This window comes from Gordonia liuliyuniae, from assembly GCF_021738805.1.
Taxonomy (GTDB): domain Bacteria; phylum Actinomycetota; class Actinomycetes; order Mycobacteriales; family Mycobacteriaceae; genus Gordonia; species Gordonia liuliyuniae.
In genome coordinates this window covers 287,784-403,126 of record NZ_JAKKOR010000005.1, presented here as the reverse complement: position 1 = coordinate 403,126, position 115,343 = coordinate 287,784, and the positions used below count along the sequence as shown (strand labels likewise).

Here is a 115,343-nt window from a genome sequence, read left to right as displayed (position 1 = left end):
ACTGGGATCCCGAAGACACTCGAGCGTGGGAGGCCGGTGGGTCGGCGATCGCGCGACGCAACCTGCTGTGGTCGGTGGTCGCCGAGCACGTCGGATTCTCGGTGTGGTCACTCTGGTCGGTGATGGTGCTGTTCATGCCGACCGAGGTCTACGGGATCAGCACCGGCGACAAGTTCCTGATCGGTGCCGTCGCCACCCTGACCGGTGCGCTGCTGCGGTTTCCGTACACGATGGCGACCACTCGTTTCGGCGGCCGCAACTGGACGGTCTTCTCCGCGGTGGTCCTGCTGATCCCGGTGTCGGCGACGATCATCCTCCTCGCCAACCCCGGCCAGCCGCTGTGGATGTACCTGGTGTGTGCGGCGCTCACCGGCTTCGGCGGCGGCAACTTCGCGTCGTCGATGACGAACATCAACGCGTTCTATCCGCAGCGGCTCAAAGGGTGGGCGCTCGGTCTCAACGCAGGCGGCGGCAACCTCGGGGTGCCGGCCGTGCAGCTGCTCGGTCTGCTGGTCCTGGCGTGGGCCGGTGACACCGAGCCGTACTGGGTGTGCGCGTTCTACCTCGTGGCCCTGGTGATCGCGGGCATCGGCGCCGCCGTGTACATGGACAACCTCGACGGCCCCGGCGTCGACACCGCCGCGATGCGGTCGGCGTTGAAGAACCGCCACACGTGGACCATCTCGCTGCTGTACATCGGGACGTTCGGGTCGTTCATCGGCTTCTCGTTCGCCTTCGCGCAGGTGTTGGCGATCGACTTCCGTGCAGGCGGACAGTCGGCGGCCGACGCAGCGCTGCACGCGGCGTCGATCGCGTTCATCGGACCGCTCCTCGGCTCGATCAGCCGGGTCTACGGCGGCAAGCTCGCCGACCGGTTCGGCGGCAGCAACGTGACCCTGAGCGTGTTCGTCGGCATGATCGGCGCGGCGGCGATTCTCATCGCGGGCAGCGGGTCACTCGTCACCATGTCGGTCGCGTTCGTCCTTCTGTTCATCCTGTCCGGCATGGGCAACGGCTCGGTGTACAAGATCATCCCGTCCGTGTTCGACGCCGCGTCGCGATCTCTTCCGCTCGACGCCGCGGGTCGCGCCGCCTACTCGCGGTCCATGTCGGGTGCGGTCATCGGCATCGCCGGCGCCCTCGGCGGTCTCGGCGGCGTCGGCATCAACCTGGTGCTGCGGCAGGCCTACCAGTCGGGCGACGGCGGTTCGCCCGCGTGGGCGTTCATCGTGTTCGCCGCGTTCTATGCGGTGGCTGCGCTGGTCACCTGGCGGGCGTACGTCGCCGTTCCGGCGACGGCTGCTCCAGCGAACGAGTCGGCACCCGTGTCTGGAACGATGACGTCATGACATCAGGCACCGATCAGAGAACCCCGCCGACTCTGGCGGGGTTCTCGGTTGCGATCACCGCGGCACGTCGGGCGGAGGAATTCGAGGCGCTGCTGACTCGTCGCGGTGCCCGGGTGGTGTCCGCGGCGGCGATCTCGATGGTCCCGCTCGCCGACGACCAGGGGCTTCTGGAAGCGACGCGCAGCCTCATCGACGCGCCGCCCGACATGGTGATCGCGACGACGGGCATCGGTTTCCGCGGGTGGATCGAAGCGGCCGACGAGTGGGGGATGGCTGCTCAGCTGCTGACTTCGCTCGGCTCTGCGCGTGTCATCTCCCGTGGCCCGAAAGCCACGGGCGCGCTGCGGGCGGCGGGTCTACGCGAAGAATGGTCGCCGGTGTCGGAGTCGTCCGCCGAGGTGCTTGCGTGGCTGTCCGCCGCCGATCTCGACGGCAAGCGGGTCGCGGTCCAATTGCACGGGGCGACGGACTCGTGGGATCCGAATCCGGGCTTTCTGGACGGACTGGCCGCGCTGGGCGCCCAGGTGGTCGGCGTCCCCGTCTACCGCTGGGAGGGCCCGAGCGACGTCGCCGCGTTCGATGCGCTCATCGACGACGTCGTACACGAGCGGGTGGACGCCGTCGCGTTCACGTCGGCGCCCGCGGCGGCGTCGATGTTGTTGCGGGCCGGCGAACGCGGAGTCCGGGAGCGGCTCGTCGCCGCGATGCGCGGCCCGGTGACCGCCTACAGCGTCGGCCCGGTCACGTCGGTGCCGCTGGACTCCGCCGGGGTGCCGACCGTTGCGCCGGATCGGATGCGGCTGGGCGCGTTGGCTCGACTCATCGCCGAGGATCTGCCTGCGGGCGATCCCGACATCGCCGTGGCCGGACATCGTCTCGGCGTGCACGCGTCGGCCGCCGTCGTCGACGGCGACGTGCGTGAGGTGTCGGCGACCGGCCTGGCCGTGTTGAAAGTCTTGGCGGAGGTCCCCGGCGACGTCGTCTCCCGCCAGGATCTGCTCGAGGTCCTGCCCGCTGCAGGCCAGGACGCGCACGCGGTGGAAGTCACCGTCGGGCGGCTCCGGAACGCACTCGGTGCGCGCGAAATCATCGGAACGGTCGTCAAACGCGGTTACCGGCTGGCCGTCGACTGACCCGGCTCGGCACCGACGCCAGAATCGCGTTGCACAACGGTCGTCAGGCGACCATTGTGCAACGCGATTCTCGTGACCGAACTCAGCAGGCGGTGGACACCGCAGTTCGGTCGGTGGCCAGTCGACACGCGCGCTCGACGATGAGCGGGTGCAGGCCCAGCGGCCGGGCGACGACGTCGGCGCCCGAGCTCTCCAACCGGGTCTGGAACAGGCCGGGCGCGAGGAGATGCGAGGCGACGGCCACGCGGGCGTGCTGTCGCCGAAGGCGTGCGACCGTGTCGCCGACCGCCGAATACTGCGGGGCCTTCGCGGTCGGCGCGGCGAACGCGACCTCGACGGGTGTGTCGAGCAGGCGCCCGAGCGCGGCGGCCACTGAGTCGACGTCGCGGTGCGAGGCGGGATCAGACGAGCCAGCGGCGGCCAGGACGACGGCGTCGTCCGAGCGCAGCCCGGCGGCACGGAGACGGTCGGCGAGCGCCTCGACGACTGCGTCCGACGGGCCGAGGGAATCGGTCACACGCGTCGCCGGGAGGCTCGGACGCCCCAGATGCTCGGGGAGATCGCGCCGCACGTGGTAGCCGCGGCCGAGGAATGCGGGGACGACGGTGACCGGGTCCCGACCCCGTTCGGCGAGCGAGTGAGACTCGACCAGCGACGCGAGCGCGTCGGACGGACTCGGGCCGAGAACGTCGACGAACGAGACGGCGACGCGGTCGGCGAGTCGCTCGCGCATGGCGGCGGCGAGATCCCCGATGAGCGCGACCCCGTGCGGGTTACGCGTGCCGTGGGCGACGAGGAGGACGGTCATGAGCCTGCGGTGACAGGTTCGGGGCGTCGTCCGAAACCGACGAGCGGCGAGTTCGCGACGAAGACCGTCCCGTCGATGCCGATCCGTGTCGCGAACACCGGGACCTTCACCCCGTCCGCATCGAGGCACCGGCCGTCGACCAGACTGAACGCCTGCTTCTTCAGCGGCGACTGCACCACCGGGAATCCGTTGCGGTCGCCGACGATGCCGCGGGACAGGACTGCGGCGCGGCCGATCGGGTCGATGTTCCCGACCGCGCGCAGCGAGTCGTCCGCCAGCCGGAACAGTGCGACCTGGCCGTGGTCGGGGAGCAGGACGGCGACGCCCCGCAGCGGCTGCAGCTTGTCGTACGCGCAGGCCGGAGTCCAGTCGCGCGTCCAACGGTGCAGGTCGAAGTTGATGGTCATGCGTTGCTCCTGACAGCAGACGAGCGGATCTGGGGCTGGCCGAGCAGCACCGGCACTTTGCGGCCGTGGCTCTCACCGAACGAGACGGTGGGATCGGGCACCCCGGGGGCGTTGACGAACGAGACGAATCGCGAGAGCTTGTCGGGGTCGTCGAGGACCCCCTTCCATTCGCACTGGTAGCCGTCGACGTGCCGGGCCATGTCGGCTTCGAAGTCGGCGGCCAGCGACAGACTGTCGTCGACGACCACGGCGCGCAGGTGCTCGAGTCCGCCGTCGAGGTTCTCCAACCACGGCGCGGTGCGCTGCAGGCGGTCGGCGGTCCGGATGTAGTACATGAGGAACCGGTCGATGTAGGCGATGAGGGTCGCGGTGTCGAGGTCGCCCGCCAGGAGTTGTGCGTGTTTCGGCGTCATCCCGCCGTTGCCTGCGACGTACAGGTTCCAGCCGCTCTCGGTCGCGATGACGCCGACGTCCTTGCCGCGGGCCTCCGCGCATTCACGAGCACAGCCGGACACGCCCATCTTGAGCTTGTGCGGCGAACGGAGGCCCCGGTAGCGGAGCTCCAAGTCGATCGCCAACTGGACCGAATCCTGCTGCCCGTACCGGCACCAGTCCGATCCGGCGCAGCTCTTCACCGTGCGCAGCGACTTGCCGTACGCCTGGCCGGACTCCATACCGCCGTCGACGAGTCGCCGCCAGATGTCCGGCAGCTGGTCGACGGTCGCACCGAACATGTCGATGCGCTGGCCACCGGTGATCTTCGTGTACAGCCCGAAATCGCGGGCGATCTCGCCGATGAGGATGAGCTGTTCGGCGGTGATGTCGCCGCCGGGCACACGCGGAACCACCGAGTAGGTGCCGTTGCGTTGGATATTCGCCAGGAAGTGGTCGTTCGAGTCCTGCAGCGAAGCCTGCTCGCCGTCGAGGATGTGGTCGCTGCTCGTCGACGCCAGAATGGAGGCGACGGTCGGCTTGCAGATGTCGCAACCAGTTCCGCTGCCGAACCGTTCGACGAGACCGGAGAACGTCCGAATGCCGCTGGCCCGAACGAGTTCGAAGAGCTCGGCACGCGAGACGTCGAAGTGTTCGCACAACGCCTTCGACTGTTCGACACCCGAGTCGGCGAGGATCTGCGACAGCAGCGGGACGCACGAACCGCACGACGTGCCGGCACCCGTGCACTTCTTAAGGGCCGCGACGTCGCAGGCGCCGTCGGCGATGGCGCTGCACAACGTCCCCTTCGAGACGTCATTGCACGAGCAGATCTGCGCGTCGTCGCCGAGCGCGCCGACGCCGAGCGCCGGGGCGTCACCGGTGACCGGGCTGATCAATGCGACCGGGTCGCCGGGGATCGACGAGCCGACGAGCGGTCGCAGGACGCCGTACGACGAGGCGTCGCCGACGAGTACGCCGCCGAGCAGAGTCGACGCGTCGTCGGAGAGGACGAGCTTGGCGTACGTTCCGTTGATCGGATCGCTGACCACGACGTTCAACGCGCCGTCGGTGGTCCCGTGAGCGTCACCGAAGCTCGCGACGTCCACGCCGAGGAGTTTCAACTTGGTGGACATGTCGGCGCCCGGGAAGTACGCGTCGCCACCGAGGAGTTGGTCGGCGACCACTTCGGCGCTGGCATAGCCGGGGCCGACGAGGCCGTAGCACCGGCCCTCGATGGCCGCGACCTCACCGATTGCGTACACGGCCGGATCGCTGGTGACACCCGTGAGGTCGGTGAGGACGCCACCGCGCTCGGCCGTCGCCAGCCCGGATTCGCGACCCAGTTCATCGCGCGGCCGCACGCCGGCCGCGAAGACCACGAGTGCCGCGTCGACCGTCGCCTCGTCGGAGAACGTGACCCGCACGTCGTCGCCGACCGGCTCGATCGATCTGGTCCCGGTCTCCAGCGAGATGTCGATGCCGAGGGCTCCGATCATCCGTGCGAGGTGTTCGCCGCCCGCCGGGTCGATCTGCTGCGGCATCAGCCGCGGGTTCATCTCGATGACGTGTGGTCGCAGGCCGAGTTGGCGGAGCGCGTTCGCCGCCTCGAGGCCGAGGAGCCCGCCGCCGACGACGATTCCGATCGGCTGGTCGCCGGTGCTGCGTGCGATCGCCGCTTCGGCATCGGCGCGGATCGCATCGAGATCGTCGAGTGTGCGGTAGACGTGGCAGTGGTCGACGTCGTGTCCCGGCACGGGCGGCACGAAGGCGTACGAGCCGGTCGCAAGCACGAGGGCGTCGTAGTCGACAGTGGTGCCGTCGTCGAGGTGCACCGTCGTGGTGGCGCGGTCGATCGACGCTGCGCGACGCCCGGTCAGCACGCGCACTGCGCCGTCGTCGTCGTACGCGTTGCCTGCCAGCGCGAGCGTGCTGCGATCCCATCCGCCGACATACGAGGAGAGCCCCACGCGGTCGTACGCGCGATCGGCTTCCTCGCCGATCACCACGATGTGCCACGACGCATCCTCATCGCGAGTGCGGAGTGCTTCGACGAAACGGTGCCCCACCATTCCGTGCCCGATGACTGCGACTGTTCTACTCATGTCGACGACGGTATGGATCCGGTGTTGCGGCAGATCGCGGGTCTCGTTGCTCGCGAGTCACCAGGTTCTCACCGTGTTACGCACGCGTGTGTGAGGAATCGAGCGCCGTCAGTACACGTCGCGGACGTAGCGGTGCTCGGCGGCGAGGGCGGCGACGTAGGCGTCAGCGCTGCGCGGCGCGAGACGGCCCTCCTGCGCGACGATCTGGTGCAGGACGTCGTCCACGTCGCGGGCCATTCTCGATGCGTCACCGCACACGTACACGTGGGCGCCGCGGGAGAGCCACGCCCAGATCTCGGCGGCGTGCTCGCGCATCAGATCTTGGACGTACACCTTGTCGGCCTGGTCTCGGGAGAAGGCGACATCGAGTCGTGTCAGCACGCCGGTGTCCCGTAGTTCGGTGAGTTCGTCCTCGTAGAGGAAGTCGGTGGCACGGTGCTGCTCACCGAAGAAGAGCCAGTTGTCACCGGGGGCGCCTGCGGCGGCCCGCTCGCGCAGGAAGCCGCGGAACGGGGCGACACCGGTGCCGGGGCCGACCATGATCATCGGGGCGCCGGGATCGTGCGGCGGAGCGAAGTGTTTGTTGGGCTGTACGAACACCTTCACCTCGGTGGTGTCCTCTGCGTCGGCGAGGTAGGTCGAACACACGCCGCCGCGTCGTGCCCGGCCCTCAGTGGAGGCCGCTCCGTCGAAGCGGACCGCCGACACCGTCACCTCGACGCGATCGGGCGTGTGCGCGGGACTCGACGAGATCGAGTACAGGCGCGGTTGCAACGGCCGCAGCACCGTCAACCAGTCGGAGACCTCCGCTGCCACCGGATACTCGGCGAGCACGTCCACCGACTGTCGACCCCACACCCAGTCGTCGAACGCCGCGCGGTGGTCGAGCAGCGACCGCAGCTGGGGGTCGTCGTGGTGGTCGGCGACGAAACTGACGAGGTCGCGGGTGATCCGAGCGATCTCGAAGTGCTCGGTGAGCGCGGCCCGCAGACTCATCGTGTCACCGGCCGCGTCGACCGGGAGGTCGCCGTCGAGCCCGGTGACGGCCAGCCACTCCTCGACCAATGCGGGGCTGTTCGTCGCGATGACGCCGAGTGCGTCGCCTGCCTCATAGGTGAGGGTTCCCGGCGGAAGCTCGAACGCGAACCGTCTCACCTCCTTGGCCGACCCGTCTCGGGTCAGAAGGTGGTTCTCGACGAGGCGGGCCGCGAGCGGGTTGCGTCGCGAATAGTCCAGCGGTTCAGCGGACGGCGCCTGGAGGGCCGAGGTCACGGTCTGGACCCAGGAGTCGGCGACCGAGTCGTCTCCCGGCTCACACGAGACCCGGTCGATGATGCGCGTGGCACCCAACAGGCCGAGTCGGCCGTCGAGTTTGCGGGCGAACCCGCAGAAGTCGGCGTACGACGAGTCGCCGAACCCGAGGACCGCGAACCGTAGATCCGGGACGTCCGACGAGGTGGCCGCCGTCAACCGTGTCCAGAGGGCGGCCGCATTGTCGGGCGGGTCGCCGTCGCCCGTCGTCGACACCGCGAACAGGACCGGACCGGTCAACTCGTCGACACCGACCTCATCGGCGGACCGCACCGCGACCGAGTATCCGGCGTCGCTCAGCGCGGGTGCCGCACGCTCGGCGAACTCCTCGGCGGTGCCGGTCTGCGACGCCCACACGAGGGTCAGGCGCGGACCGGTCGATACCGGATCCGATCCCGGTTCGGCCGCGGTCGCCGACACCGCGGTGCGCGCGAAGTAGCCGGCGAGGACGCCGTCGGCCCACGCCCGCACTGCGGGCGAGAGAGGGGCGGCGGTCGGGATCGTCGGTACCGAGTCGACGGGCGGATTCGCGGCGATTCCCGCAGCGAGGCCGGACAGGTACGCGGACTCCTCCGGTGCGGTCGACGGCGCGGGCGCTCCGCCGAGGACGGATGCGAGGCCGGTCACGGAAAGCTCCTCTTGAGTCGGGTGGACGAGGGCGGGGGACACACGAGTGAGGGACACGGCGCAGGCTTTGAACTCCGGCTGCAGCGAGTCCGGGTCGACGGCGTCGCTGGTGACGCCGTTGACCGCGAGATCGGGGCCGGCCGCGTCGTTGAAGTGCATGGGGACGAAACAGCAGCCGGGCGCGATGTCGGTGGTCACTCGCGCGGGCACGGTCACCGAACCGCGACGGGACGCGACGACGACGCGGTCGTCGTCGGCCACGCCGTGCTGTGCGGCGGTGTCCGGGTGCAGTTGGACGAAGCTCGACGGATCGAGTCTGTTGAGCTTCGCGACGCGTCCGGTCTTGGTCATCGTGTGCCACTGGTGCGCGAGACGCCCCGTCGTCAACACGACCGGGTACTCGTCGTCGGGGAGTTCGGCAGGCGGGAGGAACGGACGCGGCAGAAAACGCGCGCGACCGTCCGCCGTCGGGAACCGCAGCGTGTCGCCGTCGCGATACCGGATCGGGTTCCGGTCCGAACACCCTGGAGCGGCAGGCCACTGGACGGGGCCGTGGCGTAGACGTTCGTGGCTCGCGCCGCGCACGTCCCACCCGGTCGTCGGATTGTGGAAGCCGCTCAGTTCGTCGAAGACGGCGGCCGCGTCCGGATAGTCGAAGGCGTCGCCGCAGCCCATCGCCGCGCCGACGTCGGCGATGAGCCGCCAGTCGGGTCGCGAGTCGCCCGGCGGCGCGACTGCGGGCCGGCACAGGGTCAGGTTCCGTTCGGAGTTGATCATCACCCCGTCGGTCTCCGACCACAGCGCCGCGGGCAGCAGGATGTCGGCGTACGCAGCGGTCTCGACGCCGTCGAACGCTTCCTGGACGACGACGAGGTCGGCGGCTTCGAGGGCCGCTATCACCGTGTCCCGGTTGGCGACCGACGCAACGGGGTTGGTACAGATGATCCACGCGGCGCGGATCTCGCCCGCGGCCATCCGCTCGAACATGTCGATCGTTCCGCCGCCCGGATCGTCGCGGATCGTGCCCGCCGGGAGGCCCCACAGCGCTTCGGTATGCGCGCGGTCGGCCGGATCGAGTGCGGTGCGCTGCCCGGGCAGCCCGGGCCCCATGTAGCCCATCTCACGGCCGCCCATCGCGTTCGGCTGGCCGGTCAGCGAGAACGGCCCCGACCCGGTGCGGCAGATCGTCCCGGTCGCCAGGTGCAGGTTCACCAGCGCGTTGGTGTGCCAGGTGCCGTGGGTCGACTGGTTGAGGCCCATCGTCCACAGCGAGACCCAGTCGTCGGCGTCGACGACCCACTGGGCGAGGGTCCGCAAGTCGTCGGCGGCCAGCCCAGTGGTCTCGGCGACCACGTCCACCGGGTACTCGGCCAGGAGCGGGCCCATCGTCTCCCAGCCGGTGGTGTGGGCGGCCACGAACTCGTCGTCGACGCCGCCTGCGTCGACGATCAGCCGGAGCAGTCCGTTGAGCAGCGCCAAGTCGGTTCCGGGCCGGACTTGCAGATACATGTCGGCTCTCGCGGCTGTCGCCGTTCGTCGCGGATCGATCACCACGAGACGGGCGCCCGCGTTGACCCGCTCCATCATGCGGAGGAACAGGATCGGATGGCAGTCCGCCATGTTGGCGCCGATCACCAGGAACAGGTCGGCGTGGTCGAGGTCGTCGTAGCTGCCGGGCGGGCCGTCTGCACCAAGTGACTGCTTGTAACCGGTCCCCGCGGACGCCATGCACAGTCGCGAGTTCGATTCGATCTGGTTGGTCCCGAGGAACCCCTTGGTCAGCTTGTTCGACAGGTATTGGGCTTCGACCGTCATCTGGCCGGACACGTACACGGCGATCGAGTCGGGGCCGTGCTCGTCGCGGATAGCGGTGAGACGCCGCGCCGTCTCGGCGACGGCGTCGTCGGTGCTCACCTGCGCGCCGTCGACTGTCGCCGACGTCAACCGGCCGGGCGCGGAGAGCATCTCGGCCGTCGTCGCGCCCTTGGTGCACAGGCGGCCGCGGTTCGTCGGGTGGTCGCGGTCGCCGGTCGACGACGTGACGCGGTCGCCGTCGAGGGTCAACGTCATTCCGCAGCCGACCCCGCAGTAGCCGCACACGGTCGACACGGTGCGCGAAGGATCGTCCATGTCCAGAATCGTCGATGTGACATGTTTCCAGTTGCGCCGTTTCGTGTTACGCGAGTGTCAACAGTGCTACAAGATGGTTTGCATGCGTGATGCAGTGATCGTCGATGCGGTTCGCACCCCCATCGGCAGACGAAACGGTTCCTTGTCCGACATCCACCCCGGCGACCTGTCCGGGCACGTTCTCACCTCGCTCGCCGAACGCGTCGGGTTCGATCCGGCCATCGTCGACGACGTCATCTGGGGCTGTGTGAGCCAGGTGGGCGACCAGGCGGGCCACATCGGTCGTCTCGGCGTCCTCGCCGCCGGATGGCCCGAATCCGTGCCGTCGGTGGTCGTCGACCGCCGCTGCGGGTCGGGGCAGCAGTCAGTCGCGTTCGCGGCCGGGGGCGTGATCTCCGGGCAGTACGACGTCGCGATCGCGGGCGGCGTCGAATCGATGTCGCGGGTGCCGATGGGCACGGCGGGGAAGGGCGGTCAGCCCACCCCGCAGTCGGTGCTCGACCGTTACGAGATCGAACGCTTCGATCAGGGCATCGGCGCCGAGATGGTCGCCGCGAAGTGGGGGATGACCCGCACCGAGCTCGACGAGTACTCGGCTCGGTCGCACGAGCGCACCGCCGCAGCAGTCGACGCGGGCGCGTTCGACGGTCAACTCGCCCCGATCGGCGGTCTCACTCAGGACGAGGGTCTGCGTCGCGGAACCACGGTGGAGAAGCTCGCCGGACTCAAGACGCCATTCGACCCGAACGGCATGATCACCGCGGGCAATGCGTCGCAGATCTCCGACGGCGCGGGTGCGCTGCTGGTCACGTCGAGTGAGACGGCGGCCGCCAACGGGTGGACGCCGATCGCGCGGGTGCACACGACGGTCCTGGCGGGGGACGACCCCGTCATCATGTTGACCGCGCCCATTGCGGCGACCCGTAAAGCGCTCGACCGCTCGGGTCTGAGAGTCGACGAGATCGGAGCCTACGAGGTCAACGAGGCGTTCGCACCCGTCCCGCTCGCGTGGCAGAGGGAGATCGGCGCGTCCGACGACGTCCTCAACCCGCTCGGCGGTGCCATCTCGGTCGGGCATCCGCTCGGCGCGTCCGGTGCGATCCTGATGACCCGTCTCGTGCACCACATGCGCGACAACGGGATTCGCTACGGTCTGCAGACGATGTGTGAGGCCGGCGGCATGGCCAACGCGACGATCCTGGAATTGCTGTGAGCGAGACCCTGCGATGAGGAAGGCCCTGCGATGAGCGAGGAACTGCTTGTCGAGCGGGACGGCCATGTCGTCACATGGACGATCAATCTGCCCGAGGTGCGCAACGCGATCTCCGATGTGCCGGTCATCGATGCGATCGTCGACGCGGTCGCGCAGGCGAACGCCGACCAGAGCGTGCGCGCGGTGATCCTCACCGGTGCCGGTTCGGCCTTCTCGGCGGGCGGCAACGTCAAGGCGATGCAGGCGGGCGAAGGGCTGTTCGGCGGCGCCGCGCACGACCAGCGGATCGGCTACCGCGACGGCATCCAACGGATCCCGCGCGCCCTGTACGCGTTGGAGGTCCCGGTGGTCGCCGCCGTCAACGGCCCGGCGGTCGGGGCGGGCTGCGACTTGGCGATGATGTGCGATCTGCGGATCGCGTCGACGACAGCGTTCTTCGCCGAGAGCTTCGTCAAGCTCGGGATCATCCCGGGCGACGGCGGGGCCTGGTTCCTGCCGCGCATCATCGGCCCGGCGCGTGCGGCCGAGATGGCGTTGACCGGCGACCGGGTGGACGCCGCCACCGCCCTCGATTGGGGGATGGTGTCGCAGGTCGTCGAGCCGGACGAACTGCTGGGAGCCGCGCGCGTGCTCGCCGATCGCGTCGCGGTGAACCCACCGATCGCCGTTCGGATGGCCAAGAAACTCCTACGCGAATCGTCGCAGCAGACCCTCGACCAACTCCTGGAGATGTCGGCGGCACTCCAGGGGATCGCGCACCAGACTCACGATCATCAGGAAGCGGTCGCGGCGATGCTCGACAAGCGCGCCGGAGTCTACCGGGGCCGGTGAGATCTGTGCGCGTGATCGTCGTCGGCGGTGGGATAGCGGGGCTGACCACAGCGCTGGCCCTGCACCGCGACGGACACGACGTGCGGGTCCTTGAGGCCCGCGACGACACTGTCGCGGGTGCTGGAATCAGCTTGTGGCCCAACGCGTTGGCCGCACTCGACCGGATCGGTGCGGGCGACGCGGTCCGGGCGGCCGGCGGGCGCGTCACGGCCGGGGCAGTGCGGTGGCGTGACGGCGGCTGGATTCGGCGACCCGACCCGAATCGGCTCGTCGACGCGCTCGGCGAGCCGTTGGTCGTGGTGGAACGGCCGATCCTGCGGGACGTATTGTCGCGGCTCCTGCCGCCGGGCACTGTGCGGTTCGGGACGAGCGTCGAAGGTTCGGCCGGACTCGACGCCGACCTCATCGTCGGAGCCGACGGAATCGGATCGGTGCTCGCGCGGGAACTCAACGGCGCGTTGCCGCGGACGTACGCCGGGTACACGGCGTGGCGCGGCGTCGCCGACGCGACCTTCGACCCGGTGTTCGCGGGCGAGGTGCTCGGGCCGGGCAGCCAGTTCGGCCTGGTCCCGCTGGGCGCGGACCGCACCTACTGGTTCGCCACCGCGCAACTGCCCGAAGGCACCTGGTTCGACGACGAGTACGCGTACGTCCGCGGGCTGGTCGACGGGTGGGCGGACCCGTTGCCGCGGCTGGTCGCGGCAACCGATCCGGCAGTCCTGCTGCGCAACGACCTGTACGACAGGCCGACCGCGAAAGTCCTGCACCGTGGCCGCATCGTGTTGGTCGGCGACGCCGCGCACCCCATGCGACCGCATCTCGGGCAGGGCGGTTGTCAGGCGATCGAAGACGCGGTGACGCTCGCCGACTGCGTGCGGACCTGTGACGACCTTCCGCGGGCGATGATGCGGTACGCCGGGGCCCGGCGCCGCCGAACCCGGGCCGTGGTTCGGGATTCGAATCTGATCGGGCGAGTGGTGAACGGGCGTCCGGCCGCAGTGTGGGGCGCCCTCATCCGGTCGAGCGTCCTGGTGCCCGACGCCGTCGTGCGCACCCGCCTGGCGACCATCGCCTCCCGCCGAGCGTTCACGCGCACCCTGGAGTCGTAACGGCGGGAGTGCTCGCGTCAGTGTCGTGCGGGCCAGCGGAGTCCGCCGCCGTCTTTGATCGGAGTGTCGGAGAGCTGTGTCCGGCCCAACGCCCGCGTGGCGAGGCGTGCCCGCAAGCGGAAGTCGGCCACTGCGACTCGGTAGGCGAGTCGGACGAGTGCTCTCACGCCCGCTCGGTCGATCGTGCGGTAGAACCCGACCACGCGGTTGAGCCGTCGTTGGTCGCGGTCGGTCCAATCCCACTTCATCATGGTGCGGAACTCGGCTGGCAGGTTCGCTCGGGTCATGAACCGGTAGTGCCGACCGCCGAGCAGTGGGAACCCCCTCCCGAGCGGCCCCCATGCTTCGGTGATGAACTCCAGGCCTGCCAGCGACTCGAAGTCCGCACGGATCGCGTCGTCGATCGCGAGCCGGGGGAGCGTCTCGTTCCAGTACCGCTCGTACTCGTCCCAGGTCTGAGGCCATGCCGACTCGCGGACGTTGAGCGTTGTCGCGAGCGTGGACGCCGATCGCGTCAACGAGTCGAGTTCGGTGACGCTCAGGTCGCCGTAGAGGGTCGTGTACTGGTCGAGGTAGAAGCGGAACAAGCAGGCCGCGACCCACTTCTGCAGGTCGGGACTGTTGCCGCTGTATCTGGTCGGGCTGTCCGGGGTCGAGATCACCGCTCGGTGCACGTCGGCAACCTCCGTGCGCATCCGGTCCCGGTCGGCGTCGTCGCCGAAGACTGCGACGGCCAGGTACTGCGACGTGGTCCTGGTTCGTTTGATCGGGCGGCGGCGCGGGCTGCCTGAGATGACTCGTGACTCGTGCACGCCGTAACCGACCGCGGGCAACGCCAACTGCATGATTATGTTGGCGACGCCGTTGGTGAGCCCGTAGGCGGTGATCAGATCGGGCAGTGTCTGTGGTCGTGCTCGGCGCATCGCTTCCCCAATTCTGAATACGTATGTTTTCAGAATTAGGCTAGGGCGGTGATCCGACTGTGTCAATGGCGCGGACGTCGACCGATGGCGGTGTGCAGGCGCCGTCGTCCGGGCTCATCGGGCAACCATCGCCTCCCGCGACGGATTCTCCCGCACACTGGATCCATGGTGACGATTCCCGCGCGTATCAGCATCCCCGTCCGTGCCGTGCTGCTGGACATGGACGGGACGCTCGTCGACTCCGACGCCGTCGTCGAACGGCTCATGGGACGGTGGGCGGCCGCCCACGGGCTCGACGTCGACTCGGTGCTGAGGATCTCGCACGGTCGACAAGGCCACGAGGTGATGGCGGAGTTCCTGCCGGACCGCCCGATGGCCGAGAACCTCGCCGACAACGAGGAACTGCTCGCCGCCGAGATCTCCGAGACCGATGGGATCGTCGCGATCGCGGGCGCTGCCGAACTGCTCGATGTGCTCGCCGACGTCCCACACGCCCTCGTGACGTCCGCGACCCTGCCGTTGGCGCGGGCGCGGATGGACGCTGCCGGACTCGCCGTTCCTGCCGTGGCGGTAACCGCCGACGACATCACCGAGTCGAAGCCGAGCCCGTGCGGCTTCCTGCACGCCGCCGCGCTGCTCGGCGTCGACCCGACGCAGTGCGTGGTGATCGAGGACTCGGGTGCGGGGATCGCGGCCGGTCGGGCAGCGGGGGCGACAGTGATCGGGGTCGGCGCGGCGTCCGCCGCCCACGGACCCGACTATGTCGTGAACGACCTGACCGCGGTGACCGTCGATCACGAACCGCTGCGGGTGCGACTACTCGACAGGTAGCGGGAGCGGGGCTACGCGTGCGTATGCCTCGTCACACGGGGCGCACGGATATCGATGCGCCCGGTCCTGCTCCGTGTCCGCACGCGAGCCATCGGTGACAGCCGACGCTGAGGCTGTGACCTGCGCTCATATTGTGCCCCCGGCAGGACTCGAACCTGCGACCTAGAGATTAGAAGGCTCTTGCTCTATCCACCTGAGCTACGGAGGCGTCCGCTGTCGCCGCGAGAGCGGCAGCGATGGATGAGTATATCGGGTCCTACGATGGAGGCATGTCAACGACGTCCCCGACGGCCGATACCGAGACCGGTTCGCCACATGTGATCGACCGCGACCGCCTCACCGACCCGTCGGGTCCGCGGCGGGTGATCGTCGCCGCGATGATGGTCGTCGGTGCGGTCGCGGGGGCCCTGGTCACCGCGGCGTCCGCAGCGACCGCATTGCGTCTCGCGGGCGTCCCGGACGCTGGGGCGCTCACGACGTACGGCGTGCCCGTCGTCACGGCCGTCGGACAGCTCAGTGCCGCAATCGGTTTCGGCGGCGCGATGTTCGCCGCGTTCTTCGTCCCGCCGCAGCGCGGCGGACACCTCGACGTCGGAGGTTTCCGCGCTATCCGATGGACGTATGCGGCGATGCTCGTCTGGGCGATCTGCGCACTCGCGATGATCCCGTTGACGATCTCGAACGTCAGCGGCTTCTCGCTCACCGAGACCTTGCAGCCCGACCACCTGGTCACCGCCTACGGCCAGGTCGCCGACGCGAAGTACTGGCTGTGGACGGCGATCTTCGCGCTGCTCGCTGCGGTCCTCGCGCGGGCCGCACTCAAGTGGGGGTGGACGTTCGTCATCCTCGCGCTAGCGTTCCTGTCGTTGATGCCGTCCGCGCTGGCCGGGCATTCCTCGGCGGGCGGCGGACACGACGTGGCGACGAACAGCCTCATCCTGCACATCGTCGCAGCGGCCGCGTGGGCGGGCGGACTCCTCGTCGTCCTCGCCTACTCGTTTGGCGACGGGCGGTGGCGTGTGCTCGCGGTGCGACGCTATTCGCGAGTGGCCTTCTGGTGCTTGATCGTCGTCGGCATCAGCGGTGTCGTGAACGCGCTGGTGCGGATGCCGATCGAGCAACTATTCACGACCACGTACGGGCTGATCGTCGTCGGGAAGCTGTCCGCGTTCGTCGTCGCCGCCGCGATCGGCGGCGTGCACCGGCGGATCACCATCACCGAACTGGAAGCCACCGACGAACCGCGTAAGTCGTTGTTCGTGCGTTTCGCCGCCGTCGAACTGATCGTCTTCGCGATCGCGTTCGGGTTCGCGGCAGGCCTGTCTCGGACGCCGCCGCCGGACCTGGCGACGACCGACGTGTCGCCGATGGCGCTGAAGATCGGCTACGACCTCGACGGCCCGCCCACCCTGGCGCGGCTGCTGTTCGACTGGCGGTTCGATCTGATCTTCGGGACAGCCGCCCTCATCGCCGCAGCGGTCTATCTGCGCGGCGTCTGGCGACTGCGCAAGCGGGGGGACTCGTGGCCGGTCGGCCGGACCGTCGCCTGGCTTCTCGGCTGTTTGAGCCTGCTGCTCGCAACGTCGTCGGGCCTGGGCAGGTACGGGCCCGCGCTGTTCAGCACGCACATGATGGCGCACATGATGTTGACGATGCTCGTTCCCGTCCTGTTGGTCCTGGGCGGGCCGATGACATTGGCGTTGCGGGCAATCCCGCCCGCCGGCCGCGGTAACCCGGACGGGCCGCGCGAATGGATCTTGACCGGGTTGCACAGCAAGTACTCGAAGATCGTGACGCATCCGGCGGTCGTGGTGGTCGTCTTCGTCGGCAGCTTCTACGTCCTGTACCTGGGTGGCCTCTTCGACGTCGTCGTGGACCACCACTCGGCCCACCTCCTGATGAACCTGCACTTCCTCATCAGCGGATATCTGTTCTACTGGCTGGTGATCGGCATCGATCCGGCTCCGCGGGAGACGACTCACGTCGCCAAACTCGGCGTCGTGCTCGGCGCACTGCCCTTCCACGCCTTCTTCGGCGTCGCATTGATGATGACGACGGCGCTCATCGCCGAGAAGTACTACGAGTCGCTCCAGCACCCGTGGGCGCTCGACCTGGCCGCCGACCAACGCGTCGGTGGCGGTATCGCGTGGGCGACGGGAGAGTTCCCGCTCGTGATCGTGATGCTCGCGCTGCTCGTCCAGTGGCGCAGGCAGGACGAGAAGGTCGCCCGCCGGTTCGACCGGAAGGAAGCGCGCGACGAGGACGCCGAACTGGAGGCGTACAACCAGATGCTGCGCGGCATGAGCGCGGCGACCCCGGCAGAGCACGAGACTCCGACAGACGAGGGGACGGCGGCAGCAGCAGCCGCGTCAGAAACGGGATCGGGCGAGACTGATCGGTGACGGCGTGAGCGCTGCCCGCCCGGTCAGGCGAACGCGTACGGCGTCTGAAACGACCACTGGAAGTCGCGCCAGGTTCGAACGAAGCGCACGCCCGTGACCCGCTCGACGCGACGGTGAACGGCGGCGTCGAAGGCGTTCCACCACGAGCGGGTGAGCTCGCCGACGCGGCGCAGCGACGCGAACATGAACGATGTGACGCGATGCGCCCACTCGAACTCGGTGGAGAGCGCGCCGAGACCGAGGAAGAACGATCCCCACCCGGGGCCCGGGATCGGCAGCGGGATCATCACGAGCCCGGCCAGGATGAGCACGGTGCCGACGACGGCAACCCCGACGCGGTAAGTCATGTCGAGCTTGCGGTGGCGTCGGATCGTGTAACGCTGCTTCCGATGCCAGATCTTGATCCGCAGACGAGTGCTCAAAATCCTCGACCTCTCGTGGTTTCCGGTGTCGTTGCCGTCGGACGTGGGCTGCAGGGGTAACGGACGGACCGTTCCGTGCAGTTCCCAGTGTGACACACGACACCCTTTCGTCGCGGCGCGAGGGTGGGCGTGTCAGTCATGCGGCGCAGTCCGGGTTCGCCCGCCCGGCGCAGTCCGGGGTCGACCCGGTCGGCCCGATAGGATGGTCGCCGAACCAGGCCGACGCGCGACATGCCGGCGTCGGCGACCAAATCCGCAACCGCAGCGAAGGCTGCAAGGCAGGAGCGATACCCGGTGGCCGGAGAATTCATCTACACCATGAAGAAGGTGCGCAAGGCGCACGGCGACAAGGTGATCCTCGACGACGTCACCATGAGCTTCTACCCAGGCGCCAAGATCGGCGTCGTCGGCCCGAACGGCGCGGGCAAGTCGTCGATCCTGAAGATCATGGCGGGTCTGGACCAGCCGTCGAACGGCGAGGCGTTCCTCGATCCCGAAGCGACCGTCGGCATCCTCCTGCAGGAGCCGCCGCTCAACGAGGAGAAGACGGTCAAGGAGAACGTCGAAGAGGGCATGGGTGAGATCGGCGTCAAGCTGGCCCGTTACAACGAGGTCGCCGAACTGATGGCCACCGACTACTCCGACGAACTCATGGAGGAGATGGGCAAGCTCCAGGAGGATCTGGACAACGCCGACGCGTGGGATCTCGACAGCCAGATCGAGCAGGCGATGGACGCGCTGCGTTGCCCGCCCGGCGACTCGCCGGTCACCCACCTGTCCGGTGGTGAGCGGCGCCGCGTCGCACTGTGCAAACTGTTGCTGAGCAAGCCCGATCTGCTGCTGCTCGACGAGCCGACCAACCACCTCGACGCCGAGTCGGTGCTGTGGCTCGAACAGTTCCTTGCGAACTACGAGGGCGCTGTCCTGGCCGTCACACACGACCGCTACTTCCTCGACCATGTCGCGCAGTGGATCTGTGAGGTCGACCGCGGCAAGCTGCACCCGTACGAGGGCAATTACTCGACGTATCTGGAGAAGAAGGCCGAGCGCCTGGAAGTCCAGGGCAAGAAGGATCAGAAGCTGCAGCGACGCCTCAAGGAGGAGCTCGAGTGGGTCCGATCCGGGTCGAAGGCCCGTCAGACCAAGAACAAGGCGCGCCTGGCCCGCTACGAGGAGATGGCGACCGAAGCCGAGAAGCACCGCAAGCTCGACTTCGAGGAGATCCAGATCCCGACGCCGCCGCGTCTGGGCAACGTCGTCGTCGACGTCAGCAACCTGGATAAGGGCTTCGACGGCCGCGTGCTCATCAAGGACCTGTCGTTCACGCTGCCGCGCAACGGCATCGTCGGCGTCATCGGTCCCAACGGTGTCGGTAAGACGACGCTGTTCAAGACCATCGTCGGTCTCGAGTCTCCGGACTCGGGCGAGGTGAAGGTCGGCGAGACGGTGAAGCTCAGCTACGTCGACCAGGGTCGAGCCAATATCGATCCGAAGAAGACGGTATGGGAGGTCGTCTCCGACGGTCTCGACTACATCGAGGTCGGGCAGAACGAGATGCCGTCGCGTGCGTACGTCAGCGCGTTCGGCTTCAAGGGGCCGGATCAGCAGAAGCCGTCCGAGGTGCTCTCCGGTGGTGAGCGCAACCGCCTGAACCTCGCGCTGACTCTGAAAGAGGGCGGCAACTTGATCCTGCTGGACGAGCCGACTAACGACCTCGACGTCGAGACCCTGAGCTCGCTGGAGAACGCGCTGGAGCAGTTCCCGGGCTGTGCCGTCGTGATCTCGCACGACCGTTGGTTCCTGGACCGGACCTGCACCCACATCCTCGCGTGGGAGGGCAACGTCGCCGAGGGGCAGTGGTTCTGGTTCGAAGGCAACTTCGAGGCGTACGAAGCGAACAAGGTGACGCGCCTGGGCGCAGAAGCGGCCCGTCCGCACCGCGTGACGCACCGCAAGCTCACACGCGACTGACACCAACGCCTACGATTCCCCGCTCAGGGTCGGCGTCCTCCTCTGGGGGCATGCCGACTCTGAGCGGGGAATTTCGCGTCAGAGCTCCGACGAGTTGCCGAATGATACAACTGGTTCTAGTGTGTAACACTACTGGCGAAGACGGCGACGTACTCAGACGGAGGGTTCGATGACGAACACGATGGGCGCGGTTAATCCGAACGTGGGCAATCCGGTGGTTGTGGGCACTACGGGCGACCAGCAGGACGGGCGGAGCGCGCGGCGCGGCTATGTGCCGAACTGGCGGAGCACCCCGCCGACGTTGACCGTCCACGACACCCGGATCACGATCTCGACGCCGGAGCGCAAACCGAACGACGAATACCATCGCGCCGACCTGCAGGACGCCTTCGACTTCTGGGCCGCAGCGGGATCGGCGACGAATGTCGCCATGCAGCTCGGCTGGCCCGAGGTGGCCTACGGCGTGATGGAGTCGAAGGTCGAATCCGGCGCACTCATGCATCACCCGTGGAAGCGTCTGCGCACCACTGCGACCTACCTGGCCGTCGCTGTCCTCGGTACGCAGGCCGAGCGCGACGCCTACCGCGACGCGATCAACACTGCGCACCGGCACGTCCGCAACGACGAGAACTCACCCGTCAAGTACAACGCGTTCAATCGTGAGCTCCAGATGTGGGTCGCCGCCTGCCTCTACATCGGTTTCGAGGATGCGCACGAACTCCTCCACGGGAAGATGAATGCGGAGCAGGCCGAACAGTTCTACTCGGGTGCCAGCCATCTCGCGACGACGTTGCAGGTGACCGAAGAGATGTGGCCGAGTACGCGCGAAGAGTTCGACCACTACTGGAATGTCGCCTGCGAACGGGTCTCGTACGACGAGACGCAGATCCAGTTCATCAACGATCTCATCGATCTGAAGATGATCACTCCGATACTCGGGCTTCCGCTGCGGAGTCTGCTCCGCTTTCTGTCCATCGGCATGATGCCGCGGTTGTTCCGGGAGAAGATCGGTCTGCGATGGCGGCCGGCCGACCAGCGTCGTTTCGAGAATCTCTTTCTGTTCGTGGGGTTCGTCAACCGATTCCTGCCGCGGCCGCTGCGCTTCGGAAGCTTCTACTTCAACATGTTCGACCTGCGCCGCAAGATCGAGAAGAACAAGAATCTGATCTGAGTGGGCCAGGCGAGACACTTCCACCCTTCACGCGACACGCGAAAGGATTCCCTCCTGTGTGGAATCGAATCAGCAAGATCCTCGACCATGAGATGAAGGTGTCCGAATTCCTCGGTGCCCTGATCCTCATCGGAATTCCGTACGGGATCGTCGGCATCATCTGGACGCTCACGCACACCTCGCATCTGAGCGACATCGACAACCCCGTCGACCAGGTCATCTCGTTTCTGGGCTCCATCGTGTGCTGGCCGGTCCTGACGTTCTCGAACGTCACGATGACCTAGGAGGTGACTCGACATGATGCTTCTGGTTCAACTCATCGACGTGATCGTCGAGTACGTGAAACTGCTGGTCGGCGCACCGGGCCATCGAAACGTGTTCGCGCGCGTCGTCGCGTGGCTGGTCCTGATCGCGTTGATCGGCGCCGTCGTCGGCCTCATCGCGTGGGGCGTGTCGCTGATCCCCGAACTGATCGGACTGCTCAACGGCGACTGAGTCGTCTCCGGCCCGCTCGACTGTCCGGCGAGAGTCCGACGAGACGCCATCGCCCGTCGTAGGCTTGAGGTTCGTAGGCTTGAGGTTCAGAGCCTGCGGCAGTCGATGAGAGGTTGTGGGGCATCAGTGAGATCGGAACTCGCGGCACGCTATCGCACCGGAGCGGGCGACGTGTCGGCGGAACAGATCGACCGACGACTCGAACGACATCTGGCGGTGGGGGAGAACAGGTCACCGGGGGAGATCCTCGTGTCGGCGACCCGCGTCGACGGCGGCGAGGTCGATGTGCATGCCGTGCTCGACGACGTGCCGCTGCTCGTCGAATCGATCCTCACCGCGGTCAGTGACGCCGGGTACACGATCGTCGCGATCGACCACCCACAGTTGACCGTCGCGCGCGATCCGGCCGGCCGACTCGTCGGCCTCGACGACCACGGCATCGTCGAATCGTGGATCACGGTCGTCACCGCGCCGTCGGCCGACAGTGACCCGGCCGCGCTCGAGTCCGCCGTCACAGCGGCCGCCTCACGAGCGACGTCGGTCCGGGACGACACCGCAGCGATGCGCGAACGGCTGGCCGAAGTCATCGCCTCGATCGCCGATGCCGGGGCCGACCTCGAACAGATCCGCCTCCTCGAGTGGTTCGGGTCGCGGTCGAACTTCGTCGGGGTCGGGTACCGCGCCGCGACCATCGACCCCGACGGCGGCGAGGTGCTGGGCGTGTGGCGCGACCGCGGCACCCATCGACCGACGCCGGTGTCTGTCGACTCGGGAGTCGACGTCGATCGTGTCTGGCTGGCGACTGGGCTCCTGCGAGGACAGTTCCCGACCCTGGTCCGGGCGACCCGCGACGGCGTCGAACATCAGTTCCTCGGAATCATCACCGCGACCGGCGCCCACCAATCGATCTACGACATCCCCGGCGTGCGCGTGACGGTGAACCGGGTACTCGACGGCCTCGGATTCGCCGCCGACTCGTACGGCGGGATGGCCACCGTCGAACTGCTGCAATCGTTCCCGCTCGTCGAGCTGTTCGCCGCCGACCCCGCCGACCTCACCGCGCGAGTCAGCGACCTCCTCGACGCGCAATCCGCGCGGACCCCGCGCTTTCATGTCCGCCCAGGCGTCGACGGCCACACGGTCTCCGCAATGGTGTTCATGGCGAGGGAGGCGTACTCGACAGCCGTCCGGATCCGACTCACCGAGATCATCAAAGCCGCGCACGGCGGACAGGAGACGGAGTTCACCACGCGGCTGTCGCAGGCGCCGCTCGCGCAGCTGCAACTGCTCATGCACGTTCCGCGCCCGGTGGTCCTCGACGACGAGGAGGGCCGGTCCTGCCAGAAGCAGCTGACGGACGCGGTCCGCACCTGGGACGATCGGGTCCGCGAGCGCTGGAACGACCAGGTGCGCGAGGGCGGACACGACACGTCGCCGCTGCGGCTGCTCCACTACGTGTCCGAGCGCTATCGCGACGGGCGCGACCCCGCTGCCGCGGCCGCGGATCTGCCGATCGCGACCGCGTTGGCCTCCGGCGATCTGCACGTGGCGGTCGACGTTCCCGATACCGGCGTGTGGACGTTCACGCTGTATCTGTGCGACCGTCAGGCCGCGCTCACCGACGTGCTGCCGGTGTTGCAGAGTCTCGGATTGACCGTCGTCGACGAGCATCCGTTCACGATCGACCGGCCAGACGGGGCGGCCGTTGCCGTCTACGAGTTCACCGTGACTCCGGCGCCCGGCATCGAGACCGAACGCGCGCCGGACCTGTCCGCTCGCGTGGCCGACGCATTCGAACAGATGTGGTTGGGCCACGCCGACGTCGACCGCCTCAGCGAACTCGTCCTCCGCGCGGGCCTCACGTCGCGGTGGGTGGCGATGCTGCGCACGTACGCCCGATACCTCGGACAGTGCGGCTTCGGGTACAGCCTCTCGCACATCGCGGGCGTACTCGGCGACCAGCGTGCGGCGACCGACGCACTCGTCGACCTGTTCGCCGCGTCGTTCGATCCCGACGAGCACGACGACGCGCGACGAGACGAGGCGTCCGCTCGGCTCGACACACAGATCGCAGGCATCCTCAGCCTCGACGCCGACCGGGTCATGTCGGCGTTAGCAGCCCTCGTCCGCGCGACGCTGCGCACCACGTTCTACACCGAGTCCGACGGCTGGACGCAGCCGACGATCGCGGTGAAGCTGCGGACCGGTGATGTTCCGCAGGCACCCCAGCCGCGCCCGAAGTACGAGATCTTCGTGCACTCGCCGCTCGTCGAGGGCGTGCATCTGCGGTTCGGCGACGTCTCGCGTGGCGGACTCCGCTGGTCCGACCGACTCGAGGACTTCCGCACCGAGATCCTCGGCCTCGTCAAAGCACAGGCCGTCAAGAACGCGGTGATCGTCCCGGTCGGCGCGAAGGGCGGATTCGTCGTCCGTCGTGGTCCGGCGACCCGCGACGACGCGATCGAATGCTATCGGGCATTCATCGCCTCACTGCTGCAGATGACCGATGATCTCGACCCCGCGACCGGTCAGGTCGTGCCGCCGCGTCGCGTCGTGCGCCGAGACGGCGACGACACGTACCTGGTGGTGGCCGCAGATAAGGGGACCGCGTCGTTCTCCGACATCGCCAACGAGGTGTCGGCGCACTACGGATTCTGGCTCGGCGACGCGTTCGCGTCGGGCGGCTCCGTCGGCTACGACCACAAGGCGATGGGCATCACCGCGCGTGGCGCCTGGGAGTCGGTGAAACGGCACTTCCGTGAGATGGGCGTCGACGTGCAGACGCAGGACTTCACCGCCGTCGCCATCGGTGACATGAGCGGCGACGTCTTCGGCAACGGCATGCTGGCGTCCCGCCATACCCGCCTGGTTGGCGCGTTCGACCACCGCCACATCTTCGTCGACCCCGACCCGGACGCGGCGACGTCGTATCTCGAACGCGAACGCCTGTTCCGGCTGCCGCGGTCGTCGTGGGCCGATTACGACACATCGCTGATCTCCGCGGGCGGCGGCGTGTGGGGGCGCGATGTCAAGTCCATTCCGATCAGTGCGCAGATGCGCACGGCGCTCGGACTGGCCGACGACGTCACCGAACTCGAACCGCCCGAACTGATCCGGGCCGTCCTGGCGGCACCGGCCGACCTGCTGTTCAACGGCGGGATCGGCACGTATGTGAAGGCGAGCGACGAGGCCGACGTCGACGTCGGGGACAAGGCCAACGACCCGATCCGGGTGGTCGGTGCGCAGCTGCGTGTCAAGGTCGTCGGGGAGGGCGGAAACCTCGGAGTCACCGAGCACGGGCGCATCGAAGCGGACCTGTGCGGGGTGCGGATCAACAGCGACGCGATGGACAATTCGGCCGGCGTGGACTGCTCCGACCACGAGGTCAACATCAAGGTGCTGCTCGACTCGCAGATCGCGTCCGGCGCGTTGGACGCCGACGACCGGGTGGACTTCCTCGAATCGATGACCGACGACGTCACGAACCTTGTCCTCGCCGACAACATCGCGCAGAACGCCGAACTCGGGCTGGCGCGAGCCACCGCCGACGACGACGTCGAACTGCACGCCCGCATCCTCGCCGAACTCGCCGACCACGGCGTCGACCTGGAGTTGGAGGCGCTGCCGTATCCGCGTCGGCTGCGGGCACGTCGTGACGGCGACCTCGGCCGCGGGCTCACCAGTCCCGAACTGGCGACGGTGATGGCGCACGTGAAGCTCCAAACGAAGGGACGGCTGCTGGCGACGACTCTCCCCGACAACGATCTGTTCACGCCGCTCGCCGCCGGATACTTTCCGGCGGCGATCCGCGAGCGATTCCCGGAGGGCATCGCCGGCCACCGGTTGCGCCGCGAGATCGTCACGACCCGGCTGGTGAATCGGATCGTCGACGGCGGCGGTATCGGACACCTGCTGTCGGTGCAGGAGTCGACGGGCGCGGACACCGGTGAGGGCGCCCGCGCGTTCGTGGTCGCCGACGGAGTCTTCGGGGTCAGCGATCTCATCGATGAGATCCGGCAGCAGCCGGTGCCGGCCGTGGTCGGTGACGAGATGACCCGCCGTGTGCGTCGCCTGCTGTCGACGTCGTCGCGCTGGCTGCTGGCGCACCGTCCGCAGCCGCTGGCGACGGCTGCGGAGATCACGCGCTACTCGGACGTCGCCGGGCTGGTGCCCGACCTGAGCGGATGGCTGCGCAGGGTGAACGGCGACAACCTGGAGAAGGCGTACCTCGACGCCGGGGCCGCTCCCTCGGTCGCGCGTGCGGTCGCCGAGATCCCGTACCGCGTACATCTGCTCGACGTCCACGACCTCGCCGACATCGCCGACCGCGAGCCGGCCGAGGTGGGGGAGCTACTGTTCGCGGTGCTCGACCACTTCGGGATCGATCGGCTCATCTGGGCCGTCGACGGCCTCGATCGGGGCGATCGGTGGCACCTGCTCGCTCGGGTCGCGCTCCACGACGACCTGCTCAGCGTGCTGCGCGGGCTGACCGGTTCGATCCTGTCCATGAGCGAGCCGGACGAGTCGTCTCAGGAGAAGATCGCCGAATGGTCGGCGGGCCGGAGCACGCTCCTGGCTCGCGCACGTGCGACCCTCGACGACCTGACCGCGTCCGCACACTGGGACATCGCCACCCTGTCGGTGGCGGTCCGCTCGTTGCGTAGTGTGATCGGGTAGGCGACGACATCGGGTAGGCGACATCGGGTAGGGGACGGGAGTTCAGTTCAGTGACAGCACAGGCCGACCGACGGTTGTTCGACGATCGAGGACACCGCACCGACGCCGGTTACGTGGTCACGGTGCCGGTCCGGTGGTCCGATATGGACGTCTTCCAGCACGTGAACCACGCGCGGATGGTGACGTTGCTGGAGGAGGCCCGCATCCCGTGGCTGTTCTACGACGACAAGCCGACCTCGCCGATGCGTCAAGGCTGCCTCGTCGCCGACATGCACGTGAAGTACCAGGGACAGATCCGCCACGACGAGTCGCCGATCTCGGTGACGATGTACGTGCAGCGGCTGCGTGCCGTCGACTTCACTGTCGGCTACGAGGTCCGTCCGCACGGCGCCGCGCCCGACTCGAAGCCCGCCGTCGTCGCCAGCACCCAGCTGGTCTCGTTCGACATCGACACCCAGCGCCCGCGCCGCATGACCACTGAGGAGAAGGCGTACCTGTCGGAATTCGTGCGGCCGTGACCGGCCTCTCGCCGTATCGGGAGTCCGACCGCTCCGACATCGCGGCCTTCGTCGCACGCGCTCGCCGCGCCGACGACGCGGGTGTGCTGCGCTTACATGAACGCGACGACGCGCGCGTCGGCCTGTGGGTGCGCACCGGGTTCGACGTGTTGGCGACCCGCTCGGTGTTCGGCACGGTGACCCCGAACGACGTGGTCGCCGACGCGAACGCCATGGCGACCTCGTTGGCGGCAGGCGACGACGTGATCAACATCGGTGCGCTGCCGACGATCGCGTGGCAGGGGGCGCTGCCGGGAAGCGCGGGTTTCGTGCACGTCGACGACGTGCCCGCACGTGAGGTGATCGGTCTCGCCCGACGTGGCGCCGACGTCGCACGCGACGAGTCCGGCCCGATGGGCATGGTGCCGTCGCTGCTCGACCAGAAGGTCCTCTCGGTGAGCGGCGCAGATGAGGCCGTCGACGTCAGTATGCGGGCGGTCTTCGCGCTCACCTCCATGGGCTTCGTCCGTGACTCGGCGGGCCGTGAGATCACCGGCGACTCACCGCTCGAGGCGATCTCACCCGACGAACCCGTCCGCGTCCGAGCGTCCGCCGCATGGCTCCGTCTGGACGCCCGCTTCGGTTCGGTCTTCCAACGCCGAAACGTCCTGAACCTCAACGTCGGCTGAGCCGCCGCACGTCGACTGAGCAGTCGAGGGACCGTCCGGCCGACACCGCCCTCAGACGAGCCAGGCGGCGGTGTTCGGCGGCAGCAGCCCGTTCTCGAGCGGTGTGCTCACCAACAAGACCTGGCCGGGCGGCAGCGGGATCGGTGCCGCCGACGCGTTGAGGGCGCAGATGAGCCCGCCGGGGCGGCGGAAGGCGATGCACCCGTCGGGGGCGCCGTACCATTCGACGGTGTCACCGGAGAACTCCGGACGGACATAGCGCAACTCCAACGCCTGGCGGTACAGCGACAGTGTCGAGAAGATGTCTTCCAACTGTGCTTCGACGGTCAGCCCCGCCCAGTCGGCCGGGATCGGCAGCCACGTGTCCGCGGTCGAACTGAACCCGAACGGCGGCTCGGCGCCCTCCCACGGGAGCGGCACGCGGCACGCATCGCGGCCACGGTCCGTGTGACCGGAGTTCTCCCACACCGGGTCGACGAGGACATCGTCGGGCAGGTCGGCGTCGGGGAGCCCGAGTTCGGCGCCGTTGTAGATGAACACGGTGCCGGGCAACGCCAGCTCGACCATCGCCATGGCGCGGGCCCGCAGCGCGCCGACCGCGAGCGCCTGGCCGTCGGCCAGTCCCTGCTCGGCGGCGTCGGGCGCGTAGCGCGTCACCTCGCGCGGGACGTCGTGGTTCGACAACGTCCACGTCGGGACCGCGCCCACCGACGTCGTCGCGGCGAGCGACTCGGTGATCGCCTCCTTGACACGGTCGGCGGCGAAGTCGGCGCTCGCCAACCGGAAGTTGAAACCGAGGTGCAGTTCGTCGGGACGCACATAGTCGGCGAACGCATCGTTCGACGACACCCACACCTCGCCGACGTTCGCGGTGCCCGGGTACTCGTCCGACACCGAGCGGATCTCGCGGTGGATCGCGTGGACGCCCGGATCGTTGAACCGCGGATCGTCGTCGGTGTGCTTGAGGATCTCGACGGCATCGGGCATGTCGGGCAGACCCTCGGGCTTGGCCAAGCCGTGCGAGACGTCGATGCGGAAGCCGTCGACACCGCGATCGAGCCAGAACCGCATGGTGGTGCGCAGGTCGTCGAGGACGTCGGGGTGTGTGAAGTCCAGATCCGGCTGCTCCGGCGCGAACAGGTGGAGGTACCACTGGCCGAGCGAGCCGTCGGGTTCGGTGACGCGGCTCCACGCCGGGCCGCCGAACACGCTCGTCCAATTGTTCGGCGGCTGCGAGCCGTCGTCACCGAGTCCGTCGCGGAAGAAGTAGCGGGCGCGTTCATCGCTGCCCGGTTCGGCGGCCAACGCCTGCGAGAACCATGCGTGCTGGTCGCTCGTGTGGTTGGGCACCAGGTCCATGGTGACCTTCATGTCCCGGTCGTGAGCTTCTGCGACGAGTCTGTCGAAGTCGTCGAGATCGCCGAACAACGGGTCGACGTCGCGGGGATCGGAGACGTCGTACCCGTGGTCGACCATGGGCGACCGCATGATGGGCGAGAGCCAGATCGCGTCGACGCCGAGTAGTTCGAGGTAGCCGAGCCTGTCGATCACGCCGGCGAGGTCGCCGACACCGTCGCCGTTCAAGTCCGAGAACGATCGCGGATACACCTGGTAGACGACGGCGTTGCGCCACCAGTCGCCAGCGGGCCCGGAATTGGTCACGTACTGTTCGCTCACCGTCGCGATTCTTCCATATTCGTCACACCGGGCTGTTGATCAACGAGTTGGCGGCCATCTCCATGTACCCGATCAGTTGCGCGCGGTGTTCGTCGTCGAGCACGTCCGACTCGATGGATCCGATGGCGATCATCATGCAGCGCAGCCACGCGTCGCGCTCGATCGGGCCGACGTGGTACGGGACGTGACGCATGCGAAGACGGGGGTGCCCGCGCTCGTCGGAGTAGGTGTGCGGTCCGCCCCAATACTGTTCGAGGAACATCCGCAGACGACGTTCGGCCGGGCCGAGGTCGGTCTCTGGATACATCGGTCGCAAGATCTCATCGTCGGCGACCTCTTCGTAGAACCGCGCGGTGATCCGCGCGAACGTGTCGTGTCCGCCGACGTCGTCGTAAAAGGTGCTCACGGGCCCCATTGTCCACGATGGTCGCGAGAATGCGCGGGCGGACCGCAAACGTCTACGACGCTCTGTAGGCCCTATGGGGACATCGGGGAGGCGGTGCGATAAATTGGTCATCAGATGATCTGCACACGGCAGGTCGTGCGCTTCTCAATCCAGGCGCGAGTCGAAAGGGTGGGGTGTGGACCAGCTTCTTGTCCCCGTCGGTATGACGGTCGTGGTGCTGTGTGTGATCTCAGTGCTGCTGTGCGTCGTCTCGATGACGTTCTCGTGGGGCGTCAAGCGCCCACGGCCGAAGGAATACACGCTCGATCAGCGGTGGGACCGTAATCCGCAGTTGTTCTCCGCAACCGAGATCGAGCCGATGACTCTCGCACGGCACGCTTCGCCGGGCGACACCGAGGGAGGCTCCGCAAGTGGCAAGTGGTGACATCGCGCACGTCGATCCCGCATCGCTCCCAGTGGGCTCCGCAGTCACCTCGAGTGGCCGCGTCTCGGCAGCACTGTGGCCGCGCCAGGCCTTCGACACCCCGCCGTTCTCGCAGGACGACCTGATCCTGCTCGACGACACGCTCAAGGAGACCAGCGAGGTCGCACTCGTGCGGTTCTCGGTCTACATCGGTGACCTCGGCACCGACGTCGTCGCAGGCGCCCGCGCCGCACTCGCGGAGGCGCCCGAGCCGTACAACGCTGCGCTCCTGGCAGTTTCGCCCAATACGCGCGACGTCGTCGTCGTCTCGGGCTCGGACGTCGCAGGCCGCGTCAACGACCGTGTCGCCGAACTCGGTGTGCAGGCTGCGCTGGCGTCGATCAAGCAGGGTGACCTCATCGACGGCCTCGTCTCGTCGCTGCGCGTCATGGCGACCGCCGTCGCCCGCCCGTAGCACTGAATCTGCACTCACTGCAGTGAATCACTGCGGCCCCCGACCTCTCCGAGGTCGGGGGCCGCAGTCGTTCCAGGGGCGGTGGTGTCAGCGGTTCGACTCCGCGTCGAACGCGCGGGCCCGCCTGGCACGCTGCGCCGAATCACGACCTTCGACGATCAGTCGCCGCAAGGCGGCTGGGAGATCGTCCGCGAGGAGGGCGTCGGCGGCGACGATCGCGTCGTCGCGCAGATCCCAACTCGGGTACAGCCCGACGACGACGGTCTGCGCGACCTCACTCGTGCGGCGCGACCACAGGTCGACGACCGCGTCGAAGTAGCGCTGCGTGAACGGTGCCAGGAGCGCGTCCTGCCCGGGCCGGGTGAGACCCTCGACGATCGAACGGACCGTCACATTGGCGATGGAGTCGTCGTCGAATGCGGTGGTCCACGCCGCCTCCTTCGCCTCCGGGGTCGGGATCGCCGCGCGTGCCGCTGCGGCGTGGCGGGCGCCTGCGGCCGTATTGTCGCGGGCGGCTTCGGCCGCGATCACCGTCTCGTCGATGCTGCCGTGCGTCGCGAGCGCCTTGACCAGACGCCAGCGAAGTTCGTCGTCGACGACGAGACCGTCGAGGCCGACGCTCGACGGGTCGGTGCCGTCGAGCAGCGAACGCAGGACCGGCTGCTGGGCGTCGGTCGTGACACCGCCGAGGAACGTGTTGACGAACGCGAGCTGATGGTCCGAGCCGGCTGCGGCGCCACGCGCCAACTCGAGGAGACGGTCAGCGAACCGCGGCCACCCCGTCGACTCGGCCCACTCGGGCGCGGCGTACGCCTCAAGCGCGGTCGTCGCCTGCAGGAGCACGCGCTGGACGACGCCGACCTCGGTCTCGGTGGCGATGCCGCGGCCGACGAGTTCGATGAAGTCGCGGGCGCTCATCTCCGCCTGGCGGGTCATCTCCCACGCGGCGGACCACACGAGTGTGCGCGGCATCGGATCGTCGATGGCGCCGATCCGCGCAGTCGCCGTCGCGAGCGACTCGGGGTCGAGCCGGACCGAAGCGTAGGTGAGATCGTCGTCGTTGAGCAGGATCAATGCGCCGCGATGCGTGCCGACGAGTGCGGGCACCTCGGTGCGCGTCCCTTCGACGTCGAGCTCCACTGATGCGGTGCGGACGAGCTTTCCGTCGTTGGACGGGGCGTACACGCCGATCTTCATCCGGTGCACACGCGTCTCGCCCGCGCCTGGAGCCGCACCGTCCTGCACGACGGTGAACGACGTGATGACGCCGTCGGAGTCGGTCTCGAACTCGGGGCGCATCACGTTGATTCCGGTGGTCTTGAGCCACTGGCCGCCCCAGTCCGACAGGTCGCGGCCCGACGACGCCTCCAGCGCGCCCAACAGGTCGGCGAACGTGGCGTTCGAGAAACGGTGCGCCGCGAAATAGTCGCGCAGGCCGGCCAGGAACGGGTCGAGACCGACGTAGGCAACGAGCTGTTTGAGGACCGACGCGCCCTTCGCATAGGTGATGCCGTCGAAGTTGACCTCCACGGCGGCGATGTCCGGGATGTCCGCAGCGATCGGGTGGGTCGACGGCAGCTGATCCTGTCGGTAGGCCCACGACTTCTCGACGTTCGCGAACGTCGTCCACGCATTCTTATACTCGGTGGCCTCCACTTGCGACAGCACCGACGCGAACGTCGCAAACGATTCGTTGAGCCACAGGTCGTCCCACCAGGTCATGGTGACGAGGTCGCCGAACCACATGTGCGCCATCTCGTGCAGGATCGTCTCGGCGCGGCGCTCGTACAGGTAACGGGTCACCCGCGACCGGAAGACGTAGTCCTCGAGGAAGGTGACGGCTCCCGCGTTCTCCATCGCGCCCGCATTGAACTCGGGGACGAACAGTTGGTCGTACTTGCCGAACGCGTACGGCACCCCGAAGACGCGGTGGTAGAAGCCGAAGCCCTGCTTGGTCTCGGTGAACAGCCGCTCCGCATCCATGTGCTCGGCGAGTGACGCGCGGCAGTACAGGCCGAGCGGGATGGTGCCGTGCTCGTCGGTGTACTCGTCCGTCCACTTCGCGTACGGGCCGGCGATCAGCGCCACGAGGTAGGTGCTCATCAGCTCGGTGGTCGCGTAGCGGTGGACCACGGCGCCTGAGTCGACGGTCTCGGGCTCGCCGAGCGGTGCGCCGTTCGTGATGACCTGCCAGTCGGCGGGGGCGGTCACCGTCGTGGTGAACCGTGCTTTCAGATCGGGCTGGTCGAAGCACGCGAACATGCGCTTGGCGTCGGCGGTCTCGAACTGCGAGTACAGGTAGACGGCGCCGTCGGCGGGATCGACGAAACGGTGCAGGCCCTCGCCGGTGTTCGAGTATGCGCACTGCGCGACCACGGTCAGTGTGTTCTCGGAAGCCAGGTCGGGCAGAGCCAATCCGACCGATTCGTCGTAGCCGGTCACGTCGAGGTCGGTGCCGTTGAGGGTCGCGGACTTCAGGCGGGGAGCGATCAGGTCGATGAACGTCGACGCCCCCGCCGACGCGCGGAAGGTGACGGTCGTCGTCGACGAGAACGTCGACTCGCCCGGGCGTCCGTCCCCGTCGGTCAGGTCGAGGTCGACGACGTATGCGTTGACGTCGAGGAGTGCTGCGCGCTGCTGCGCCTGGTCACGTGTCAGATTCGGTGCGCTCACTCGGCCCACTCTAGTGATCTGCGGACCGCTGTGCGGGGCGGGGCGCTGTCGGTTTCGCCATCCGTGCGCGACAGCGGCGACGGCGTCCTCGCGGGCGCTGCGACCGATCCGGTGGTTCAATCGGAGTCATGGCTGAAAACGATCGCGTTGACTTCTGGTTCGATCCCTTCTGCCCGTGGTGCTGGATCACCTCGCGCTGGATTCTGGAAGCCGCGCAGGTACGCACCCTGGACGTCCACTTCCACATCATGAGCTTGGCAGTCCTGAACGAAGGCAAGGACATTCCCGACGACTACCGGGAGATGCTCACCCACGCGTGGGGCCCGGTTCGGGTGCTCGCGGCGGCGCAGGCACGGCACGGTGACGGCGTGCTCGCCGGGCTGTACACGGCGATGGGCACGGAACTGCACGACAACGGCAACAAAGACGTTCCGTCGATGGTCGCCGCAGCCCTGTCCTCGGCGGGCCTGGAAGCAGATCTCGCCGACGCCGTCGACGCCGCCGAATTCGACGAGGCGATTCGTACGAGCCACCACGAGGGGATGGACAAGGTCGGCGACGACGTCGGCACGCCGACCATCCACGTCAACGGCGTCGCGTTCTTCGGTCCGGTCCTCTCGCGGATCCCGCGCGGCGAGGATGCGGGGAAGGTGTGGGACGGGGTCGTCGCACTCGCGTCGTACCCGCACTTCTTCGAACTCAAGCGCACTCGGCACGAGGACCCGCAGTTCGACTGAGTCGGGCTCTGGTACCGCTCGAGGCCGGCTCTAGTACATGCTGGTCTCAGACAGTTCGTTGGGCAGCGAGCCCTCGGCGACGGCCGCCGGCGGATGCGGCGCCGCGACCAGCGCGACGTGTCCGCTGCCGGTGCCGCGGACGAACGACCGCGGCCGGAGCAGGATGGCTCCGCTGCGTGTCCGGTCGCGCAGCGCGGCCGCCCGCCAGGTCAGTACCGGGTGCGACGACAACGCGTTGACGGCGGTGATGAAGAATCCGCGCTCATGGACTGCTCGGTCGGCGAACTGGTCGAAGTCGATGGCGCTCAGCAGATACTTGCCCGATGCGAGGAGCCCGATCATCGGAGCGGCCCCGTCTGGCCGCGAGTAGTAGCCGTAGTTGTCGGCGGTGTACTCCTGCGCGCGAGACAGCAGCGACCCCAGAATCGGAATGCTCATGATCAGACTGCTGAACAGTTGCCGCCAGTACGATGTGTGCCCGGCCGCGATGTGCCCGATCTCGTGGCCGATCACGAACTCCAGCGCTTCCGGGCTGCGGGCGCGGCCGCCGACTTCGAACAGATCCGAGTAGACGACCACATACCGCCGGAAGCCGTGGCCGGACGCGAACGCGTTGATCTGGCCGTTGCCGTTCATCACGTAGGCGTCCGGCACGTACTCCATGCCGTATCGTGCCGCGGCTTCGACGACGGTCGTGAACGCTTCGGGAAACTGGGTCGGCGTGATCTGGACGGCGTTGGCGCGCATGCTGGCGTAGCCGATGCCGCGTCCCAGAAATATCAGGACCGGCAGTACCAGCGGGATCAACAGGAACTCGCTGATGAGTCCGAGCGCGACCAGGGTGATCACCACGGCGTACGCGGCGACTGCGGCGAGGACCGCGATCACCAGGACCGGGATCTCCCACGGGTGGCGGCGCGGAGCGCCCGCATACAGTGCGGGCGTCTGCCACACCGTCGTCGGCCCGACCGGACGAGGTGCGGCGGGAACGACGGAGTCGTCGACGCCGGGCACCGACGGGATCGGTGCGCCGGGCAGGCGGGTGCGGGGGATCGGTTCAGCGTTCTCCACCCCTCCAAACTATAGTGACGGCATGCGCATATACCTCGGGGCCGACCACGCCGGATTCGAATTGAAGAACCAGATCGCCGATCATCTCAAGTCCGCGGGGCACGACGTGGTCGACTGCGGTGCACACGAGTACGACGCCGTCGACGACTATCCGGCGTTCTGCATCGCGGCCGCTGAGCGTGTCGTCGCCGATCCGGGCAGCCTCGGATTCGTCCTCGGCGGGAGCGGCAACGGGGAGCAGATCGCCGCGAACAAGGTCAAGGGCGCGCGCTGTGCCCTCGCGTGGAGCGTCGAGACCGCGCAACTCGCCCGCCAGCACAACAACGCGCAGTTGATCGGTATCGGCGGCCGCATGCACAGCACCGAGGAGGCACTGGCGATCGTCGACGCGTTCATCGGAACGCAGTGGTCCGACGAGGCTCGCCACCAGCGTCGCATCGACATCCTCGCCGAGTACGAGGCCACGGGCGTCGCACCGGAACTTCCCGAACCGCCGCGCTGACCCGGCAGGGCGGCCGTGCCTGAAGGCCACACCCTGCACCGGCTCGCGCGTCGGCAGCAGCGATTCTTCGGCGGACAGCAGGTCCGTGTCACCAGCCCGCAGGGCAGGTTCGCTCACGAAGCGGCCCTGCTCGACGGGCTGGTGTTCCGTCGTGCCGAGGCGTGGGGGAAGCATCTGATCCACCGGTACACCCCGGGCCCGACCGGACCGGTGGACGCCGGGCCGATGGTGCACGTCCACCTCGGCATCTACGGCGCCTTCAGCGAGGAACCAGTGCCGATGGGGCAGCCGACCGGACAGGTCCGGATGCGGATCGAGGGCGCCGAGGTCGGCACTGACCTGCGCGGTCCGACGGCCTGCGAAATGTACACGCCCGACGACCTCGCCGCGCTGGTCGCTCGGCTCGGACCGGACCCGTTGCGCAGCGACGCCGAACCGGAGAAGGCGTGGCAGGCGATCTCACGATCGCGACGCGCGATCGGCGCGCTTCTCATGGACCAGCAGGTGCTCGCCGGAGTCGGCAACGTCTATCGCGCCGAGGTGTTGTTCCGTGCAGGTATCGAGCCGCACCGTCCGGGAACGACGATCACCCGAACCGAGTTCGACGCGCTGTGGGCCGACCTCCTGTTCCTCATGCCGGTCGGTGTCCGACGCGGCAAGATGCACGTGATCCGACCCGACGACGATCACGGCGCGCCGTCGTACGCCGCCGACCGCCCGCGAACCTACGTGTACCGCCGTGCGGGGGAGCCGTGCCGCGTCTGCGGAACGCCGGTCGCCTGGCAGGAGATGGACGGTCGCAATCTGTTCTGGTGTCCGTCCTGCCAGACCTGACCGGGGCTCGACACCGATCTTCAGGCTGCGCTCAGTGTCTGGGACGGAGATCTGTCAGAGTGCGGGGGCAGCATGGAGTTCATGAACGAGGTCCGCACACCGATCACAGTCCTGGCCGTGGGTGGAACTGGCGAATCGCATCCCGGTGACGACCGAACCGAGGTCACCGGCATGCTCGCAGGCGTCACAGACGCACTCGACCGCAGGTTCGTCAGCCGATGGGTCGGCTATCCGGCCACCTACGGGCCCACCGCGGGGCGGGACGGCATGGCGTACGTCGACAGCGTCGCCTGCGGGGTCTCTGCGCTCGCCCGGGCGGTGCGCGCCGCGGAGGGACCGGTGATGATGGTCGGATACTCGCAGGGGGCAGCCGTCATCCGAACCTTCCTCGCGCACCCCGCATCGGCTGCACTCACCGAGCGGGTGCTCGCGGTCGGGTTCGTCGCCGACCCCCATCAGCCGCCGGGCACAGTCGCCGGGTGCGCGGGCTGGGGCGTCGCAGGACCCGGCGCCGCGATCCCGGGAAGGGTTCCCGCCTTCTGGGTCGGCGCGCCCGACGACGTCATCTGCAACGCATCCGACGACTCGTTGATTCGGGACGTCGCCGACCTCACCGATTCGCTGTCGATGCTGCACGTGCGCCGCTGGATCGCGGCCATGTGCGCGGCTGTCATGTCCCGCCGGATGCAGAACGCGGACCGCACATCCGTCACCCCGAGACAGTGGCGTCGCGACACTCAGCGTGTCCGTGCGGCGTTCCGGGAGGTCCGCGGCTATCTGCCGCCCGACATCACGCTCGGAAAGTGGCGGTTGACCAACCCGCGCGGCGGGCGGCACATCTCGTACGACGGTGAGCCGTACCGTCGTGCACCGCTCACCGATCCGGACGTCACCGGGTGCCAAGTGCTCGCCCAGTGGCTGCAGGTGGAGGCGACCATGCACCGCTGCGGAGTCGCGCTCGCCGCTTGAGGCGACCGGGCGGGTGAGTGAAGACTTACTGACGAGACCGGGCCCCTCCCGACGATGTCGGAAGGGGCCCGGTCGCTGTCTGCGTGAGGCAGGCTAGTGGTACTAGTCGCCGGTGTACTTGCCGCCGACGGTGCCGCGGACCACGATCGGCGTGCCGCGTCCGACGTTGTCGAACACCCACTTGCCGTTAGCGGTGCTCACGTTGATGCAGCCGTGGCTGGCGTTGGAGACGCCCTGCTGGGCGACCGACCACGGCGCGGCGTGGATGAAGATGCCGTCCCAGGACATGCGCGTCGCGTACTCGACGTACGTGCGGTAACCCTCGGGCGAATCGATCGGGACACCGTACGTGGACGAATCCATGTACATGTCGCGGTACTTCTCCTTGGTGTGGTACACGCCGTTGGAAGTCGGGTGCTTGTTAGTGCCCATCGAGATCGGCATCTGCTTGATGAACTCGCCGTTCTTCCACCAGTAGATCTGGTGTGCGCCGTCGACAGCGAGTGCAACGTAGCCGGTCTCCGACTTGACGTTCGGCATCGCCGGGATAGCGGGCTTGGCCGGGGTCGTCGACTTCGGAGTCGGCTTCGGCGACTCCTTCTTCTTCTTCGGAGTCGGCAGCGTCGGGAGGGTCGGAGCCTTGGGAAGCTCGGGGACCTCGACCGGCGGGAGACCCGGGATGACTGTGACAGGCGTCGCAGAGGCAACGGCGGGAAGGCCGGTACCGAGGGCCGCCACACTGACTGCGATGGCGGTCAGGCGAGCAGCGCGGCTCGCACTCTTCTTCTTGAACACGTCGTTTCTACCTTCGTTTCGTCGTAACGACACGCCACCCCCGTGGACGCTGTCCGATCATCGTTACACAACCGTTGCCTCTCTGCCAATCGGAAACGCCGGGACGATAGAGGCGTATGCCGGATTTGCTCCAGATTTGCACATGATGCTCATCACCGTGCGGTGGCAGATGGTGTGGGTGGTGCCGGTGGTGCGGGCGCAACGCGAGTCAGGCCCGGAGCCTGCAGCGAGACCGGACCGACTATTGGCCCGGCGTCAGGGACCCCGGGTGGCCAACTCTCGGTTGATCGCTCCTGCATCGTCTCGCGCTATGTGCAACGCCGTCATCACCTGGTCGAGCACCGCGATCGGCACACTGAACTGTCGCGGGGTGTGACCATCGGTGATCGAGATAGCGGCGTCCTGGGCGGTCACGCGCCCGTCGATCGCCTGCATCGTCTTGATCCGGGTCTCGATCCGCACCCCGCGATGAAAAGTGACGCGCGCGCGGGACCAGGTCTCACTACCGTCCGGATCGCGGTAGGTGCGTTGGGGGTCGGTTGCGGCCCCCTCGTGCGGGTCGTCGACGAGGGCTTTCGAGTCGGCTCGTACGTCGGACAGGCTTCCTCGGCGTAGGGCTTGAGTCACGGCGAGCCGCCAGCGGTCCGGGCTCTCGTCGAACGGGGTGTCCTCGGCGAGCAGGAGCAACAGAAGCCGACCGACGTCCCCGGCAGTGCTTGGCAGGTCGATACGGTACGCGACTACGTCGCCCAGCCGGTTGTCGTCCTCGCGTTGATGAAACGCCACTTTCCACGCGGTGGCGTCGGGAGAGTCGGACATGTGCAGTCCGTGATTGATGACTCGCGGTGTCTGAGCGTGCCCGGGCCGGTTTTGGTGGTACTGAACCGCGGTCGCGAAGACCTGGTAAAGGTGCCGGCCGACATCGACTGGTGTTGGGGAGGTCATCGGGCGACGCCACCTTGCCCGAGGTAGTGCGCCTCGGTCGATCAGTCGGGACTTCAGCGGTACGCTGCTTGTTCTCTCCGGCTGCTTCCTCCAGCGTACGCGGGGTGAACTGGGTCCCGGAGCGCAGTGAGTCGCACACAGATCAGCGGGGCCTCCGCGCCGTGGCAAGGAGGCCCCGCTGGCCCCTGTATCTCCTACTGCTGTACGCCCTAGTGTTTTACGTCCTAGTGCCGGTGACCGCTTTGACCACCCAGAGCAGGATGACCGAACCCAGCAAGCACGTCAGGAAGCTGAAGAACCAGCCGCCGGCTTCGACATCGAAGAGTAGACCCAGGATCATTCCGCCGATGAGCCCGCCGATGATGCCCACGACGATGTTGAGAAGCAGGCCCTGCTGCTTGTCGGTGCCCATGATCTTGCTGCCGATCCATCCGGCGAGTCCGCCGATGATGATCCAGCCCAAAAAGCCGAGTGAAAGCATGGTGTCGTCCTTTGATCGCGAGAGTCTTGCGTGATTCGCGGGGCGGTCCCCACGGCTCAATGGTCCAGCATCCCGTCGACTGTTGCGCGATGAATCGCCGATCAATTCGATCCCGTCACCGGAACGTGACTGACCGTAGTTCGACGGTCGGCACTCCGTGTGCAACGAATGAGGCGTGCACAACGAATGGGGCGTGTGCAACGAATGGGGCGTGCACAACGAATGAGTAAGGCCCCGGTGTCGCTCGATCGCGACGCCGGGGCCTTCAACTCACCTGGAGCGGGTGACGGGAATCGAACCCGCGTAGCTAGTTTGGAAGACTAGGGCTCTACCATTGAGCTACACCCGCGTTGCACTGCTGTGCGTGGCAAGACACTACAGCAGTCGGGCGCGGAACTTCAAAACCAGTGCCGGGTTCGTCTCCACGCACCGGTGGGCCGTACTATGTGCGTTTGGCCGTGTCCGAAGCCTGGACCGACCACGGGATGTGGCGCAGCTTGGTAGCGCATCCGCTTTGGGAGCGGAGGGTCGCAGGTTCAAATCCTGTCATCCCGACGATCACGAGTCGTCCGTAAGACCTTAAGGAGCATCAACGCCGTGAAGAGCATCGTCGAGCAGCTGAGCCCGACCCGAGTCAAGCTGAATGTCGAGGTCCCGTTCGAGGAACTCTCCGGCGACTTCGACCAGGCCTACAAGGCTCTCGCTCAGCAGATCCGTATCCCCGGCTTCCGTCCGGGCAAGGCCCCCGCGAAGCTGATCGAGGCCCGTGTCGGTCGCCAGTCGATCCTCGAGCAGGTCGTCAACGACGCACTCCCGAACAAGTACTCGCAGGCCGTCGCCGAGGCTGACGTCAAGGCCATCAGTCAGCCGGAGATCGACGTGGACGAACTCGTCTACGGCGAGCCGGTCAAGTTCACCGCCGAGGTCGACATTCGTCCCGAGATCACGCTTCCGGACTTCTCGACCCTCTCGGTCGAGGTCGATCCGATCGAGATCGCCGATGCTGACATCGAAGAAGAGCTCGAGAGCCTGCGCGCCCGTTTCGGCACTCTCGTCGGTGTCGATCGTGGCGCCCAGGATGGCGACTTCGTCTCCATCGACCTAGAAGCGAAGGTCGATGGCGAGACCGTCGAGGACGCGACCACCGAGGGCCTCTCGCACGAGGTCGGCAGCGGCAACCTGATCGAAGGCCTCGACGAGGCGCTCGTGGGAGCCAAGGGCGGCGAGACGAAGACGTTCACGACCAAGCTGGTTGCCGGCGAGCACGCCGGAGCCGACGCGGACGTCACGGTCACCGTCAACTCGGTAAAGGAGCGCGAGCTCCCCGCCGTCGACGACGACTTCGCTCAGCTCGCCAGCGAGTTCGACACCGCGGAAGAGCTGCGTGCCAGCCTGTCGGACCGTGTCGCCGAGTCGAAGAAGTACGAGCAGGCGTCCGCGATCCGCGACGCGGTGCTCGAGCAGCTCCTCGACACCGTCGAGTTCCCGCTGCCCGAGGCTGTCGTCGACGCCGAGGTCGAAGGCGTCCAGCACCAGCTGGTCCACGCGCTCGGCCACGACGACGCGCAGGTCGACAAGTTCCTCGAAGCGCAGGGCAAGACCCGCGAGGAGTGGGACGCGGAGAGCCGCGCCGACGCCGAGAAGTCGGTCCGCACGCAGCTGCTCCTCGACTCCATCGCCGACGAGGCGGGCACCGAGGTCGGCCAGGACGAGCTGACCCAGCAGATCCTCATGCAGAGCCAGCGCTACGGCGTTGCACCCCAGGAGTTCATTCAGCAGTTGCAGAGCGCCAACCAGATCGGCGCCCTGTACGCGGACGTGCGACGCAACAAGTCGCTCGCCGACGTCATCGGCAAGGTGTCGGTCGCCGACACTAACGGTGAGACCATCGACACCGACGCGTTCTTCGGCGGCGAGTCCGACGACGACGCCGAAGGCGACGACGCCGACGCGTGATTCACCCGCCCGCACGCGGGCACACTTCGACAGCCGGGACGGCGAGAACGTCCCGGCTGTCGTGTTCTCCGGCCGGGTTCGGGTGTTCTCCACACCGAGCAGTCGACCGCGATCTTGTTCTGCTGTGAGCGAATAAGGGGTGTCGGCGGAACAATCCGGGGGGTGAAGTTGATTAACCTCGGTGACAACGCCGCACACCGTTCGCGGGAGCACGGCCATCATTTCGACAGATAGGGACAACCAGTGAGCAATCTCTACACGCCCTCCATGACCTCGGGCGTCGCCGGCCTGAACCTGACTGATTCAGTGTTCGAGCGACTGCTCCGCGAGCGCATCATCTTCCTCGGCACCCAGGTGGACGACGACATCGCGAACCGGCTCTGCGCGCAGATCCTCCTCCTCTCGGCAGAAGACCCGGAGAAGGACATCAGCCTGTACATCAACTCGCCGGGCGGCAGCGTCACCGCCGGCATGGCGATCTTCGACACGATGACCCTCGCGCCCTGCGACGTCGCGACCTACGCGATGGGCATGGCCGCTTCGATGGGCCAGTTCCTCCTCGCCGCAGGCACCAAAGGCAAGCGGCACGCCCTGCCACACGCGCGGATCATGATGCACCAGCCGTCGGCAGGCATCGGCGGCACCGCTGCCGACATCGCCATCCAGGCTGAGCAGTTCGCCGCGACCAAGCGTGAGATGAACCGGCTCAATGCCGAATTCACCGGTCAGACGCTCGAGCAGATCGAGGCCGACGCCGACCGTGACAACTGGTTCACCGCGACCGAAGCCAAGGACTACGGCCTCGTCGACCACGTCGTGACGCACGTCGCCCGTCCCGGCGCCTGAACGCCAACCGTCCAACTCCCTTCACCGGTTACGGAGACACCATGAACACTTCTCTTCCCGCCGACGTGCGTGCGGGCATCCCCGACGCCGCACTCGCGCTCAAGCGCATCGAGGCCCGCTACATCCTGCCGTCGTTCATCGAGAACACGCCGAACGGTCAGCGCCAGTACGACCCGTACGCGAAGCTATTCGAAGAGCGCATCGTGTTCGTCGGCACGCCGATCGACCAGACGGTCGCGAACGATGTGATGGCGCAGTTGCTGGTCCTGGAGAGCCAGGACCCCGACCGTGACATCACGATGTACGTCAACTCGCCGGGCGGCAGCGTCCCTGACATGCTGGCCATCTACGACACCATGCAGTACGTTCACTGCGACGTCGTCACCGTCTGCCTCGGTGAAGCGGCGTCGGCCGCCGCGATCCTGCTCGCCGGCGGCACGCCCGGAAAGCGTGCGGCCCTGCCGAACGCGACCGTGCTGATCCACCAGCCGCGCACCGGCGGCGCCTACCAGGGGCAGGTCTCCGACCTGGAGATCCAGGCCGCCGAGATCGAGCGCATCCGGAAGCGCCTCGACGAGATCCTCGCCTCGCACACCGGCCAGGATCCGGAGAAGATCCGCAAGGACACCGACCGCGACAACATTCTGACGGCCGAACAGGCCAAGGAGTACGGCATCATCGACGAGGTCTTCGACTACCGAAAGAAGTCGGCGCGCAAGTAAGTCCCGATCTTCTCTTCGAACCCGCCCCCGCGCGAGTACCGTTCACGGTGACGCGCTTAGCCCCCGAGAAAGTAGGTGTGGCCACATGGCCCGAATGGGAGACGGTGGTGACCTCCTCAAATGCTCGTTCTGCGGCAAGAGCCAGAAGCAGGTCAAGAAGCTCATCGCAGGTCCGGGCGTGTACATCTGCGACGAGTGCATTGACCTGTGCAACGAGATCATCGAGGAGGAGCTCGCGGAGACCAGCGGTGACGTGAAGCTCGACGAGCTTCCCAAGCCTGCGGAGATCCGCGACTTCCTCGACAACTACGTTGTCGGACAGGACACGGCCAAGCGAACGCTCGCGGTCGCCGTCTACAACCACTACAAGCGGATTCAGGCCGGGGAGCGCAAGAGCGACAAGAGGTCGTCGGCGGAGCCGGTGGAGCTGGCGAAGTCGAACATTCTGATGCTCGGCCCCACCGGGTGCGGTAAGACATATCTGGCGCAGACGCTCGCCAAGATGTTGAACGTGCCATTCGCCATCGCCGACGCCACCGCTCTCACTGAGGCCGGATACGTCGGTGAGGACGTCGAGAACATCCTGTTGAAGTTGATCCAGGCCGCTGACTATGACGTGAAGCGAGCCGAGACCGGGATCATCTACATCGACGAGGTCGACAAGATCGCGCGGAAGAGCGAGAACCCGTCGATCACGCGCGACGTCTCCGGTGAAGGCGTTCAGCAGGCACTCCTGAAGATCTTGGAGGGCACGCAGGCGTCGGTACCGCCGCAGGGCGGACGCAAGCATCCGCATCAGGAGTTCATCCAACTCGATACGACCAACGTCCTGTTCATCGTCGCCGGCGCGTTCGCCGGGCTGGACAAGGTCGTCGCCGACCGGATCGGCAAGCGCGGCATCGGCTTCGGCAACGAGGTGCCGAGCAAGGGGTCGGTCGACACGAGCGACTACTTCGCCGAGGTGATGCCGGAGGACCTGATCAAGTTCGGTCTGATCCCCGAGTTCATCGGTCGTCTGCCGATGGTCGCGTCGGTGCGCAACCTGGACAAAGAGGCGCTCGTTTCGATCCTCGCGGAGCCGAAGAACGCTCTGGTGAAGCAGTACACCCGGTTGTTCGAGATGGACGACGTCGAACTCGAGTTCACCGACGAAGCTCTCGAGGCGATCGCTGACCAGGCCATCCACCGGGGCACGGGTGCGCGTGGTCTGCGCGCGATCATGGAGGAAGTCCTCCTGCCCGTCATGTACGACATCCCGAGCCGCGACGACGTCGCGAAGGTCGTCGTCACCGGTGAGACCGTCCGCGACAACGTCCTGCCGACCGTCGTCCCGCGCAAGGACGACGACAGTCCCGCCGAGAAGTCGGCGTAGTCGGCAGTTCATTCCGCGTCAGACTCTGCGCCCAGGGCACTTTCGTTAGTGCCCTGGGCGCTTGTTTGTGCTCAGGGGCAGACCCTGGGCGCAATGGCGGTGCCCAGGGCACAAACGGCGTCCAGGGCACACGCGACGCCCAGGGCACAAACGGCGTCCAGGGCAGAAGCGGCGTCCAGGTTCACCGAAGCAGCCCGGCGCGCTCCATCCGGTGCTTGAGCATGGGAATCATCGCGCCGGAGCGGAGGTCCGCATGGATCCAGCGGGCGACGTCGCCTACCAGGTCCCGGAGTCGGTCCTCACGGATCTTCTCGGCGACGACGGCGTCTTCGGTGTTCTGGCCGGGCTTGAGGTCCCGGCAGTACTTCCGCAGTCCGTCGAACTCGCCGACGAGACGGTCGCCCCAGCCGTAGTCGGTGTAGACGGTGCGGCCATCACGCAATGAGAACTCGCACTGCAGATCGGGGAGGGGGAGCCTCGCCTCGATCATCTGGGCCCGACCCCACGACTCTCCGGGGTTCGCCGATCGGCGGTCGGCATAGCGCAGTGCTGCGGCGACCACCGCGGCACCGCGAACTCGGCGACGCGATAGCTCGGCCTCGATCTCGGCGGCGGTCAGACCGAGGCGCCGAGCGCCGTCGACGGCGGCGAGAGCCTGCGCGAACGACCGTCCAGCGGCGACGTCCACAGTCGTCCGCGCGAGGCTCGAGACGAGAAGTCCGTTGACCACGACGACGGAGTCGTCCGGGAGGCCACTGTGGACATGGCGGTAGCGCGTCGACCGTCCGCCCCCTCGTCGCTCCTTGGCGAAGTGGACTCGCGCCTGGTCGGGTGCCAGGAGGTCCAGACCGTGCACGGCGGCCGCCGACTCATGGGTCAACGGCAGTTCTGACTCGCCAGCAGCAGCGATACAACGCAGAAGGTAGATTGCGTCGGCGACGTCGTACTCCGGCAACGACTCGGTGAGCGCGTACATTCCGGGCTCGAGCAGCGTCAACTCGTTGCTCCGGACTGCGCGCAGAACATCCCGATCGCTACGTCCGACGTCGCGCGCCGCGTCCTTGCGAATGATTCCGAACTCGTCTGTCGGCCACATGATTCGAAGTGAACACCCGGAGGCCGGATTTGTCTCCGATGAATTCCACAGCCCCGTCGTCGAGCATATTTGTGCCCAGGGCGCGTGCATTGCGCCCACCTTCTGACCCTGAGCACAAAGTCGTGCCCTGGGCGTCAACGTCGGCGCCCTGAGCGGAAACGCATGGCCCTGGGCACAAAGCACGACACCGGACGACGTGCGCGGCTACGGTGTCGGTATGAGCCAGAACACAGTCGCCGGAATCATTCTCGCGGGCGGGCGTTCGCGCCGCATGGGGCAGGACAAGGCAGCGTTGGACTTCGAAGGGGTGACGATGCTGACGCGGATCGCGGCCACCGTCTCGCAGCGCTGCGCTCCGGTCCTCGTCGCGGCGCCGGAGACGTCGCAGGCCTACCGCGAACTGTCGAAGGAATCGGATCTGGAGTGGGTCACCGACGAGAAGGAAGGGAGCGGTCCGCTCGGCGGACTCGTCGCGGCGCTGCGTGCGGCCGCCGAGGTCGGAGCGGACGCCGCCTTCGTCTGCGCCACCGACATGCCGCTCATCGAAGTCGGCCTCATCGATGAGCTGGTTGCCGGACTCACCGACTCCACCGACGCGGTGATCGCCCGCGACGCGCAGCGCGACCACCCGATGGCAGGGGTCTACCGCACGTCCGCGGTGGGTGCGCTCGAAGCTCTCGTGGATGCCGGGGAACTCCGCATGGGAGCGGCGATCGACGCCATCCACACACGCCGGGTGACCGTCTCCGATGAGAACTGGCTCACCAACGTCGACGCCCCCGAGGACCTGCACCGACTACGCGCAACCGGCGTTTCCTAGAATCAAAGGGTGAGCAACCCCGAGCTGAGCAACGCACTGCCCAAGAACTGGGACCCTACCGACCACGAATCGGCCCTTTACCAGGGCTGGGTAGACGCCGGATACTTCGAGGCCGACGCCATGAGCGACAAGCCCGGCTACTCGATCGTGCTCCCGCCGCCCAACGTGACGGGCTCGCTGCACATGGGCCACGCGCTCGACCACACCCTCATGGACACGTTGACCCGCCGCAAGCGGATGCAGGGCTACGAGGTTCTGTGGCTGCCGGGCATGGACCACGCCGGAATCGCGACACAGACCATCGTCGAGAAGCAGCTCGCCGCGGAAGGCACCACCCGGCAGGAGTTGGGCCGCGAGAAGTTCATCGAACGTGTCTGGAAGTGGAAGGCCGAATCGGGCGGCACCATCCAGGGCCAGATGCGACGTCTCGGCGACGGCGTCGACTGGAGCCGTGACCGCTTCACCATGGACGACGGACTCTCGCGCGCCGTCCACACCATCTTCAAGAGGATGTTCGACGACGGGCTGATCTACCGCGCTGAACGTCTCGTCAACTGGTCGCCCGCCCAGCAGACCGCGATCTCCGACATCGAGGTCAAGTACGCCGACGTCGAGGGCGAGCTCGTCTCGTTCCGTTACGGGTCGCTTGACGACGCGCAGCCGCACATCGTCGTCGCCACCACTCGGATGGAGACGATGCTCGGCGACACCGCGATCGCCGTCCACCCCGACGATGCGCGCTACGCCGATCTGATCGGCGTCGAACTCGACCACCCGTTCCTCGATCGTAAGATCCCAGTGATCGCCGACGACTACGTCGACCCCGAATTCGGTTCCGGCGCAGTCAAGATCACGCCCGCCCACGATCCAAACGACTTCGCGATCGGGCAGCGCCACAACCTGCCGATGATCACGATCATGGACAAGACCGCGGTCATCGAGGGCACCGGCACACAGTTCGACGGCCTCGACCGTTTCGCCGCGCGCGTCGCGGTCCGCGAGGCGCTCGTCGAACAGGGACGTGTCGTCAAAGAAGTGCGCCCCTACCTGCACAGCGTCGGCCACTCCGAGCGTGCGGGCGAGCCGATCGAGCCGCGACTGTCCATGCAGTGGTGGGTCAACGTCGAATCCCTCGCCAAGGCGGCGGGCGACGCGGTCCGCGACGGCGACACCGTCATCCACCCGACGAGCCAGGAACCGCGTTGGTTCGCATGGGTCGACGACATGCACGACTGGACGATCTCGCGCCAGCTGTGGTGGGGCCACCGCATCCCGATCTGGTATGGTCCCGACGGCCAGATCGAGTGCTTCGGCCCCGACGACGCCGTCCCCGACGGCTGGGAGCAGGACCCTGACGTTCTCGACACCTGGTTCTCGTCGGGTCTATGGCCGTTCTCCACGATGGGCTGGCCGGAGCAGACCGCCGAACTCGACAAGTTCTATCCGACGTCCGTGCTGGTCACCGGATACGACATCCTGTTCTTCTGGGTGGCCCGCATGATGATGTTCGGCACCTACGTCGGCAACCTCGACCTCGCCGGTTTCGACACCCGCGCGGCCAAGGTCCCGTTCTCCGACGTCTTCCTGCACGGGCTCGTCCGCGACGAGCACGGCTCCAAGATGAGCAAGTCCAAGGGCAACGGCATCGACCCGCTCGACTGGGTGGACCGCTTCGGCGCCGACGCGCTGCGTTTCACGCTCGCGCGCGGAGCCAATCCGGGCAGCGACATCTCGGTCGGTGAATCGCACGCGCAGAGCTCCCGGAACTTCGCGACCAAACTCTTCAACGCCACCAAATTCGCGTTGATGAACGGCGCTCGCGTCGGCGAACTGCCCACCGCGGAACAGCTGACGACCTCCGACCGCTGGATCCTCGGCCGCCTCGACGAGGTACTCGCCGACGTCGACACCGGTTTCGAGACCTACGAGTTCTCGAAGGCATGCGAAGCGCTGTACCACTTCGCGTGGGACGAGTTCTGCGACTGGTACCTGGAGCTGTCGAAGGTGCATGTCGCCGCAGGCGGCGCACGCGCCGACACCACCGCGCTCGTCCTCGGCACCGTCCTGGACAAGCTGCTCCGCGCGCTGTCTCCGGTCATGCCGTTCGTCACCGAAGTCCTGTGGAAGACGCTGACCGGCGGCGAGTCCGTCGTCGTCGCCGACTGGCCCGCACCGTCCGGGGAGCCCGCCGACGCCGCGGCGGCCCAACGCATCGACGACCTGCAGAAGCTCATCACCGAGGTCCGACGATTCCGCAGCGATCAGGGACTCAAGCCCGGACAGCGGGTGGCTGCGGTCGTCGACGGACTCGATGAGCTGGGCCTCGCCGAGCTCCGCGGTCAACTCGACTCGCTGGCCCGCCTGGAGACGGCAGACGATGACTTCACGGCGACCGCCACCGTCGAGGTCCGGCTGTCGACGGGTACGGCGAACGTCGCCATCGACACGTCCGGCACCGTTGACGTCGAAGCCGAACGGAAACGTGCAGCTAAAGACCTCGCCGCCGCCGAGAAAGAACTCGCGGGGACGACGGCGAAGCTCGGCAACGAACAGTTCCTGTCGAAGGCTCCGGACGCCGTCGTCGACAAGATCAAAGCTCGCCGCGACGTCGCCGAAGCCGACGTCGCCCGTCTCGCCGCCAAACTCGACGCGCTGGGCGCCTGATGAGTGCCGACGAGACGGACGCCGCCGCGTCCGACGATCTCGCCGAACTCGCGGCAGTTGAAGCCGAACTCGATACGCGGTGGCCCGAGACGAAGATCGAGCCGTCGCTGACCAGGATCACCGCGCTGCTCGAATTGCTCGGCAACCCGCAGCACGCGTATCCGTCGATCCACATCGCGGGCACCAACGGCAAGACGTCGGTCACCCGCATGATCGATGCGCTGCTGCAGGCGTTCCACCGTCGCACCGGCCGCATCACCAGCCCCCACCTGCAGCTGGTGACCGAGCGGATCGCGATCGACGGGGCGCCGATCAGTCCGCGGCTGTACATCGACACGTACCGCGAGCTCGAACCGTTCATCACGATGGTCGACGACTCGTCGACCGCGCAGGGCGGCCCGCGGATGAGCAAGTTCGAGGTGCTCACCGCGATGGCGTATGCCGCGTTCGCCGAGGCGCCGATCGAGGTGGCCGTCGTCGAGACCGGGATGGGCGGGCGCTGGGACGCGACCAACGTGATCGACTCGCAGGTCGCCGTCATCACCCCTATCGCGATGGACCACGCCGACTACCTGGGTGACACGCTCACCGCGATCGCTGGGGAGAAGGCCGGGATCATCAAACCGGGGCCGTCGGACGCCGTCGTCCCCGCCGACCCGGTGACGATCATTGGCCCGCAGGCTCCCGAGGTGGCCGACGTGCTGCTGCGCGCGAGCGTCGAGGCGGGCACGATCGTCGCCCGACAGGATTCCGAGTTCGCGGTGCTGTCGTCGGCGACTGCCGTCGGCGGCCAACTCCTGTCCATTCAGGGCCTCGGCGGCGTCTACGACGAGGTGTTCCTCCCGCTGCACGGGGCACACCAGGCGCAGAACGCGGCGCTCGCTCTCGCGGCCGTCGAAGCGTTCTTCGGCGCGGGCACGGAGCGGCAGCTCGACGTCGACTCCGTCCGTGAAGCGTTCGCGGGCATCACGACGCCGGGGCGGTTGGAGCGTCTGCGCAACGCGCCGAGCGTCTTCATCGACGCAGCCCACAATCCGCACGGCGCGCAGGCTCTCGCGCAGGCTCTCGCCTCCGAGTTCGACTTCCGCCGCCTCATCGGAGTGATCGGCGTGCTCGGCGACAAGGACGCGCGCGGACTGCTCACCGAACTCGAACCGATCCTGGACACGGTCGTCCTGACCAACAACGGTTCCCCGCGCGCCCTCGACACCGAGGCCCTCGCCGACATCGCCCGCCCGATCTTCGGGGACGAACGCGTCGAGACATCGGTGTTTCTGCCCGACGCGGTCGAACGCGCCATCACGCTCGCCGAAGACGGCGAGACGGGCGCGGTGTCCGGTGCTGGCGTGATCATCACCGGCTCGGTCGTGACCGCGGGCGCCGGCCGCACCCTGTTCGGGAAGGACCCGTCGTGACTCAGACTCCGCCTCCGGGCGTCAACCCGCCGGCCACCGATCCGTGGAAGGGATTCCGCGGCGTGATGGCCGGAACGCTCATCCTCGAAGTGATAGTCGTCCTGCTGGCGTTTCCAATCGTCGCGAAGATCGGCGGCGGACTGTCGTGGGGCTCCGGCCTGTTCCTCGGACTGCTGACCCTTGCGTTCATCGTCCTGTCCGGAATGTGTGCACGACCGTGGGCGCTGCCGACGATCCTCGCGCTCCAGGTGGTCCTCATCGTCGGCGGTCTGTATCACTGGTCACTCACCGCTATCGGAGTGATCTTTCTTTGTGTCTGGGCTTACATCGCGTACATTCGACGCGACGTCGCGCGACGGATCGAACTCGGCCTGCTGCCGAGCCAACGCATGAACTGAACGCTCGCGCGGCACCATCTACTCAGATGAACCGGTCGGTTAGACTCGGTGGATCGACGACCTCGCCCGTGCGGGAGACAAGGTGTGCTCAGTGGGATTTCGGTACGATGGGGGATTTCGGTACGGGGGATTTCGGTACGGGGGCAAGCGGCCGATCGTTCGAATCGCGCTCCTCGCGGCAGCATGTGCGGCGACGACGCTGATCGCGGCTCCCGCGCATGCCGATGCGGACCGATCATCGACCCCGTCGACGCATGCCCCGTCCAGTACGTCCCCTTCGACTACCGGGCCTTCGTCGAGTGTCCCGTCGACCAGCACCCCGTCGATCGACGAGTTGGCGACTAAGCCCGGGGTGCCGCAACCGGTGGCCGAAGGGTCGTTCGGTTACATCGCGACGGCGAGCGCCACCCGGTGGATGGCCGAGCGCGAGCCCGAGAACATCGTCGCGAACTTGCCGGTGGGGCACCGCGATGACAACAAGGCGATGGCGAAGGTCCTCGGCGGCCAGTTGGACGCCGCGGTCGCCGAACGCGGAGCGTGCCTTCAGGTGATCGTCGGCGGCCCGCGCGACGGTGGCCTGTTCACCTACGGCTTCTACGCGGTCGAACGCGAATACTGCCCCCGCTGAGTCGAGCGCGGACACCCGGGCCGTTAGAGTGTGCTGGTGACTGAACAGACTCTCGTACTCATCAAGCCCGACGGCGTACAGCGCGGCGTCATCGGTGACGTGATCTCCCGTATCGAGCGCAAGGGCCTCACCCTGGCAGCGCTCGAATTGCGGACGGTCACCACCGAGATCGCCTCCGAGCATTACGCCGAACACGCCGAGCGACCGTTCTTCGGGTCGCTCCTGGAATTCATCACCTCCGGCCAGATCGTTGCGGCCGTCGTCGAAGGCCCGCGCGCCATCGCCGCGTTCCGTCAGCTCGCGGGCGGCACTGACCCGGTCGAGAAGGCCGTCCCCGGCACGATCCGCGGCGACTTCGGTCTCGAGACCCAGTTCAACCTCGTCCACGGATCGGACTCGCCGGAGTCGGCCGCACGCGAGATCGCACTCTGGTTCCCGTCCCTGAACTCCTGAAACACCGAGTGCGGCGCGGCACGCGATGGCCGATTTTCAATGCTGTGCGGGTCCCGACCCGTTCGTGTGGGATACTTGATCGGGTTCGCGAAGTCACGCTTTGACTTCGAGGGCTCGGCGGAACGCTTGCGACCCGCCCGCCATCCGTTGCACCCCACAGGGTCCGGGTGAGCGGTGGTCGTCTGGCGAACCGCCACCGCAAGGCGTCGAACTTGAGACGCGAAGACCACACAACACCCGGTCAGACTTGACCGGCACACATTGAGAAGGCCCTCGCGTGGCCGCGTCGTACAGCTCGTTCGACGCGCCCGGGGGTCTCAAGGAGACCACGTGACCGATAACGGGTCGCCGGTGAACGCCGATTCGGCGCATCTCACGGCGGAAGACATTCCCCTCCGACTCCGCGTGCACGCACTCGCCCGACTGCTGGGTTCCACCAGCCGGGACGTGCTGGGGCACCTCGGAGAGTTGGGGGTGACGGCGCGCACCGCGCAGTCGTCGATTTCACGAGACGACGCGATGCTCGTCGCGGCGCGCTATGGTGCCGTTGCAGACGACGACGCTCCCGCCACGCCTGCAGCGGACGCTCCAGCCGGGCGCACGTCAGCAGACCCCAAGCCGTCGCTGTTCTCGGCCGTCGAGGTCGTCGAACCCACTGCGTCCGCGTCCGCGGGCGAGACCGCGGCTCCGCTGTTCCTCTCGGCGGGTTCGGAGGCCGCGAAGAAGGCCGAGCAGGCCAAGAAGTCTGAGCCTGCGGCGAAAAAGGACGAGCCTGCGGCCGAGCCTGAAGCCGAGACCGGCGCGGCGACGAGCTCCGGCGAGAAATCCGGAGCCCAGAAATCCGAACCACAGAATGCCGGGGCCAAGAAAGCCGGGGCCAAGACGGCCGGAGCCAAGAAGTCCGGTTCGAAGAAGGCTGACGACAACAAGTCAGACGGTGAAAAGTCGGGCGCGGAGAAGTCGGGCGCGGAGAGTTCAGGCCCCGAGAAGTCAGGCGAGAAGACGTCCGACGGTAAGAAGGCCGCGAGCAAGAAGGCCGGCAGTAAGAAGAGCGCGGCGAAGACGACGGGCGACGAGTCCGTCGAGACCCAGGCAGTGGATGCACCTCCGGCGGCGGAGGCCACCGACATCGCCGCCGCTCACGCGGGCGAGGATACGGATGGAAGCCACGAGTCCGCTGACTCGGACAGCGATGACGCCTCGTCGTCCGATTCCCGATCACGTCGACGTCGCCGTGGACGTCGCGGCCGCGGTCGAGGTCGCGGAGATCAGGCCGACGGCGGCGAGCAGGGCGACACCGACGATGAGCAGAACGGGCCGTCGCACGGCGGGAACGACTCGTCGGCAGACAGCGCACCTGACGACAAGCAGACCGGCGACCAGCAGGCAGGCGAGAAGCAGGCAGGCGACAAGCAGGCCGGCGAGAAGCAGGCTGGGGACAAACAGACCGCCGGCAAGCAGGCCGGGGAGAAGAAGTCCGGCGAGGACGCGACAGACGAGGCGGACGACGACTCGTCCGACGACGCGAACCCGTCGAGCAAGCGCCGCCGTCGCCGTCGTCGGCGCCGCGGCGCGGGCGACACCGACGACGCGACCGTGGATGATCCGCCGAACACCGTCGTCCATGAACGTGAACCACGCACCAAGCGCGTCCGCGACGAGGTACAGGGCATCTCCGGGTCGACCCGTCTGGAAGCGAAGCGTCAGCGTCGTCGTGACGGCCGCGACGCGGGACGTCGCCGCCCACCGATCCTGACCGAGTCGGAGTTCCTCGCCCGCCGCGAGGCGGTCGAGCGCGTCATGGTGATCCGTGAGCGTAGCGCGAACGCCGCGGTCGCGTCGCACGACGCGCATTCGGCTCCGACCGAGGACTACACCCAGGTCGCCGTTCTCGAGGACGGCGTCCTCGTCGAGCACTTCGTCACCACCGAGACCTCGCAGTCGATGGTCGGCAACATCTATCTCGGCCGCGTCCAGAACGTGCTCCCCGGTATGGAGGCCGCATTCGTCGACATCGGTCGCGGCCGCAACGGCGTCCTGTACGCCGGTGAGGTCAACTGGGAGGCTGCCGGGCTCGACGGGCGGTCCCGCAAGATCGAGCAGGCGCTCAAGCCGGGCGACTATGTTCTGGTCCAGGTCAGCAAGGACCCGGTCGGACACAAAGGCGCCCGTCTGACGACGCAGATCTCGCTCGCCGGACGGTACCTGGTGTACGTGCCGGGCGGCTCGTCGACCGGCATCAGCCGCAAACTGCCGGACACCGAGCGCAAGCGTCTCAAGCAGATCCTTTCCAAGGTCGTTCCCGACGGTGCGGGCGTCATCATTCGGACCGCCTCCGAGGGCGTCAGCGAGGATGAGCTCGCCGCCGACGTCGCGCGCCTGGAGTCGCAATGGAAGCGGATCGAGTCCGCTGCCGCCGAGTACAAGAAGAAGGCGTCCGGCGCACCGCACGCCCTCTACGAGGAGCCGGACCTTCTCGTCCGCGTGGTCCGCGACCTGTTCAACGAAGACTTCAGCAAGCTCGTCGTCGAGGGCGACAAGGCGTGGAAGCTCGTCTCCGGGTACGTCCGCGACGTCGCACCCGACCTGTTCGAGCGTGTCGACGAGTTCACCAAGCCGCACGCCGATGCACCCGACTCGTTCGATGTGCACCGCATCGATGAGCAACTGGCGAAGGCGCTCGACCGCAAGGTGTGGCTGCCGTCGGGCGGCACGCTGATCATCGAGCACACCGAGGCTATGACCGTCGTCGACGTCAACACCGGCAAGTTCACCGGTTCGGGCGGCAACCTCGAAGAGACCGTCACCCGCAACAACCTGGAGGCGGCCGAGGAGATCGTCCGCCAGATGCGTTTGCGCGACATCGGCGGCATGATCATCGTCGACTTCATCGACATGGTCCTCGAGAGCAACCGCGACCTGGTCCTGCGACGGCTCACCGAAGCGCTCGGTCGAGACCGGACTCGCCACCAGGTGTCGGAGGTGACGTCGCTCGGGCTCGTGCAGATGACCCGCAAGCGTCTGGGCACCGGCCTGCTCGAAGCCTTCTCGACGACGTGCACCGCATGCGCCGGGCGAGGCGTCATCGTGCACGCCAACCCGGTCGAGGTCCGTCAGTCCGACGACGGCTCGCGTTCGGATGCGGGAAGCAGACGGTCGCGTCGCAAGAAGGGGAGCGGCCGTTCGGAGACGACCGCGCCCTCGACGCCGGAGCAGCCGAAGTCGGCGGCTCCGCACAAGCCCGCAGCCGAGCACCCGCTGTTCCGCGCGATGGCCCACCACGAGGACGACGAGGCGGCAGACGAGGGCAAGCGGGACGAGACGCCTACCCGCCAGAAGGACGTCGACACGACGTTCGGCCCCCGCGCTAAGGCGCCAGAACCAGCGAATACGCCGGAGCCGGAGAAGACGCCGGAGCCCGACAAGACGCCGGAGTCCGAGAAGACGCCGGAGCCAGCGAAGGTCGCAGCCGGCGACCCCGAGCCCGCGCCTGTCGCGACGGTGACACGTCGCCGTCGTGCCGTACGGCGTACGTCTGCGCCGACGTCGGTGGCGCCGGAGCCGGTCACGGTGACCACGGCCGAGCCGGTGACGACCGTCGCGGCGCAGACCGCGGAACCGGTCGTCGCCGTCACCCGAACGCCTCGACGGCGTACCGGGCGACGTGCCGCCGGACCTCCGCCGTCGGAGCAGTGACACGCCATCGGACCAGTTTGACCCGATAGGCTGCGGTCCCGTAGCCTTGACAAGTCGCCTTCCGTAGACGCGCGCTGCTGTGCGCGCATGGCGCGGAAGTTGCTTCGAGGATTTTCTCGGAGTTGCAGCACACCAAAGATTCGCTGATGAGCAGGACTGGCCTGCGGATTCGGCCCTATGAGACGAGTAAGAGGACAGCGGGAATGGCAACGTACGCGATCGTCAAGACCGGCGGTAAGCAGTACAAGGTCGCCGAGGGCGACATTGTGAAGGTCGAGAAGATCGACGCCGAGCAGGGTAGCGCCGTGTCGCTGCCGGTGGCGCTGGTCGTCGACGGTGCGAACCTCACCACCGATGCTGACAAGCTTGCAGGCAAGTCGGTCGATGCAGAGATCCTCGAGCACGTGAAGGGCCCGAAGATCCGCATCCACAAGTTCAAGAACAAGACCGGCTACCACAAGCGCCAGGGACACCGTCAGAACCTGACGGTTCTCAAGGTCACCGGCATCAAGTAGCCCACACTTTTTCTCGATTCCCAGGAGGAATGAACCATGGCACACAAGAAGGGTGCATCCAGCTCGCGCAACGGTCGCGATTCGAATGCTCAGCGACTCGGCGTGAAGCGTTTCGGCGGCCAGGTCGTCAGCGCCGGTGAGATCCTGGTCCGCCAGCGCGGAACCAAGTTCCACCCGGGCGTCGGCGTCGGCCGCGGCGGCGACGACACGCTGTTCGCTCTTGAGTCGGGCGCTGTCGAGTTCGGCAGCAAGCGCGGTCGCAAGACCGTGAACATTGTTCCGGAGCCGGCCTCGGTCTGAGACCCGGTCGAACTGGTACAACTCAGCTCTGCAGCAGGGCGGGTCAGGGTCATCGAGAACCCCGACCCGCCCTGCTTCGTTTTATAGGCCGGTTCTGGTTCTCTAATGGCCGGTTCTGGTTCTCTAATGGCCGGTTCTGGTTCTCTAATGGCCGGTTCTGGTTCTCTAATGGCCAGTTCTGGTTCTCTAATGGCCAGTTCTGGTTCTCTAATGGAAGGAGACGCCGTGTCGCGCTTCGTCGACCGCGTCAAGATCGATGTCGTCGCCGGTAACGGTGGGCACGGTTGCTCGTCGGTTCACCGCGAGAAGTTCAAGCCTCTCGGTGGGCCGGACGGCGGCAACGGCGGCAACGGCGGCGACGTCCGCCTGGTCGTCGACCCGCAGGTGCACACGCTGCTCGACTTCCACTTCCGTCCGCACGCACGAGGCACCAACGGTGGTACCGGCGAAGGCGGGCACCGCAGCGGCTCCAGCGGCACCGAACTCGTCCTCCCCGTCCCCGACGGGACCGTCGTGCTCGACGACAAGGGAAACATTCTCGCCGACATGGTCGGCGAAGGCACCGAGTTCATTGCGGCCCAGGGCGGGCGAGGTGGTCTCGGTAATGCGGCGCTCGCGTCGAGAGCGCGCCGCGCCCCCGGGTTCGCGCTGCTCGGCGAGCCCGGCGAAGAACGTGAACTCGTCCTCGAGCTCAAGTCCGTCGCCGACGTCGGTCTCGTCGGCTTCCCGTCGGCGGGCAAGTCGTCGCTCGTCTCGGTCCTGTCGGCGGCGAAGCCGAAGATCGCCGACTACCCGTTCACCACTCTGACGCCGAACCTCGGGGTGGTCACCGCGGGCGCGGAAGTGTTCACGGTCGCCGATGTGCCCGGTCTGATCCCGGGTGCCTCGGAGGGACGCGGCCTCGGGTTGGAGTTCCTGCGCCACCTGGAACGGTGCGCGGTCCTCGCGCACGTCGTCGACTGCGCGACTCTCGATCCCGGTCGTGACCCCGTGTCGGACATCGACGCGCTCGAGGCCGAACTCGCCGCCTACCGGCCCGCGCTCGACGTCGACCACTCGCTGGGCGATCTCGCGAACCGTCCCCGGATCGTCGTCCTCAACAAGGTCGACATCCCGGAGGCCGACGAACTCGCCGACCTCGTGGAAGCAGACATCGCCGAACGCGGTTGGCCGGTGTTCCGGGTATCTGCCGTCGCACACAAGGGCCTGCAGGAGTTGACGTTCGCGCTCGCCGAGATGGTCCGCGAGTACCGCGCCGCGCACGCCAAACCGGTGGCTCGTCGACAGGTGATCCGGCCGAAGGCCGTCGACCACGGCGAGTTCACCGTCGTCGCGGACCCGGCCAATGACGGCGGATTCATCGTCCGCGGCGAACGCCCGGAACGCTGGATCCGGCAGACGCAGTTCGACAACGACGAGGCCGTCGGCTATCTGGCAGACCGTCTTAACCGTCTCGGGGTGGAGGCCGCGCTGGTCAAGAAGGGCGCGAAACCTGGTGCGGCGGTCACGATCGCAGGCGTCACCTTCGATTGGGAGCCGACGGCTCCGACTGGCGCCGAGGTCCCGCTCACCGGCCGAGGGACCGACGCCCGACTCGATCGTCCCGACCGTGTCGGCGCCGCTGAACGCAAGGTTGCCCGCTCGATGCGTCGTCAGCGCCCAGACGATGAGCAGGAGGAGTCTCTCGGTTGGGACGACGACACGCTCGACGACGATGAGTGAGCTTCGCAACGTCATAGCGTCAGCGCGCAGCATCGTCGTGAAGATCGGCTCGTCCGCGGTCACCGACCTGGAGACAGGTCTCGACCGGGACCGGCTCGACGCGCTCGTGGACGCGCTGGAAGACCGTATGCGGGCGGGTTCGGACGTGGTCGTTGTGTCGTCCGGCGCGATCGGCGCCGGGATCGCGCCACTCGGTCTGCGTAAACGACCGAGCGACCTCGCGACGAAGCAGGCGGCCGCCAGCGTCGGTCAGTTGGCGCTCGCACATGCGTGGGGGACCTCGTTCACCCGGTACGACCGCGTCGTCGGCCAAGTGCTGCTGACCGCCGACGACTTTTCCGACCGTGTGCACCACGCGAACGCGCAACGCACCCTCGACCGGTTGCGGTCGCTGCATGCCGTGGCCGTCGTCAACGAGAACGACACGGTCGCGACCAACGAGATCCGGTTCGGAGACAACGACCGGCTCGCAGCGCTCGTCGCGCACCTGGTGAGTGCGGACGCGCTGCTTTTGCTGTCGGACGTCGACGGGCTGTACACGGGCGATCCGCGTCGACCTGGCCCGGACGGTGAGCCCGCCCGACTGATCGAACAGGTCGACGGCCCTGACGACCTCGACGGCGTGATCGCCGGGTCAGGCGGCGCCCTCGGCACCGGCGGAATGGCGTCCAAACTCGCTGCTGCGCGCCTCGCGTCCGATTCGGGTGTGCCAGTGCTGCTGGCGTCGGCAGCCGACGCCAGCGCGGCGTTGCGCGACGCGAGCGTCGGCACAGTGTTCGCCGCGCGGCCTGAACGACTGTCGGCCCGACGGTTCTGGGTCCGGCACGCCGCGCAAGCGCACGGGCGTCTGGTCCTCGACGACGGCGCCGTCACTGCGGTCTGTCTGCGACGTCGCTCCCTGCTCGCTGCGGGGGTCGCGGAGGCGGTCGGCAACTTCTCGTCGGGCGACGTCGTCGACCTCGTCGATCTCGCCGGCCGAACCCGGGGTCGGGGAGTGGTCGGCTACGACGCCGACGACGTCGCCCGGATGATCGGGAAGTCGACCGACGACCTTCCGCCCGACCTACAGCGCCCCATCATCCACGCCGACCACTTGGTCCCGGTGTAGGGGAGTCTCGCCGAACGACTTCGGCACTTTCTTTCGGCTGTACGCCGAAAGAAAGTGCCGAAGTCGTTAGAGCTTTACTCGCCGATGCCTCAGGCGCGGTGCCGACCGGGATCGGACTCACGCGGCGGGACCTCGACGAGCGGGTAGACGCCGTTCTCGTCGTGGACCTCGGTGCCGACGACGGGCGGGTTGAAGACGCAGAGCATGCGCAGCTGGGTCTTCGCCGTGACCGTGTGGCGGTCGTACTTGTCCATCATGTACATGGTTCCCTCGGCGAGGGGGTAGGTGATGCCAGTCTCGCGGTCGAGGAGTTCGCCCTCGCCCTCGACGAGCCACACGGCTTCGATGTGGTTGGCGTAGTGGAACTCGTTAACCGAACCGGCCTTGATGGTGGTCTCGTGGAACGAGAAGCCCACGTGGTCACCACCGAGCACGATCCGCTTCGAGACCCAGTTGCCGTGCGGGTCTGCGACCTCGCGGTCGGTGCCGGTGATTTCCTTGGTGGTGCGAACGATCATCGGAGTACCTCCTCGACGGATGCGGTCAGAATGTCCATGCCCTGGTCCAGCTCGTCGTCGCTGAGCGTCAGGGGCGGCAGAAGCTTGATGACCTCGTCGGACGGCCCCGAGGTCTCGGCCAGCATTCCGTTGTCGAATGCCTTCGCACAGGCCTTGCCCGCCTTCTCGGGATCATCGAACGCGAGGCCCTGGATCATGCCGCGGCCGCGACGCTTGATGCCCTCGTTGCGCTGGCACAGCTCCTCGAAGCGGTCAGCGATCCGCTGACCCTTCCTCTTGGTCTCTTCGGCGAAGGAGCCGTCGGACCAGTAGTTGTCGATGGCGGCCTTCGCCGTAACGAAGGACGGGTTGTTGCCGCGGAAGGTGCCGTTGTGCTCGCCCGGCTCCCAGACATCGAGTTCACGACGGAAGAGAGTCAGTGCCATCGGCAGGCCGTAGCCGCCGATCGACTTCGACAGCGTGACGATGTCCGGCGTGATGCCCGACTCTTCGAAGGAGAAGAAGTCGCCGGTGCGGCCGCAGCCCATCTGGACGTCGTCGACGATTAACAGCATGTCCTGGCGCTTGCACAGCTCGGCCAGGCCCTGGAGCCACTCGGCGCGAGCGACGTTGACGCCGCCCTCGCCCTGAACGGTTTCGACGATGACGGCTGCGGGGTGATTGAGACCGCTGCCCTCGTCGTTCAGGACGCGCTCGAACCAGCTGAAGTCCTCGTGGGCACCGCCCATGTAGTTGTCGAACGGCATCGGGGTCGAGTGGACCAAGGGGATGCCCGCGCCTGCGCGCTTCATCGCGTTGCCGGTGACCGACAGCGAACCGAGGGTCATGCCGTGGAAAGCGTTCGTGAAGTTCACGATGGCTTCGCGGCCGGTGACCTTGCGCGCCAGCTTCAGCGCGGACTCGACGGCGTTGGTGCCGGTGGGGCCGGGGAACTGGACCACATAGTCCAGGTCGCGAGGAGCCAGGATCTTGGTGGCGAAGGCCTCCAGGAACTCGCTCTTGGCGACGGTGTTCATGTCGAGACCGTGCGTGATGCCATCACGCGATATGTAGTCGATCAGGGCTTCTTTGAACTTCGGGTTGTTGTGCCCGTAGTTCAGCGCACCGGCTCCGGCGAAGAAGTCAAGGTAGCGATTACCGTCGACATCGGTGATCCAACTGCCCTTGGCAGTGTCGAACATCGCCGGCCAGTTGCGGCAGTAGGAGCGGACTTGGGATTCGTACTTGGCGAAGGTGTCTTCAGCCTCTGCGCTATTCTGCGTCGTCATCTTGAATTGTCCTTACATTTTGTCGGCGTCGTCTTTAGTCGGACGCCGGCGAAAGCCGGTACAGGTCTTCCGGCTCGTGCGAATCGCCGAACAGTTCGGCCTTGAGGAAGGGCTCGCGGGTGAACTCCAAACCGAGTTCGCGGGCGACGCCGGCGAAGAGAGCCTGCGACGCCTCGTTATCGGGGCTGATCGTCGTGTGGATCGCGGTCACGCCCGATCCGGTGTTGCGCTTGAACAGCTCACGCAACATGGTTCCGGCGATCCGCTTGCCGCGCTGATCGGAGTCGACCGCGACCTGCCACACCATCAGGGCGTCATCTGCCCGTGGTCGGCGGTACCCGGTGACGAAGCCTACAACTCTCTCCTCTACTACGGCGACGATGGAGGTTTCGGAGAAATCTTCGCCCCACAACACGTAGGCGTAGCTCGAATTCACGTCGAGTACCTGCGAGTCGCGGGCGATTTCCCACATTCTGATTCCATCGGTCGCCCGTGGCCGCCGATAGGCGACACCGTGGTGGTCCTTCAGGTCGAACGTGATCTCTGTTTGCGGGTTCATGACTTGATCGAGGCTAACGAGCCACCAAGACGATGTCACCCGCACGGTCGATGGGCCGTCGGGATGTCCGATCTTTGTGCAGTTCATCGATACGATGTGTGATAAATCACAGTAACGTCAAATGTTTGTATTCCGAGGCGGCCTCCGTGGCCGACATGTCCGCTATGAGTGGGAGGATGATCTCGCATCGGTGATCGACCTTGATGGCGGCGAAGCGGTCCCCGCGCGTGCCCCCGCGATTGACGATCACGATCGGTTTGCCTGCGTCGGCCGCGCGGCGGACAAACCGCAGTCCCGACATCACGGTCAACGACGATCCGGCAACGATCATCGCGTCCGCGTCGTCGACCATCGCGTATGCCCGGTCGGTCACCTCGCGCGGCACTGTCTCGCCGAAGTAGACGATGTCGGGTTTCAGGGTGCCGCCGCAGTCGGTGCAATCGACCATGACGAACCCCGCGGTGTCGTGCAGAACCGCGTCCGCGTCGGGCGCGACCTCGATCGCTCCCGCACTACGCACCTGATCGGCGAATCCGGGGTTGGCGTCCTCGAGGCGTTCGGCGAGGCGATGTCGGGACGTCCGGGCGCCGCAGTCGAGGCAGATCACTCGGCCGTACGAGCCGTGCAGGTCGAGGATGGGGCGCGAGCCTGCCTTCATGTGGAGCATGTCGACGTTCTGTGTGATGACTCCGGTCACCGCGCCCGCGAGTTGCATGTCGGTGATGGCGTCGTGGGCGGCGTTCGGTGTCGCGGCATCCATGTGGCGCCACCCGAGGTGGTTGCGCGCCCAGTAGTGGCGTCGAAAGTCGGCGGAAGAGCGGAACTGGTCGATCGTCATCGGGTTGCGCGGGGTGGCGTCCGGGCTCCGATAGTCGGGGATTCCGGATGGGGTCGACACTCCAGCCCCGGTGAGTACGACGGCGCGTCGCCCGTCGAGTGTTTGCACGACCTGGTCGGCGCGGACGACGGGATCGGCGTCGGCGACGGTCGGTGGAGCCGGTGTCCAAGCATTGACGCGCATCCGCATGCCACGACGATACGGCCGTCCACAGGTTGGGGTTCCCGGGTAGTGGTTCCCAGATAGGATGGATCTCCGATATGACCAGGATTATCGCCGGAGAGTTCAGGGGGCGTCGGCTTGGCGTCCCCGCCGAGTCCACCCGCCCCACGTCCGACCGGGTTCGTGAGGCCGTCTTCTCGATGCTGGGCGCCCGCGCAGACCTCGACGGCCTGCGCGTCCTCGACCTGTACGCGGGTACCGGCGCGCTCGGTATCGAAGCCGTGTCGAGAGGGGCGGCGTCGGCGGTGCTCGTCGAAGCTGACCGCCGCGCAGCCAGGGTGGTGCGCGACAACGTCGCGATCTGCCGGGCTGGCAACCGTGTACGGGTGGTGGATCGGACCGTCGAATCGTTCCTCACGGCGGGCGCTGGACCGTTCGATCTGGTCTTCATCGATCCTCCCTACGATCTGTCGTCCGACGACGTCGCCGCGATCCTGGCGCTGGTGCTGCCCGCGTTGACCGACGGCGCGTGGGTCGTCGTCGAGCGCGGATCGCGGAGCGTCGCGGTCGATCTGCCGGACGGCCTCGAAGCCGTGGCGGACAAGAAGTACGGCGATTCGAGAGTGCAACTCGCGCACCGGGTAGATTCGCCGTCATGAGTGCTGCCGTGTGCCCCGGATCGTACGACCCGTTCACGCTCGGCCACCGGTTCGTCGTCGAGCGGACGGCCGCTCGCTTCGACCGCGTGGTCGTCGCGGTGGTGGTCAATCCCAACAAGCAGGGGATGTTCTCCATCGATGAGCGGATCGACCTGATCCGGCGTGACTGTGCCGACCTGTCGAATGTCGATGTGCGGAGTTGGTCGGGTCTGCTCGTCGATCTGCTCCGCGACGACGAGGCGCCCACCATCGTGAAAGGCCTGCGGTCGGCGACCGACTTCGCCTACGAGACACCGATGGCGCAGATGAATCGTGAGCTCGCTGACGCCGAGACGCTGTTCATGCTCACCGACCCGAAGTTCGCACACGTGTCGAGTTCGCTTGTGAAAGAGGTCGCCAAGCTCGGCGGTGACGTCACTCCCTACCTCGCACCGCACATCCACTCCGCGCTTCGCGACAAGCTCGACGGAGTCCACGAGATCTAACCCCGACACGCCGACGGAACCTCTCCAGTCACAGGCGCAACATCCGGCACAATGGCATCAAAGACGTCGAGGCCATAAAGATCTCGAGGCCCCAATGATCTCGAGGCCACTGTGCCGGATCGGAGTTACTGTGTACCGCGTATTCGAAGCGCTGGACGAGCTCGTCGCTCTCGTGGAAGAGGCGCGCACCGTCCCGATGACCGCAGGCTGCCTCATCCCTCGTGGTGACGTGCTGGAGTTGCTCGACGACCTGCGCGATGCGCTGCCCGCCGAGCTCGACGACGCCCAGGATGTGTTGGACGAGCGCGACACTCTCGTCAGCAACGCTCGCGAGACGTCGGACAAGCTGATCTCCGGAGCCGAGAACGACTCCGAGGTGATGTTGGCGCATGCCAAGGCGGAGTCGGATCGACTGCTCGCTGAAGCCGAGGCCAAGGCGGAGCGCATCGTCGGCGAGGCAGGCGTCCACGCGCAGCAGACCGTCGACGCCGCCGCCGAGGAAGCACATCGGCTGGAAGCCAGCGCGAACCGCGAGTTCGAGGCGGTCACCGGTCGGGCACGCTCGGAGGCTTCCCGCGCTGTCGAAGCTGGCGATGCGAGCTACCACAAGTCGGTCGCCGACGGCATCGCCGAACAGCAGCGACTGGTCTCCGACTCGGAGATCGTGGCCGCGGCCAAGAGCGAGGCCGAGCGCATCGTCGACGCGGCGCACGCCGAGTCGGATCGCCTGCGCGGCGAATGCGACGTCTACGTCGACGACAAGCTCGCCGACTTCGAGGACATCCTCACCGGCACCTTGCGCTCGGTGAATCGCGGACGCCAGCAGTTGCGCACCGGTGCGGGCATGCACGATTACGTCGAGTATCCGCACAGCGTCGACGTCGCTCACGACGACGACCGCAGCCCTGCGCCGATGGCGGGCTGACCCCGGCTTGAGCACTCGCGTAAAATCTTTGATCGTGAGTGTTAAGCCCTTCGCCATCGACATCCGCAGCGTGCCGCGCCGTGCCGGCTCGCTAGTCGAGGTCGACCGCACAGTTGTGACGCCAGACCGTATCGGAGCCGAGATGATCGGCATCCCAGCCGATTCCGAGGTCCAACTCGATCTGCGTCTGGAGTCGGTCACCGAGGGCGTACTGGTCTCGGGGACGGTCAGCGCGCCGACGGCAGGCCAGTGTGGCCGTTGTCTCGATGCGCTGGACGATTCGGTCTCGGTGTACCTGACCGAACTGTTCGCGTACCCCGACTCCGAGACAGACAAGACCAGCGACGAGGAAGACGTCGAGCGGATCGTCGACGAAGAAGTCGACCTCGAGCAGACGATCATCGACGCGATCGCCACCGAGCTCCCGCTGTCGCCGGTGTGTAGTCCGGACTGCCCCGGCCTGTGCCACGTGTGCGGTGTGCGGCTGGCCGACGCCGAACCCGACCACGGTCACGACATCATCGATCCGCGCTGGGCGAAGCTCGCCGACAAGCTCGTCGAGCCGGCGCCGGAAGACCCGGACGCGGACGGGCGCTCATGAGCAAGCGTCCCGACCCGTCAGTCCTACTCGACGCGCTCGGCGTCGAGATCAGCCCGGAACTGTTGACGCTGGCGTTGACGCACCGTTCGTACGCGTACGAGAACGGCGGTCTCCCCACCAACGAGCGTCTCGAGTTCCTCGGCGACGCGGTGCTCGGGGTCGTCGTCACCGAACGTCTGTATCTGGGGTTCCCTGACCGGCCCGAGGGCGAGCTCGCAAAGATCCGGGCGAGCGTCGTCAACATGCACGCGCTGGCCAGTGTCGCCCGCGACCTCGGCGAAGGTGGCCTGGGCGCACACATCTACCTCGGGCGTGGCGAAGAGCTGACCGGCGGCCGCGACAAGGAATCGATTCTGGCGGACGGCCTCGAGTCGGTGTTCGGCGCGCTCTTCCTCGATCACGGCATCGAGACCGCCAAGCGGGTCATCATGAACCTGTTCGAGCCGATCATCGCCCGCGCGGGTGAACTCGGCGCCGGTCTGGACTGGAAGACATCGCTCCAGGAGTTGTCGGCCGAGAAGGGCGCCGGGCAACCGCAGTATCAGATCACCTCCACCGGGCCCGACCACGACAAGGAGTTCACGGCGGTCGCCGTCGTCGCCGGCCGGGAACTGGGCGAGGGGACCGGACGGACCAAGAAGGAAGCCGAGCAGAATTCAGCGGCTCTCGCCTGGCGCGCGCTGAACGACGCGAAGGATTTCGTCGGCCGCTCGGACGACGCCGCGGCGGCGAGCAGCTAGCACTCCCGTGCCTGAACTCCCCGAGGTCGAGACGATCCGGTCCGGCCTGGCGCCGCACGTCACCGGTCGACGGATCGCCGACGTCTCCGTGCTCCACCCGCGCGCCGTCCGCCGGCACGTCGGCGGTGCCACCGACCTGGAGAACCGGTTGCGCGGCAAGCGATTAGACGCTGTCGAACGTCGCGGCAAATACCTGTGGCTGACCGGGGCCGACGCGTCCGACGAGGTCGCCGTCGTCGTCCATCTCGGCATGAGCGGTCAGTTGCTGATCAGCGATCCGGACGTCCCGCACCAGAAGCACCTGCGGATCCGCGTCACGCTCGACGACGGGCGCGAGGTGCGATTCGTCGATCAGCGCACGTTCGGCGGCTGGCACGTCGACGACCTCGTGGCGGTCGGCGGGCGAGACCTGCCGGAGTCGGTGGCGCACATCGCACCCGACCCGTTCGAGGACGCGTTCGACCCCGACCGGGTCGTCGGGGTGCTGCGCCGCAAGGAGACCGAGGTCAAACGTGCGATCCTCGACCAGACGGTGGTCTCCGGGATCGGGAACATCTACGCGGACGAGTCGTTGTGGCGTGCCCGGGTGCACGGCGCGCAGAAGACCAATCGGACGTCCATGCCGCGGCTGCGCGGCGTGCTCGACGCGGCGAGCGAGGTGATGGCCGCAGCCGTCGAGGTGGGCGGCACGTCGTTCGACGCACTGTATGTGAACGTCAACGGGCAGTCGGGGTACTTCGACAGATCGCTCGACGCGTATGGGCGAGAAGGGGAGCCGTGCCGACGGTGTGAGACGCCGATCCGCCGGGCGTCGTTCATGAACCGCTCAAGTTACTTTTGCCCGGTCTGCCAACGGCGACGCTAGGTAAGTTGTGGGGTTCGCATGGGAGCTGACAGTCGATGCAAAGGCTGCAGATAATGCCCGACCCGAGTGGGAAAGAATGCCTTCAACGAGTTCGACCCCGGGCTGTTCAGTGGCGAGGACGTATGGGATGGACGGACCGTCTGCGGTGGCGCACCACGGTGGTCTTCCCTGATCCGGCGGGCGCACGGCGAGGCGGAGGTCGCAGGAGCGTTGCTGGTCATCGTTCTCCTTTCGGCGTCATGTCCTCAAGCAGTGCGTCGCGGCGTGTGGCGCAGAAGCAGCCGACAAACACTCCCGCCGGGATTATGCCGATGCTGACAACAACGGCGAGGGCCGGGTGAACCTGGGGAAAGATGTCGGCGAGCATGTTGCTCCCGGCGAGAGAGCCGAAGATCAGGTTGCATAGCAGGAGCGGGGTGAGCATGCCCCCTGCGTATCCGATGACGAAGAAGCAGGCGGAGAGGACGCCCCAGATGCGAGCTCGAGGGGCTCCCGGCCCCTCGTAGCGGGTGGGTTTCAGGGCTTCCTGGACTTCCCGCGGCCATCGCGTCACGAGGATGTCATTGTCGTAGTCCAGGTCGACGGTGGTATGGCGGACGACGACCTCTGTCCCGATGAGCTTGCGGCCCGCGAACGGACCAGGCAGCGGAGACTCGACCGTCCGTGGCAGCGTAAGGTGCTGGCCGTCATCGCTCGTGTCGATGTGGATGACGAGATCGTCGTCTGCCAGCCCGCCTTCGGGAGTTTCGTTCGATGTCACATATCGGATGATTCCGACGGCTTCTCGGCCCTCGGCGAACTCCTTCTTGCTCGGGGCCGGGCGCGGCTCCGGCGGGGGAGCGAACTCGTCGAGTGCCTTCCACATTCGTCGGAGCAGAGAGGACTTTTCCTGCTCGGCGGCCTCTTCAGCGCTCATGACTCGAACACCCAGGGCGAGTCCGCACAGAATAGTGGCGATCCGGGGCCTGGGGTGACCGGTCCGTTCTCGACCAGCGCCGGATCCGTGCGCGGGACCGGTCCCTGGCCCGTCATCGTGAAGCCATAACGTGTCGGGATATATCTGTGCGGCGAGGTAGCTGGGGTGGCCTCGACGCGGGAGTACCCGTGCGCGCGATCGCAGCGGTGTGCTGTCACACGTCGTCTCCTTCCCGGCCGGATCAGGGATCGACACGGTGCGATACGACTGTTCGTGCTCCCGATGGACCTCCCTCGACGGGGGCCCGTCCGTATGCTTCGTGTCCATATTGTCCCATGACAGGTGTTCGGGCGGGTGGGCATGAGCCGCGACCGTGTCTCGCGCTCCCGAACGGGCCGAACCTCGGCTCCGGCTTAGTGCGAGTCCACGCGCATCGCGATCGCGAAACTGTCGGCGGCCAAGCGGCTTCCGTCGAAGACAGGAGTCTCGTCGAGCGTTGCCACGACGCGAGGATCTTTGGTGGCAGCCGCTGTACCGCGGTCCCGGACCTCTCGTGACGGCCATTCGGTGACGGTTACGACTACGGAATCCGAGTCGCTCGCTCCGGCGATGCTCGCGATTCCCCGTAGTGCGCCAGGCGCATAGGTCGCCCCGTCGCCGTGGAATCCGGCCTGGTCTGCAGAGCCTTCTGCCTGCCAGTAGTCCACGATGTTCGTCGCCCCGTGCTCGCGGTAGACCTCTGCCATCCGGCGCGAGAACTCGAGGTAAGCATCTTCGCGTTCGCTGGGCACCGGCACGATGGTGATGTCGGCGAATGTCACGGGGCCTCCGTCGAGTCGAGGTTCTGTTCGCGGACAGCTCCTGCCCGTCGCACCTGGTCAGCCTAACGCCGCGAGGCGTGACGCGGCGATCGTCCGAGGAGTTCGGCCGCAGGTCTGCCGACGGTCGACGCCGATTACGATTAGCCCGTGAACCGAGGAATCGATGCGACTGTGACGTCGTTGGAATCCTCAGGGCGAGTGAAGTCGCCCATTTCGAGACTGAAGGAGTCGTTCGGCCATGACTGATCTGTGGGTGCAGCGCACCGGGACCCGCCGGTACACCGGCCAGAGTTCGCGTGGCGCGGAGGTGCTCATCGGTTCGGAGGACGTCGACGGTGTCTTCACTCCCGGCGAGCTCCTGAAGATCGCGCTCGCCGCGTGCACCGGAATGTCGTCGGACCGCCCGCTGTCACGTCGTCTCGGCGACGACTACGACGCCACCGTCCGCGTGTCCGGTGCCGCCGACCGCGAGAACGAGGTGTACCCGCTGCTGTCGGAGACCCTCGAAGTGGACCTCTCGGAACTCGACCCGGAAGCAGCGCAACGCCTCCTCGTCGTCGTCGAGCGCGCCGTGGACAAGGTCTGCACCGTCGGACGCACTATCAAAGCGGGTGCGCAGGTCGACCTAACGATCGAGACGGACTGAGCCGATGGCCGAGGCGTCGACGTCCCCGTCGGGTGCGCAGCGTGTGAGCGCGTGGGTGCACGGGCGCGTCCAGGGAGTCGGCTTCCGGTGGTGGACGCGGTCGCGGGCACTAGAACTCGGACTGGTCGGTTATGCGGCGAACCACGCGGACGGTCGGGTGCACGTCGTCGCCGAGGGGCCGCGGGGCGATCTCGACGTGCTGGTCGCCGCGCTGCGGTCGGGTGACACTCCGGGCCGCGTCGACCTCGTGGTCGAGGACTTCGCACCGGCGCGCGGAGACCACGCCACTTTCGTCGAGCGGTGACCTGCCGCAGGTAGACTGGCTGGTCGTGCACCTGAAGAGCCTCACCCTGAAGGGTTTCAAATCGTTCGCGTCGTCGACGACGCTGCGATTCGAGCCCGGCATCACGTGTGTGGTGGGGCCGAACGGGTCGGGCAAGTCGAACGTCGTCGACGCTCTGACCTGGGTGATGGGCGAACAGGGCGCCAAAGCGCTGCGCGGTGGAAAGATGGCCGACGTCATCTTCGCGGGTACGTCCGGCCGTGCGCCGTTGGGGCGTGCCGAAGTGACGCTGACCATCGACAACTCCGACGGCGCCCTCCCGATCGACTACTCCGAAGTATCGGTGACGCGGCGCATGTTCCGCGACGGCGCAGGCGAGTACGAGATCAACGGAACCTCATGCCGGCTCATGGACGTGCAGGAACTGCTCTCCGACTCCGGCATCGGCCGCGAGATGCACGTCATCGTCGGACAGGGCCGCCTGTCGGCGATCCTCGAGTCCAAACCGGAGGATCGCCGCGCGTTCATCGAAGAGGCGGCTGGCGTGCTCAAGCACCGCCGTCGCAAGGAGAAGGCGGTCCGCAAACTCGACGCGATGGCCGCGAACCTGGCTCGGCTCACCGACCTCACCACGGAGCTCCGCCGCCAGCTCAAACCGCTGGGCAGGCAGGCCGAGGTCGCGCGCCGGGCCGCGACCGTGCAAGCCGACCTGCGCGACGCTCGTCTGCGTCTGGCCGCCGACGACCTCGTCGCGCGCCGCACCGAGATGGCCGAGCACAGCAGCACCGAACAGGAGATCCGCGCCAGACAGGACGAGGTTGCCGCACAGCTGGACACCGCGACCACGGCGTTGACCCAGGCCCAGGAGCATCTGGCGCAGGTGGCGCCCGCCGCCGCCGAAGCGGGACGCGTCTTCCACCAGTTGTCCACCCTCCGCGAACGCGTCGACGGGACGTGCCGCGTCGCAGGCGAACGCACGACGCACCTCGCGAGCCCGGCGGCCGCACCCACCGGGCCCGACCCGGAAGAACTCGAAGCGCAGGCCGAACGCGCCGCGATGACCGAGGCCGAGCACCAGCAGACTGTCGAAGAGGCAGCAGAACGACTCGAGTACGCAACCGCCGCGCTGCAAGCGGCCGAACAGGCTGCGGCCGCGGCCGAACAGGCGCACATGGCGGCGGTGCGCGCCGTCGCCGACCGACGAGAAGGTCTCGCCCGGCTCGAAGGGCAGGCCGCGAACCTGCGCACCAAGGTCGAGTCGGTCGACGCCGAGACTGCGCGACTCACGGCGGCGATCGAGGCGGCGCACGAGCGGGCCGACGCCGCACAGGTCAGACTCGACGAGCAGGCGGCCGTCACCGCCGAACTCGAGTCGCGCGAGCAAGGCCTCGACGAACACCATGAACGTTGCATGGCCGCACTGGAGACGGCCAACACCGCCGTCGAAGAACTGCGGAAGACCGAGCGCGACGCCGAACACGCGATCGCGTCCCTGACCGCGCGCATCGAGGCCCTCGCGATGGGACTCGAACGCGGTGACGGCGGAGCCTGGCTGCAGGAGAACGCCGCTGACGGACTGCTGTCACCGCTGTCGGACCTGCTGACCGTCCACACCGGGTACGAGACCGCAGTGGCGCTGGCGCTCGGACCCGCCGTCGACGCGATCGCGACCGTCGACGGGCTGACCGCGGTGCGGGCACTCGCCGCGCTGCGCGACGGAGACGGCGGCCGGGCCGCACTGATCGTGGGCGGCCTGTCCGGTCGCACGCGCGCCGACCGGCCGACCGTGCCGTCGGGTGTCGTGTGGGCGCGCGACGTCGTCGACGCACCCCAATCGGTGAGCGGCGCCGTCGATGTCCTTCTCGGCGATGTCGTGATCGTCGACGATGCCGCACGGGGCCTGGATCTGGCGATCGAGCACGGCCTCGTCGCGGTGACCGCGGACGGCGACCGGATGTCCGCGGCCGCCGTGGAAGGCGGATCGTCGACACGTCCGTCGACCCTCGAAGTGCAGTCGGCGATTGACACCGCCACCAGTGATCTCGCTGTCGCGCGCACGACCGTCGAGACGTCCACGCACGAATTGGCGGCCGCGACAGCCGCCCAGGAGCAGGCGCAGGAGGCGGCCGAGGGGTCGCTCGCCGCGTTGAACGAGTCGGACGCGAACGTCGGCGCCGCCTACGAACAGCTCGGCCGACTCGGGATGGAGATCCGCGCCGCCAGCGGCGAAGCCGACCGTCTGACTCGCCAGCGGCGTCTCGCCGAAGAGGGCCGCGCCGACAATCTGACGGCGCTCACCGAAGTCGAGGACCGGCTGGCGCGTGCCCGCGACGAGAACGACGACCCGGACACGTCGACCGACATGGACAGCGAGATGCGTGAGGCCGCCGCCGCCGAAGTCGCCGAAGCGCGCTCGATCGAGGTCGAGACGCGATTGACGTTGCGCACCGCAGAGGAACGTCTCGGCTCGGTGCGCGGGAAGGCCGAGGGGCTTCGTCGCGCCGCGGTCAACGAACGCGCCAGCCGGGAACGACTCAAACGGCAGGACGCCGCACGCCGGTACGCGGCGGGCGTCGCGCGCGCGGTCGTCGACGCCGGAGCACTGGTCGCCGACGCCGTCGTGCAAGCCGTCGACAACGCCGCTCGCGGTCGTGACGAACTCGACGCAGTCCGGGCCGCCCGCACCGCGGAAGTCGACGAGCTCCGCCGGCTCGTCGACGAACTGACCGCCACGATGAACCAGCTCCGTGATGCCGTCCACCGCGACGAGATCGCGAAAGCTCAAGCTGCGCTGCGCATCGAACAACTCGAAGAACAGGTCCTCGAACAGTTCGCGATGGCGCCGGACGATCTCGTCGCCGAATACGGGCCCGACGTTCCGATGCCGCCGTCCGAACTCGAGATGGGCGAATACGACGAGGCGAAGGCGCGCGGCGAGCAGGTCGTCGCGCCCGCGCCGATGCCGTACGACCGGGCCACGCAGGAGGCGCGCGCCAAGAAAGCCCAGAAGGACCTGACCACACTCGGCAAGGTGAATCCACTGGCGCTGGAAGAGTTCGCGGCCCTCGAAGAGCGGTACACGTTCCTGTCGACGCAGCTCGAAGACGTCAAACAGGCGCGCGACGACCTCCTCGACGTCGTCGCCGACGTCGACGCCCGCATCCTGCAGGTGTTCACCGACGCCTACACCGATGTGGAGAAGGAGTTCTCCCAGGTGTTCTCGACGCTCTTCCCGGGCGGCGAAGGACGACTCGTCCTCACCGATCCGACGGACATGCTGACCACCGGCGTCGAAGTCGAAGCACGACCGCCGGGCAAGAAGGTGAAACGCCTATCCCTGCTGTCCGGCGGCGAGAAGTCGTTGACCGCGGTGGCCATGCTCGTCGCGATCTTCCGCGCCCGACCGTCCCCGTTCTACGTGATGGACGAGGTCGAAGCCGCACTCGACGACGCCAACCTACGTCGACTCATCAGCCTGTTCGAGCAGTTGCGCGAGAAGTCGCAGCTGATCGTCATCACCCACCAGAAGCCGACCATGGAGATCGCCGACGCGCTGTACGGCGTGAGCATGCGCGGCGACGGCATCACCCAGGTCATTTCGCAACGACTCCGCGGAGTCGACCTCGCACCCTCCACCTGAAAGGCATCCTCCCAGTGAGCACAGAAGTCCTGATCGGCATCATCGTCGGAGTGGTCGCTCTGATCGTCCTGATCGGCGTGGCCGGTTATCTGGTCAACCGCAGACGACAGATCTCGATCTCCGACAAGTCTGCCGACCAGATGGAGGCGACCGACGGCACCACCCGCGAAGTCGACCGGTCCGGCGGATACCAGGCCGGTTCGGGATTCAACTTCAGTCAGGGCGGCGCCGGATCGGCGACGCTGGACAGGCCCGAGCCGAAGCGCGAACCCGAGCCGAAGCCAGCACCCGCCCCGAAGCCAGAACCCGCCCCGGAGCCGGAGCGTGATGTCGCATCCGAAGCCGGCGAGTCCCCAGAGTCGGAAACCGACACCGCTGTGGTACCTGAGCCGGCCGTCGAGCCCGAGGCTGCTGTCGAGCCCGAGCCGGCCGTCGAGCCCGAGCCTGCTGTCGAGCCCGAGCCTGCTGTTGAGCCCGAGGCTGCCGTCGAACCCGAGCCTGAGCCGGTGCCCGACGCGAAGCTCGACGAGATCGAACCGACTGCGGGCCGTCTGTCGCGGCTGCGCAGCCGACTGTCGCGGTCGCAGGGCGCGATCGGCGCCAGCGTCCTCGGTCTGCTCGGTGCAGGCGATCTCGACGAGGACTCGTGGGAGGAGATCGAGGACACCCTGGTCATGGCCGACCTCGGCACCGACGCCACCGGAGCCGTCGTTGAACGCCTGCGTGAGGAACTGGCCGCAGGGAAGGTGCGGACGGCCGACGACGCGCGTGCCGCGCTCAAGCGGATCCTCGTCGAACAGTTGCGTCCCGAACTGGATCGGTCGGTCAAGGCGTTGCCGCATGCGGACGGGCCCGCGGTCGTCCTCGTCGTCGGTGTCAACGGCGTCGGCAAGACGACAACCACCGGCAAACTGGCGCGCGTCCTCGTCGCTGACGGCCGCCGGGTCACGCTCGGCGCGGCCGACACGTTCCGCGCTGCGGCAGCCGACCAGCTCCAGACGTGGGGCGAACGCGTCGGCGCGGGCATCGTCCGCGGCAAGGAGAGCGCCGACCCGGCCTCGGTGGCGTTCGACGCGGTCAGCAAGGGGATCGACGACGGCGTCGACGTCGTCCTAATCGACACCGCGGGCCGTCTGCACACCAAGGCCGGGCTGATGGACGAGCTCGGCAAGGTCAAGCGCGTCGTGGAGAAGAAGGTTCCCGTCGACGAGGTGCTGCTGGTGCTCGACGCGACCGTCGGCCAGAACGGCCTGATGCAGGCCAAGGTGTTCGCCGAGATCGTCTCCCTGACCGGCGTGGTCCTCACCAAACTCGACGGCACGGCTAAGGGCGGCATCGTCTTCCGTATCCAAGAGGAGCTCGGCGTACCGGTCAAGCTGGTCGGTCTCGGCGAAGGCGCCGACGACCTCGCCCCCTTCGAGCCGGAGGCGTTCGTCGAAGCGCTGCTGTAGCAGCACTCACCGCAACCTCAATGCGTCGTAGCAGCCTGCGCTCAGGCGGCTACGACGCATTCAGTATGCGACGACCTAGGTGAGGGTGCGGCAACGTAGGTGAGGGTGCGACGACTGAGTTGAGGCTGCGGCTCGCGTTCGTCCTTCCTCGGCGTGCGTGGTCGTCGTCACCTGTGGTAAGAATTGAAACAGGATTCAATGTTTCGATCGGCGGGAGACGACCGTGCCGTACCGGCCAACCGAGCAGACTCGGCGCAGCGCGCAGGCCAAGCGTGCCGCGATGCTCGCGGCCGCACGTGGGCTGGTCGCCGACGCGGGATTCTCGGCGGCGACGGTCACCGCGATCGCGGAGGGGAGCGGCGTCAGCGTCGGGTCGGTGTACTCGTACTTCGACAACCGCGACACACTGCTCGCCGAAGTATTCCGGGACGCCGCCGAGTACGAGTTCGCGCAGGTGTCGGCGGCCGTCGAAGCCGCGGACGGGCCGATCGCCCGCCTCGACGCGCTCATCTGCACCTTCGCCGACCGTGCACTCCGCGGGCGACGTCTCGCGTGGTCGCTGTTGTTCGAACCGGTGATCCCTGCAGTCGACACCGAACGACTCCGGCTGCGCCGCTGGTACCGCGAGCTCTGTGTCCGAGTCATCGCCGACGGTGTCGCCGCGGGCGTGTTCGCCGATCAAGATCCGGACGTCACCGCGTCCGCGCTGCTTGGCGCGATCTCCGAGTCACTCGTCGGGGTACTCGACCCCGACATGCCAGATCCCGACCTACTGCTCGCCACGATCCGCGCCTTCTGCTTCCGAGCGCTCGGCGCACTCCCGCCACCGGAGAAGGAGAAGTCATGACCGCCACCCACGAGGTCTTCAACCAGGCGTCGCCGCGCGTCGACGTCAACGAGTACACGAGCAATCTGCCCCTGGTCGAGGCCGTCCACGCCTACGGTGCCGACTGGGCGAGCGACGACCTCGCCGAAGCCGGCGCCCTCGTCGGACGGGCCGACTTCCAACGCGATGCCGAACTAGCCAACACGATCACCCCGGTCCTGCACACTCACGATCGGTGGGGAAATCGCGTCGACGAGATCGAGTTCCATCCCGCCTATCACCGCATCATCGGCGACGCGATCGCGCACGGTGCGCACACCAGCTGCTGGGACGACCCACGTGCGGGCTCACACGTCGCACGCGCTGCGATGTTCACTCAGTTCGGTCAGATCGAACCCGGCCATGCGTGCCCGGTGAGCATGACGCACGCGGTGGTCCCGTCGCTGCGCGTCGACCCCGACCTCGCACAGCAGTGGATCCCGCGGACACTGTCACGCGACTACGACCCGTCACTTGCCGACCCGGCGAAGAGCTCCGCCATCTTCGGCATGGCGATGACCGAGAAGCAGGGCGGATCCGACGTGCGCGCCAACACCACGCGTGCCGTCTCGAACGGCGACGGAACCTACCGGATCACCGGGCACAAGTGGTTCTGTTCGGCTCCACAATCGGACGCCTTCCTCGTCCTCGCCAAGACCGAGCCCGGCGTCACCTGTTTCGTCGTGCCACGCACCCTGCCCGACGGGACACGTAACGTGTTCGCGATCCAGCGACTCAAAGACAAGCTCGGCAACAAGTCGAACGCGTCCTCGGAGGTCGAGTTCTCCGACACAGTGGGTTGGCGGCTCGGCGACGAGGGGGCCGGCGTCCGCACCATCATCGAGATGGTCAATCAGACCCGCCTGGACTGTGCGCTCGGCAGCGCCGCGGGCATGCGGCAGTCGGTGGCCGAAGCCGCCTGGCACGTCCGTCACCGTGCGGCGTTCGGTGCGACACTGATCGACCAGCCGGCGATGACCGCGGTGATCGCCGATCTGCAACTCGAAGCCGAGGCCGCCACGTGGACGGCGATGCGTCTGGCCGCGGCCTACGACGACGACTCCGAGCAGTCGCAGGCGTTCCGCCGTCTCGCGACGGCGGTCGGCAAGTACTGGGTGTGCAAGCGCGGCCCCAACCATGCCTACGAGGCGCTGGAATGCTTGGGCGGCAACGGTTACACCGAGGCGTTCCCGCTCGCCCGCAGGTTCCGTGAGCAGCCTGTCATGGCGGTCTGGGAGGGGTCGGGCAACGTCATCGCGCTCGACGTGCTGCGCGCGATGGTCCGGGACCCGTTGTCGGTGGAGGCGCTCGACGCCGAGTTCGAGCTCGCGCTCGGTCAGCACCGCGGCTACGACCTCCATGTGGAACGAACTCGCAAGATCGTCGCGCAGGCGGCAGCCGATCCGACGAGTGCCCCGGCGATCGCGCGTCGTCTCACCGAGTCGTTGGCGTTGGCGTTGCAGGGGTCGATCCTGATCCGGCAGGCTCCGTCGTTCGTGGCGGACACATTCGTCTCCGGCAGGCTCGAGGACGCCGGCCAGATGTACGGGGTGCTCGACTCCCGGCTCGACCTGAACGCGCTCGCCGCCCGGGCCTGAACCGCGCGCGAGCAGGAGCGACGCGCGTAACGCGCCCGAAACCTGTCGCGTCCACGGTTGACGCCCGCGAAACACGAGGGCACCGCCCGCGCAACGTGAGCGCGACAAAGTTTCCTCACACGTCGACAACCGACGAGTGAGGAGGCCTGCGAGAAGTGAATGCAGCATTGCCGGACGAAGTGTTCGGCTCCATCGACACCGGGAACACCGCCTGGGTCATCATGAGCGCGGCGCTCGTGCTCTTGATGACACCGGCGCTGGCGTTCTTCTACGGCGGACTGACCCGAGCCAAGTCGGTCCTGAACATGATGATGATGTCGTTCGCCGCGCTCGGCGCGGTGACGATCGTCTACGTCCTGTGGGGATTCTCGATGTCGTTCGGCAACGGGCTCACCGGGTCCGACGACATCGCGGGCATCTTCGCCAACCCGTTCGCCCTGTTCGGCTCCGACCAGTTGACTCAGACGCGTGACGTCGCGGGGGAGACCCAGGTCGTGGTCTGGGGGAGCACCGGCATCCCGGCGATCGTGTTCATGGCGTTCCAGTTGACGTTCGCGGTCATCACCGTCGCACTCATCAGCGGTGCGGTGGCCGAACGCGTCAAGTTCGGCACCTGGGTCGTGTTCAGCGTGCTGTTCGCGACTATCGTGTACTTCCCGCTGTCGCACATGGTGTGGGGCGGCGGACTCCTATCGGGCGACGAGCACGGATTCGCCTCGTGGATGTTCGGATCCACTGACGGCGAAGCGAACGTCGTGCCGATCGACTTCGCGGGCGGCACCGTTGTCCACATCAACGCAGGCATGGCAGGTCTGATCCTGGCGCTTGTCGTCGGACGCCGCCGCGGCTTCGGACGGACCGCGTACCGTCCCCACAACATTCCGTTCGTGATGCTCGGCGCCGCACTCCTGTGGTTCGGCTGGATCGGCTTCAACTCCGGTTCGGAGCTCGCTGCGGACGCGACCGCAGGACTCGTGTGGATCAACACTGCAGCCGCGACCGCGGCCGCGATGGTCGGCTGGTTGGTCGTCGAATGGTTCCGGGACAAGCACGCGACCAGTGTCGGCGCAGCGTCCGGTGTGGTCGCCGGACTCGTCGCCATCACCCCGGCGTGCGGTGCGCTGACCCCCGTCGGCTCATTGCTTCTCGGTCTGGTCGCGGGCGCACTGGCCGCCGTCGCCATCGGCCTCAAGTTCAAGCTGGGTTTTGACGACTCCCTCGACGTGGTGGGCGTGCACCTGGTGGCGGGGCTCTGGGGCACGATCGGCATCGGCTTTCTCGCCAAGGAATCCGGTCTGTTCTACGGCCACGATGCCCGTCAGCTCGCCGTCCAGACCGTCATCGCGTTGGTGGCCCTCGCCTTCACCGCAGTGCTGACGACGGCCATCGCGTTCCTCCTCAAGCCGCTCGGCTGGCGCGTCGACCGCGAAGCAGAACTGACCGGTATCGATGCCGCCGAGCACGCGGAGAGCGCGTATGAGACCGCATGAATTCGCCGAACACGTTGCAGTCTCACGTGACTCGCGCACTAGGCTCGAAGTAGAGGGAAGGGTTCAACCATGAAGCTGATCACCGCGATCGTCAAGCCGTTCACGCTCGAAGACATCAAAGCCGCACTCGAACAGATCGGGATCGTCGGCATGACCGTCAGCGAGGTGCAAGGCTACGGGCGGCAGAAAGGCCACACGGAGGTGTACCGCGGCGCGGAGTACGCGGTCGACTTCGTCCCGAAGGTACGGGTCGAGGTGATCGTCGACGACGATCTGCTCGACCAGGTCACCGACACCATCGTCGACGCCGCGCGCACCGGCAAGATCGGCGACGGAAAAGTGTGGGTCACGTCCGTGGATTCGATCATCCGGGTGCGAACCGGTGAACGCGGACCAGACGCGATCTAGCGCGCAAGCGCTCGCCGAAGGGCGGAAGGCGCTGCTCCAGGCAGGGGATCTGCACGGTCAGGCGTTGCGCGACGCGCTCGCCGACCGTGTGGAGGCCTGGCTGGCGGCTCGCGCGGCCGAGTTGGGCGTCGGCGATGGCAGCGGCTTCGCGCTCGTCGCTGTCGGGAGCCTCGGCCGGCGGGAGATGGTCGGCTACTCCGACCTCGACCTGGTGCTCGTCCACGACGATCGGAATCGGGACCGGCTGTCCGACGTGGCAGACGGCTTCTGGTACCCGATCTGGGATGCCGGGATCGGATTGGACCACAGCGTCCGGTCGATTCCCGAGGCGATGAAGGTGGCGCGCGAGGACGTCACGGCGGCGCTCGGTCTGCTCGATGCGCGGTTCGTCGCCGGCGACGAAGACCTTGCGGCGTTGATGATCTCGTCGGTGCGGGGACTGTGGCGGGCGGAGGCCCGCATGCGCCTCCCCGAAGTGATCGACAGCGCCCGCGCCCGCTGGGATCGGACCGGGGAGATCGCGCACCGCGCCGAACCCGACCTGAAGAACGGGCGTGGCGGGCTCCGCGACATCCAACTGCTCGACGCGCTGGCCTTCGCGCAGTTGACCGACGGCCTCGGGCGCCTCGATCCGGGTCGTGCGGAGTCGCCGTTGCGGACCGCCTACCGCGACCTCCTCGCAGTCCGGACCGAACTGCACCTAGTGGCCGGCCGGGCCCGCGACCAGGTGCGGGCTCAGGATGCGGACGAGATCGCTGCGGCGCTCGACGTCGGCGACCGCTTCGACCTGGCGCGCGTGATCTCCCGCGCGGCACGCACCACGTCGTACGCCGTCGACGCCGGATTCCGAACCGCGCAGAACGCGGTCGGCAAGCGTGGACTCTCGAAACTCCGACGGATGCCGATGCGTCGTCCGCTCGACGAAGGCGTCGTCGAACACAGCGGGGAAGTCGTCCTCGCGAAGAACGCGACACCCAGCTCGGATCCGGGACTGGTGCTACGGGTGGCGAGTGCGTCGGCTCGCAACAGCTTGCCGATCAACGGGCAGGCGTTGGCTCGCCTGGCGAACTATGCGCCGCCGATCCCGGAGCCGTGGTCGGCCGAGGACCTGTCGGACCTGTTGGTCCTGTTGGCGTCCGGCGACGAACTCGTCGGCGCCGTCGAAGCACTCGACGCGATGGGCCTGTGGGAGACGATCGTCCCCGAATGGCCGGTCGTCAGGGACCTTCCGCCGCGCGACGCCGTCCACTCGTGGACCGTCGACCGGCACCTGCTGGAGACAGTCGCGCACGCGGGCTCGTTGACGACGAGTGTCGCTCGACCCGACCTTCTGCTGCTGGGTGCGCTGCTGCACGACATTGGAAAGGGGCGCGGCGGTGACCACAGTGTGGTCGGCGCCGAACTCGTCGGCCCGATCGCCGACCGATTCGGGCTGTGGCCCGACGATCGCCGAATCCTCGTCGAGTTGGTCCGGCACCACCTGCTCCTGCCGGCTGTCGTCACCCGGCGCGACGTCTCCGATCCGGAGACGATCGCGTGGGTCGCGGAGAAGGTCGGCGGAGATCGAGTGCTCGTCGAATTGCTGGGCGCCCTGTCGGAAGCCGATTCGCGCGCGACCGGCCCGGGCGTGTGGAACGACTGGAAGGCGACGCTCGTGGGCGGGCTGGTCGAGCGGGTCATCGACCATCTCGGCGGCCGGGAGATCCCGCAGCCCGAACCGCTCGGCGCGGAGGTGCTGGCGCTCGCAGAGGCTGGCGGATTCCAAGTGCACACCGAACGCGGCGATGGTCCGAACATGACGAAGGTGACGATGATCGCGCCCGACCGGTCGGGCGTCCTGTCGAAGATGTCGGCGGTCCTCGCATTGGCCGACCTGCAGGCGCACGCGGCGACAGTCCGTACCCACGCGGGTTCGGCGGTGGACACGTTCGTCGTCATGCCGACCTTCGGGTCGCCGTCCGATCCGGTACTTCTGCGGCAGCGGTTGGCGGCAGCGGTCGACGGCGGGTTCGACGTGCACGGCGCGCTCGCGAAGCGGACCGCAGAACGTGGATCGACCGGGCGCGTCGGGCGGGCCGCGGTTCCCGGGTCACGGATAGCGGCGGCGCCCCGCGTCCGGTGGCTCGCCGCAGACCAACCGGGGCTCGAACTCCTCGAGCTGCGTGCCCGTGACGACGCGGGCCTCCTGGCGAGGGTGACCGTGGAGCTCGAGAAGTCGGGAGTCGACATCGCATGGGCCACCGTCGCCACGATGGGCGCCACCGCGGTCGATACGTTCTGCCTCGCGCTCCCCGACACGTCGGACGCTGCTCGAGAATCTGTGGCGGCAGCCGTGCTGTCCGTGTGTTGAGGGTCGGTGAGGAGATAGCGTCATCTGATCGGATTAACCGTCCTGGCCAGGGATTCTGTTTGTCGTCGCCGTGGGTGATCATGAATACATGACAGATCCGAATGCACAGTTCCCATCCGGCCAGCAGCCTCAGTTCCCGGGCGGGATGCCACCGGGCGGCATGCCGCCTGGGCCGGGCTACGGCGGGGTCGGCGGTACCTACTTCGTCCGCACCTTCGATCAGGAACAGGGCCCGTACGACATCGGGACCCTCGCTCAGATGGCGAGCGCTCGCCAACTCAAGCCGGAGGACGGCGTGCGGTCGTCCACCGGTCAGCAATACCAGCCTGCCTCGTCGCTGCCGGGCGTCTTCTCCGACAAAGAGTGGATGACTGCTCTGCTGCTGTCTGTGTTCCTCGGCGGACTCGGGATCGACCGGTTCTACCTTGGGTACACCGGACTCGGTGTGGCGAAGCTCGTGACGCTCGGCGGCTGCGGCATCTGGGCGCTCATCGATCTGGTCCTGATCGCCATGCGCAACGTCCCGGACGTGGACGGACGAGCGCTGCGCTGATCGCATGACGGGATTGATCGCATGACGGGGCATGTCGCCGAGTCGACCATGCTGGCGTCCGGCGGTGCGGCCGCCGTCGTGGCGGCGGCGTGCATTCCGGTGTCCGCCGTCGACGACGGACCGGTGATCTGCCCGTTCCGCCGTCTCACCGGTCTCCCATGCCCCGGGTGCGGTCTGACGCGCGCCTTCGTCTACACGATGCACGGTGACCTCCCGTCGGCGTTCGCCGCGCACGCGTTCGGTCCTTTCGTCGTCGCCCTCGCTGTGCTGTCGGCTGTCGTGATGGTGGTCCGCCGCGTCCGTGGCGACGGACCGGTCGCTCTACGTCGGGCGGTCAAGCACCCAGTGGTGGTGCTCGCCGTGATCGGGTGGGCGGCCTACGCGTTCGGCCGGATGGTCACCGCCGGGTGATCCGCTCGCCACCGAACGCTCCACGCATGGAAAGATGGAGGAATGTTCGAATCCCTCTCTGACCGGTTGACCGGTGCGCTGAAGGACCTGCGCGGCAAAGGTCGACTGACCGACGCAGACATCGATGCGACCGCCCGGGAGATCCGGCTCGCGCTGCTCGAAGCCGACGTCTCGCTACCCGTCGTCCGAGCGTTCATCGGCCGGATCAAAGAGCGAGCGAAAGGCTCCGAGGTTTCCGCGGCGCTGAACCCCGCACAGCAGATCGTCAAGATCGTCAACGAGGAACTCGTCGGAATCCTCGGCGGCGAGACCCGCCGCGTCCAGCTGGCGAAGACGCCGCCGACGGTCATCATGCTCGCCGGTCTGCAGGGCGCCGGTAAGACGACGCTCGCCGGCAAGCTCTCGCACTGGCTGGCCGACCAGGGGCACACCCCGCTTCTCGTGGCGTGTGACCTGCAGCGTCCCGGTGCCGTCCAGCAGCTGCAGATCGTCGGTGAGCGCGCAGGCGTCCCTGTGTTCGCACCGCACGCAGGCACCTCGGTCGGCGGCGAAGGCGACCTCGGCGTCGACGGATCACAGGCCGCGGTCGCGGTGGCGCAGGCCGGTCTCGACGAGGCGCGAGCGCGCCACTACGACGTCGTCATCATCGACACCGCGGGCCGTTTGGGCATCGACGCAGAGCTGATGAAGCAGGCGTCCGACATCCGCGACGCGACGAACCCCGACGAGGTGCTGTTCGTCCTCGACGCGATGATCGGTCAGGACGCGGTCGCGACGGCGCAGGCGTTCGCCGAAGGCGTCGACTTCACCGGTGTGGTCCTGACGAAACTCGACGGCGACGCTCGCGGCGGCGCGGCGCTGTCGGTCCGCGAGATAACCGGGCGTCCGATCATGTTCGCGTCGACCGGCGAGAAGCTCGAAGACTTCGACGTCTTCCACCCCGACCGCATGGCCAGCCGCATCCTCGGCATGGGTGACGTCCTGTCGCTCATCGAGCAGGCCGAACAGCACTTCGACGAGGCGGAGGCGCAGCGCACAGCGGAGAAGATCAGCCAGGGCGAACTCACACTGGACGACTTCCTGCAGCAGATGCTGATGATCCGCAAGATGGGGCCGATCGGCAATCTCCTCGGCATGCTGCCCGGCGCGGGCGACATGAAGGACGCGTTGTCGCAAGTCGACGACAAGCAGCTCGACAAGATCCAGGCGATCATCCGCGGTATGACGCCGGAGGAGCGAGACAACCCGAAGATCATCAACGCCTCCCGCCGCATCCGCATCGCCAAGGGGTCCGGTGTCACCGTCACCGACATCAACCAACTCGTCGACCGATTCTTCGCGGCGCGCAAGATGATGTCGCAGATGTCCGGTCGGATGGGCATGGGCGGCAACCAGCGCAAGACCAACCGTAAAGGCAAGAAGGGGAAGAAGGGCAAAGGGAAGAACCGCGGGCCGACGCCGCCGAAGGGCATGCGTGGCGGCGGATTCCCGGGCATGCCTCCCGGGATGGACCTGCCGCCGGGCATGGACCTCTCGGAGATGCCGCCCGGCCTCGATCAGCTTCCGCCCGGCCTCGACGGCATCGACTTGAACAGCCTGAAGTTCCCGAAGAAGTAGGAGTCGTCGTCGTGGTGGCGCAGCGTTTCGCAGGAACCGATCCGTTCACCGGGGAGCCGCTCGCATTCTGGGTGGCCGATGGCGTCATCTCGTTCGACGAGGTCGCCGACGCGGAGACCGCTGTCGACGGCGGCTGGATCGTCCCCGGCCTCGTCGACGCTCACAATCATGTGGGGATCGCGCCCGGGCTCGGCGTCACCACCGAGCAGGCGCGCGGACTGGCCTATCAGGATGTGCGCGCGGGGACGCTGCTGATCCGTGAGGTCGGCTCGCCTGTCGACACCCACCCGCTCGACCACGATCCGCTGTGCCCGCAGTTCCTGCGGGCGGGCAAGCACATCGCACGGCCGAAACGGTACCTGCGCGACTACGGCGTCGAACTCGACGACCCCGACTCTCTCGCCGACGAGGTGGCGACGCAGGCGAAGGCGGGCGACGGCTGGGTCAAACTGGTCGGCGACTGGATCGACCGCAGCGTCGGTGACTTGGCTCCGCTGTGGACACGCGAACAACTCGATGCGGCCGTGGTCGCCGCGCACGAGAACGGGGCGCGCATCACCGCGCACGTCTTCGGCTCGGACGCCCTGCCCGACATCGTCGGCGCAGGCTTCGACTCCATCGAGCATGGGTCCGGTCTCGACGAAGACCTCATCGACGAGATGGTGCGACGCGACATCGCCCTGGTGCCCACGCTGATCCAACTCGACACGTTCCCGAGCATCGCTGACGGCGCCGACAAGTATCCCGTCTACCAGGCCAACATGCGGTCGCTGTACGCGCGCGGCCGGGACGTGGTGGGCAAGGCCCGGGAGGCCGGTGTGCGGATCTACGCCGGAACCGATGCGGGCGGCACCATCGAGCACGGCCGCATCGTCGACGAGATCGAATCACTGGCCGCGATCGGCTTCTCGGCATCGGACGCGGTCGAGGCGGCGTCCACACGACCACGTGACTGGCTGGGCGTCGCAGGCATCGCCGACGGTGCCCGCGCCGACTTCCTCGTCCTCGACGCCGATCCGACGCAGGATCTGTCGACACTCCGCCGCCCCGTGCACATCGTGTGCTCGGGGGAGAAGGTGGGGTAAGCGCAGGAACAGGGGTCGAAGCGCAGGAACAGGGGTCGAAGAGGCGGGGACCGGCTCGTTCAGGAGACGATCTGGAGGATGCCGATCACCAGCAACAGGACGGTGACGAGCCAGCCCGCCCACCGGGTGACCTGAGCCTGGTTCTGGCGTGCGCGGGCGAACAAGCGCCCGATCCAGGAGTGCGGGCGGGCGCGGACGGCGACCAGGGCGAGTCCGGCGAGCAACGGAAGAATCATCGCGACCGTCGCGTACAGGAACAGACCCAGGTAGCGGTGCAGCGGGTCGATATCGCTCGCCGAGAGCACCGCGAGCCCCGCGTAGAACGGGACCGATGTTGCCGACTGGACGACGCCGAGAACGAATCCGACGAGCACCGTCAGCGCGGACGGGGCGCGCAGCGGCGCGAGGATCCGGTCGACGAGGTCAGACGAGTCGCCTCCACGCCACGTCAGGACGGCCGTCAACACGGCCGTCAAGATCAGCAGGATGCCGAACAGCGGCGACGAGATCACCGCGTCGACCAGTGACTGCAGGCCGTCGAACAGCAGCAGGACCAACAGTGCCAGCACGAGGACGCCGAGCCAGTCGCCGAGCAACAGCAGTGGCGAGATCCGGCGGTACTTGCCAGGGGCGGCGATGATTGCGAGCGCGACGAGGACGCCGATGAGAAGAACATTGATCGAGTCGACGAATGCGAACGACAAGGCGTGCAGCATGGGCTCGTAGATCTCCGGTCGTCGCTGGGCGCTTTCGGTTTGCAGTGCCCGAGGTTCGCTGCCACGGTACCGGCACCGGCAGGCGAGGCAGGATTCGCGCCGGTGACCAGGATGCTGACGCCCGTTCGGTTTGGGCAACGCGCCCCACTCTGGCAGAATCAGACGCTGGTTCGTCGGAGCCGGCCACGGCCGACCGGCGGTCACCCCGTAAGAGATCGCAAAACCGGGCTCGTCGACAATCGTCGGGTCGCTGAATTGCGCTGTGACACAAGGAGACGCCACATGGCTGTCAAGATCAAGCTCACCCGCCTGGGTAAGATTCGCAACCCCCAGTACCGCATCGTCGTCGCCGACGCGCGCACCCGCCGCAACGGCCGCGTCATCGAGACCATCGGCAAGTACCACCCGAAGGAAGAGCCGTCGCTGATCGAGGTCGACTCGGAGCGCGCTCAGTACTGGCTGGGTGTCGGCGCACAGCCGACCGAGCCCGTCGCCGCCATCCTCAAGGTGACCGGCGACTGGCAGAAGCACAAGGGCCTCCCGGGCGCCGAGGGCACCCTGAAGACCGCTCCCGAGAAGACCTCCAAGCTGGACCTGTTCAACGCTGCGCTCGCCGCCGCCGAGAGCGAGCCCGCCGCCGCAGCCACCACCGCGAAGAAGAAGACCAAGAAGGCCGACGAGAAGGCCGACGAGGCCGCCACCGAGGCTCCGGCAGCCGACGAGGCCGGCGAGGACAAGGCACAGGCGTGAGCACTGTCGTCGCTGACGCAGTAGAGCACCTGGTCCGCGGGATCGTCTCGAACCCCGACGACGTGCGCGTCGACCTGATCACCGGCCGTCGCGGCCGGATGGTCGAGGTCCACGTGAGCCCCGAGGATCTCGGCAAGGTGATCGGTCGTAACGGCCGCACCGCGACCGCGCTGCGCACCCTGGTCACCGGTATCGGCGGCCGCGGGATGCGCGTCGACATCGTCGACACCGACCGCTGACGAGTTCGTTTCGATGGATCTCGTTGTCGGTCGCGTCGTCAAGACGCACGGCGTCCGCGGAGAACTCGTCGTTGATGTCCGCACCGACGATCCGCAGACGCGATTCGCCGTCGGTGCACGCCTGACCGGGCGTGCACCGAAGGGCGCGGATACGACCGAGTACACAGTGACAGCCGCCCGGAACCACTCCGGGCGGCTGTTGCTGTCGTTGCAGGGCGTCGCCGATCGGAGCGCCGCGGACGCTCTGCGTGGCACCCTGTTCATCGTCGACGCGTCGGACGTCGACTCCGGAGACGACCCGGACGAGTTCTACGACCACGAACTCGAAGGCGCGCAGGTCGTGACCGTCGACGGCGCCGATGTCGGCGTCCTCGCGTCGATCCTGCATCTGCCCGGCGGCGACGTTCTCGCCGTCCGGGCCGACGACGGACGCGAAGTCCTGGTGCCGTTCGTGCGAGACATGGTGCCGACCGTGACGCGCGAACGCATCGAGATCGACCCGCCCGAAGGTCTCATCGACCTCGACGCGGCCGTCTCGGAACGAGACTGACCGGCGTGCGGATCGACGTCGTCACGATCTTCAGTGAGTATCTCGAACCGCTGAAGGCCGCCCTGCTCGGCAAGGCGGTCGACGCGGGGCTCCTCGAGTTCGGTGTCCACGACCTGCGGCAGTGGACCTACGACGTCCACCACAGCGTCGACGACGCCCCGTACGGCGGCGGGCCCGGCATGGTGATGAAACCGCAAGTGTGGGGTGAAGCCCTCGACGCCGTCTGCCCGGATGACGCGCTGCTGGTGGTTCCGACGCCTGCGGGACGGCCGTTCACCCAGGCCACCGCGCAGCGGTGGAGCATCGAAGCCCATCTGGTCTTCGCGTGCGGCCGGTACGAGGGCATCGATCAGCGCGTCTTCGACGACGCCGCGCGCCGCGTCCGCGTCGAGGAGGTCTCGCTCGGCGACTTCGTCCTCATCGGCGGGGAGGTCGCGGTGCTCGCGATGGTCGAGGCCACCACCCGTCTGATCCCCGGCGTGATTGGCAATCCCCAGTCGCATCAAGACGATTCATTCTCCGACGGGCTCCTCGAAGGGCCCAGTTACACGCGTCCGAAAGTGTGGCGCGACCTCGAGGTCCCGCCGGTTCTGCTGTCCGGCGACCACGGCAAGGTCGCGCAGTGGCGGCACGAGCAGTCGCTCGAACGCACCCGGGACCGTCGCCCGGACCTGCTGCCCGACGACTAGGGCCCGCCCGACGAGCAAGTTCCCAGCGTGTCGCGGAACCGGACGGGGGCGCGGTGCGTCTGACCTGATGTGGGCACCGTCTGGAGCGACATCGAAACAGCCCTCGCACGCATCGACTCCATGGACGCAGGCGCGGCGTCCGCCGATGCGGCCGAGATCCGACGCATCGTGGCGGCAGCGCAGACGGTCGCCGCACGACTGACGTCGGTTTTCGCGGCGAGCGATGTGCTGGCGGGAGCATCCGCTGACGCGTCGACGGTGAGAGGTACCGCGCTCGCCTCGCTCGTCGACACGTCGGTGGCAGGCCTGCAGACCGGTGCGAATGCCCTGGACAACGCGTCAACTGCGCTCGCCGCCAGCATCAGCCACCGTGAACGCATTGCCGGGCTCACGAGTGTCGAGATGATGCCCGAGACGCGGATCGCGCTCGAGTCGGCCCTGCAAGGGCTGATGACTGGCGCCTACAACGTGCCGATGTCGTCGAGCACGTCCGGGGTCGTCGTTCCGGAAAGTGAGGTCTCGAACTGGACCGCGGCCGGGACTTCCGGAGTGTCGGCCGAGTCGGGGGCGATCGGCTCCGCGTGGTCTCCCGGAGTCGCCGACACCGCAGACACGGCATCGCGCGCGGACCTCGCGGCGGGCGGCCCGGGATCGATGCCGTCCGGCGTCACGGACGGCACGATGACAGGAGAGCAGGCCGGATCGCCCCGCGAGTCAGTGAACTCCGTCGGCGCGGCTCGGGCTGCCGGGGCGCCGGCCATGAGTACCACCACAGGTTCCGGTCGTCCCGACTTCGACCCTGCGGGCTCCGGGCCGTCGCCGAGCGGTCCCGTCGTCGTGACGCCGACAGTGACGAGCACCGCCGGAGACCTGACGTCGACATCGCCGCTCGGGCCGTGGCTCCTGGCTCCCGGGGTCTCGGGCGTCCCGGTCACGGGCGGTAGCCCGACGTCGTCGATGCGCTCACCCGGTGTGCCGGGAACGTCACTGTCGGGGCAGACGTCGACCGGACAGGCATTATCGGGGCGGTCATTATCGGGACAGTCGGCATCGGCCGGCGCCGCGGCAGCGGCGAGGACGTCGAGCGCGAGCCCGGCGATGGGGCCCGGCGCCGTCCGCCGCAAAGACGACGACGACCACACGACCGCGGACTATCTGCGGTCGACGCGGGAGGGCGAACTGCTCTTGGGCACGGCACCGCTCGTCACACCGGCGCTCCTGCCACCGCCGGTCGCCTCGATCGCAGACTCGGACGACGAGTCGGGCGGCGACCGGGGCGTCGTCGCGGACGTCGACGTCGACCAGCGACTCGATCCGACGTTGTGACCAGGCGCCGCACCGATTTCGTCTCGGTGCGATCGTCTGGCAGAATGTTTCAGGTTGCCTGTGCCGACCTGCCGGTCCACAGTGCACGAAGACCAATGATTCGGGCACGAACCGGTCGAACCCGCTTTCCGCGGGCCGCCAGGTTCCTCTGTCCAGCCGAACGAAACGGATCAGACATGAACACCCTCGACTTCCTCGACAAGCAGTCGCTGCGCGACGACGTCCCCGACTTCGCCGCAGGCGACACCCTTGACGTGCACGTCAAGGTCATCGAGGGCAGCAAGGAGCGCGTCCAGGTCTTCAAGGGCGTCGTGATTCGCCGCCAGGGCGGCGGCGTGCGCGAGACCTTCACCGTCCGCAAGGTCTCGTTCGGCGTCGGCGTCGAGCGTACCTTCCCGGTGCACAGCCCGAACATCGCCAAGATCGACGTCCTCACCCGTGGCGACGTCCGGCGCGCCAAGCTGTACTACCTGCGCGACCTGCGCGGCAAGGCTGCCAAGATCAAGGAGAAGCGCTGACCTCATAGCGCCTCGTGGGGCCCCGACCGTTGCACCTGCAGCGGTCGGGGCCCTCTTCATTTGTCCTGAGCTACGCGGTACTGCGGACTGCGTTCTGGTTCTCACAGGTACAGTCGCTACGCTGTTCGAGTGAATGACAGCACCGACGACGAGCCGAAGTTCGTCATCAGAGACGGCTCGGGCGACGCGACAGGCAGCGACACGACAGACGGCGACGAGAAGCGCTCGGGTTGGTCGCGGCTTGTAAAAGAGGTCGCGATCGTCGTCGCGATCGTCCTCGCGCTGATGTTCGTGTTCACCCAGTTCTTCTTCCGGCAGTACGTGGTGCCGTCCGAGTCGATGGAGTCGACGCTCCACGGTTGCGCAGGCTGCACCAACGACCGCATCGTGATCGACAAAATGGTCTACCGGTTCAGCGACCCCGAACCCGGCGACGTGATCGTGTTCAAGGCTCCGTCCGAATCGTGGGACGACGTGTGGCAGTCGCCTCGATCGTCGAACGCCGTCGTCCACAAAGTCCAGGACGTGCTGTCCTGGTTCGCGTTGCAGCCGCCCGACGAGAACAACCTCGTCAAGCGAGTGATCGCGACCGGCGGCCAGAGAGTCGAGTGCCACAACGCGGACGGCAAGGGCGTCACCGTGGACGGGAAACCGCTCGACGAGCCGTACATCGACAAAGACCTCCAGGTCGACACGAGCGCAGCGACGGACGGCGTCCTCGGCAAGGGGTCGTGCTACGGCAAAGACTTCGGCCTCACGGTGCCGGACGGGAACGTCTGGGTGATGGGCGACAATCGGTCGAACTCTGCCGACTCCCGGGCGCATCAGGGCGACCAATACCACGGCACCGTCCCGATCTCGGATATTCGCGGCAAGGTTCGTTTCGTCATGTACCCGTTCTCGCGGATCGGTGGTGTCGGCGACCACGACCCGCAGGGCTGATCGGCCGAGAGACTTGATGCACGATGACCTCTACTGAGCGTTGGCCGCCGCGTTCGCCGGTCCGTAAAGCGGCGTCGCTGCGCACCCTGGAGTTCACGTTGGCCCGACACCGGCTGGGACCGGTGGCGGGCGTCGACGAGGCGGGGCGCGGGGCGTGCGCAGGCCCCCTCGTCGTCGCGGCGTGCGTGCTCGGGTCGACGCAACTGAAGTCCCTCGCCGACCTCGACGACTCCAAGCGGCTGTCCGAGGCCACCCGGGAACGGTTGTACGACGCCGTGCAGCGTCACGCCGTCAGCTACAGCGTCGTGGTGGTGCCCGCCGCCGAAGTCGATCGGATCGGCGTGCACGTCGCCAACATCGAAGGGATGCGTCGCGCCGTCGCAGGACTGGACGTGCGCCCTGGCTACGTCCTGTCCGACGGATTCCAGGTCCCCGGACTGCCCGCGCCGTCGTTGCCGGTGATCGGCGGCGACGCGAACGCCGCCTGCATCGCCGCGGCGTCGGTGCTTGCCAAGGTGACCCGCGACCGCATCATGGTCGCTCTCGACGAGGCCGTCCCCGGCTACGACTTCGCAGTTCACAAGGGGTACAGCACGGCCACCCATATGGCTCGACTCGACGCGCTCGGGCCGTCGGGCGAGCACAGACTCTCGTACCGGAACGTCCGCGATAGGCTTGCATGATGAGCGCTGAAGATCTCGAGAAGTACGAAGCCGAGATGGAGCTGTCGCTGTACAAGGAGTACAAGGACATCGTCGGTCAGTTCACCTACGTGGTGGAGACCGAGCGTCGTTTCTACCTCGCGAACGGCGTCGACCTCATCCCGCGCAGCAACGACGGTGAAGTGTATTTCGAGATCCACATGACCGACGCGTGGGTGTGGGACATGTACCGACCGGCCCGCTTCGTCAAGCAGGTGCGCGTGGTGACGTTCAAGGACGTCAACGTCGAAGAACTCGAACGGGCAGAGCTGCGTCTTCCCGACGCGCCGTGACGCTGTGGGGTCGATGCTGCGGGGTTGATGCCGCAGGGTCGGGAGCCATTCTGCCCAGGTGAATCTGTGGATGACTTCCACGTTGTCCACAGATTGACGTTTTCGTCGGGAATCGTCTTCCGCTGGTCGGAGTCGTCGGCCATTGTCTGCGCATGGGGGACAAGACGAAGCGCCCGGACCGGCGCAGACAAATCGGTCGACTCGGCGAAGACGTGGCCGCCGAGCATCTCGCCGGTCTCGGGTGGGAGATCCTGGCACGGAACTGGCGGACCCGGTACGGCGAACTCGATCTGATCGCCGCGATCGGCGACACACTGGTGATCGTCGAGGTCAAGACACGCGCGAGTCGGACGTTCGGTGACCCGGTCGCCGCGGTCACCCCGCACAAGTTGCGGACGATGCGCCTCGTCGCCCGGCAGTGGTTGGCCGAACAGGAACGGTATTGGCCGATCATCCGTTTCGACATCGTGTCGATTCAACTTGACATCGCCGATCCTGAGGACCTCGAACGGGCGACGCTGGCCCACCACACCGGCGTCGTCGAATGAGGCGGCGGCCATGAGCGGGCTGGGGCGCGTTCACTCGGTCGGACTCAACGCGTTCGCCGCGGACGTCATCGAGATCCAAGCCAACATCAGCAACGGGCTACCCGGCTTCACCGTCAGCGGCAGCGCCGACACCTCGCTCCGCGAAGCGAAGGACCGGGTGCGCGCCGCGATCGGCAACAGCGGTGCGAAGTTCCCCGAGAAGAAGATCGTCGTCGCCCTCGCCCCGGCGAACCTGCCCAAGTCCGGAGCCGGGTTCGACCTGCCGATGGCGATCTCGGTCCTGATCGCCACCGGGCAGGCGCAGACCCCACTCCTCGGCGAGACCGTGCTGATCGGCGAGTTGGCGCTCGACGGACGCGTCCGCCCGGTACGCGGCGTCCTGCCGCTGCTCCTCGGCGCGCGCGACGCCGGCTTCCGTCGCGCCGTCGTCCCGATCGGGAACGTCCGGGAGGCGGCGCTCGTCGACGGACTCGACATCGGTGGAGCCGACTCCCTGTCGGACGTCGTCGCGTGGCTTGCCGGTGACCGCGTGCTCGACACCGTGTCGGACACCGGCGAGGCGCCCGCGTCGACGCCGATCCCGGACATGACCGACGTCGTCGGCCAGCCGGCGGCCCGACACGCGCTCGAAGTGGCCGCGGCCGGCGCACACCATGTCCTCATGACGGGCCCACCGGGCATCGGGAAGACGATGCTCGCGTGCCGGCTGCCGGGCATCCTCCCGCCGCTGGGCCACGACGAATCCCTCGAAGTGACGGCGATCCACTCGGTCGCCGGGACGTTGCCCGCCCACCGCCCGCTGATCGAGACTCCGCCGTTCATCGCGCCGCACCACAGCGCCAGCATCACCTCGCTCCTCGGCGGCGGGACCGGCCTGGCCAAACCCGGAGCCGTGTCCCGGGCCCATCGCGGCGTCCTGTTCCTCGACGAGTGTGCAGAGATGGGGGCGAAGGTCCTCGACGCACTGCGCCAGCCCCTCGAAGACGGGGTCGTGCGTGTGTCGCGGCGCGACGGCACCGCGTCGTATCCGGCCCGCTTTCAACTGATTCTCGCGGCGAACCCGTGCCCGTGCGCACCGGTCAACGACGTCGACTGCGTGTGCACCTCCATCGTCCGACGTCGGTACCTCGGCAAGCTGTCCGGACCGTTGATGGACCGGGTCGACATCCGTGTGCAGATGGAGCCGCCCGGGAACAGCGCGTTGATGACCGAGCAGGGGGAGCCGACGGACGTCGTCGGCGCGCGAGTCGCGCAGGCGCGGGCCGCCGCACAGGAACGGTGGCGCGAGCACGGCTGGCTGACGAACGCCGAGGTGCCGGGCAGCGAACTGCGACGGCGGTATCGGCTCGCGGCCGACGCGATGCGGCCCATCGAATCGTTCCTGGGGCAGGGGAGGATCACCGCACGCGGCGCCGATCGGGCGCTCCGGCTCGCGTGGACGCTCGCCGATCTGCGCGGCACGCAACGACCGGACGTCGACGACGTCACACAAGCATTGCTGTATCGGGACCGGGGGACAGGCAGATGACCGACGTGAACGACGCCGAACGCCGGGCGTGGGCCTATCTCGCCGCCGTCGCCGAGCCGCCGTCCGCGTCCGTGATCGCGCTCGTGTCGGCGATCGGAGCGGTCGCCGCCGCCGCGGCGGTGCGCGACCGTAAGGCTCCGGTAGGACACCTCGCGGCACTCGCCGCGACCGAAGCACGACATGCGACCGACACGTCTGTCGCCGACCTCGACACGGCGGATCGGGTCGGCGCACGGCTCGTCACGCCCGACGACGAGGAGTGGCCCGGCTGGTCGCTGTCGGTCCTCGATCGCGCATCGACGGCAGCGCGCGGCGGTGGGCCGCTCGCCCTGTGGGTGCGTGGGCCGGGTGCCTTGTCGTCGTTGGGCGACCCAGCCGTCGCACTCGTGGGTTCGCGGGCGGCATCGTCGTATGGCGAATACGTGGCGGGACAATTCGCCTCCGGCTTGGCCGCACACGGTCGGGCGGTCGTGTCCGGCGGTGCGTACGGGATCGACGGCGCCGCCCACCGCGGATCATTGGCGGCAGGCGGTCTCACGGTCGCGGTGCTGGCGTGCGGCGTCGACCGCGACTATCCGACCGGTCACGCCCGGCTCCTGCACGAGATCGCCGCACGCGGTCTGGTCGTCTCCGAATACGCTCCCGGCACGACGGCGGCCAAGCATCGCTTCCTCACCCGGAATCGGCTCGTCGCCGCACTGTCGGGGGCGACGGTCGTCGTAGAGGCAGGTCGACGCTCGGGTGCGGCGAATACCGCGGCGTGGGCGACGCGCCTGGGCCGCCCGCTCGGCGCGGTGCCCGGCGCGGTCACCTCGGCGACGTCGGTCGGTACGCACGCGATGATCGCGGACGGTCAGGCGACGCTCGTCGCGGACGTCGACCAGGTCGCGTCCCTCGTGGTACCCGACGGCGAGGACACGCGAGGTCCGGCGCCGATCCGCGACACCGACGGGCTGCCGCCCGACCAGTTCCGCGTGATCGAGGCGTTGCCGGCCCGCGAGTCGCTGTCGATCGACGAGATCTCATTCAGTGCGGGCATCCCCGTCGACGCGGTTCGCCGTGCGCTCGCCGCCCTCGACGTCGCAGGCCTCGTCGACGAAGAATCCGGCCTGTGGTGCCTGCGCAGGTGAGCCCGTGAACGCGACCGAGGCCGGGGTCACGGGCTCACTCCACGGTGAACGTCGCGGTCGCCCGCTCGGTAGGCGCGCAGAGCGGCGGACGATCGTCGCGCGCCGCGGCCTGCGGCGTCTCCAGCGCCGCGGTCACCCGGTACTCACCCGGATCGCCGGTCGGCCACGTCGTCCGCACCAGCGTGCCGCCGCCGTCGATCCGGTGGCTCTCAACCGCTGCCGGATCGGTCGACGTCTGGATGTCGAGGGCGAGCGCTTCGTCGGGCGGCAGCGGGGTAAGGGCGGCCCGGACCGCGTCGATCGACGGCGCGAACGTGGGGATGGACCGGGACGTCGACGCGACGTCGCCCCCGTCGCGTGTCACCGACGTGACGATAGCGCTGCCGATGCCGTGGGAGGGCAACGAACACGCCGCATTGGAGTCGTTGTGCACCACCAACATCAGCCGCGGGACGGTCCCGCTGGGACCGCGATCGGCCGACGAGCGGAGTTCCGCGGTGACCCCGCCAACTGTGTCCCCGCCAGGTGTGTAGTCGTCGGACGAACACGCCGTGGCGACCCCGCCGAGTGCGGCCACAGCACACGCGGCAGCGATCACTCGTATGCGAGTCATCGGCCGTCTCCGGTAGTCATGAATGCAGTTGTACACCCGCTGCCCGGCCGCTCGCTCGGCGACGAATCAGGTACGGTTATTAGGATTACCTAAGAAGGAGATGCTGCGCAATGGCGAAGCGACAGAACACGATGACGGTGCTACGCACCGAGGACCTGACGACGCATATGCGCAGGGTCTGGCTCGGCGGTCCGGGCTTTGACGACTTTCAAGCGACCGATGACACCGACATGTACGTCAAGCTCCAGTTTGCGCAGCCCGACCGGGAGGAACCGGTCCTGCGCACCTACACCGTGAGCACCTACGATCCGACGGCGCGGGAGATCTCGATCGACTTCGTCGTCCACGGCGATGAGGGCATCGCGGGGCCCTGGGCCGCGCACGTGGAGCCGGGGGAGACCATCGGATTCTTCGGCCCCGGCAGTGGATACCGCCCGGACCCGGATGCCCCGTGGCACTTGCTCGTCGCCGACGAGGCCGGGCTGCCCGCGCTCGCGGCTGCCGTCGAAGCTCTGCCCGCCGACGCCGTGGCGAAGGTCTTCGTCGAGGTCGCCGGGCCCGATGACGAACTCGAGCTGAACGGTCCGGCCGGCGCGGAGATCACCTGGGTGCACCGTGGATACGGGGCCGATGATGCGCCCGACGACGTCGCCGGAGACAACGCTCCGATCATCGCGGCCGTCAAGGCGGCCGAGTGGCTCGACGGGGAACCACAGGTGTTCATCCACGGCGAGGCGCAGGCCGTGATGAAGAACCTCCGTCCGTACATCCGCAAGGAGCGAGGCGTCAGCAAGGCACGCGCCGGGTCGATCTCCGGCTACTGGCGGCGCGGGCGCACCGAGGACGGCTTCCGTAAGTGGAAAGCCGACCAGCGTGCGGTGAACGACGCCGACGAAGCCGCGTGGTCCAAGGCTTGAGCCCTGCCCGTCTTACCGCGACCGCTGGACCGACTGTCCTACCCTGAACACCATGGCCGACGTCCTGGGTGCATTCGCCGATCACCTGCGCTACGAGAAGGCGCGTAGTGACCACACGGTGCGCGCGTACGTCGGCGACGTGCGAGGCATGATCGCCTTCACGGGCGCGCGCGGCGTCGAACTCGCCGATATCGATCTCGCGCTGCTGCGCGCATGGCTCGCCGAGCACACGCGACGCGGCGCCGCCCGCTCATCGGTCGCCCGCGAGGTGTCGTCGGCGAAGACCTTCTTCGCCTGGGCTCAGCGCGAAGGCCTCGTCGCGAGCAATGTCGCCGGACGACTGCAGGCGCCGAAGGCCCACCGCGTCCTGCCGCACGTCCTCGACCCCGAGGCCGCCGCCGAGGCGGTCGACGCCGCGGCGCCCGCCGATCCGGACGACCCCGTCGCGCTCCGCGATCGGCTGATCGTCGAACTGCTCTACTCATGCGGCATTCGCGTCGGTGAACTGTGCGGGCTCGACCTGGGCGACGTCGATCCCGACCGACGCGTGCTGCGCGTGATCGGCAAAGGCGATAAGCAGCGGTCGGCCCCGTACGGCGGGCCGGCGCAGACTGCGCTCACCGACTGGCTCCGACTGGGCCGCCCGGCGCTGGCGACGGCAACGTCGGGGGACGCGCTGCTCCTCGGAGTCAAGGGCGGCCGCCTCGACCAACGGATGGCGCGCACCGTCGTGCATCGAGCCACCGACGACGGCAACGGGGGCTCCATCGGCCCGCACGGGTTGCGCCACAGCGCCGCCACCCATCTGCTCGAGGGTGGCGCCGACCTGCGCGTGGTCCAGGAGTTACTCGGGCATTCGTCGTTGTCGACGACGCAGCTCTATACGCACGTCAGTGTCGAGCGACTGCGAGCGGTCCACGACCAGGCACATCCTCGGGCATGAGCGGCTTCAACCGCACCCGCAGCACCCCGAGCAGCCCGAGCGGATTCAGATACACGGCGTCACGGCCGCTTCCTTGTCGAGCACCCCAGTGCAGGCAGGCCGCCGCCCGACATCCCGCGTGGCCGACGGCGAGCACACCGATCACCTGACCGCGCCCGATATGCTCGCCGCGCCGTACCCGCGCGACGACCGGCTCATACGTCGTCACGATCCCGTCCGCATGCCGGATCGACACTGTCGGCTTTCCGGCGACCACGCCCGCGAAGTGCACAGTGCCGGCCCGTGCGGCCAGTACCGGCGCGTCCGGTGCAGCGGCCAGGTCGACGCCGCGATGCCCGGGCTGCCATCGCTTCTCCGGCGGGTCGAACGGACGAACGACCGCCGGTCGCGGCGCCAACGGCCAGTCGTAGGAAGTTCGGGGTGCGGCAGTTTGAGGTGCGGCAGTTTGGGGTGCGGACATGGCCGTAGCCCCGAACGGAAGCAGGACTGGGACGCATGCAAGAACGAGCACGCACGCAAGGACGAGGACGCACGCGAGGACGCGACAGACGAGTGCACGCGGGCGGACCGATCTCATACAAGGTCAGACGCATCGGCCCCATCGGCGGTTCCGCGACGCGCCGCAGGGCACGATCATCGAACACGATTGCTGGGGTCGATCGGCGTGATTTTGCTGGTCGTGCCGTATCGGAGTAGTCTTTCCGACGCACCCGGGTATGTCTCGGGTGACTTCGCGCGTCCGCGCGGACCGTCACCGAAAGTCGACGGTCCATCGGTCGTTCTGCGCAGTCTCGAACCGCGGAATCGGTTGGAGTGCAGGCGATTGCGGGCGCTAGGGTCCGACCCCGGCCTGGGGGAGGACGTCGAACTGCTAGAGAGGACAATCATGGCTGTCGTAACCATGAAGCAGCTGCTGGACAGCGGCGCGCACTTCGGTCACCAGACCCGTCGTTGGAACCCGAAGATGAAGCGTTTCATCTTCACCGACCGCAACGGCATCTACATCATCGACTTGCAGCAGACGCTGTCGTACATCGATCGCGCCTACGAGTTCGTCAAGCAGACCGTCGCCCACGGTGGCACGATCCTGTTCGTCGGCACCAAGAAGCAGGCGCAGGAGTCGATCGCCGCAGAGGCGACCCGCGTCGGCATGCCGTACGTCAACCAGCGTTGGCTCGGTGGCATGCTCACCAACTTCCAGACCGTGCACAAGCGCCTTCAGCGTATGAAGGAGCTCGAGGCCATGGAGCAGACCGGTGGCTTCGAGGGTCGCACCAAGAAGGAAATCCTCATGCTCACGCGTGAGAAGAACAAGCTCGTCCGCACCCTCGGTGGTATCCGCGACATGGCCAAGGTGCCCTCGGCCGTGTGGGTCGTTGACACCAACAAAGAGCACATCGCCGTCGGCGAGGCCCGCAAGCTGAACATCCCGGTCATCGCGATCCTGGACACCAACTGCGACCCCGACGTCGTCGATTACCCGATCCCGGCCAACGACGACGCGATCCGCAGCGCAGCGCTGCTGACCCGCGTGATCGCTTCGGCCGTCGCCGAGGGCGTTCAGGCGCGTGCCGGCCAGGGTTCGAGCGATGCGAAGCCGGAAACGGCTGCAGAACCGCTCGCCGAGTGGGAGCAGGAACTGCTCACCGAGGCGTCCGCGCCGACCGAGGCTGCAGCGGCTGAGGCTGTCGCGACCGAGCCTCCGGCGACCGAAGCTCCGGCTGAGGCCCCGGCCACTCCGGCCGCAGAATAGATCTCTGCGACACCGGACGACTCGACACACCGAAGAATCCTAAGAAGGAGGATCGCCTCACATGGCGAACTACACCGCAGCGGACGTGAAGCGTCTGCGCGAAATGACCGGTTCGGGCATGCTCGACTGCAAGAACGCACTGGCCAACAACGACGGTGACTTCGACAAGGCCGTCGAAGAGCTGCGCATCAAGGGCGCCAAGGATGTGGGCAAGCGTGCGGAGCGCTCCACGGCCGAGGGGCTCGTCGCAGCTCGTGACGGCGTCATGGTCGAGCTGAACAGCGAGACCGACTTCGTCGCCAAGAACGACGAGTTCCAGAAGCTCGCCGATGACATCCTGACCGCAGCCGTCGAGCTGCGCACCAACGATGTCGCCGAACTGTCGGCTGCCAAGCTCGGTGACGGCACCGTCGCCGAGGCCGTCGAGGCGCTCTCGGCCAAGATCGGCGAGAAGCTGGTTCTGCAGCGCGTCGCAGCGTACGACGGCCCCGTCGCCGTCTACCTGCACAAGCGTGCGTCGGACCTGCCGCCCGCCGTCGGCGTCCTGGTCTCGTACACGGGCGAAGGCGACGCCGCTGCGGAGGCCGCTCGCGGGACCGCGATGCAGGTCGCAGCGCTCAAGGCCAAGTACGCGAGCCGTGACGAGGTCCCCGCGGACGTTGTCGAGAACGAGCGTCGTATCGCCGAAGAGACCGCGAAGGCTGAAGGCAAGCCGGAGCAGGCTCTGGCGAAGATCGTCGAAGGTCGCGTCAACGGCTTCTACAAGGACGTCGTCCTCGTGGACCAGCCGTCGGTCACCGACTCGAAGAAGACCGTGAAGGCGATCCTCGACGAGGCGGGCGCCGCCGTCGTCGCGTTCTCGCGCTTCGAGGTCGGCCAGGCCTGATCGAGCCGCCGACTCACCAGAGTCGAACGAGAGGTCCGGTGCCCGCGATGGGCGCCGGACCTTTCGTCGTTCGCATGTGCGCCAGCAGCCTCTCGTGGCGCGGGGCTCGGCGAGGACCGAGACCGTGCCGGGTCCGCGGCCAGTCGTTCCACGATGCGGCGTCTGGTGGCGTCGCCGGTTCTGACACGCGTTCAGCATCCAGTCGGCGTCTACGGAGACCGTTCTTCTAAGATGAATGGGATCTGTCTCGGGGCGTCGACTGCTGCCGAGGCGACGATGTCGAGGTGGAAGAGGATTGATGACTGCTCAGTCTCCGGCCGGTCAGCGGAACGGTGGTTACCGGCGAGTCATGCTCAAGCTCGGAGGGGAGATGTTCGGCGGCGGCGAGGTGGGTCTGGACCCCGACGTGGTCGGTGCGGTCGCCGACCAGATCGTCGAGGTCGTCAACTCGGGCGTCCAGGTCGGCATCGTGATCGGCGGCGGCAACTTCTTCCGCGGGGCCGAACTGCAGCAGCGTGGACTGGACCGTGCCCGCTCGGACTACATGGGCATGCTCGGTACGGTCATGAACTGCCTTGCGCTGCAGGACTTTTTGGAGAAGCGTGGGGTCACCACACGTGTTCAGACGGCCATCACGATGGGGCAGGTGGCCGAGCCGTATCTGCCGTTGCGGGCGGTGCGTCACCTGGAGAAGGGTCGCGTGGTGATCTTCGGCGCAGGCATGGGCATGCCGTACTTCTCCACCGACACGACAGCCGCTCAACGCGCACTGGAGATCAAAGCCGAGGCCGTCCTGATGGCGAAGGGCGTTGACGGCGTCTACTCCGACGACCCGCGCACCAACCCGGACGCCGAACTCTTCCGTTCGATCACTCACCGCGAGGCGATCGAGAAGGAGTTGAAGGTGGCCGATGCGACGGCGTTCAGTCTCTGCATGGACAACAACATGCCGATTCTCGTGTTCAACCTGCTCGAACGAGGCAATATCGCACGTGCGGTCGCGGGCGAGTCGATCGGGACCCTGGTCAGCACCGAATCGGCCGACTAGAAACGCTTCTTAACAAGATAAGGACATCGACATGATCGACGAAGCTCTGCTCGACGCCGAGGAGAAGATGGAGAAGGCCGTCAACGTCGCACGCGACGACATGGCCGCCATCCGCACCGGCCGCGCCAACCCGGCGATGTTCAACCGGATCGTCATCGACTACTACGGGTCGATGACGCCGATCACCCAGGTCGCGGGTATCAACACGCCGGAACCCCGACTGGTCGTCATCAAGCCGTACGAGGCGTCGACGATGCGCGATATCGAGACCGCGATCCGCAACTCCGACCTCGGGGTCAATCCGACCAACGACGGCAACGTCATCCGGGTCGCGATCCCGCAGCTCACCGAGGAGCGTCGCAAGGACCTCGTAAAGCAGGCGCGCGGCAAAGGCGAGGACGCGAAGGTCTCGATCCGCAGCGTTCGGCGCAAGGCGGCCGACGAGCTCAAGCGCATCCAGAAGGACGGCGAAGCAGGCGAAGACGAGGTGTCGCGCGCCGAGAAGGAACTCGACAAGACCACCCACTCGTACACCGATGTCGTCGACGAGCTGGTGAAGAACAAGGAAGTCGAGCTTCTCGAGGTATGACGACCCCGTCGACGTCCAAGGCCGGACGTAACCTCCCCGCTGCCATCGGGGTCGGCGTCGGCCTGGGCGCCTTGCTCATCGCGGTCCTGGCGCTGGTGCCGATGGCCTGGTACGGCATTGTCTCGGTCGCCTTGGGCATCGCGACGTGGGAGGTCTGCAAGCGGCTCCACGCCGGCGGCTTCGGGGTGCCGGTCTGGCCCCTTCTCGTGGGTGGGCAGGCCACCATCTGGGTCTCGTGGCCATGGGGGATCCAAGCGTCGTTCGTGGCGTTCGCCGCCACCGTCCTGGTGCTGATGGTGTGGAAGCTGTTCGCGCAGGGCCTCGCGAACGCTCCGCAGGACTACGTTCGGGACGTCTCGATGTCGATCCTGGTGCTGGCGTGGTTGCCGATGCTCGCGACGTTCGGCGCCGAGATGGTGGCGCAGGGCGAGGGGCGCTACCGGGTGTTGACGCTCGTGATCGTCGTGGTCTGTTCCGATGTGGGTGGCTACGCGGCGGGCGTCCTGTTCGGCAAGCACCCGATGGCTCCGGCGATCAGCCCGAAGAAGTCGTGGGAGGGCTTCGCCGGATCGTTCGTCGTCGGCACCGTTGGCGCCGTGCTGTGCTCGCTGTTCCTCCTCGACACCGATTGGTGGGTCGGGATGGCACTCGGTCCGCTCATGGTGATCGTCGCGACGACCGGTGATCTCGTCGAGTCGCAGTTCAAACGCGACCTCGGGATCAAGGACATGGGCTCGTTGCTGCCGGGCCACGGCGGAATCATGGACCGGCTGGACTCGCTGCTTCCGTCAGCGCTGGTCACCTGGGCGGTGCTCACCGTTCTTCTGTGAGGTGTCGGCCGTGAGAGAATGGACGCATGACGTCTCTGCCACTGGTCTTCGACGCGCCTAAACGCGGTCGTCCGCCCACGCATTTCGCCGATCTCGACGAGGCCGGGCGGATCAAGGCGGTCGCCGACCTCGGACTCCCGAAGTTCCGCGCCAACCAGTTGGCTAAACAGTATTACGGCCGGTTGACCGGCGACGTCGCCGAGATGACCGACCTGCCCGCAGGTCGGCGCGACGAGGTCGGTGAGGCGCTGTTCCCGACGCTGATGACGCCGGTGCGGCACGAGGCCGTCGACGACGGGTCCACCCGCAAGACCCTGTGGCGTCTGCACGACGGAACACTCCTCGAGTCGGTCCTCATGCGATACACCGATCGGAACACCCTGTGCATCTCGTCGCAGGCGGGCTGCGGCATGGCCTGCCCGTTCTGCGCGACCGGGCAGGGCGGGCTCGACCGGAATCTGTCGACCGCCGAGATCGTCGACCAGGTACGCGCGGCGTCACGCGCCGTACGCGACGGCGACATGGGCGAGCCGAGCAGACTGTCGAACGTCGTGTTCATGGGGATGGGCGAGCCGCTCGCGAACTACAAACGAGTCGTCGACGCCGTCCGCAAGATCACCTCGCCCGCCCCGGACGGATTCGGCATCTCGGCGCGGCACGTCACCGTGTCGACCGTGGGTCTGGCCCCGGCGATCCGCCGTCTCGCCGACGAGGGCCTCGCGGTGACGCTCGCCGTCTCCCTGCACACGCCCGACGACGAACTGCGGGACACCCTCGTACCGGTGAACAACCGATGGTCAGTGTCCGAGGTACTCGACGCCGCCCGCTACTACGCCGACCAGACGGGCCGACGGGTGTCGATCGAATACGCGCTGATCCGCGACGTCAACGACCAGCCGTGGCGAGCCGATCTGCTCGGCGAGAAGCTGCGCCACAAGCTCGGCGGACTCGCGCACGTCAATGTCATCCCGCTCAATCCGACGCCGGGCTCGGAGTGGGATGCCAGTCCGAAACCCGTCGAAGCCGAGTTCGTGCGGCGAGTTCGTGAGCAGGGGATCTCGTGCACGGTCCGCGACACTCGCGGGCAGGAGATCGCCGCGGCGTGCGGACAGCTGGCCGCCGAAGAACGTTAGCGCCGATCCATCGCACGAGTAGGGCCGGTCACCTGTGGTGACCGGCCCTACTCGCGTGAAGCCTTGCTGAGTGTCGCTAGCGTCGCCACGCGCCCTTGCGGGGGATCATCTTGTAGCCCGCGAAGCCGATCAGGCCGACGGCGAACACGATGAGGTAGATGTCCTCGACGTGTCCGACGTGGTTGCCGACCAGCATGGCCAGGCAGATCAGGCCCGAGACGAACGCGGCGATCGCGTAGGTACGGGGCGCGGTGCCGCTCCAGCCGAAGCGGGCCGACGGCGCGTCTGCGGGTTCGCGGACCCAGCCGGTATCGATCTGTTCGACCTCAGTGCTCGCCACGTCCACTCCTTATGACAGCCGGTAGTAGTTCGGGCTACAGCATAACCTGACGCCCTGCGTCCGCGTGCACGTGGTAGACCGTGGCGCGAGTGCGCCACAATGGCTCTCGTGAGGACACGCGTATTGATTCTCGGTTCGACGGGATCCATCGGCACCCAAGCGCTCGAGGTGATCGCCGAGCACCCCGACCGGTTCGAGGCGGTCGGTCTCGGTGCGGGCGGCGGTAACCTGGATCTGCTGCAGCAGCAGGTGGCCGCGACGGGTCTCGCGCCCTCGCAGGTGGCGGTGGCCGACGACGACGCAGCAGCGGCGTTGTCCGACCGCATCGGCGGTGTGTCGGCCGGTGGTGGCGGCTCGTCCGGTGGTGGTGTGCTGGCGGGTGATGGAGCGATGGTTCGGCTGGTCGAGTCGGTCGAGGCCGACGTCGTGCTGAACGGCGTGGTCGGCGCGATCGGCCTGGGCCCGAGTCTCGCGGCGCTGCGGTCCGGTGCCCGGCTCGCCCTGGCCAACAAGGAGTCCCTCGTCGCGGGCGGGTCCCTTGTTCTCGACGCGGCGGCGCCCGGACAGATCGTGCCCGTCGACTCCGAGCACTCGGCCATCGCTCAGTGCCTGCGCGGCGGAACCGCCGACGAGGTCGATCGACTCGTGCTCACCGCGTCCGGCGGTCCGTTCCGCGGCTGGACTGCCGAGCAGGTCCGCGACGTGACGCCCGAACAGGCCGGAAAGCATCCGACCTGGTCGATGGGGCCGATGATCACCCTCAACTCGGCGACATTGGTCAACAAGGCACTCGAGGTCGTCGAAGCACATCTGCTGTTCGACGTGCCCTACGACCGGATCGACGTCACCGTGCACCCCCAGTCGATCGTCCACTCGATGGTGACGTTCGTCGACGGCGCGACCATCGCGAAAGCGTCCCCGCCCAGCATGAAGCTCCCGATCGCGCTCGCGCTCGGTTGGCCCGACCGCGTCCCCGGGTCGTCGGCGGCATGCGACTGGACCCAGTCCGCGACGTGGACGTTCGAGCCGGTGAACGATGACGTCTTCCCCGCGATTGCGCTCGTGCGGGAAGCCGGAAGGATCGGCGGCAGCCTCACCGCAGTGTTCAACGCCGCTAACGAGGTCGCCGCCGAAGGATTCTTCGCGGGCGCGCTCTCGTTCCCGGCGATCGTCGGGACGATCGCCGACGTGCTTGCCGCCGCCGATCAGTGGTCGGGCGAGCCGGGTACGCTGGACGAGGTTCTGGCAGCAGACCGGTGGGCGCGTGAGCGCGCAGCGGCCCTGGTCGCTGCCGCCTCGAAGTGATGTGAGCGGAGTCGGCAGTTGAGTTACGTCCTGGGCATCGTGCTGTTCGCAGCAGCCCTGCTGATCTCGATCGCCTGGCACGAGCTCGGGCACCATCTGGCGGCGAAGGCCACCGGAATGAAGGTTCGGCGCTTCTTCGTCGGTTTCGGCCCGACCCTGTGGTCCACGCGCATCGGCGAGACCGAGTACGGGTTCAAAGCGATCCCGCTGGGCGGATTCTGCGACATCGCGGGCATGACGCCTCACGACGAGCTGTCGGTTACCGAACGCGGCCGGGCGATGTACGAGCAGAAGACGTGGAAGCGGCTCGTCGTCATGATCGCCGGACCGGTACAGAACTTCATCCTCGGCTTCATCTTGATCGTCGTCCTCGCTCTCGGGTGGGGTCTGCCGATCCTCGGTGACCAGCCGGTGCACGCGACGCAGATCTCGTGTGTGTCGCCGACCACCGACGCGAAGGGCAATCCTGATCCGTGCACCGGCCCGGCTCCGGCCGCGGCGGCCGGACTCCGCGTCGGCGATCAGATCCTCGCCGTGAACGGATCGGGGGTGTCAAGTTCGTCCGACCTGGTCGAGAAGGTGCGGGACTCGAAGTCGGCCGCGACGCTCACCATCGACCGGGACGGTCACACGATGGACCTCACGATCCCGGTCAAGCAAGTGCAGCGGATGGCGGAGACGGACGACGGGACGCTCGTCCCGGTGACCGTGCCCGCGATCGGAGTGAGTCTCGACCGCGTCCTCGTGCAGCACTACGACTGGGGATCGGTGTGGGGCGGCGCCGTCTCGTTCACCGGCGACATCTTCGAGCAGACCTACCGGGCGCTCATCTCGTTGCCGTCGAAGATCGACGACCTGTGGACGGCGGTGACCGGTGGGGAGCGCGGCGACGACACCCCGGTCAGCGTGGTCGGCGCGTCGAGGCTCGGCGGTGAAGCGGTCGACCGCGGCTACTGGGACATGTTCCTGGGGTTGCTGCTGAGCATCAACTTCTTCCTCGGGGCATTCAATCTCGTGCCGCTGCTGCCGCTCGACGGCGGTCACATGATCATCGCGATCTACGAGAAGTTCAGGAACCTGGTCCGCCGGCTGTTCGGCAGACCCGACGGCGCGCCCGTCGACTACTACAAACTGCTGCCGTTGACCTATGCGGTCGTCGCGGTGATGGGAGTGTTCATGGTGTTGACCGTGACGGCCGACATCATCAACCCGATCCGTATCTTCTGACCGGTAGTCTGGCCAATGACTATAGGAGTGATGTCGATGACCGAATCGTCCGGACCGCTGGCCGTAGGCCTCGGGATGCCGGCAGGGCCGCCACCCGTGCTCGCGGCGCGCCGGAAGACCCGTCAGATCCAGGTCGGATCCGTCGGAGTCGGTAGTGACCACCCGATCTCGGTGCAGTCGATGTGCACCACCAAGACGCACGACGTGAACGCGACGCTGCAGCAGATCGCGGAGTTGACCGCCTCGGGCTGTGACATCGTCCGCGTCGCGTGCCCGCGCCAGGAAGACGCGGACGCCCTCGCGACGATCGCCAAAAAGTCGAAGATCCCGGTGATCGCGGACATCCACTTCCAGCCGAAGTACATCTTCGCCGCGATCGACGCGGGCTGCGCCGCGGTCCGCGTGAACCCCGGCAACATCAAGGAGTTCGACGGGCGCGTCAAAGAGGTCGCGAAGGCCGCGGGCGATGCGGGCATCCCGATCAGGATCGGCGTCAACGCAGGGTCGCTCGATCCGCGCCTGCTCAAGAAGTACGGGAAGGCCACCCCTGAAGCGCTCGTCGAATCCGCGCTCTGGGAGGCCGGGCTGTTCGAGGAGCACGGATTCGGCGACATCAAGATCTCGGTGAAGCACAACGACCCGGTGATCATGGTCGAGGCGTACCGGCAGCTTGCCGCGCAGAGCGATTATCCGCTGCATCTCGGCGTCACCGAGGCGGGGCCGGCATTCCAAGGCACCGTCAAGTCGGCTGTCGCGTTCGGCGCGCTGCTGTCCGAGGGGATCGGCGACACCATCCGCGTCTCGCTGTCGGCGCCGCCTGCCGAGGAGATCAAGGTCGGCGACGCGATCCTGCAGTCGCTCAACCTGCGTCCTCGCAAACTGGAGATCGTCTCATGCCCGTCGTGCGGGCGCGCGCAGGTGGACGTCTACAAGCTCGCCAACGAGGTCAGTGCCGGACTTGAAGGCATGGAGGTCCCGCTGCGTGTGGCCGTCATGGGATGCGTGGTCAACGGGCCGGGCGAAGCTCGTGAAGCCGACCTCGGTGTCGCGTCGGGCAACGGCAAGGGCCAGATCTTCATCAAGGGCGAGGTCGTCAAGACCGTCCCCGAGGCCCAGATCGTCGAGACGCTGATCGCCGAAGCGCTGCGTATCGCCGAGGAGTCAGAGGAGACTGGTAGCGGGACACCCACCGTGTCCGTGAGTTGATGTCACCGACCTGACCATCGGAGGTGCGAGGTGCTTCGTCTGCTCGGCGGTCGCCCGCTCGGGGCGCGAGATGCGCAAGCGGTGATGCATGCCCTGGAAGCGAATCCGGTCGCGGCGTGCATGGTGGCCGCGCGCGTTGAAGCGTACGGCATGGCGCCCCGCCTGCTCGGCGGTGAGATGTGGAGTGCGTCGGTCCCCGAGGAGTCGTTGTGCTTCTCCGGCGCGAACCTGATGCCGCTCGCCGGCGACGCCAACGACCTCGACTACTTCGCCGACCGTGTGTTGGCGGCGCCGCGCATGTGTACGTCGCTGGTCGGCGACACGGAACTCGCTCTCGGGTTGTGGAGCCGGGTGGAACCCGAGTGGGGGAGCCCGCGTGAAGTCCGATCCGAGCAGCCGTTGCTCGCACTGCAGGGAGCGCCGTCGATCGAGCCGGACCCGCATGTCCGACTCGTGCAGGAAAGCGACCTGGACATCTACTTTCCCGCGGCCGTCGAGATGTTCCGCGGCGAAGTGGGTGTCGACCCGTGTGCGGGCGACGGGGGCCAGTCGTACCGTCGTCGTCTGGCGGCGTTGATCGCGGCGCGGCGCGTGTTCGCCCGGTTCGAGGACGGCCGGGTGGTCTTTAAAGCGGAGATCGGCTCCATGTCGCGCCGCGTCGGACAGATCCAGGGTGTGTGGGTCGATCCCGCGGCACGCGGCCGAGGGCTCGGTGCGTCAGGGACGGCGGCCGTCGCGTCGGCGATAGCCCGCCAGGGACGGACAGCCAGCTTGTACGTCAACAACTTCAACTCTGCTGCTCGAGCCGTCTATCGCACGGTCGGTTTCACGCAGGTCGGGACGTTCGCCACGGTTCTCGTCGACTGACCCGATAGTCTCATCCACGATGATCTTCCGACGGTTCTTCGCGGTCTTGTGTGTCCTTGTTCTCGTGGTGACCGCTGCGGCGTGCACGTCCGACGACGACGGGCCGCGATCGGTGGCCGACGCGTTCGTCGGAGCCTTCGCCGACCACGATGTCGACGCTGCGGCGGCGCAGACAACGATGCCCGACCGGGCCCGCTCTGTGTTGGCCGCCGCCTGGGACGGGCTAGCAGCCGAATCGTTGTCGGCACGGACCGGCCGTGTCCGCATCGACCAGGATGTCGCCGACGTCGATGTCACCTATACGTGGACGCTGCCGGGCGGTCGGACCTGGGAGTACGACGCGACGCTGCCGCTGGGTCGCAGCGACACCGGATGGACGGTCCGGTGGTCGTCGACGACCGTCCACCCGCATCTCGGTGCCGACCAACGGCTGGTGCTCGGTGACCTGAGCCCGCCGCGCGCGGCCGTCAACGAGTCCGACGGGTCCGAGGTCATGGTCAACGGTACCGTCACGTCGGTGTCGTTCGACGGTCACGCTGCGGTCGACGGTGGAGACGTCATCGGCTCGGCCACCCGGCTGGTCGAGGTGATGGGGCCGCTCGTTCCCGGACTGTCCGTTCAGCGGATCGCCGAGCAGGCGACGGCGTCGGACGACCCGCTGCCCGTCGGGGTGCTGCCCGCGGGCGACGTTGAGCGGCTCCGCCCGGAACTCGACCTTCCGGGGATCGTGCTGAGCGAACGGTCGGTGCTGCAGCCACGTGATCGGAACTTCGCGTCCGCGGTCCTCACGCGTGTCGCGAACGCGGTGGGTGGCGATATCGTCGGAAAGCCCGGATGGCAGGTGGCTGTGGTGAATCCGAACGGTGTCGTCGCCGATGTCGTGCACCACGAGCAGAGCGTCCCGGCGCCCGCGGTGTCGTTGTCGCTGTCGCGGTCCGTGCAGGACGCAGCGCAGCGTGCGGTCAATTCGGTGCAGGGACGTCAGGCGATGACCGTCGCGATCCAAGCGTCCACCGGGAAGATCCTGGCGATCGCGCAGAACGGCGATGCCGATCGGATCGGGCTGCCGGCGGCCGCGGGACAGTACCCGCCGGGTTCGACGTTCAAGATGGTGACGTCGGCGGCGGCGATGAATGCCGAGCTGTCGGCGCCGGACGCAATGGTGGCGTGCCCGGGCGAGACCACGATCGGCGACCGCACGATCCCCAACTACGACGGTTTCGCCCTCGGCCAGGTGACGTTGCGGCAGGCGTTCGCGGCGTCGTGCAACACGACCTTCGCCCAGCTCGCGTCGCGGATGGGGCCGTCCGATCTCGCGCACGCCGCGGCCGCGATGGGGCTCGGAGCCGACTACGACATCGCGGGCATCGAGTCGGCGTCCGGGTCGGTGCCGATCGAGCCGGAACTCGTGCAGCGCAGCGAAGACGGTTTCGGGCAGGGCAAGGTGCTCGCCAGCCCGCTCGGCATGGCCCTGGTCGCCGCGACCGCGGCCACCGGCACACTGCCGGTGCCGACGTTGATCAACGGTCGCGAGACGACGGTCGACGGCCCGAACGTCACGCTGGACGGCGACGTATACGCCCGGCTGCGGCCGATGATGCGGGCGGTGGTCACCGACGGCACGGCATCGGCGATCGCGGGCCAAGGCGAGGTGTTCGGCAAGACCGGTGAGGCCGAAGTGGCAGGTGGATCACACGCGTGGTTCGCCGGGTACCGCGGCGACATCGCGTTCGCGACGCTGATCGTCCTCGGCGGCGGCTCCGACGCAGCCGTCGGCATCACCCGCGACTTCCTCGCCGGGATCCCCGCCGACTTCCGGCCGTGAGGACGAGGATTTGATCCGTTCGGTCGTTCAAATGACTCATTATGTTCGAACCCGGTGACCCGGGCAAGTACGCCGTGACATGCTCATGTGACCTTCATCACGAAAGGCGGTATCGGTCATGAGCGGTCCCACCCCTCATCCGCAAGACCCGAACCAGCAGTACTCACCACCCGGAACACCCCAGGCCCCGCCCCAGCAGGCCCCGACTCCCCAGCAGGCTCAACCGCACGGGGCGCCACCACAAGCGGCCCCGACACCCCAGGCTCCGCTGCCACACGATCCACCGCAACAGAACCCATCGCCGCAACAGAACCCATCGCCGCAACAGAACCCATCGCCGCAACAGAACCCATCGCCGCACCACGGTCCGCCTCAGCAGTACGCCGCGCCGCAGGCGCACTACGGGAGCCAGACTCCGTACAGTGCACCCCAGCAACCCGGGCAAGCCCCGCACCAGGGGCACGCCCAGCAGGCCCCAGCGGGCGGGGCTGCCAGCTTCGGTGAGTTCGGCAAGAAGTACACCGATCTCGCGAAGGCCAACACCACGGTGACCCCGAAGCTCGTTCCGTACCTGTGGGCCATGGTGATCGTGGCGCTGGTCGTCATCGTGTCGGCGTTCCTGCCGTGGGTGTCGATCAGTGGCGAGTTGGTCTCCGGCACGGTGTCCGGGACAGAAGGCGGCGGCGACGGCGTGTACACGCTGATCCTCGCACTGATCGCGGGCGTGGTGGCCGCCGCGACAATCTTCCTCACGGCCAGACAACAGTTGCTGCCACGCGCCGCGGGCATCGTGGCGACCGCTGTCGGCGTCATCGTCACCCTGGTCGCGATCATCGACATCTCCGACGTCGGCGACACTCAGGAGACGGGTTTCGGATTCATGGTGGATTTCTCGGTCGGATTCGGACTCTGGCTGACTCTCGTCGGCGGGTTGGCGTTCCTCGTGCTCGGGATCGCCACTCTCGTCGTGCACAAACGGGCCTGACGGGGAGCACCGGCCGGGTCACCTGACGGGATTCACCAGTGGGAATCACCGGCGGGGGACGATCATCCGTTCACCGGTCTCCGGGTGATCGAACACCATCACCGGATGGTCGTAGGTGTCGGTCAACAAGTCCTCGGTCATCACGTCGGCGACCGGGCCGACCGCCCGCACCCGACCGTCCTTCATGACGGCGACCCGGTCGGCGTAGGCGGCGGCCAACGACAAGTCGTGGACCACCAGCAGCACGGTGGCTCCGGCCGACGCCCGCGCGGACAGGATCGACAGAACCTGCTCGCTGTGTCCGATGTCGAGGGCCGCGGTCGGCTCGTCGAGCAGCAGGACCGGCGTGTCCTGGGCGAGAGCCCTGGCGAGTGATACGCGCGCCTGCTGCCCGCCGGACAGGTGGGCGAACGGCCGGTCGACGAGGTCGTCGAGCGAGCACTCGGAGATCGCCGCGTCGATCAGGTCCTCCGAGTGCAGGGCCTCGGGCATCCGCGTCCACGGATAGCGGCCCATCTCGACGACCTCGCGAACCGTGAAGGGCGTGTCCAGTCGGTTCGACTGGGTGACCAGTGACCGCAGTCGCGCGAGTGAACGCGCGTCGGCGTGCGCGACGTCGTCGGCGCCGATCATCACGCGGCCCGCGGCGGGGGATCGGATGCCGGAGATAGCCGACAGCAGCGTCGACTTGCCGCATCCGTTCGGTCCGACGAGCGCGACGAGTTCGCCGGGTGCGACGTCGAACGTCACGTCGCGGACCACGACGCGGTGGCCCAGCTCGATGCTGACGTCCTCGACGAGGATCGGGGCTCCGGGGCGGGTCGCGTCGTTCACCAGCCCGCCCCCGCGCTCCGTCGACGCAGCAGGATGAAGAACGCAGGACCGCCGATCAAAGACGTCAGCATGCCGAGCGGGAGCTCTCCCGCGGTGAGGGTGCGGGCCGCGAGGTCGGCGGCGGCCACCACGAGCGCACCGCCGAGCGCGCTGGCTGGAAGCAGGACGGCGTGCCGCGGTCCGACGATCAACCGCATCACGTGCGGGACGATCAGACCGACGAACATCAGGATGCCGGTGAATGCGACCCCGGCGGCTGTCAGGATCGCGACCAGCACGATCACCTGCCGCCGCACCACCTCGACCTTGATGCCGAGCGCCGCTGCCTGCACCTCGCCGAGCGCGAGGAGATCGAGTTTGCGGACCAGCGCCATCCCACCGGCCACACCCGCGACGACGAGCGGCGCGACGATCTTGACCTGATCCCACGTCACGTTGCCTGCCAGCGACCCGAGCTGCCAGAACACGATCTGCTCGCGTGCGGCAGTGCTCGCCACATAGGTGAGGTAGGCGATGATTCCGAGCGCGAACGCGTTCACCGCGATGCCGGTCAAGACGAGCATCACCGTCGACGACGCGCCGTCACGCATGCTCAAGGTGTAGACGGCGAACGTGGTGAGTAGCCCGAACAGCCCGGCGGCGCCCGCGATCGCCCAGCCGTTGGTGCCGGTGCCGCCGATCACGATCATCAGGCAGGCTCCGACCGCCGCACCGGACGAGATGCCGATGATGCCCGGCTCGGCGAGCGGATTGGACAGCATTCCCTGCAGCAGGCAGCCTGCTGCGCCGAGAGCGACGCCGACCAGCAGGCCGAGGACGATGCGCGGAAACCGGGTGACCCACAAGGCGTTCTCACCGTTCGGGTGCGACGGCAGCGGCCCGATGTTCAGATGCCAGTGGTGGGCGATCGATCCGAGGACCTCCGACGGCGGGACGTGTACCGCGCCGACGCCCGCCGACGCCACGACGATCACGGCGAGGAGCACGAGGAGGACGCCGCAGGCGATCACCGTGCGGCTGAGCGAGACGCTCAGAATCCGTGTGCGCAGCGTCGTCCGTGTGCGCAGCGTCGAGTGCTCAGGCATAGATCGCCCTCGCGAGCGCCTGCAACACCTGGCCGGTGTCCGGACCGAACATGAGGATCTGGGTCTCGTCCATCGCGACGATCCGCTTGGCCCGGCCGGCCTTCGTCTCCGCGACGGCAGGCAGGTCCAGCACCTTGTCCATCCCGCCGACGGAGTCGGCGCCCTGGGTCATCACCAGGATCACGTCCGGGTCGGCCCTCATCATCTTCTCAGCGCTCACCTGGGTGAATGCGGCTGTCAGCCCGGCTTTGGTGCCTGCGTCGACGCCGCCGAGCTGTTCGATGAGGTCGTCGGCTCCGGAGTCCGGGCCGGACATGAGGATGAGGTGTTCGCCGCGGATGTACAGGAAGGCGATCGTCGGATCACCCGACGGATCGGGGATCGATCGTTTCGCGGCGTCGATCTGCTGCTGCGTGCGCGCGACGAGCTTTTCGCCTGCCGCTGAGACGCCGAGAGCGTCCGCGACGTCGCGGATCAGCTGCGGCGTGGTAGCGACCGATCGTTCGGAGTCGAAGGTGACGACGTCGATCTCGGCGTCACGCAAGGCGTCGACCGCGGTCGTCGGATTGGCGTCGGTGCCGGTGAGGACGATCGTCGGATCGGTGTCGAGCACCCGTTCGGTGTTGATCGTGTGGCCGGTGTCGGTCACTTCGGGGACGCCGCGCGCCGACGGGAACGTCGTCGACTTGTCGCGGCCGACGACATGCGGCCCGAGTCCGAGCGCGTACACGATGGTGCCGAGCGTGCCGTTACGATCGAGCGCGACGATGCGTTCGGACTGCGGCGACACCGGCGGATCGGTCTGGACCGGCACCACATCGGCGTCGGCGATGTGGGCGACGGTCGGGCTCGACCGCAGGGGCGCGGTCGACTCGGAGTGCAGTGCGCCGGTGTCGATCGGCTCGGTGGTGCACCCGGCCAGGGTAACGAGTGTGAGTAGAGCGGTTGCCGCAACGGCGACGAGCGAGCGGATGCGTCGAGAGTCAACCACCGTCGGACCCGCCTGTCTGTACTCGTGAACTCGCGCCGATAACCGGCTGTTAGGACCACCTTACCTAAGCGTCAGGTCGCAATGACCGGCCGGCCCCGGGCTGTGTGGCGTCGCCGCCGCGCCGAGTGAAACAATCGAGCGCATGACAGTTCGCGCTCCGTTGACCCCCGGCGTCGTCTCGCCGATCCTGCCCGTGCCCGACTCCGTCGAACGACCGGAGTATGCGTGGAAGGACACCGTCAACGAAGGCCATGAGCCGTGGGTGCAGACTCCTGAGACCATCGAGAAGATGCGGGTCGCGTCGAAGATCGCGGCCAACGCCCTCGCCGAGGCCGGTCGTGCCGTCGCGCCGGGAGTGACCACCGATCAACTCGACCGGATCGCCCACGAGTACATGATCGATCACGGCGCCTACCCGTCGACGCTCGGCTACAAGGCGTTCCCGAAGTCGTGCTGTACCTCGCTCAACGAGGTGATCTGCCACGGGATCCCCGACTCGACGGTGATCGCGGACGGCGACATCGTGAACATCGACGTGACCGCGTACATCGACGGGGTGCACGGCGACACCAACGCCACGTTCCTGGCAGGCGACGTCTCGCAGGAGGCCCGTGACCTCGTCGAGCGCACGCGCATCGCCACCGAGCGCGCGATCAAAGCCGTCAAGCCCGGGCGTGCGCTGAATGTGGTCGGCCGCGTCATCGAGGCGTACGCGACCCGGTTCGGGTACAGCGTGGTCCGTGACTTCACTGGCCACGGCATCGGCGAGACGTTCCACAACGGGCTCGTCGTGCTCCACTACGACCAGCCCGCCGTGGACACCGTCCTCGAGCCCGGGATGGTGTTCACGATCGAGCCGATGATCAACCTCGGCGGACTCGACTGGGAGATGTGGGACGACGACTGGACCGTCGTCACCGCCGACCGGAAGTGGACCGCTCAGTTCGAGCACACTCTCGTCGTCACCGACACCGGCGCCGAAGTCCTTACCCTGCCCGACGCGTGAATCCGGGCGAGTCGTGACAGCGGCCGGCGCGTTGCTGGTGGGCGGAACCAGCAGTGACGCCGGA

Annotated in this window: 109 protein-coding genes and 3 tRNA genes (2 of these 112 cut by a window edge); 83 read left to right on the top strand and 29 right to left on the bottom strand. The window is 67.6% G+C overall.

Annotated elements, in window-relative coordinates:
* On the top strand, positions 1-1,349 hold the 3' portion of the coding sequence (locus L5G33_RS07505; RefSeq protein ID WP_236997530.1) for an MFS transporter. 25 nt of this gene lie to the left of the window's left edge; 1,349 of the gene's 1,374 nt are visible here — the last part of the coding sequence; its start codon lies off the left edge, out of view; its stop codon occupies positions 1,347-1,349.
* The gene (locus L5G33_RS07500; protein ID WP_236997529.1) at positions 1,346-2,482 is read left to right on the top strand and encodes a uroporphyrinogen-III synthase; all 1,137 of its coding nucleotides are present in this window, start codon (positions 1,346-1,348) and stop codon (positions 2,480-2,482) included. The genes L5G33_RS07505 and L5G33_RS07500 overlap by 4 nt, the downstream gene beginning before the upstream one ends.
* Before the next feature lie 82 nt (positions 2,483-2,564).
* On the opposite strand, the gene L5G33_RS07495 is transcribed toward L5G33_RS07500, so the two are convergent.
* The 4 genes from L5G33_RS07495 to L5G33_RS07480 all read right to left on the bottom strand — a co-directional run bounded on the left by L5G33_RS07495 (position 2,565) and on the right by L5G33_RS07480 (position 10,302).
* Entirely contained in the window at positions 2,565-3,290 is a 726-nt protein-coding gene (locus L5G33_RS07495) for a sirohydrochlorin chelatase (RefSeq protein ID WP_236997528.1), read from the bottom strand.
* Positions 3,287-3,697, bottom strand: coding sequence for a nitrite reductase small subunit NirD (gene nirD / locus L5G33_RS07490; protein WP_236997527.1), 411 nt, complete (start codon positions 3,695-3,697; stop codon positions 3,287-3,289). Before nirD ends, L5G33_RS07495 begins: the two co-directional genes overlap by 4 nt.
* Positions 3,694-6,234 carry a nitrite reductase large subunit NirB gene (gene nirB, locus L5G33_RS07485; RefSeq protein WP_236997526.1) on the bottom strand — a complete coding sequence of 847 codons (2,541 nt, stop codon included), beginning with the start codon at positions 6,232-6,234 and terminating at the stop codon, positions 3,694-3,696. The genes nirD and nirB overlap by 4 nt, the downstream gene beginning before the upstream one ends.
* A gap of 108 nt (positions 6,235-6,342) precedes the next feature.
* Positions 6,343-10,302 (bottom strand): bifunctional nitrate reductase/sulfite reductase flavoprotein subunit alpha, encoded by a 3,960-nt coding sequence (locus L5G33_RS07480; RefSeq protein ID WP_236997525.1) that lies wholly within the window; start codon positions 10,300-10,302, stop codon positions 6,343-6,345.
* Positions 10,303-10,384: 82 nt separating this feature from the next.
* On the opposite strand from L5G33_RS07480, the gene L5G33_RS07475 reads away from it, so the two are divergent.
* Genes L5G33_RS07475 through L5G33_RS07465 form a run of 3 tightly spaced genes read left to right on the top strand, consistent with a single transcriptional unit; the run spans position 10,385 to position 13,455 of the window.
* The gene (locus L5G33_RS07475; protein WP_236997524.1) at positions 10,385-11,515 is read left to right on the top strand and encodes a thiolase family protein; all 1,131 of its coding nucleotides are present in this window, start codon (positions 10,385-10,387) and stop codon (positions 11,513-11,515) included.
* 30 nt (positions 11,516-11,545) lie between these two features.
* Entirely contained in the window at positions 11,546-12,346 is an 801-nt protein-coding gene (locus L5G33_RS07470; protein WP_236997523.1) for a crotonase/enoyl-CoA hydratase family protein, read from the top strand.
* Positions 12,347-12,351: 5 nt separating this feature from the next.
* Positions 12,352-13,455 carry an FAD-dependent oxidoreductase gene (locus L5G33_RS07465; RefSeq protein ID WP_236997655.1) on the top strand — a complete coding sequence of 368 codons (1,104 nt, stop codon included), beginning with the start codon at positions 12,352-12,354 and terminating at the stop codon, positions 13,453-13,455.
* 17 nt (positions 13,456-13,472) lie between these two features.
* Here L5G33_RS07465 and L5G33_RS07460 read toward each other — a convergent pair whose 3' ends face one another.
* Positions 13,473-14,378 (bottom strand): oxygenase MpaB family protein, encoded by a 906-nt coding sequence (locus L5G33_RS07460; RefSeq protein ID WP_236997522.1) that lies wholly within the window; start codon positions 14,376-14,378, stop codon positions 13,473-13,475.
* Between the two features lie 165 nt (positions 14,379-14,543).
* Between L5G33_RS07460 and L5G33_RS07455 the strand changes: the two genes are divergently transcribed.
* Positions 14,544-15,209 (top strand): HAD-IA family hydrolase, encoded by a 666-nt coding sequence (locus L5G33_RS07455; protein ID WP_236997521.1) that lies wholly within the window; start codon positions 14,544-14,546, stop codon positions 15,207-15,209.
* Between the two features lie 134 nt (positions 15,210-15,343).
* Here L5G33_RS07455 and L5G33_RS07450 read toward each other — a convergent pair.
* Positions 15,344-15,417 (bottom strand) — tRNA-Arg (locus tag L5G33_RS07450).
* Positions 15,418-15,478: 61 nt separating this feature from the next.
* On the opposite strand from L5G33_RS07450, the gene L5G33_RS07445 reads away from it, so the two are divergent.
* Entirely contained in the window at positions 15,479-17,611 is a 2,133-nt protein-coding gene (locus L5G33_RS07445) for a bifunctional copper resistance protein CopD/cytochrome c oxidase assembly protein (protein ID WP_372476871.1), read from the top strand.
* A gap of 23 nt (positions 17,612-17,634) precedes the next feature.
* Here the strand turns inward: L5G33_RS07445 and L5G33_RS07440 are convergent, their stop codons facing one another.
* Entirely contained in the window at positions 17,635-18,033 is a 399-nt protein-coding gene (locus tag L5G33_RS07440) for a PGPGW domain-containing protein (RefSeq protein ID WP_236997520.1), read from the bottom strand.
* Between the two features lie 294 nt (positions 18,034-18,327).
* Between L5G33_RS07440 and ettA the strand changes: the two genes are divergently transcribed.
* The 7 genes from ettA to L5G33_RS07405 all read left to right on the top strand — a co-directional run bounded on the left by ettA (position 18,328) and on the right by L5G33_RS07405 (position 27,533).
* Positions 18,328-20,004 (top strand): energy-dependent translational throttle protein EttA, encoded by a 1,677-nt coding sequence (gene ettA / locus L5G33_RS07435; RefSeq protein ID WP_308191544.1) that lies wholly within the window; start codon positions 18,328-18,330, stop codon positions 20,002-20,004.
* Between the two features lie 169 nt (positions 20,005-20,173).
* A complete protein-coding gene (locus L5G33_RS07430; protein WP_236997519.1) occupies positions 20,174-21,175 on the top strand; it encodes an oxygenase MpaB family protein in 1,002 nt (333 codons plus the stop codon).
* Positions 21,176-21,267: 92 nt separating this feature from the next.
* Positions 21,268-21,459, top strand: a complete 192-nt coding sequence (locus tag L5G33_RS07425; protein WP_265742682.1) for a hypothetical protein — start codon at positions 21,268-21,270, stop codon at positions 21,457-21,459.
* 13 nt (positions 21,460-21,472) lie between these two features.
* Positions 21,473-21,670 (top strand): hypothetical protein, encoded by a 198-nt coding sequence (locus L5G33_RS07420; RefSeq protein WP_236997517.1) that lies wholly within the window; start codon positions 21,473-21,475, stop codon positions 21,668-21,670.
* 126 nt (positions 21,671-21,796) lie between these two features.
* Positions 21,797-26,347 carry an NAD-glutamate dehydrogenase domain-containing protein gene (locus L5G33_RS07415; RefSeq protein WP_236997516.1) on the top strand — a complete coding sequence of 1,517 codons (4,551 nt, stop codon included), beginning with the start codon at positions 21,797-21,799 and terminating at the stop codon, positions 26,345-26,347.
* 50 nt (positions 26,348-26,397) lie between these two features.
* Positions 26,398-26,865 (top strand): acyl-CoA thioesterase, encoded by a 468-nt coding sequence (locus L5G33_RS07410; protein ID WP_236997515.1) that lies wholly within the window; start codon positions 26,398-26,400, stop codon positions 26,863-26,865.
* Positions 26,862-27,533, top strand: a complete 672-nt coding sequence (locus L5G33_RS07405) for a DUF8185 domain-containing protein (protein WP_236997514.1) — start codon at positions 26,862-26,864, stop codon at positions 27,531-27,533. The genes L5G33_RS07410 and L5G33_RS07405 overlap by 4 nt, the downstream gene beginning before the upstream one ends.
* A 51-nt stretch (positions 27,534-27,584) precedes the next feature.
* On the opposite strand, the gene L5G33_RS07400 is transcribed toward L5G33_RS07405, so the two are convergent.
* Together L5G33_RS07400 and L5G33_RS07395 are read right to left on the bottom strand one after the other, a co-directional pair.
* Positions 27,585-29,210 (bottom strand): glycoside hydrolase family 13 protein, encoded by a 1,626-nt coding sequence (locus tag L5G33_RS07400; RefSeq protein WP_236997513.1) that lies wholly within the window; start codon positions 29,208-29,210, stop codon positions 27,585-27,587.
* A gap of 22 nt (positions 29,211-29,232) precedes the next feature.
* Positions 29,233-29,625: a globin gene (locus tag L5G33_RS07395; protein ID WP_236997512.1), complete on the bottom strand. Its 393-nt coding sequence runs from the start codon at positions 29,623-29,625 to the stop codon at positions 29,233-29,235.
* Between the two features lie 166 nt (positions 29,626-29,791).
* Between L5G33_RS07395 and ctaJ the strand changes: the two genes are divergently transcribed.
* Positions 29,792-30,040, top strand: coding sequence for an aa3-type cytochrome oxidase subunit CtaJ (gene ctaJ / locus L5G33_RS07390; RefSeq protein WP_236997511.1), 249 nt, complete (start codon positions 29,792-29,794; stop codon positions 30,038-30,040).
* Positions 30,027-30,494 carry a DUF5130 family protein gene (locus L5G33_RS07385; protein ID WP_236997510.1) on the top strand — a complete coding sequence of 156 codons (468 nt, stop codon included), beginning with the start codon at positions 30,027-30,029 and terminating at the stop codon, positions 30,492-30,494. The genes ctaJ and L5G33_RS07385 overlap by 14 nt, the downstream gene beginning before the upstream one ends.
* A gap of 87 nt (positions 30,495-30,581) precedes the next feature.
* Here L5G33_RS07385 and pepN read toward each other — a convergent pair whose 3' ends face one another.
* A complete protein-coding gene (pepN, locus tag L5G33_RS07380; protein ID WP_236997509.1) occupies positions 30,582-33,167 on the bottom strand; it encodes an aminopeptidase N in 2,586 nt (861 codons plus the stop codon).
* Positions 33,168-33,295: 128 nt separating this feature from the next.
* Here pepN and L5G33_RS07375 point away from each other — a divergent pair, with 128 nt between their 5' ends.
* Positions 33,296-33,904 carry a mycothiol-dependent nitroreductase Rv2466c family protein gene (locus L5G33_RS07375; protein ID WP_236997508.1) on the top strand — a complete coding sequence of 203 codons (609 nt, stop codon included), beginning with the start codon at positions 33,296-33,298 and terminating at the stop codon, positions 33,902-33,904.
* 30 nt (positions 33,905-33,934) lie between these two features.
* Here L5G33_RS07375 and L5G33_RS07370 read toward each other — a convergent pair whose 3' ends face one another.
* Positions 33,935-34,975 (bottom strand): M48 family metallopeptidase, encoded by a 1,041-nt coding sequence (locus L5G33_RS07370; protein ID WP_236997507.1) that lies wholly within the window; start codon positions 34,973-34,975, stop codon positions 33,935-33,937.
* A 22-nt stretch (positions 34,976-34,997) separates the two neighbouring features.
* Between L5G33_RS07370 and L5G33_RS07365 the strand changes: the two genes are divergently transcribed.
* From L5G33_RS07365 to L5G33_RS07355, 3 genes are all read left to right on the top strand, one after another.
* A complete protein-coding gene (locus L5G33_RS07365) occupies positions 34,998-35,477 on the top strand; it encodes a ribose-5-phosphate isomerase (RefSeq protein WP_236997506.1) in 480 nt (159 codons plus the stop codon).
* A 15-nt stretch (positions 35,478-35,492) separates the two neighbouring features.
* Entirely contained in the window at positions 35,493-36,311 is an 819-nt protein-coding gene (locus L5G33_RS07360) for an Fpg/Nei family DNA glycosylase (RefSeq protein ID WP_236997505.1), read from the top strand.
* An 81-nt stretch (positions 36,312-36,392) separates the two neighbouring features.
* Positions 36,393-37,280, top strand: coding sequence for a PE-PPE domain-containing protein (locus L5G33_RS07355; protein WP_236997504.1), 888 nt, complete (start codon positions 36,393-36,395; stop codon positions 37,278-37,280).
* A gap of 102 nt (positions 37,281-37,382) precedes the next feature.
* Here L5G33_RS07355 and L5G33_RS07350 read toward each other — a convergent pair whose 3' ends face one another.
* The 4 genes from L5G33_RS07350 to L5G33_RS07335 all read right to left on the bottom strand — a co-directional run bounded on the left by L5G33_RS07350 (position 37,383) and on the right by L5G33_RS07335 (position 39,850).
* Positions 37,383-38,075 (bottom strand): L,D-transpeptidase family protein, encoded by a 693-nt coding sequence (locus L5G33_RS07350; protein WP_236997503.1) that lies wholly within the window; start codon positions 38,073-38,075, stop codon positions 37,383-37,385.
* A 255-nt stretch (positions 38,076-38,330) separates the two neighbouring features.
* Positions 38,331-38,894, bottom strand: a complete 564-nt coding sequence (locus L5G33_RS07345; protein ID WP_236997502.1) for a hypothetical protein — start codon at positions 38,892-38,894, stop codon at positions 38,331-38,333.
* A 343-nt stretch (positions 38,895-39,237) separates the two neighbouring features.
* Positions 39,238-39,501 (bottom strand): GlsB/YeaQ/YmgE family stress response membrane protein, encoded by a 264-nt coding sequence (locus L5G33_RS07340; protein WP_236997501.1) that lies wholly within the window; start codon positions 39,499-39,501, stop codon positions 39,238-39,240.
* 275 nt (positions 39,502-39,776) lie between these two features.
* Positions 39,777-39,850 (bottom strand) — tRNA-Gly (locus L5G33_RS07335).
* A 132-nt stretch (positions 39,851-39,982) separates the two neighbouring features.
* On the opposite strand from L5G33_RS07335, the gene L5G33_RS07330 reads away from it, so the two are divergent.
* From L5G33_RS07330 to clpX, 5 genes are all read left to right on the top strand, one after another.
* Positions 39,983-40,056, top strand: a tRNA-Pro gene (locus tag L5G33_RS07330).
* Between the two features lie 42 nt (positions 40,057-40,098).
* On the top strand, positions 40,099-41,457 hold the full coding sequence (tig, locus tag L5G33_RS07325; protein WP_236997500.1) for a trigger factor: 1,359 nt from the start codon (positions 40,099-40,101) through the stop codon (positions 41,455-41,457).
* Positions 41,458-41,724: 267 nt separating this feature from the next.
* A complete protein-coding gene (locus L5G33_RS07320) occupies positions 41,725-42,303 on the top strand; it encodes an ATP-dependent Clp protease proteolytic subunit (protein ID WP_236997499.1) in 579 nt (192 codons plus the stop codon).
* A gap of 41 nt (positions 42,304-42,344) precedes the next feature.
* Positions 42,345-43,025, top strand: a complete 681-nt coding sequence (locus L5G33_RS07315) for an ATP-dependent Clp protease proteolytic subunit (RefSeq protein WP_236997498.1) — start codon at positions 42,345-42,347, stop codon at positions 43,023-43,025.
* An 85-nt stretch (positions 43,026-43,110) separates the two neighbouring features.
* Positions 43,111-44,397 carry an ATP-dependent Clp protease ATP-binding subunit ClpX gene (gene clpX / locus L5G33_RS07310; protein ID WP_236997497.1) on the top strand — a complete coding sequence of 429 codons (1,287 nt, stop codon included), beginning with the start codon at positions 43,111-43,113 and terminating at the stop codon, positions 44,395-44,397.
* A gap of 181 nt (positions 44,398-44,578) precedes the next feature.
* Here the strand turns inward: clpX and L5G33_RS07305 are convergent, their stop codons facing one another.
* The gene (locus tag L5G33_RS07305; RefSeq protein ID WP_236997496.1) at positions 44,579-45,493 is read right to left on the bottom strand and encodes a type IV toxin-antitoxin system AbiEi family antitoxin; all 915 of its coding nucleotides are present in this window, start codon (positions 45,491-45,493) and stop codon (positions 44,579-44,581) included.
* Between the two features lie 217 nt (positions 45,494-45,710).
* Here L5G33_RS07305 and L5G33_RS07300 point away from each other — a divergent pair, with 217 nt between their 5' ends.
* From L5G33_RS07300 to proB, 11 genes are all read left to right on the top strand, one after another.
* Positions 45,711-46,313 carry a molybdenum cofactor guanylyltransferase gene (locus L5G33_RS07300; protein WP_236997495.1) on the top strand — a complete coding sequence of 201 codons (603 nt, stop codon included), beginning with the start codon at positions 45,711-45,713 and terminating at the stop codon, positions 46,311-46,313.
* A 9-nt stretch (positions 46,314-46,322) separates the two neighbouring features.
* Positions 46,323-48,977 (top strand): valine--tRNA ligase, encoded by a 2,655-nt coding sequence (locus L5G33_RS07295; RefSeq protein ID WP_236997494.1) that lies wholly within the window; start codon positions 46,323-46,325, stop codon positions 48,975-48,977.
* On the top strand, positions 48,977-50,392 hold the full coding sequence (folC, locus tag L5G33_RS07290) for a bifunctional tetrahydrofolate synthase/dihydrofolate synthase (RefSeq protein ID WP_236997493.1): 1,416 nt from the start codon (positions 48,977-48,979) through the stop codon (positions 50,390-50,392). The genes L5G33_RS07295 and folC overlap by 1 nt, the downstream gene beginning before the upstream one ends.
* A gap of 65 nt (positions 50,393-50,457) precedes the next feature.
* Positions 50,458-50,790, top strand: a complete 333-nt coding sequence (locus tag L5G33_RS07285; protein WP_236997652.1) for a DUF4233 domain-containing protein — start codon at positions 50,458-50,460, stop codon at positions 50,788-50,790.
* 352 nt (positions 50,791-51,142) lie between these two features.
* Positions 51,143-51,418 (top strand): hypothetical protein, encoded by a 276-nt coding sequence (locus L5G33_RS07280; RefSeq protein ID WP_236997492.1) that lies wholly within the window; start codon positions 51,143-51,145, stop codon positions 51,416-51,418.
* Positions 51,419-51,454: 36 nt separating this feature from the next.
* The gene (gene ndk / locus L5G33_RS07275; RefSeq protein WP_236997491.1) at positions 51,455-51,871 is read left to right on the top strand and encodes a nucleoside-diphosphate kinase; all 417 of its coding nucleotides are present in this window, start codon (positions 51,455-51,457) and stop codon (positions 51,869-51,871) included.
* Between the two features lie 330 nt (positions 51,872-52,201).
* A complete protein-coding gene (locus tag L5G33_RS07270; protein WP_236997490.1) occupies positions 52,202-55,567 on the top strand; it encodes a translation initiation factor IF-2 N-terminal domain-containing protein in 3,366 nt (1,121 codons plus the stop codon).
* A gap of 203 nt (positions 55,568-55,770) precedes the next feature.
* Positions 55,771-56,082, top strand: a complete 312-nt coding sequence (gene rplU, locus L5G33_RS07265; protein WP_236997489.1) for a 50S ribosomal protein L21 — start codon at positions 55,771-55,773, stop codon at positions 56,080-56,082.
* Positions 56,083-56,118: 36 nt separating this feature from the next.
* A complete protein-coding gene (rpmA, locus tag L5G33_RS07260) occupies positions 56,119-56,382 on the top strand; it encodes a 50S ribosomal protein L27 (RefSeq protein ID WP_236997488.1) in 264 nt (87 codons plus the stop codon).
* A gap of 225 nt (positions 56,383-56,607) precedes the next feature.
* Entirely contained in the window at positions 56,608-58,104 is a 1,497-nt protein-coding gene (obgE, locus tag L5G33_RS07255) for a GTPase ObgE (protein WP_236997487.1), read from the top strand.
* Entirely contained in the window at positions 58,097-59,212 is a 1,116-nt protein-coding gene (gene proB, locus L5G33_RS07250; RefSeq protein WP_236997486.1) for a glutamate 5-kinase, read from the top strand. The genes obgE and proB overlap by 8 nt, the downstream gene beginning before the upstream one ends.
* A gap of 89 nt (positions 59,213-59,301) precedes the next feature.
* On the opposite strand, the gene L5G33_RS07245 is transcribed toward proB, so the two are convergent.
* The 4 genes from L5G33_RS07245 to L5G33_RS07230 all read right to left on the bottom strand — a co-directional run bounded on the left by L5G33_RS07245 (position 59,302) and on the right by L5G33_RS07230 (position 62,584).
* A complete protein-coding gene (locus L5G33_RS07245) occupies positions 59,302-59,730 on the bottom strand; it encodes an ectoine synthase (protein ID WP_236997485.1) in 429 nt (142 codons plus the stop codon).
* The gene (ectB, locus tag L5G33_RS07240) at positions 59,727-60,998 is read right to left on the bottom strand and encodes a diaminobutyrate--2-oxoglutarate transaminase (protein ID WP_236997484.1); all 1,272 of its coding nucleotides are present in this window, start codon (positions 60,996-60,998) and stop codon (positions 59,727-59,729) included. Before ectB ends, L5G33_RS07245 begins: the two co-directional genes overlap by 4 nt.
* Before the next feature lie 34 nt (positions 60,999-61,032).
* Positions 61,033-61,557, bottom strand: a complete 525-nt coding sequence (ectA, locus tag L5G33_RS07235) for a diaminobutyrate acetyltransferase (RefSeq protein WP_265742671.1) — start codon at positions 61,555-61,557, stop codon at positions 61,033-61,035.
* A gap of 106 nt (positions 61,558-61,663) precedes the next feature.
* Complete coding sequence (locus L5G33_RS07230) at positions 61,664-62,584, bottom strand: Sir2 family NAD-dependent protein deacetylase (RefSeq protein WP_236997483.1); 921 nt, start codon at positions 62,582-62,584, stop codon at positions 61,664-61,666.
* 71 nt (positions 62,585-62,655) lie between these two features.
* On the opposite strand from L5G33_RS07230, the gene rsmD reads away from it, so the two are divergent.
* From rsmD to mutM, 6 genes are all read left to right on the top strand, one after another.
* Positions 62,656-63,216: a 16S rRNA (guanine(966)-N(2))-methyltransferase RsmD gene (rsmD, locus tag L5G33_RS07225; RefSeq protein WP_236997482.1), complete on the top strand. Its 561-nt coding sequence runs from the start codon at positions 62,656-62,658 to the stop codon at positions 63,214-63,216.
* Positions 63,213-63,701: a pantetheine-phosphate adenylyltransferase gene (gene coaD / locus L5G33_RS07220; protein WP_236997481.1), complete on the top strand. Its 489-nt coding sequence runs from the start codon at positions 63,213-63,215 to the stop codon at positions 63,699-63,701. The genes rsmD and coaD overlap by 4 nt, the downstream gene beginning before the upstream one ends.
* A 130-nt stretch (positions 63,702-63,831) precedes the next feature.
* Complete coding sequence (locus L5G33_RS07215; protein WP_236997480.1) at positions 63,832-64,626, top strand: DivIVA domain-containing protein; 795 nt, start codon at positions 63,832-63,834, stop codon at positions 64,624-64,626.
* A 34-nt stretch (positions 64,627-64,660) separates the two neighbouring features.
* Positions 64,661-65,227, top strand: coding sequence for a YceD family protein (locus L5G33_RS07210; RefSeq protein WP_236997479.1), 567 nt, complete (start codon positions 64,661-64,663; stop codon positions 65,225-65,227).
* Complete coding sequence (gene rnc, locus L5G33_RS07205; RefSeq protein WP_236997478.1) at positions 65,224-65,967, top strand: ribonuclease III; 744 nt, start codon at positions 65,224-65,226, stop codon at positions 65,965-65,967. The genes L5G33_RS07210 and rnc overlap by 4 nt, the downstream gene beginning before the upstream one ends.
* A gap of 7 nt (positions 65,968-65,974) precedes the next feature.
* Positions 65,975-66,832 (top strand): bifunctional DNA-formamidopyrimidine glycosylase/DNA-(apurinic or apyrimidinic site) lyase, encoded by an 858-nt coding sequence (gene mutM / locus L5G33_RS07200; protein ID WP_236997477.1) that lies wholly within the window; start codon positions 65,975-65,977, stop codon positions 66,830-66,832.
* Between the two features lie 217 nt (positions 66,833-67,049).
* Here the strand turns inward: mutM and L5G33_RS07195 are convergent, their stop codons facing one another.
* Complete coding sequence (locus tag L5G33_RS07195; protein WP_236997476.1) at positions 67,050-67,748, bottom strand: hypothetical protein; 699 nt, start codon at positions 67,746-67,748, stop codon at positions 67,050-67,052.
* 413 nt (positions 67,749-68,161) lie between these two features.
* Positions 68,162-68,569 (bottom strand): DUF1428 family protein, encoded by a 408-nt coding sequence (locus L5G33_RS07190; protein WP_236997475.1) that lies wholly within the window; start codon positions 68,567-68,569, stop codon positions 68,162-68,164.
* A 238-nt stretch (positions 68,570-68,807) separates the two neighbouring features.
* Between L5G33_RS07190 and L5G33_RS07185 the strand changes: the two genes are divergently transcribed.
* The 13 genes from L5G33_RS07185 (at position 68,808) to L5G33_RS07125 (ending at position 84,966) form a co-directional block, all read left to right on the top strand.
* Positions 68,808-69,215, top strand: a complete 408-nt coding sequence (locus L5G33_RS07185; protein ID WP_236997474.1) for an OsmC family protein — start codon at positions 68,808-68,810, stop codon at positions 69,213-69,215.
* Positions 69,216-69,219: 4 nt separating this feature from the next.
* The gene (locus L5G33_RS07180) at positions 69,220-69,519 is read left to right on the top strand and encodes an acylphosphatase (RefSeq protein WP_236997473.1); all 300 of its coding nucleotides are present in this window, start codon (positions 69,220-69,222) and stop codon (positions 69,517-69,519) included.
* Positions 69,520-69,544: 25 nt separating this feature from the next.
* Positions 69,545-73,138 (top strand): chromosome segregation protein SMC, encoded by a 3,594-nt coding sequence (gene smc, locus L5G33_RS07175; protein WP_236997472.1) that lies wholly within the window; start codon positions 69,545-69,547, stop codon positions 73,136-73,138.
* A gap of 14 nt (positions 73,139-73,152) precedes the next feature.
* Entirely contained in the window at positions 73,153-74,589 is a 1,437-nt protein-coding gene (gene ftsY, locus L5G33_RS07170; protein WP_236997471.1) for a signal recognition particle-docking protein FtsY, read from the top strand.
* 223 nt (positions 74,590-74,812) lie between these two features.
* Positions 74,813-75,436 (top strand): TetR/AcrR family transcriptional regulator, encoded by a 624-nt coding sequence (locus L5G33_RS07165; protein ID WP_236997470.1) that lies wholly within the window; start codon positions 74,813-74,815, stop codon positions 75,434-75,436.
* Positions 75,433-77,052: an acyl-CoA dehydrogenase family protein gene (locus L5G33_RS07160; RefSeq protein WP_236997469.1), complete on the top strand. Its 1,620-nt coding sequence runs from the start codon at positions 75,433-75,435 to the stop codon at positions 77,050-77,052. Before L5G33_RS07165 ends, L5G33_RS07160 begins: the two co-directional genes overlap by 4 nt.
* Positions 77,053-77,207: 155 nt before the next feature.
* Entirely contained in the window at positions 77,208-78,542 is a 1,335-nt protein-coding gene (locus L5G33_RS07155; RefSeq protein ID WP_236997468.1) for an ammonium transporter, read from the top strand.
* A 69-nt stretch (positions 78,543-78,611) separates the two neighbouring features.
* Positions 78,612-78,950, top strand: coding sequence for a P-II family nitrogen regulator (locus L5G33_RS07150; protein ID WP_236997467.1), 339 nt, complete (start codon positions 78,612-78,614; stop codon positions 78,948-78,950).
* Complete coding sequence (locus L5G33_RS07145) at positions 78,901-81,300, top strand: [protein-PII] uridylyltransferase (RefSeq protein WP_504877657.1); 2,400 nt, start codon at positions 78,901-78,903, stop codon at positions 81,298-81,300. The genes L5G33_RS07150 and L5G33_RS07145 overlap by 50 nt, the downstream gene beginning before the upstream one ends.
* A gap of 88 nt (positions 81,301-81,388) precedes the next feature.
* Positions 81,389-81,853: an NINE protein gene (locus tag L5G33_RS07140; RefSeq protein WP_236997465.1), complete on the top strand. Its 465-nt coding sequence runs from the start codon at positions 81,389-81,391 to the stop codon at positions 81,851-81,853.
* Positions 81,854-81,874: 21 nt separating this feature from the next.
* Entirely contained in the window at positions 81,875-82,264 is a 390-nt protein-coding gene (locus tag L5G33_RS07135; protein WP_236997464.1) for a DUF2752 domain-containing protein, read from the top strand.
* Between the two features lie 42 nt (positions 82,265-82,306).
* Entirely contained in the window at positions 82,307-83,881 is a 1,575-nt protein-coding gene (ffh, locus tag L5G33_RS07130; protein ID WP_236997463.1) for a signal recognition particle protein, read from the top strand.
* A gap of 14 nt (positions 83,882-83,895) precedes the next feature.
* Positions 83,896-84,966: an amidohydrolase family protein gene (locus L5G33_RS07125; RefSeq protein ID WP_236997462.1), complete on the top strand. Its 1,071-nt coding sequence runs from the start codon at positions 83,896-83,898 to the stop codon at positions 84,964-84,966.
* A 59-nt stretch (positions 84,967-85,025) separates the two neighbouring features.
* Here L5G33_RS07125 and L5G33_RS07120 read toward each other — a convergent pair whose 3' ends face one another.
* Positions 85,026-85,682, bottom strand: coding sequence for a hypothetical protein (locus L5G33_RS07120; protein ID WP_236997461.1), 657 nt, complete (start codon positions 85,680-85,682; stop codon positions 85,026-85,028).
* 282 nt (positions 85,683-85,964) lie between these two features.
* On the opposite strand from L5G33_RS07120, the gene rpsP reads away from it, so the two are divergent.
* The 12 genes from rpsP (at position 85,965) to dprA (ending at position 94,896) form a co-directional block, all read left to right on the top strand.
* On the top strand, positions 85,965-86,432 hold the full coding sequence (rpsP, locus tag L5G33_RS07115) for a 30S ribosomal protein S16 (protein ID WP_236997460.1): 468 nt from the start codon (positions 85,965-85,967) through the stop codon (positions 86,430-86,432).
* Complete coding sequence (locus tag L5G33_RS07110; protein WP_161896119.1) at positions 86,429-86,671, top strand: RNA-binding protein; 243 nt, start codon at positions 86,429-86,431, stop codon at positions 86,669-86,671. Before rpsP ends, L5G33_RS07110 begins: the two co-directional genes overlap by 4 nt.
* A 13-nt stretch (positions 86,672-86,684) precedes the next feature.
* Positions 86,685-87,221 carry a ribosome maturation factor RimM gene (gene rimM, locus L5G33_RS07105; RefSeq protein ID WP_236997459.1) on the top strand — a complete coding sequence of 179 codons (537 nt, stop codon included), beginning with the start codon at positions 86,685-86,687 and terminating at the stop codon, positions 87,219-87,221.
* Between the two features lie 5 nt (positions 87,222-87,226).
* Positions 87,227-87,910: a tRNA (guanosine(37)-N1)-methyltransferase TrmD gene (trmD, locus tag L5G33_RS07100; protein WP_236997458.1), complete on the top strand. Its 684-nt coding sequence runs from the start codon at positions 87,227-87,229 to the stop codon at positions 87,908-87,910.
* A gap of 69 nt (positions 87,911-87,979) precedes the next feature.
* Positions 87,980-89,236 carry a hypothetical protein gene (locus L5G33_RS07095; protein ID WP_236997457.1) on the top strand — a complete coding sequence of 419 codons (1,257 nt, stop codon included), beginning with the start codon at positions 87,980-87,982 and terminating at the stop codon, positions 89,234-89,236.
* 176 nt (positions 89,237-89,412) lie between these two features.
* Positions 89,413-89,754, top strand: coding sequence for a 50S ribosomal protein L19 (gene rplS / locus L5G33_RS07090; RefSeq protein WP_236997456.1), 342 nt, complete (start codon positions 89,413-89,415; stop codon positions 89,752-89,754).
* A gap of 129 nt (positions 89,755-89,883) precedes the next feature.
* Positions 89,884-90,696 carry a signal peptidase I gene (lepB, locus tag L5G33_RS07085; protein ID WP_372476870.1) on the top strand — a complete coding sequence of 271 codons (813 nt, stop codon included), beginning with the start codon at positions 89,884-89,886 and terminating at the stop codon, positions 90,694-90,696.
* A 23-nt stretch (positions 90,697-90,719) separates the two neighbouring features.
* On the top strand, positions 90,720-91,379 hold the full coding sequence (locus L5G33_RS07080; RefSeq protein ID WP_236997455.1) for a ribonuclease HII: 660 nt from the start codon (positions 90,720-90,722) through the stop codon (positions 91,377-91,379).
* The gene (locus L5G33_RS07075) at positions 91,379-91,690 is read left to right on the top strand and encodes a DUF2469 domain-containing protein (RefSeq protein ID WP_236997454.1); all 312 of its coding nucleotides are present in this window, start codon (positions 91,379-91,381) and stop codon (positions 91,688-91,690) included. The genes L5G33_RS07080 and L5G33_RS07075 overlap by 1 nt, the downstream gene beginning before the upstream one ends.
* A 152-nt stretch (positions 91,691-91,842) precedes the next feature.
* Positions 91,843-92,238 (top strand): YraN family protein, encoded by a 396-nt coding sequence (locus L5G33_RS07070; RefSeq protein ID WP_236997453.1) that lies wholly within the window; start codon positions 91,843-91,845, stop codon positions 92,236-92,238.
* 10 nt (positions 92,239-92,248) lie between these two features.
* The gene (locus L5G33_RS07065; RefSeq protein WP_236997452.1) at positions 92,249-93,766 is read left to right on the top strand and encodes a YifB family Mg chelatase-like AAA ATPase; all 1,518 of its coding nucleotides are present in this window, start codon (positions 92,249-92,251) and stop codon (positions 93,764-93,766) included.
* Positions 93,763-94,896, top strand: a complete 1,134-nt coding sequence (gene dprA / locus L5G33_RS07060) for a DNA-processing protein DprA (RefSeq protein ID WP_236997451.1) — start codon at positions 93,763-93,765, stop codon at positions 94,894-94,896. The genes L5G33_RS07065 and dprA overlap by 4 nt, the downstream gene beginning before the upstream one ends.
* Before the next feature lie 34 nt (positions 94,897-94,930).
* On the opposite strand, the gene L5G33_RS07055 is transcribed toward dprA, so the two are convergent.
* Positions 94,931-95,509: a hypothetical protein gene (locus L5G33_RS07055; RefSeq protein ID WP_236997450.1), complete on the bottom strand. Its 579-nt coding sequence runs from the start codon at positions 95,507-95,509 to the stop codon at positions 94,931-94,933.
* 110 nt (positions 95,510-95,619) lie between these two features.
* Between L5G33_RS07055 and L5G33_RS07050 the strand changes: the two genes are divergently transcribed.
* Positions 95,620-96,426, top strand: coding sequence for a siderophore-interacting protein (locus L5G33_RS07050; RefSeq protein WP_236997449.1), 807 nt, complete (start codon positions 95,620-95,622; stop codon positions 96,424-96,426).
* Positions 96,427-96,478: 52 nt separating this feature from the next.
* The gene (locus tag L5G33_RS07045) at positions 96,479-97,369 is read left to right on the top strand and encodes a tyrosine recombinase XerC (protein ID WP_236997448.1); all 891 of its coding nucleotides are present in this window, start codon (positions 96,479-96,481) and stop codon (positions 97,367-97,369) included.
* Here the strand turns inward: L5G33_RS07045 and L5G33_RS07040 are convergent.
* Entirely contained in the window at positions 97,317-97,829 is a 513-nt protein-coding gene (locus L5G33_RS07040; protein ID WP_236997447.1) for a M23 family metallopeptidase, read from the bottom strand. The genes L5G33_RS07045 and L5G33_RS07040 overlap by 53 nt on opposite strands.
* A gap of 426 nt (positions 97,830-98,255) precedes the next feature.
* On the opposite strand from L5G33_RS07040, the gene rpsB reads away from it, so the two are divergent.
* The 6 genes from rpsB to rlmN all read left to right on the top strand — a co-directional run bounded on the left by rpsB (position 98,256) and on the right by rlmN (position 103,608).
* A complete protein-coding gene (gene rpsB, locus L5G33_RS07035) occupies positions 98,256-99,122 on the top strand; it encodes a 30S ribosomal protein S2 (protein ID WP_236997446.1) in 867 nt (288 codons plus the stop codon).
* A 61-nt stretch (positions 99,123-99,183) separates the two neighbouring features.
* Positions 99,184-100,008: a translation elongation factor Ts gene (tsf, locus tag L5G33_RS07030; RefSeq protein ID WP_236997445.1), complete on the top strand. Its 825-nt coding sequence runs from the start codon at positions 99,184-99,186 to the stop codon at positions 100,006-100,008.
* Between the two features lie 298 nt (positions 100,009-100,306).
* On the top strand, positions 100,307-101,056 hold the full coding sequence (gene pyrH, locus L5G33_RS07025) for a UMP kinase (protein ID WP_236997444.1): 750 nt from the start codon (positions 100,307-100,309) through the stop codon (positions 101,054-101,056).
* Positions 101,057-101,087: 31 nt separating this feature from the next.
* Positions 101,088-101,645, top strand: a complete 558-nt coding sequence (gene frr / locus L5G33_RS07020; protein WP_236997443.1) for a ribosome recycling factor — start codon at positions 101,088-101,090, stop codon at positions 101,643-101,645.
* Positions 101,642-102,475 carry a phosphatidate cytidylyltransferase gene (locus L5G33_RS07015; RefSeq protein ID WP_236997442.1) on the top strand — a complete coding sequence of 278 codons (834 nt, stop codon included), beginning with the start codon at positions 101,642-101,644 and terminating at the stop codon, positions 102,473-102,475. The genes frr and L5G33_RS07015 overlap by 4 nt, the downstream gene beginning before the upstream one ends.
* 26 nt (positions 102,476-102,501) lie before the next feature.
* Positions 102,502-103,608 (top strand): dual-specificity RNA methyltransferase RlmN, encoded by a 1,107-nt coding sequence (gene rlmN, locus L5G33_RS07010; RefSeq protein WP_236997441.1) that lies wholly within the window; start codon positions 102,502-102,504, stop codon positions 103,606-103,608.
* A 76-nt stretch (positions 103,609-103,684) separates the two neighbouring features.
* Here the strand turns inward: rlmN and L5G33_RS07005 are convergent, their stop codons facing one another.
* Positions 103,685-103,948, bottom strand: coding sequence for a DUF2631 domain-containing protein (locus tag L5G33_RS07005; protein WP_236997440.1), 264 nt, complete (start codon positions 103,946-103,948; stop codon positions 103,685-103,687).
* Between the two features lie 99 nt (positions 103,949-104,047).
* Here L5G33_RS07005 and dxr point away from each other — a divergent pair, with 99 nt between their 5' ends.
* From dxr to L5G33_RS06975, 6 genes are all read left to right on the top strand, one after another.
* The gene (gene dxr, locus L5G33_RS07000) at positions 104,048-105,253 is read left to right on the top strand and encodes a 1-deoxy-D-xylulose-5-phosphate reductoisomerase (RefSeq protein ID WP_236997439.1); all 1,206 of its coding nucleotides are present in this window, start codon (positions 104,048-104,050) and stop codon (positions 105,251-105,253) included.
* Between the two features lie 18 nt (positions 105,254-105,271).
* Positions 105,272-106,480, top strand: a complete 1,209-nt coding sequence (locus L5G33_RS06995) for a M50 family metallopeptidase (RefSeq protein ID WP_236997438.1) — start codon at positions 105,272-105,274, stop codon at positions 106,478-106,480.
* Positions 106,481-106,516: 36 nt separating this feature from the next.
* Positions 106,517-107,686: a flavodoxin-dependent (E)-4-hydroxy-3-methylbut-2-enyl-diphosphate synthase gene (gene ispG, locus L5G33_RS06990; RefSeq protein WP_236997437.1), complete on the top strand. Its 1,170-nt coding sequence runs from the start codon at positions 106,517-106,519 to the stop codon at positions 107,684-107,686.
* Between the two features lie 30 nt (positions 107,687-107,716).
* Positions 107,717-108,553 carry a GNAT family N-acetyltransferase gene (locus L5G33_RS06985; protein ID WP_236997436.1) on the top strand — a complete coding sequence of 279 codons (837 nt, stop codon included), beginning with the start codon at positions 107,717-107,719 and terminating at the stop codon, positions 108,551-108,553.
* 19 nt (positions 108,554-108,572) lie between these two features.
* Positions 108,573-110,378, top strand: coding sequence for a penicillin-binding transpeptidase domain-containing protein (locus tag L5G33_RS06980; RefSeq protein ID WP_236997435.1), 1,806 nt, complete (start codon positions 108,573-108,575; stop codon positions 110,376-110,378).
* A 118-nt stretch (positions 110,379-110,496) separates the two neighbouring features.
* Complete coding sequence (locus L5G33_RS06975; protein WP_236997434.1) at positions 110,497-111,363, top strand: hypothetical protein; 867 nt, start codon at positions 110,497-110,499, stop codon at positions 111,361-111,363.
* 45 nt (positions 111,364-111,408) lie between these two features.
* Here the strand turns inward: L5G33_RS06975 and L5G33_RS06970 are convergent, their stop codons facing one another.
* The 3 genes from L5G33_RS06970 to L5G33_RS06960 are packed head-to-tail and all read right to left on the bottom strand — an operon-like array spanning position 111,409 to position 114,273.
* The gene (locus L5G33_RS06970; RefSeq protein WP_236997433.1) at positions 111,409-112,197 is read right to left on the bottom strand and encodes a heme ABC transporter ATP-binding protein; all 789 of its coding nucleotides are present in this window, start codon (positions 112,195-112,197) and stop codon (positions 111,409-111,411) included.
* The gene (locus L5G33_RS06965; RefSeq protein ID WP_236997432.1) at positions 112,194-113,282 is read right to left on the bottom strand and encodes a FecCD family ABC transporter permease; all 1,089 of its coding nucleotides are present in this window, start codon (positions 113,280-113,282) and stop codon (positions 112,194-112,196) included. The genes L5G33_RS06970 and L5G33_RS06965 overlap by 4 nt, the downstream gene beginning before the upstream one ends.
* Positions 113,275-114,273, bottom strand: coding sequence for a heme/hemin ABC transporter substrate-binding protein (locus L5G33_RS06960; protein WP_236997431.1), 999 nt, complete (start codon positions 114,271-114,273; stop codon positions 113,275-113,277). Before L5G33_RS06960 ends, L5G33_RS06965 begins: the two co-directional genes overlap by 8 nt.
* A 142-nt stretch (positions 114,274-114,415) precedes the next feature.
* On the opposite strand from L5G33_RS06960, the gene map reads away from it, so the two are divergent.
* Positions 114,416-115,279, top strand: coding sequence for a type I methionyl aminopeptidase (map, locus tag L5G33_RS06955; protein WP_236997430.1), 864 nt, complete (start codon positions 114,416-114,418; stop codon positions 115,277-115,279).
* A 13-nt stretch (positions 115,280-115,292) separates the two neighbouring features.
* Positions 115,293-115,343, top strand: partial view of a cobyric acid synthase gene (locus L5G33_RS06950; protein ID WP_236997429.1) — the 5' end (the start) only. The gene runs 1,518 nt beyond the window's last position; 51 of the gene's 1,569 nt are visible here — the first part of the coding sequence; the start codon lies at positions 115,293-115,295; its stop codon lies beyond the right edge, outside the window.

What these genes read in the sequence shown, in the direction of transcription:
- L5G33_RS06980 (WP_236997435.1), top strand. Translation starts at nt 108,573, where the DNA reads ATGATCTTCCGACGGTTCTTCGCGGTCTTGTGTGTCCTTGTTCTCGTG.
- L5G33_RS07430 (WP_236997519.1), top strand. Translation starts at nt 20,174, where the DNA reads ATGACGAACACGATGGGCGCGGTTAATCCGAACGTGGGCAATCCGGTG.
- L5G33_RS07140 (WP_236997465.1), top strand. Translation starts at nt 81,389, where the DNA reads ATGACAGATCCGAATGCACAGTTCCCATCCGGCCAGCAGCCTCAGTTC.
- rnc (WP_236997478.1), top strand. Translation starts at nt 65,224, where the DNA reads ATGAGCAAGCGTCCCGACCCGTCAGTCCTACTCGACGCGCTCGGCGTC.
- L5G33_RS07420 (WP_236997517.1), top strand. Translation starts at nt 21,473, where the DNA reads ATGATGCTTCTGGTTCAACTCATCGACGTGATCGTCGAGTACGTGAAA.
- L5G33_RS07365 (WP_236997506.1), top strand. Translation starts at nt 34,998, where the DNA reads ATGCGCATATACCTCGGGGCCGACCACGCCGGATTCGAATTGAAGAAC.
- L5G33_RS07480 (WP_236997525.1), bottom strand. Translation starts at nt 10,302, where the DNA reads ATGGACGATCCTTCGCGCACCGTGTCGACCGTGTGCGGCTACTGCGGG.
- ispG (WP_236997437.1), top strand. Translation starts at nt 106,517, where the DNA reads ATGACCGAATCGTCCGGACCGCTGGCCGTAGGCCTCGGGATGCCGGCA.
- L5G33_RS07245 (WP_236997485.1), bottom strand. Translation starts at nt 59,730, where the DNA reads ATGATCGTTCGCACCACCAAGGAAATCACCGGCACCGACCGCGAGGTC.
- rpsB (WP_236997446.1), top strand. Translation starts at nt 98,256, where the DNA reads ATGGCTGTCGTAACCATGAAGCAGCTGCTGGACAGCGGCGCGCACTTC.
- L5G33_RS07040 (WP_236997447.1), bottom strand. Translation starts at nt 97,829, where the DNA reads ATGTCCGCACCCCAAACTGCCGCACCTCAAACTGCCGCACCCCGAACT.
- L5G33_RS07340 (WP_236997501.1), bottom strand. Translation starts at nt 39,501, where the DNA reads ATGCTTTCACTCGGCTTTTTGGGCTGGATCATCATCGGCGGACTCGCC.
- ectA (WP_265742671.1), bottom strand. Translation starts at nt 61,557, where the DNA reads ATGAACCCGCAAACAGAGATCACGTTCGACCTGAAGGACCACCACGGT.
- L5G33_RS07375 (WP_236997508.1), top strand. Translation starts at nt 33,296, where the DNA reads ATGGCTGAAAACGATCGCGTTGACTTCTGGTTCGATCCCTTCTGCCCG.
- rpmA (WP_236997488.1), top strand. Translation starts at nt 56,119, where the DNA reads ATGGCACACAAGAAGGGTGCATCCAGCTCGCGCAACGGTCGCGATTCG.
- L5G33_RS06965 (WP_236997432.1), bottom strand. Translation starts at nt 113,282, where the DNA reads ATGCCTGAGCACTCGACGCTGCGCACACGGACGACGCTGCGCACACGG.
- L5G33_RS07065 (WP_236997452.1), top strand. Translation starts at nt 92,249, where the DNA reads ATGAGCGGGCTGGGGCGCGTTCACTCGGTCGGACTCAACGCGTTCGCC.
- L5G33_RS07075 (WP_236997454.1), top strand. Translation starts at nt 91,379, where the DNA reads ATGAGCGCTGAAGATCTCGAGAAGTACGAAGCCGAGATGGAGCTGTCG.
- rplU (WP_236997489.1), top strand. Translation starts at nt 55,771, where the DNA reads ATGGCAACGTACGCGATCGTCAAGACCGGCGGTAAGCAGTACAAGGTC.
- L5G33_RS07455 (WP_236997521.1), top strand. Translation starts at nt 14,544, where the DNA reads ATGGTGACGATTCCCGCGCGTATCAGCATCCCCGTCCGTGCCGTGCTG.
- dxr (WP_236997439.1), top strand. Translation starts at nt 104,048, where the DNA reads ATGGCTCTCGTGAGGACACGCGTATTGATTCTCGGTTCGACGGGATCC.
- clpX (WP_236997497.1), top strand. Translation starts at nt 43,111, where the DNA reads ATGGCCCGAATGGGAGACGGTGGTGACCTCCTCAAATGCTCGTTCTGC.
- nirD (WP_236997527.1), bottom strand. Translation starts at nt 3,697, where the DNA reads ATGACCATCAACTTCGACCTGCACCGTTGGACGCGCGACTGGACTCCG.
- L5G33_RS07180 (WP_236997473.1), top strand. Translation starts at nt 69,220, where the DNA reads ATGGCCGAGGCGTCGACGTCCCCGTCGGGTGCGCAGCGTGTGAGCGCG.
- L5G33_RS07460 (WP_236997522.1), bottom strand. Translation starts at nt 14,378, where the DNA reads ATGCGCCGAGCACGACCACAGACACTGCCCGATCTGATCACCGCCTAC.
- ffh (WP_236997463.1), top strand. Translation starts at nt 82,307, where the DNA reads ATGTTCGAATCCCTCTCTGACCGGTTGACCGGTGCGCTGAAGGACCTG.
- rlmN (WP_236997441.1), top strand. Translation starts at nt 102,502, where the DNA reads ATGACGTCTCTGCCACTGGTCTTCGACGCGCCTAAACGCGGTCGTCCG.
- L5G33_RS07055 (WP_236997450.1), bottom strand. Translation starts at nt 95,509, where the DNA reads ATGACTCGCATACGAGTGATCGCTGCCGCGTGTGCTGTGGCCGCACTC.
- tsf (WP_236997445.1), top strand. Translation starts at nt 99,184, where the DNA reads ATGGCGAACTACACCGCAGCGGACGTGAAGCGTCTGCGCGAAATGACC.
- L5G33_RS07305 (WP_236997496.1), bottom strand. Translation starts at nt 45,493, where the DNA reads ATGTGGCCGACAGACGAGTTCGGAATCATTCGCAAGGACGCGGCGCGC.
- L5G33_RS07160 (WP_236997469.1), top strand. Translation starts at nt 75,433, where the DNA reads ATGACCGCCACCCACGAGGTCTTCAACCAGGCGTCGCCGCGCGTCGAC.
- L5G33_RS07345 (WP_236997502.1), bottom strand. Translation starts at nt 38,894, where the DNA reads ATGTCCGACTCTCCCGACGCCACCGCGTGGAAAGTGGCGTTTCATCAA.
- L5G33_RS07395 (WP_236997512.1), bottom strand. Translation starts at nt 29,625, where the DNA reads ATGGGGCCCGTGAGCACCTTTTACGACGACGTCGGCGGACACGACACG.
- L5G33_RS07500 (WP_236997529.1), top strand. Translation starts at nt 1,346, where the DNA reads ATGACATCAGGCACCGATCAGAGAACCCCGCCGACTCTGGCGGGGTTC.
- L5G33_RS07080 (WP_236997455.1), top strand. Translation starts at nt 90,720, where the DNA reads ATGACCTCTACTGAGCGTTGGCCGCCGCGTTCGCCGGTCCGTAAAGCG.
- rplS (WP_236997456.1), top strand. Translation starts at nt 89,413, where the DNA reads ATGAACACCCTCGACTTCCTCGACAAGCAGTCGCTGCGCGACGACGTC.
- L5G33_RS06975 (WP_236997434.1), top strand. Translation starts at nt 110,497, where the DNA reads ATGAGCGGTCCCACCCCTCATCCGCAAGACCCGAACCAGCAGTACTCA.
- rsmD (WP_236997482.1), top strand. Translation starts at nt 62,656, where the DNA reads ATGACCAGGATTATCGCCGGAGAGTTCAGGGGGCGTCGGCTTGGCGTC.
- L5G33_RS07150 (WP_236997467.1), top strand. Translation starts at nt 78,612, where the DNA reads ATGAAGCTGATCACCGCGATCGTCAAGCCGTTCACGCTCGAAGACATC.
- folC (WP_236997493.1), top strand. Translation starts at nt 48,977, where the DNA reads ATGAGTGCCGACGAGACGGACGCCGCCGCGTCCGACGATCTCGCCGAA.
- frr (WP_236997443.1), top strand. Translation starts at nt 101,088, where the DNA reads ATGATCGACGAAGCTCTGCTCGACGCCGAGGAGAAGATGGAGAAGGCC.
- L5G33_RS07185 (WP_236997474.1), top strand. Translation starts at nt 68,808, where the DNA reads ATGACTGATCTGTGGGTGCAGCGCACCGGGACCCGCCGGTACACCGGC.
- L5G33_RS07470 (WP_236997523.1), top strand. Translation starts at nt 11,546, where the DNA reads ATGAGCGAGGAACTGCTTGTCGAGCGGGACGGCCATGTCGTCACATGG.
- L5G33_RS07285 (WP_236997652.1), top strand. Translation starts at nt 50,458, where the DNA reads ATGGCCGGAACGCTCATCCTCGAAGTGATAGTCGTCCTGCTGGCGTTT.
- L5G33_RS07050 (WP_236997449.1), top strand. Translation starts at nt 95,620, where the DNA reads ATGGCGAAGCGACAGAACACGATGACGGTGCTACGCACCGAGGACCTG.
- dprA (WP_236997451.1), top strand. Translation starts at nt 93,763, where the DNA reads ATGACCGACGTGAACGACGCCGAACGCCGGGCGTGGGCCTATCTCGCC.
- L5G33_RS07300 (WP_236997495.1), top strand. Translation starts at nt 45,711, where the DNA reads ATGAGCCAGAACACAGTCGCCGGAATCATTCTCGCGGGCGGGCGTTCG.
- L5G33_RS07195 (WP_236997476.1), bottom strand. Translation starts at nt 67,748, where the DNA reads ATGAGCGCTGAAGAGGCCGCCGAGCAGGAAAAGTCCTCTCTGCTCCGA.
- L5G33_RS07320 (WP_236997499.1), top strand. Translation starts at nt 41,725, where the DNA reads ATGACCTCGGGCGTCGCCGGCCTGAACCTGACTGATTCAGTGTTCGAG.
- L5G33_RS07475 (WP_236997524.1), top strand. Translation starts at nt 10,385, where the DNA reads ATGCGTGATGCAGTGATCGTCGATGCGGTTCGCACCCCCATCGGCAGA.
- L5G33_RS07355 (WP_236997504.1), top strand. Translation starts at nt 36,393, where the DNA reads ATGAACGAGGTCCGCACACCGATCACAGTCCTGGCCGTGGGTGGAACT.
- rimM (WP_236997459.1), top strand. Translation starts at nt 86,685, where the DNA reads ATGGATCTCGTTGTCGGTCGCGTCGTCAAGACGCACGGCGTCCGCGGA.
- L5G33_RS07015 (WP_236997442.1), top strand. Translation starts at nt 101,642, where the DNA reads ATGACGACCCCGTCGACGTCCAAGGCCGGACGTAACCTCCCCGCTGCC.
- L5G33_RS07315 (WP_236997498.1), top strand. Translation starts at nt 42,345, where the DNA reads ATGAACACTTCTCTTCCCGCCGACGTGCGTGCGGGCATCCCCGACGCC.
- L5G33_RS07120 (WP_236997461.1), bottom strand. Translation starts at nt 85,682, where the DNA reads ATGCTGCACGCCTTGTCGTTCGCATTCGTCGACTCGATCAATGTTCTT.
- L5G33_RS07045 (WP_236997448.1), top strand. Translation starts at nt 96,479, where the DNA reads ATGGCCGACGTCCTGGGTGCATTCGCCGATCACCTGCGCTACGAGAAG.
- L5G33_RS07070 (WP_236997453.1), top strand. Translation starts at nt 91,843, where the DNA reads ATGGGGGACAAGACGAAGCGCCCGGACCGGCGCAGACAAATCGGTCGA.
- ectB (WP_236997484.1), bottom strand. Translation starts at nt 60,998, where the DNA reads ATGACGACGCAGAATAGCGCAGAGGCTGAAGACACCTTCGCCAAGTAC.
- rpsP (WP_236997460.1), top strand. Translation starts at nt 85,965, where the DNA reads ATGGCTGTCAAGATCAAGCTCACCCGCCTGGGTAAGATTCGCAACCCC.
- proB (WP_236997486.1), top strand. Translation starts at nt 58,097, where the DNA reads ATGAGTGAGCTTCGCAACGTCATAGCGTCAGCGCGCAGCATCGTCGTG.
- L5G33_RS07135 (WP_236997464.1), top strand. Translation starts at nt 81,875, where the DNA reads ATGACGGGGCATGTCGCCGAGTCGACCATGCTGGCGTCCGGCGGTGCG.
- coaD (WP_236997481.1), top strand. Translation starts at nt 63,213, where the DNA reads ATGAGTGCTGCCGTGTGCCCCGGATCGTACGACCCGTTCACGCTCGGC.
- L5G33_RS07230 (WP_236997483.1), bottom strand. Translation starts at nt 62,584, where the DNA reads ATGCGGATGCGCGTCAATGCTTGGACACCGGCTCCACCGACCGTCGCC.
- map (WP_236997430.1), top strand. Translation starts at nt 114,416, where the DNA reads ATGACAGTTCGCGCTCCGTTGACCCCCGGCGTCGTCTCGCCGATCCTG.
- L5G33_RS07495 (WP_236997528.1), bottom strand. Translation starts at nt 3,290, where the DNA reads ATGACCGTCCTCCTCGTCGCCCACGGCACGCGTAACCCGCACGGGGTC.
- pyrH (WP_236997444.1), top strand. Translation starts at nt 100,307, where the DNA reads ATGACTGCTCAGTCTCCGGCCGGTCAGCGGAACGGTGGTTACCGGCGA.
- L5G33_RS07425 (WP_265742682.1), top strand. Translation starts at nt 21,268, where the DNA reads ATGAAGGTGTCCGAATTCCTCGGTGCCCTGATCCTCATCGGAATTCCG.
- nirB (WP_236997526.1), bottom strand. Translation starts at nt 6,234, where the DNA reads ATGAGTAGAACAGTCGCAGTCATCGGGCACGGAATGGTGGGGCACCGT.
- L5G33_RS07445 (WP_372476871.1), top strand. Translation starts at nt 15,479, where the DNA reads ATGTCAACGACGTCCCCGACGGCCGATACCGAGACCGGTTCGCCACAT.